Origin of the sequence: Larkinella terrae (assembly GCF_009668025.1) — a bacterium.
Lineage (GTDB): Bacteria > Bacteroidota > Bacteroidia > Cytophagales > Spirosomataceae > Larkinella > Larkinella terrae.
In genome coordinates, this window is the sequence record NZ_WJXZ01000013.1 from 230686 (window position 1) to 346028 (window position 115343).

General features: G+C 51.2%; 87 protein-coding genes and 1 tRNA gene (2 of these 88 only partly in view). 44 read left to right on the top strand and 44 right to left on the bottom strand.

From position 1 onward, the window contains the following. The 7 genes from GJJ30_RS21480 to GJJ30_RS21510 all read left to right on the top strand — a co-directional run. Positions 1-450, top strand: the final stretch of a protein-coding gene (locus tag GJJ30_RS21480; RefSeq protein WP_154177247.1) for a hypothetical protein. The gene continues 2421 nt to the left of window position 1, outside the view; 450 of the gene's 2871 nt are visible here — the last part of the coding sequence; its start codon lies beyond the left edge, outside the window; its stop codon occupies positions 448-450. Positions 451-453: 3 nt separating this feature from the next. Next, on the top strand, positions 454-3393 hold the full coding sequence (locus GJJ30_RS21485; protein WP_154177248.1) for a hypothetical protein: 2940 nt from the start codon (positions 454-456) through the stop codon (positions 3391-3393). A gap of 79 nt (positions 3394-3472) precedes the next feature. Next, on the top strand, positions 3473-6319 hold the full coding sequence (locus tag GJJ30_RS21490; protein ID WP_154177249.1) for a hypothetical protein: 2847 nt from the start codon (positions 3473-3475) through the stop codon (positions 6317-6319). Between the two features lie 162 nt (positions 6320-6481). Continuing rightward, positions 6482-9895, top strand: a complete 3414-nt coding sequence (locus GJJ30_RS21495) for a DUF6603 domain-containing protein (RefSeq protein WP_154177250.1) — start codon at positions 6482-6484, stop codon at positions 9893-9895. Between the two features lie 72 nt (positions 9896-9967). Continuing rightward, positions 9968-12874 (top strand): hypothetical protein, encoded by a 2907-nt coding sequence (locus GJJ30_RS21500; RefSeq protein WP_154177251.1) that lies wholly within the window; start codon positions 9968-9970, stop codon positions 12872-12874. A 6-nt stretch (positions 12875-12880) separates the two neighbouring features. Next, entirely contained in the window at positions 12881-17674 is a 4794-nt protein-coding gene (locus GJJ30_RS21505; RefSeq protein WP_154177252.1) for an OmpH family outer membrane protein, read from the top strand. A gap of 14 nt (positions 17675-17688) precedes the next feature. Continuing rightward, complete coding sequence (locus GJJ30_RS21510; RefSeq protein WP_154177253.1) at positions 17689-19431, top strand: hypothetical protein; 1743 nt, start codon at positions 17689-17691, stop codon at positions 19429-19431. Positions 19432-19589: 158 nt separating this feature from the next. Here the strand turns inward: GJJ30_RS21510 and GJJ30_RS21515 are convergent, their stop codons facing one another. The 3 genes from GJJ30_RS21515 to GJJ30_RS21525 form a co-directional block, all read right to left on the bottom strand. Beyond that, complete coding sequence (locus tag GJJ30_RS21515; RefSeq protein ID WP_154177254.1) at positions 19590-21044, bottom strand: RagB/SusD family nutrient uptake outer membrane protein; 1455 nt, start codon at positions 21042-21044, stop codon at positions 19590-19592. Between the two features lie 18 nt (positions 21045-21062). After that, positions 21063-24428, bottom strand: a complete 3366-nt coding sequence (locus GJJ30_RS21520) for a TonB-dependent receptor (protein ID WP_229313309.1) — start codon at positions 24426-24428, stop codon at positions 21063-21065. Positions 24429-24651: 223 nt separating this feature from the next. Further along, a complete protein-coding gene (locus GJJ30_RS21525; RefSeq protein WP_170299244.1) occupies positions 24652-25764 on the bottom strand; it encodes a FecR family protein in 1113 nt (370 codons plus the stop codon). A 204-nt stretch (positions 25765-25968) separates the two neighbouring features. Between GJJ30_RS21525 and GJJ30_RS21530 the strand changes: the two genes are divergently transcribed. Further along, the gene (locus GJJ30_RS21530) at positions 25969-26511 is read left to right on the top strand and encodes a gluconate 2-dehydrogenase subunit 3 family protein (RefSeq protein WP_154177256.1); all 543 of its coding nucleotides are present in this window, start codon (positions 25969-25971) and stop codon (positions 26509-26511) included. Positions 26512-26852: 341 nt separating this feature from the next. Beyond that, positions 26853-28556, top strand: coding sequence for a GMC oxidoreductase (locus GJJ30_RS21535; RefSeq protein WP_154177257.1), 1704 nt, complete (start codon positions 26853-26855; stop codon positions 28554-28556). A 123-nt stretch (positions 28557-28679) separates the two neighbouring features. On the opposite strand, the gene GJJ30_RS21540 is transcribed toward GJJ30_RS21535, so the two are convergent. After that, the gene (locus GJJ30_RS21540) at positions 28680-28883 is read right to left on the bottom strand and encodes a helix-turn-helix transcriptional regulator (RefSeq protein ID WP_154177258.1); all 204 of its coding nucleotides are present in this window, start codon (positions 28881-28883) and stop codon (positions 28680-28682) included. Continuing rightward, complete coding sequence (locus tag GJJ30_RS21545) at positions 28880-29152, bottom strand: hypothetical protein (protein WP_170299245.1); 273 nt, start codon at positions 29150-29152, stop codon at positions 28880-28882. The genes GJJ30_RS21540 and GJJ30_RS21545 overlap by 4 nt, the downstream gene beginning before the upstream one ends. A gap of 400 nt (positions 29153-29552) precedes the next feature. Between GJJ30_RS21545 and GJJ30_RS21550 the strand changes: the two genes are divergently transcribed. Together GJJ30_RS21550 and GJJ30_RS21555 are read left to right on the top strand one after the other, a co-directional pair. Continuing rightward, positions 29553-30938, top strand: a complete 1386-nt coding sequence (locus tag GJJ30_RS21550) for a GH39 family glycosyl hydrolase (RefSeq protein ID WP_205880591.1) — start codon at positions 29553-29555, stop codon at positions 30936-30938. A 481-nt stretch (positions 30939-31419) separates the two neighbouring features. Next, the gene (locus GJJ30_RS21555; protein ID WP_154177260.1) at positions 31420-32556 is read left to right on the top strand and encodes a hypothetical protein; all 1137 of its coding nucleotides are present in this window, start codon (positions 31420-31422) and stop codon (positions 32554-32556) included. Positions 32557-32714: 158 nt separating this feature from the next. Here GJJ30_RS21555 and GJJ30_RS21560 read toward each other — a convergent pair whose 3' ends face one another. Next, positions 32715-32969 (bottom strand): hypothetical protein, encoded by a 255-nt coding sequence (locus GJJ30_RS21560; RefSeq protein WP_154177261.1) that lies wholly within the window; start codon positions 32967-32969, stop codon positions 32715-32717. A gap of 424 nt (positions 32970-33393) precedes the next feature. On the opposite strand from GJJ30_RS21560, the gene GJJ30_RS21565 reads away from it, so the two are divergent. Next, a complete protein-coding gene (locus GJJ30_RS21565; protein WP_154177262.1) occupies positions 33394-36945 on the top strand; it encodes a carboxypeptidase-like regulatory domain-containing protein in 3552 nt (1183 codons plus the stop codon). Positions 36946-37044: 99 nt separating this feature from the next. Here GJJ30_RS21565 and GJJ30_RS21570 read toward each other — a convergent pair whose 3' ends face one another. Further along, positions 37045-39156 (bottom strand): outer membrane protein assembly factor BamB family protein, encoded by a 2112-nt coding sequence (locus GJJ30_RS21570; RefSeq protein WP_154177263.1) that lies wholly within the window; start codon positions 39154-39156, stop codon positions 37045-37047. 280 nt (positions 39157-39436) lie between these two features. On the opposite strand from GJJ30_RS21570, the gene GJJ30_RS21575 reads away from it, so the two are divergent. After that, a complete protein-coding gene (locus tag GJJ30_RS21575; RefSeq protein ID WP_154177264.1) occupies positions 39437-41119 on the top strand; it encodes a CBM35 domain-containing protein in 1683 nt (560 codons plus the stop codon). A 170-nt stretch (positions 41120-41289) separates the two neighbouring features. Here GJJ30_RS21575 and GJJ30_RS21580 read toward each other — a convergent pair whose 3' ends face one another. From GJJ30_RS21580 to GJJ30_RS21615, 8 genes are all read right to left on the bottom strand, one after another. Further along, entirely contained in the window at positions 41290-42147 is an 858-nt protein-coding gene (locus tag GJJ30_RS21580; protein WP_154177265.1) for a dienelactone hydrolase family protein, read from the bottom strand. 128 nt (positions 42148-42275) lie between these two features. Continuing rightward, positions 42276-43016, bottom strand: coding sequence for an NUDIX hydrolase (locus GJJ30_RS21585; protein ID WP_229313311.1), 741 nt, complete (start codon positions 43014-43016; stop codon positions 42276-42278). Positions 43017-43074: 58 nt separating this feature from the next. Beyond that, the gene (locus GJJ30_RS21590; RefSeq protein WP_154177266.1) at positions 43075-44730 is read right to left on the bottom strand and encodes a sodium/sugar symporter; all 1656 of its coding nucleotides are present in this window, start codon (positions 44728-44730) and stop codon (positions 43075-43077) included. A gap of 110 nt (positions 44731-44840) precedes the next feature. Then, positions 44841-45545, bottom strand: coding sequence for an L-ribulose-5-phosphate 4-epimerase (locus GJJ30_RS21595; protein ID WP_154177267.1), 705 nt, complete (start codon positions 45543-45545; stop codon positions 44841-44843). A 13-nt stretch (positions 45546-45558) separates the two neighbouring features. Continuing rightward, the gene (locus tag GJJ30_RS21600; protein ID WP_154177268.1) at positions 45559-47202 is read right to left on the bottom strand and encodes a ribulokinase; all 1644 of its coding nucleotides are present in this window, start codon (positions 47200-47202) and stop codon (positions 45559-45561) included. A gap of 108 nt (positions 47203-47310) precedes the next feature. Further along, positions 47311-48810, bottom strand: coding sequence for an L-arabinose isomerase (gene araA, locus GJJ30_RS21605; RefSeq protein ID WP_154177269.1), 1500 nt, complete (start codon positions 48808-48810; stop codon positions 47311-47313). A gap of 274 nt (positions 48811-49084) precedes the next feature. Next, entirely contained in the window at positions 49085-50326 is a 1242-nt protein-coding gene (locus GJJ30_RS21610) for a DEAD/DEAH box helicase (protein WP_154177270.1), read from the bottom strand. A 203-nt stretch (positions 50327-50529) separates the two neighbouring features. Further along, on the bottom strand, positions 50530-53235 hold the full coding sequence (locus tag GJJ30_RS21615) for an ABC transporter permease (RefSeq protein WP_229313313.1): 2706 nt from the start codon (positions 53233-53235) through the stop codon (positions 50530-50532). A 256-nt stretch (positions 53236-53491) separates the two neighbouring features. Here GJJ30_RS21615 and GJJ30_RS21620 point away from each other — a divergent pair, with 256 nt between their 5' ends. From GJJ30_RS21620 to GJJ30_RS21635, 4 genes are all read left to right on the top strand, one after another. After that, complete coding sequence (locus GJJ30_RS21620) at positions 53492-54121, top strand: RNA polymerase sigma factor (protein ID WP_170299246.1); 630 nt, start codon at positions 53492-53494, stop codon at positions 54119-54121. 67 nt (positions 54122-54188) lie between these two features. After that, entirely contained in the window at positions 54189-55346 is a 1158-nt protein-coding gene (locus tag GJJ30_RS21625; protein WP_154177272.1) for a serine hydrolase domain-containing protein, read from the top strand. A 43-nt stretch (positions 55347-55389) separates the two neighbouring features. Continuing rightward, positions 55390-55911, top strand: coding sequence for a DinB family protein (locus GJJ30_RS21630; RefSeq protein WP_154177273.1), 522 nt, complete (start codon positions 55390-55392; stop codon positions 55909-55911). Between the two features lie 143 nt (positions 55912-56054). Continuing rightward, positions 56055-56540, top strand: a complete 486-nt coding sequence (locus GJJ30_RS21635) for a VOC family protein (protein ID WP_154177274.1) — start codon at positions 56055-56057, stop codon at positions 56538-56540. 136 nt (positions 56541-56676) lie between these two features. On the opposite strand, the gene namA is transcribed toward GJJ30_RS21635, so the two are convergent. Further along, positions 56677-57741 (bottom strand): NADPH dehydrogenase NamA, encoded by a 1065-nt coding sequence (namA, locus tag GJJ30_RS21640; RefSeq protein ID WP_154177275.1) that lies wholly within the window; start codon positions 57739-57741, stop codon positions 56677-56679. Between the two features lie 60 nt (positions 57742-57801). After that, positions 57802-58137 (bottom strand): hypothetical protein, encoded by a 336-nt coding sequence (locus GJJ30_RS21645; protein WP_205880592.1) that lies wholly within the window; start codon positions 58135-58137, stop codon positions 57802-57804. A 580-nt stretch (positions 58138-58717) separates the two neighbouring features. Here GJJ30_RS21645 and GJJ30_RS21650 point away from each other — a divergent pair. Next, positions 58718-59863, top strand: a complete 1146-nt coding sequence (locus tag GJJ30_RS21650) for a TlpA disulfide reductase family protein (protein WP_170299247.1) — start codon at positions 58718-58720, stop codon at positions 59861-59863. 36 nt (positions 59864-59899) lie between these two features. Here the strand turns inward: GJJ30_RS21650 and GJJ30_RS21655 are convergent, their stop codons facing one another. Continuing rightward, positions 59900-61999 carry a PAS domain-containing sensor histidine kinase gene (locus GJJ30_RS21655; RefSeq protein WP_229313315.1) on the bottom strand — a complete coding sequence of 700 codons (2100 nt, stop codon included), beginning with the start codon at positions 61997-61999 and terminating at the stop codon, positions 59900-59902. Then, entirely contained in the window at positions 61996-62397 is a 402-nt protein-coding gene (locus tag GJJ30_RS21660) for a response regulator (RefSeq protein ID WP_154177277.1), read from the bottom strand. Before GJJ30_RS21660 ends, GJJ30_RS21655 begins: the two co-directional genes overlap by 4 nt. 175 nt (positions 62398-62572) lie before the next feature. On the opposite strand from GJJ30_RS21660, the gene GJJ30_RS21665 reads away from it, so the two are divergent. Then, the gene (locus tag GJJ30_RS21665) at positions 62573-64279 is read left to right on the top strand and encodes an IlvD/Edd family dehydratase (RefSeq protein WP_154177278.1); all 1707 of its coding nucleotides are present in this window, start codon (positions 62573-62575) and stop codon (positions 64277-64279) included. A gap of 115 nt (positions 64280-64394) precedes the next feature. On the opposite strand, the gene GJJ30_RS21670 is transcribed toward GJJ30_RS21665, so the two are convergent. Next, the gene (locus GJJ30_RS21670; RefSeq protein ID WP_154177279.1) at positions 64395-65330 is read right to left on the bottom strand and encodes a sugar phosphate isomerase/epimerase family protein; all 936 of its coding nucleotides are present in this window, start codon (positions 65328-65330) and stop codon (positions 64395-64397) included. A 176-nt stretch (positions 65331-65506) separates the two neighbouring features. Then, positions 65507-66403 (bottom strand): DMT family transporter, encoded by an 897-nt coding sequence (locus GJJ30_RS21675; RefSeq protein WP_154177280.1) that lies wholly within the window; start codon positions 66401-66403, stop codon positions 65507-65509. Positions 66404-66781: 378 nt separating this feature from the next. Between GJJ30_RS21675 and GJJ30_RS21680 the strand changes: the two genes are divergently transcribed. Together GJJ30_RS21680 and GJJ30_RS21685 are read left to right on the top strand one after the other, a co-directional pair. After that, positions 66782-67882: a helix-turn-helix domain-containing protein gene (locus GJJ30_RS21680; RefSeq protein WP_154177281.1), complete on the top strand. Its 1101-nt coding sequence runs from the start codon at positions 66782-66784 to the stop codon at positions 67880-67882. Between the two features lie 114 nt (positions 67883-67996). Further along, complete coding sequence (locus GJJ30_RS21685; RefSeq protein ID WP_154177282.1) at positions 67997-69160, top strand: DUF4932 domain-containing protein; 1164 nt, start codon at positions 67997-67999, stop codon at positions 69158-69160. Positions 69161-69329: 169 nt separating this feature from the next. Here the strand turns inward: GJJ30_RS21685 and GJJ30_RS21690 are convergent, their stop codons facing one another. Then, on the bottom strand, positions 69330-70010 hold the full coding sequence (locus GJJ30_RS21690) for a fasciclin domain-containing protein (RefSeq protein WP_154177283.1): 681 nt from the start codon (positions 70008-70010) through the stop codon (positions 69330-69332). A 223-nt stretch (positions 70011-70233) separates the two neighbouring features. Here GJJ30_RS21690 and GJJ30_RS21695 point away from each other — a divergent pair, with 223 nt between their 5' ends. Next, positions 70234-70704: an FKBP-type peptidyl-prolyl cis-trans isomerase gene (locus GJJ30_RS21695; RefSeq protein ID WP_154177284.1), complete on the top strand. Its 471-nt coding sequence runs from the start codon at positions 70234-70236 to the stop codon at positions 70702-70704. A gap of 102 nt (positions 70705-70806) precedes the next feature. Beyond that, on the top strand, positions 70807-71394 hold the full coding sequence (locus GJJ30_RS21700) for a hypothetical protein (RefSeq protein WP_154177285.1): 588 nt from the start codon (positions 70807-70809) through the stop codon (positions 71392-71394). A gap of 124 nt (positions 71395-71518) precedes the next feature. Here the strand turns inward: GJJ30_RS21700 and GJJ30_RS21705 are convergent, their stop codons facing one another. Both GJJ30_RS21705 and GJJ30_RS21710 read right to left on the bottom strand, forming a co-directional pair. Further along, positions 71519-72256 (bottom strand): EcsC family protein, encoded by a 738-nt coding sequence (locus tag GJJ30_RS21705; protein ID WP_154177286.1) that lies wholly within the window; start codon positions 72254-72256, stop codon positions 71519-71521. A 21-nt stretch (positions 72257-72277) separates the two neighbouring features. Beyond that, positions 72278-73666 carry a pectate lyase family protein gene (locus tag GJJ30_RS21710; protein WP_154177287.1) on the bottom strand — a complete coding sequence of 463 codons (1389 nt, stop codon included), beginning with the start codon at positions 73664-73666 and terminating at the stop codon, positions 72278-72280. Positions 73667-73816: 150 nt separating this feature from the next. Here GJJ30_RS21710 and GJJ30_RS21715 point away from each other — a divergent pair, with 150 nt between their 5' ends. After that, positions 73817-74497, top strand: coding sequence for a murein L,D-transpeptidase catalytic domain family protein (locus GJJ30_RS21715; protein WP_154177288.1), 681 nt, complete (start codon positions 73817-73819; stop codon positions 74495-74497). Here the strand turns inward: GJJ30_RS21715 and GJJ30_RS21720 are convergent, their stop codons facing one another. Together GJJ30_RS21720 and GJJ30_RS21725 are read right to left on the bottom strand one after the other, a co-directional pair. Next, positions 74498-75703 carry a L,D-transpeptidase family protein gene (locus GJJ30_RS21720; RefSeq protein WP_154177289.1) on the bottom strand — a complete coding sequence of 402 codons (1206 nt, stop codon included), beginning with the start codon at positions 75701-75703 and terminating at the stop codon, positions 74498-74500. Positions 75704-76001: 298 nt separating this feature from the next. After that, positions 76002-76964: an MBL fold metallo-hydrolase gene (locus GJJ30_RS21725; protein WP_154177290.1), complete on the bottom strand. Its 963-nt coding sequence runs from the start codon at positions 76962-76964 to the stop codon at positions 76002-76004. 220 nt (positions 76965-77184) lie between these two features. Between GJJ30_RS21725 and GJJ30_RS21730 the strand changes: the two genes are divergently transcribed. Further along, positions 77185-77484, top strand: a complete 300-nt coding sequence (locus tag GJJ30_RS21730) for a hypothetical protein (RefSeq protein ID WP_154177291.1) — start codon at positions 77185-77187, stop codon at positions 77482-77484. On the opposite strand, the gene GJJ30_RS21735 is transcribed toward GJJ30_RS21730, so the two are convergent. Beyond that, a complete protein-coding gene (locus GJJ30_RS21735) occupies positions 77481-78233 on the bottom strand; it encodes a DeoR/GlpR family DNA-binding transcription regulator (protein WP_154177292.1) in 753 nt (250 codons plus the stop codon). The genes GJJ30_RS21730 and GJJ30_RS21735 overlap by 4 nt on opposite strands. A 67-nt stretch (positions 78234-78300) precedes the next feature. On the opposite strand from GJJ30_RS21735, the gene nudK reads away from it, so the two are divergent. After that, positions 78301-78882, top strand: a complete 582-nt coding sequence (nudK, locus tag GJJ30_RS21740; protein WP_154177293.1) for a GDP-mannose pyrophosphatase NudK — start codon at positions 78301-78303, stop codon at positions 78880-78882. 227 nt (positions 78883-79109) lie between these two features. On the opposite strand, the gene GJJ30_RS21745 is transcribed toward nudK, so the two are convergent. Next, positions 79110-79310 (bottom strand): hypothetical protein, encoded by a 201-nt coding sequence (locus GJJ30_RS21745; protein ID WP_154177294.1) that lies wholly within the window; start codon positions 79308-79310, stop codon positions 79110-79112. A 250-nt stretch (positions 79311-79560) separates the two neighbouring features. Here GJJ30_RS21745 and GJJ30_RS21750 point away from each other — a divergent pair, with 250 nt between their 5' ends. The 4 genes from GJJ30_RS21750 to GJJ30_RS21765 all read left to right on the top strand — a co-directional run bounded on the left by GJJ30_RS21750 (position 79561) and on the right by GJJ30_RS21765 (position 83214). Then, entirely contained in the window at positions 79561-79824 is a 264-nt protein-coding gene (locus tag GJJ30_RS21750) for a hypothetical protein (protein WP_154177295.1), read from the top strand. A gap of 183 nt (positions 79825-80007) precedes the next feature. Then, entirely contained in the window at positions 80008-80199 is a 192-nt protein-coding gene (locus tag GJJ30_RS21755) for a cold-shock protein (RefSeq protein ID WP_154177296.1), read from the top strand. A gap of 170 nt (positions 80200-80369) precedes the next feature. Continuing rightward, on the top strand, positions 80370-82517 hold the full coding sequence (locus tag GJJ30_RS21760; RefSeq protein WP_154177297.1) for a Tex family protein: 2148 nt from the start codon (positions 80370-80372) through the stop codon (positions 82515-82517). Between the two features lie 106 nt (positions 82518-82623). After that, positions 82624-83214 (top strand): C40 family peptidase, encoded by a 591-nt coding sequence (locus GJJ30_RS21765; protein ID WP_154177298.1) that lies wholly within the window; start codon positions 82624-82626, stop codon positions 83212-83214. On the opposite strand, the gene GJJ30_RS21770 is transcribed toward GJJ30_RS21765, so the two are convergent. From GJJ30_RS21770 to GJJ30_RS21785, 4 genes are all read right to left on the bottom strand, one after another. Continuing rightward, entirely contained in the window at positions 83211-83768 is a 558-nt protein-coding gene (locus GJJ30_RS21770; RefSeq protein ID WP_154177299.1) for an NUDIX hydrolase, read from the bottom strand. The two genes, GJJ30_RS21765 and GJJ30_RS21770, sit on opposite strands and share 4 nt — an antisense overlap. Positions 83769-83943: 175 nt before the next feature. Further along, entirely contained in the window at positions 83944-84621 is a 678-nt protein-coding gene (locus tag GJJ30_RS21775; RefSeq protein ID WP_154177300.1) for a ClpP family protease, read from the bottom strand. A gap of 107 nt (positions 84622-84728) precedes the next feature. Then, the gene (locus GJJ30_RS21780) at positions 84729-84947 is read right to left on the bottom strand and encodes a hypothetical protein (protein ID WP_154177301.1); all 219 of its coding nucleotides are present in this window, start codon (positions 84945-84947) and stop codon (positions 84729-84731) included. 5 nt (positions 84948-84952) lie between these two features. Then, the gene (locus GJJ30_RS21785; RefSeq protein ID WP_154177302.1) at positions 84953-85507 is read right to left on the bottom strand and encodes an RNA polymerase sigma factor; all 555 of its coding nucleotides are present in this window, start codon (positions 85505-85507) and stop codon (positions 84953-84955) included. A 426-nt stretch (positions 85508-85933) separates the two neighbouring features. Here GJJ30_RS21785 and GJJ30_RS21790 point away from each other — a divergent pair, with 426 nt between their 5' ends. Genes GJJ30_RS21790 through GJJ30_RS21795 form a run of 3 tightly spaced genes read left to right on the top strand, consistent with a single transcriptional unit; the run spans position 85934 to position 88094 of the window. Beyond that, positions 85934-86794 (top strand): abortive infection family protein, encoded by an 861-nt coding sequence (locus tag GJJ30_RS21790; RefSeq protein ID WP_205880593.1) that lies wholly within the window; start codon positions 85934-85936, stop codon positions 86792-86794. Then, positions 86791-86862, top strand: coding sequence for a hypothetical protein (locus GJJ30_RS32705; RefSeq protein WP_498071985.1), 72 nt, complete (start codon positions 86791-86793; stop codon positions 86860-86862). Before GJJ30_RS21790 ends, GJJ30_RS32705 begins: the two co-directional genes overlap by 4 nt. Positions 86863-86879: 17 nt before the next feature. After that, a complete protein-coding gene (locus GJJ30_RS21795) occupies positions 86880-88094 on the top strand; it encodes a hypothetical protein (RefSeq protein WP_154177303.1) in 1215 nt (404 codons plus the stop codon). Positions 88095-88355: 261 nt separating this feature from the next. Here the strand turns inward: GJJ30_RS21795 and GJJ30_RS21800 are convergent, their stop codons facing one another. The 3 genes from GJJ30_RS21800 to GJJ30_RS21810 all read right to left on the bottom strand — a co-directional run bounded on the left by GJJ30_RS21800 (position 88356) and on the right by GJJ30_RS21810 (position 89975). After that, on the bottom strand, positions 88356-89267 hold the full coding sequence (locus GJJ30_RS21800; RefSeq protein ID WP_154177304.1) for a site-specific integrase: 912 nt from the start codon (positions 89265-89267) through the stop codon (positions 88356-88358). Between the two features lie 79 nt (positions 89268-89346). Further along, positions 89347-89420: transfer RNA gene (locus tag GJJ30_RS21805), tRNA-Ala, on the bottom strand. A gap of 69 nt (positions 89421-89489) precedes the next feature. Then, positions 89490-89975: a DUF3299 domain-containing protein gene (locus GJJ30_RS21810; RefSeq protein WP_154177305.1), complete on the bottom strand. Its 486-nt coding sequence runs from the start codon at positions 89973-89975 to the stop codon at positions 89490-89492. A 177-nt stretch (positions 89976-90152) separates the two neighbouring features. On the opposite strand from GJJ30_RS21810, the gene GJJ30_RS21815 reads away from it, so the two are divergent. The 9 genes from GJJ30_RS21815 (at position 90153) to GJJ30_RS21855 (ending at position 102546) form a co-directional block, all read left to right on the top strand. Next, positions 90153-91670, top strand: a complete 1518-nt coding sequence (locus GJJ30_RS21815) for a sensor histidine kinase (protein WP_310588357.1) — start codon at positions 90153-90155, stop codon at positions 91668-91670. Further along, positions 91642-92295, top strand: a complete 654-nt coding sequence (locus tag GJJ30_RS21820; RefSeq protein WP_498071984.1) for a response regulator transcription factor — start codon at positions 91642-91644, stop codon at positions 92293-92295. The genes GJJ30_RS21815 and GJJ30_RS21820 overlap by 29 nt, the downstream gene beginning before the upstream one ends. Positions 92296-92427: 132 nt before the next feature. After that, on the top strand, positions 92428-93063 hold the full coding sequence (locus GJJ30_RS21825; RefSeq protein ID WP_154177306.1) for a peroxiredoxin: 636 nt from the start codon (positions 92428-92430) through the stop codon (positions 93061-93063). Between the two features lie 153 nt (positions 93064-93216). Continuing rightward, entirely contained in the window at positions 93217-93489 is a 273-nt protein-coding gene (locus GJJ30_RS21830) for a hypothetical protein (protein ID WP_154177307.1), read from the top strand. A gap of 104 nt (positions 93490-93593) precedes the next feature. Next, positions 93594-94379: a glycoside hydrolase family 25 protein gene (locus tag GJJ30_RS21835; RefSeq protein ID WP_205880594.1), complete on the top strand. Its 786-nt coding sequence runs from the start codon at positions 93594-93596 to the stop codon at positions 94377-94379. A 12-nt stretch (positions 94380-94391) separates the two neighbouring features. Then, positions 94392-96062, top strand: coding sequence for a glucose-6-phosphate isomerase (pgi, locus tag GJJ30_RS21840; protein ID WP_154177308.1), 1671 nt, complete (start codon positions 94392-94394; stop codon positions 96060-96062). Between the two features lie 98 nt (positions 96063-96160). Next, positions 96161-97003, top strand: coding sequence for a PorT family protein (locus GJJ30_RS21845; RefSeq protein ID WP_154177309.1), 843 nt, complete (start codon positions 96161-96163; stop codon positions 97001-97003). A 380-nt stretch (positions 97004-97383) separates the two neighbouring features. Further along, on the top strand, positions 97384-100740 hold the full coding sequence (locus GJJ30_RS21850; protein ID WP_154177310.1) for a SusC/RagA family TonB-linked outer membrane protein: 3357 nt from the start codon (positions 97384-97386) through the stop codon (positions 100738-100740). A gap of 18 nt (positions 100741-100758) precedes the next feature. After that, a complete protein-coding gene (locus tag GJJ30_RS21855) occupies positions 100759-102546 on the top strand; it encodes a RagB/SusD family nutrient uptake outer membrane protein (protein ID WP_205880595.1) in 1788 nt (595 codons plus the stop codon). A gap of 176 nt (positions 102547-102722) precedes the next feature. Here the strand turns inward: GJJ30_RS21855 and hisS are convergent, their stop codons facing one another. Next, positions 102723-104090, bottom strand: coding sequence for a histidine--tRNA ligase (gene hisS / locus GJJ30_RS21860; protein WP_154177311.1), 1368 nt, complete (start codon positions 104088-104090; stop codon positions 102723-102725). A 165-nt stretch (positions 104091-104255) separates the two neighbouring features. Here hisS and GJJ30_RS32075 point away from each other — a divergent pair, with 165 nt between their 5' ends. After that, on the top strand, positions 104256-104420 hold the full coding sequence (locus GJJ30_RS32075; RefSeq protein ID WP_170299248.1) for a hypothetical protein: 165 nt from the start codon (positions 104256-104258) through the stop codon (positions 104418-104420). A gap of 67 nt (positions 104421-104487) precedes the next feature. Here the strand turns inward: GJJ30_RS32075 and GJJ30_RS21865 are convergent, their stop codons facing one another. Next, entirely contained in the window at positions 104488-104778 is a 291-nt protein-coding gene (locus tag GJJ30_RS21865; protein WP_229313316.1) for a hypothetical protein, read from the bottom strand. Positions 104779-104970: 192 nt separating this feature from the next. Here GJJ30_RS21865 and GJJ30_RS21870 point away from each other — a divergent pair, with 192 nt between their 5' ends. Further along, the gene (locus GJJ30_RS21870; RefSeq protein ID WP_154177313.1) at positions 104971-105735 is read left to right on the top strand and encodes a methyltransferase domain-containing protein; all 765 of its coding nucleotides are present in this window, start codon (positions 104971-104973) and stop codon (positions 105733-105735) included. 7 nt (positions 105736-105742) lie between these two features. Here GJJ30_RS21870 and GJJ30_RS21875 read toward each other — a convergent pair whose 3' ends face one another. From GJJ30_RS21875 to GJJ30_RS21905, 7 genes are all read right to left on the bottom strand, one after another. Further along, the gene (locus GJJ30_RS21875) at positions 105743-106729 is read right to left on the bottom strand and encodes an NAD-dependent epimerase/dehydratase family protein (RefSeq protein WP_154177314.1); all 987 of its coding nucleotides are present in this window, start codon (positions 106727-106729) and stop codon (positions 105743-105745) included. A gap of 115 nt (positions 106730-106844) precedes the next feature. Next, a complete protein-coding gene (locus GJJ30_RS21880; RefSeq protein WP_154177315.1) occupies positions 106845-107852 on the bottom strand; it encodes a glycosyltransferase family 2 protein in 1008 nt (335 codons plus the stop codon). Positions 107853-107861: 9 nt separating this feature from the next. Further along, positions 107862-109145 (bottom strand): glutamate-1-semialdehyde 2,1-aminomutase, encoded by a 1284-nt coding sequence (gene hemL, locus GJJ30_RS21885; protein ID WP_154177316.1) that lies wholly within the window; start codon positions 109143-109145, stop codon positions 107862-107864. 101 nt (positions 109146-109246) lie between these two features. Next, complete coding sequence (locus GJJ30_RS21890) at positions 109247-110971, bottom strand: ABC transporter substrate-binding protein (protein ID WP_154177317.1); 1725 nt, start codon at positions 110969-110971, stop codon at positions 109247-109249. Positions 110972-111113: 142 nt separating this feature from the next. Continuing rightward, entirely contained in the window at positions 111114-112952 is a 1839-nt protein-coding gene (gene yidC / locus GJJ30_RS21895) for a membrane protein insertase YidC (protein ID WP_154177318.1), read from the bottom strand. 117 nt (positions 112953-113069) lie between these two features. Beyond that, positions 113070-114734 carry a CTP synthase gene (gene pyrG / locus GJJ30_RS21900; RefSeq protein ID WP_154177319.1) on the bottom strand — a complete coding sequence of 555 codons (1665 nt, stop codon included), beginning with the start codon at positions 114732-114734 and terminating at the stop codon, positions 113070-113072. A gap of 126 nt (positions 114735-114860) precedes the next feature. Then, on the bottom strand, positions 114861-115343 hold the final stretch of the coding sequence (locus GJJ30_RS21905; RefSeq protein WP_154177320.1) for a GlxA family transcriptional regulator. 498 nt of this gene lie beyond the right edge of the window; the window shows 483 of its 981 coding nt (coding positions 499-981); the start codon falls outside the window, past its right edge; the stop codon is at positions 114861-114863.

The window sequence follows — 115343 nt, forward strand, 5'->3', positions numbered from 1 at the left end:
TATTTACAGACGCTCGACGAGCGGGAAGTGATGATCGTTTACAAACCGGTCGAACTGCCTGCCAGCGAGCGGACGCCGGATTACCCCCACGCCGAACTGATCGCGAAACCGGTTCTCTTTCATTTGAAGGATAACCCCTTCCCATTCAATTCCGACGACCAAAACCGGGAAATTGTCGTGGAAGGATCAACTACCCGCATTCCGGGCGAACTCGTGCCGTGTTGTTCACGGAACAAAAAACAAATCGTTGGGCTGTACAGTGGCGGCAAAAAATACCACGGCAGCATTTACCACCCGACGGCTTTTTGCCTGATGCGGCATAAATCCGAGAACAAAAAATACACTGAAATCTGCGCGGTCTGCCGCTACACGCTGGTCAACCTGATCGACCCCAACCGGTTTGGCGCTTTTGACGACGATTACATGAGTCGGAAAATTTATCCATCGTAAGCTATGGCCGTTCCTTTCATCCGGTTTACGCCACCCTACGACGTTCATCTGCTACGGGGTCAGTCGTTTCAGCTCATCAGCGACGGGCTGCGAGCCCCCGACAACAGCCCATTTGTCGATCTGCTGAAGATCGGCAATAGCTATCCCGGCCCTTACATCGACGCCCACCCGACCCACGAATACCGGTTTCGGTTTAGTTTTGACGAAACCAAAGCCGCTGATTTTGGTATCCACGTTTCGAATCCCGTCGCCGATCCGCGCAAACCCGATTGCCTGATCCGGCTGGATGCGACCGAACCGGCGCTGGCCGAAAACCGCATCCGCAATTTTTACGTCTACGCGCAGGTCATCGACACGCACGGCACACCCAGCCCGGACGACGATCTGATGAACGAAACCGCTATACGGATTCACATTCACACGGCGATTGCCGAAGTCTGGTTAACGCCAAACCCGCTCACGATTTACCAGGGGCTGTATTACCGCGCCGAACTCTACGCCCGGTTCGACGACGGCTGCATCGCCAAAATTGGAAATTCGCTGTTTCAGGGAAATCACGGTTCCGGTTTTCGGTACAACATCAGTCCGGCGATCACCGTGGCCTGGGATTCCGATACCCCCGGTTTTATTGGTTCGGGATTCGATACCCTCAGACCGCAGAATTTGTCGGGCACCCACCGCATTTCCGCCGAGGTATCCTACAACGGAACCACCTTGCCACCAGTCCGGGCCGATGTGGTTATCTCCGAAATGCTAACCAATAAGACAAGCCTGCGCGCCGAACTGGTGGCAACGGGTTTCGGACCCGGTTTTTCGAAACTGGACAGCGTTCCCAACCTGCTTTTTCTGTCCGAAGGCTTCACCGAAGATCAGGAGTTCGAGTTCAAATCCCTGGTCGCCGATTACGTTTACGATCTGGTCAGCAAAAAAATCACCTCACCGTTTAACCTGCTGAAAGGTTCTATTAATTACTGGATGGTTTTCATTCCCTCGCGCGAACCCGGTCTTGCGACCTACGGCGAACAGCGGGTCACGGAAGAAACCAACTCCATTAATCTCGTTCAGCTGGAAGGAACGACGATTCCGTTCATCGAAAAACCGGTCAACCTGCCCGTCTCGGACTGGACGATCAATCACCTGCTTTATTTTGTCGGATTGCCCGCGCGCTTCGAAGGCAACAGCCCCGACGAACTGCTCGCCGAGAAATGGAAAGCAACCACCAACCTGACCGACGGCCAGGTCGATGACTTAATCGAGAACAACCCGCAGTTGGTCGAAGAGTGGAAATACTACGCGGAACGTCGCCTGCCCGACGTTCCCGATACGGCTTTGGGAGTCCGAGTCAACGATTATACGGCGGCCCGGTACGACGATGATTACAACATGATAAATCTGGATGCCAAACGAACCCACCGGGATTATCTGGACGATTTTTTCTACGGTTTGCGGGATGCCGCCAACAACCCGGTGGGTCGAACGTTCATCAAATCGCCCCAGTCGACGCCGGAACCGACGCTGCCGCAGGGCAAGGATTGGGATAACATCGTGATCATCACGGCTTTTAAGCGTGGGCGGGCGCAGAACGAGGATGGATACATGTTTTCAAACATCGGCAGTCAGGATTTTGACGAATTGACTGGCGACCTGACACACAACCGCGTTTCCATCGAACCCGTCACGATGCCCTTCAAAATTCCACCCGGTCTGAAGGGAACCATCACCCACGAGATTTGCCATTCCTTCGGGTTGGGTGACGAATATGGTGAATCGCCCCCTTCGAATTCCTTCATAAAGAAACCGGTCAACCATCCGGATGTTATCGGCTGGGCATTCGCCAACTTCGAAGGCGACGGTGCGAGTCTGGACAATTACAGTAATCTGCAAGCCAAAGCTGACCTTAAAATTCTGGGGACGGACGGTACTCCGCTGCTCAATCCGTACCACATCAAATGGCGGTATCACCTCATGCAGAAATGCGGGATTGTGACCGCCGTTTCGGTGAACGTGTCGACGCTCACCCTCACGCTGCAACCCAGGCAGGCAGCTCAGTTTGCTGCGGGAAGCCCGGTTTTTCTGCGAAAACGAAAGAAAGACGGTTTTGCCTATCGCATTTCGGAAACGACCGGCAGTCCACCGGTTTCCATTAGTCTGGTTTTACATCCGGACCCGGTTCCGCCGGAGTTTGTAGGCGACTCTACGGTCCGGTCGATTGATCCGGCGCAGGAACGAGTGACGATTGAAAAAGTAGTCGGTTTTGGGGCTACCCGGCAAACCGTCACCCTGGATCTGACGCTGGAAAGCGGAAAGGCGGTTTTGTGTCAGCCCGGCCAATCCATCCGTATCAATCAGGAAAGCCGCCCGGGACCCATTTTCACGACCTTTCGCTCGGCCACCGGCGAGATCGAGAAAAAGGCCATTTCGCCCCTGCTGACCATTTCCAGCGTCAATGCATCCGCCAACCAGTTCACGCTGAACATTCCGGCCGACTTCCCGGACTTCCTGAAAACAAAGACGTCCAACGACGATCTGATCGTTTACCAGCCCGTCGACATGCCGGACGGACAGCGGTCGCTCGATTATCCCCATAAGGAGATCATTGCCAAACCGGTGCTGGATTACCTGCTGGTTCATTCGTTGCCGTTCAATGCACATTCGGGTACTGAGGTGATCGATACCGGGTCTAGTACCGAGATTCCGAGCCGGTTGGTTCCCTGCTGTTCCAAACGGGAGCGGGAAATCATCGGCTTGTATTCGGGCGGGGCGCGGAGCCACGGCGGTATTTATCACCCGGCGGCCCAGTGCATGATGCGGCACCATGCTACCAAAAACGGGCACGTTGAGCTTTGCGCCGTCTGCCGCTACACGTTGATCAACCTCATCGATCCAACCCAGTTCGGAGCTTTCACAACTGATTATCTGAATCGCAAAATTTATCCGGACTGAGTAAAGCCGTTTGCTCAATTTCCGTAAAAGCCTATGGCAGAATTGGTTACTTTGACCGGCATTCCTAAACGATCCGTCCATGCCAGCGCCCCGCCCCACCTTCAATCCGCCTTACGACATTCATCTGCTGCGGGGACAAACCATCGAATTGTCCGGTTTGCTGGAGATCGACCGGACCACGGCTGCGGACTACATCGATGCGAATGCGACCATTAAATACGGTTTTCAGACCAGCTTCAGTGCGTCGGCCAACCTGAAAATAACGGCAACCATCGGCAATACAGCCAGCCGAAAACCGACCTGCAAGATTGCCCTGAATGCTGCGGCCCCGACCGATCCGAAATTCCAGATCAGCAGTTTCCTGGTTTACGTCATCGTCACGGACACGTCCGACAACTCCACGAGCGAGACGGCGCTCCGCATTCACGTTCACCAATTGATCCAGGATGTGTGGATGACGCCCGACCCGTTCACGGTTTATCAGGGGATGAAAGACGCCCGGGCCGGATTATACGCCCATTTCGATGATGGCGTGGTGGCCGAAATCGGGGATATTTATTTCGGCGACAACGGGGGTGTCGTGCCGTATACGATTACCAACAAACCCCGGATTACCTGGAAATGTACCGCGGCTCCCAGTCTCATCAACGCGAGCGGAAAAATAACCACCGGTCAGCTCTCCGGCGATTTCCCGGTGAGCGTCAGCGTGAAATACGGCACCAAAACTGTTTCGGCCATCGGAAAAATCCAGGTTTCGACCAATCTGTCGGCGAACCAGACCACCATTCAGGTCGAGCTGGTCACCACCGGCGGAAGCCCCGGTTTTTCGCGGCTGAACGAGATTCCGAATATTCTTTTCCTGCCCGAAGGTTTTACCGACTCCGGCGTTTTCGAGGACTTGGTGAACAATTACGTCGCCGATCTGGTCAGGAACAAAATCACCTCCCCTTTCGATCAACTCAAAGGTTCCATCAATTTCTGGAAAGCGTTTGTCCCTTCGCGCGAAGTGGGCCTGACGCACCGGAGTGTGCTGGAAGTTTACGCTTCCGGCACGACACTAAATGCGTACAGCCCCAGCGTTCCCGCCAAACCGGACAGCGATGACGCCAGTACCTGGACGGCCGAAAATCTCCTGTATTTTGTCGGCGTTCCGCTGAAAAGCGATGAAGCCGTCGACGATGCGGTTTTGAGGCTCCGCTGGGAAAACACCACCCGGCTGACGGCGGCTCAACTCGATGTCCTTTTTAGTGTGGACAATGCCCTGGTTTTCGGCTGGAAATCGAGTGCCGACCGACGGCTGCCCGATGCCACCGATTCGGCCTTCGGGATCAGTGTCAACGATTACTCGGCGGCCGCCCAGGATGAAAAACATGAGTTGATCAATTTTGACAATCGCCGGGTGCAGCGGGATTTTCTGGATGGTTTTCTGGGCACTTTGCGGGATGGGCAAAACAACCTGATCGGACCGGTTTTTGTCATGGACAAGGCCAGCGGAAACCGGGGCAAGGATTTTGATAACGTTATTTTTCTCCTGGCTACCAACGCCGGTCGGGCGCAGAACGAAACCGGTTATCTGTTCGCCGGCCTGAAACTGCCCGATGACATTACCCTGACGGGCACCCTGGCGGACTTCCGGACGTCACGGATTCCGCCGGTGCTGCCCAGTGTATTGCCCCCCATGGCGAAAGCCACTCTGACCCACGAACTGGTCCATTCCTTCGGATTGGGCGATGAATATGGCGAGCCGAATTCCGATTATTCCAACAAACCCATCACGGACCCGGCGGTAGCAAACTGGCCTTTCGCGAATTACACGGATGGGGTCTATCTCACCGATGAATACAGCAACCTTCAGGCAAAACTGGATCTGGAAAGCCCGATTTCGGGGGGCGGAACCGCGCTGGATGCCTTCAAAATCAAATGGCGGTATCCGCGCATCCGGAAATGTTCCCTGGTGACGGCGATCAGTCTGTCGGGCAGCGATATGGTGATGACCTTAAAATCACCCAAAGCCGATTTCAAGGTCAATGAAACGGTTTTCTTCAGAAAAAGGCGCGTAAACCGGTTTCAGATGCGGGTGTACGACGAAAAATACAAGGTTGAAGCCGACATTGTGAGTCCGGCAACGCTGGCCGAAGAGTTTATCAAATACTACGTTAAAGTCAAATCGATCGATTCGGTCAACAATAAGATCACCATCAAAAGTGATTTCGGTACTACAACGGTTGCGGTGGAGCTGAAGGCCGGGCAAACCCGGTTTTTCAAGGTTGGTCAGCGCCTGGGCATTTTCGAAAAACGGGTATTTGATCCCGTATATACGGTTTTACGAACGCCCGCAACCACCGCCGGACAACCCGACCTTCAGACGCTTTCGCTTTCGCCCGAAATGAAAGTTAAGTCGGTTACGGCCACATCGGTTACGCTCCAAACCGTGGGGACAACGCCCGTACCGGCAGACTTAACGACAATTCATCCAAACGAAGAATTGTTGCTCTACGCCGTTGTGGAGGCTCCGCAGAAACACCGTAGCGCGCAATATCCGTTTGCGGAGCTGACTGCCAAACCGGTACTGGATTACCTGAAAGCCAATCCGTTTCCGTTGAATGCCAATCCGACGCATCAGGAAATCATTGATACCAGCATCGTCGCCAATTCCTCGCTGCCGCAAAGCCTGGTCCCCTGTTGCTCGCGCCGGAAAAAGGAAATCGTTGGTCTGTTCAGTGGAGGAATGGCCCGGCACGGCGGCATTTATCACCCCGCGGCCAAATGCCTGATGTTCACGACAACCGAGGAGGACGACAAGAAGAACGTTCACTACATCGAATTGTGCGCCGTCTGCCGCTATACCCTGATCAACATGATCGACCCAACAAGGTTTGCCAAATTCGACGAGGACTATATGAGCCGTAAAATATATCCGGATTGAGGCTGTAGCCGTTCACTCAATTTCTATAAAAGCCTATGGGAGAATTGGTTACTTTCAAGGACTTGTCCTAAACTTCGGTCCGCATCCACCCGGATCAATCCGACCCAATTTGCCCGATTCGATTCGGATTAGTCGGCTTTAACCCTTTACCCTTTCCTGCGCATGGGAACACTTGAAGAACTCGGAAAACACCTGGCTCTGGCGGTTCAACCGCTGAAAGAAGCCGTTAGTGATCCCGATCAGTTTCGGATTTTTCTGTACCGGATGGGCTGGGGCGTCAACGGCATTCCGCCGTCCTACGCCAATCTGATCGCGAAAGTCGACGAGGCCATTGCCAGTCTGGAAGCCCTGCTCGCCAACCCCGACCCGGCCAAAGCGATGGCGGTTTTCGGAAAAATAAAGGCGGTTTTTCAGGCTATTGAAGCCATCAGCGAAGCCCCGCCGGGCGTGGTGGACGTACCGGTTTTTCTGGATGAAATCCGCGAACGGCTTTTCGAAATCCTTATCGTCGATTACCTGACCGAAGCCTGGCCGTTTCTACTCAACTTCTTCAAAATGACCGGCGTTATCGAGCAGATTCCGGTTCGCGCCCCGGCCGACCGCAGCCGGCCATCGTTCATCCGGTTTAAATTGAATTGGGACCGCATTCCCGAAATCCTGACCCAACCCGACCGCCTGCCTGAATTTATTTACGGCTGGGGAACGCCCCAATTTAACTTTGAACTCTTTGCCGAGCATTTCCTTGAACTGGTGTACGCACTGCGCATTCCGGTTTCGCTGGCCCGGCTCGACGACGAAACCAGTTACCTCTACCTCGATTTTCCGACCAGTAATCCCCGCAATCCGCGCATCCGGCAGTTCATCGAAATTGCGTTTGCGTACCTCAACATCGAAGGGGAAGACCGGCCACTGGGCCTTTCGATTCTGGATTTACCGGCCGTTAACAACAAGTTACCAGGGATCATCATTCAACCCGCGCTGCCCGCCCAGATCGGCGCTGTGCTGCGGATTCGGGAAGACGTCAACCTGCTGATCAAGGCCCAATCCAACATAGCCGCGCTGTTTGGCATTCTGATTCGCCCCAACGAGATCACCGTCAAATACCCGTTTCAGGACGGTCAACTGCCTTCCGCCGGATTTGGTGCGGGTGTCGAATACGCACCCGCACTGGCAAAAACCGTGGTGGGCAGCGACGGCGGCACCCGGCTGGAACTGAAGGGCGGTTCGCTCGAATTCAATTTTCTGTTCAACGGCAATGACCCCGAACTCAAGATCGGCGGCTCGCTCCGCGACTTCACTCTCGTCCTGAAAGCCAGCGACGCCGACGGCTTCATCCGCAAAATCATCGGCGATGGCGAAACCCGGATCCCGTTTACTCTCGGCTTCGAATGGTCGAACAAACACGGCATCAAATTCACGGGCGGGGGCGGTTTTGAAGTGGCGGTTTATCCGCATTTACGACTCGGACCCATTTCGATTGAGGAACTCCTGATCCGATTATACGGCGAAACAAGTCCGAAACCGGCGGCTAAACTTGAGGTTGGAACCAGCATCAAGGGCGAGCTCGGCCCCATCACGTTTGTCGTTCAGAACATCGGCATTGGCCTGACAACGACTTTCGACGGTGGCAATGCCGGGCCTTTCGACATCGGGCTGGGTTTCAAACCTCCCACGGGCGTTGGGCTGGCCGTCGATGGCGGAGGCTTTTCCGGGGGCGGTTTTCTGTTTTTCGACGACGCCAAAAAAGAATATGCCGGAGGGCTCGAACTCACCTTTTCTGAGACGATTTCCCTGAACGCCATCGGTATTCTGACCACGCGGATGCCCGATGGCAGCGAAGGTTTTTCGCTGCTCATCATCATTACGGCGGAATTTACGCCCATTCAGCTCAGTTTCGGGTTTACGCTTAATGGCGTCGGCGGTTTGGTCGGCATCAACCGGACGTACCTCGTCGACGAAATCCGAAAAGGGGTTTACGACGGTTCGCTCAATTCCGTGTTGTTTCCGCAGAATATCGTCGCCAACGCCACCCGGATCATCAACGACCTGAAGCGGATTTTTCCGCCCAAAACCGGTCATTATTTGGTGGCACCGATGGCCAAAATCGGCTGGGGAACGCCCACGCTCATCAGCATCGAACTCGGTTTATTGCTGGAAATTCCGAGACCCGGTTTTGCGATTCTGGGGGTTCTGCGCATGAATTTGCCCGAAGAACGAATTGCCATCGTCAAAATTCAGGTCAATTTCTTCGGCGAACTGGATTTCGACAAAGGCCAGATTTCATTCGATGCCTCGCTGATCGACTCCCGGATTCTTACTTTCACGCTGACCGGCGACATGGCGCTGCGGCTGTATTATAAAGAGAACCCCAATTTTCTGGTGTCGATGGGCGGTTTTCACCCCGCTTACACGCCCCCGCCGATGAATTTACCGGCCCTGAAACGGCTGAGTCTGGTCATTTTTTCGGGCAATCCTAGCCTGAAAGCGGAGTCGTATTTTGCCGTTACGTCCAATACCGTTCAGTTTGGGTCGAAAATTGAATTGTCGGCCAACGCCAGCGTTTTCAACGTCTACGGTTTTCTGTCGCTCGACGTGCTGATCCAGTTTTCGCCGTTTTATTTTATCGCCGAAGTGGCAGCCATGCTGGCGGTTCGGACGGGATCTTCCACGCTGTTCAGCGTCAAACTCCAGCTCACGCTCGAGGGTCCCACGCCCTGGCATGCGAAAGGAAAAGCGTCGTTTGAGATCGGTTTTATTTTTACCGTCACCATTTCCGTTCATTTCGACAAAACCTTCGGCGAACGGCGGAACGACACCCTACCGCCCGTTCGGGTGATCGATAAACTGCGGGAAGCCCTGGGAAATCCGGGCAACTGGAAAGCCGATCTACCCGTTGGCAATCAATTTGTTACACTGCGTGAGCTGCCAACCGACAATAATGCGCTGATTCTGCACCCGTTTGGCACGCTGACCGTGACGCAGAAAATTGTGCCGCTGCGGCTGGACATTGCCCGCTTTGGCTACCAGCTTCCTGAAGGTCCGCGCCGGTTTGAGATCACGAAAGCGCGGATGGGAACCGCCGAAGAAACGCCTTCGGCTTTCGAGAAGGAGCAGTTTGCTCCGGCGCAGTTCATTGAAATGACCGACGCCCAAAAGCTCGCCCGCCCTTCGTTCGAGCCGTTTGATGCCGGGGTCCGGATCGGCGGTTCGAGCCAGTTGAAAAGCTCCTACGCCGTCGGACTCGACGTCACGTATGAACTGATTTATGTGCCCGAAAAACAAAAGAAAAAACGAGTCGTGTTCGATCGGAGCCTGTTCGGCTTGTACCTGGGCCACAACGCCATTGCCCGGTCTTCGCTGGGGGAAGGCAAACGAAAAACGTCGGTTCTGGGCGCGGAAAAGGTCACGATCAAACCGGAAACGTTCGCCATCGCGACCTCGTCTTCGCTCCAGGTCCACCAGCAGATGATCTTCGAAACCGAAACCGAAGCGCAGGCCGCCCTCAGCAAGCTGATCCGCCAGGACGCCGGTTTCGCGGACGAGTTGCAGGTTGTTCCCTCCTATCAACTCAATTAAACCTCTGCTTCCCCGCCGGGCGGCCCCGTCTGATTTACTCCGCTTAACTCCGCGAAATAACTTCTTTTCATCATGCCCTTAGCCCGTTATACCTTCCTCCCCTGGCTCCGAAGAGGAATCGCCAACCAGCTTACCCAGGCCACCACGACGGCTCGGGCGCAACTGAATGTCAGCCTGGAAATCAACAGCGACGCGGCCAACCCGATTGCAAAAACCGTCAACCTGATCGGGCCGGGCGATGTCATCGGCATTAATCAGAAGATGATCGTTCGCACCGATCCGCGGAATCTGATCACCGATTTTGAACCCAATTACCTGGCGTCCATTGAGTTTTACGACGAAGATTTCCCCTGGCGATACACGCCCGATATCGAGCGGCCCAACCACCGGCTCACGCCCTGGATTTTCCTGATGGTGCTGAAAGAAACCGAGTTCGAAACCATCAATACCGGCAACCGACCGTTGTCGGCCATCAAACTCAAAGCGAATCGGAATGACGTTCTGCCCCCGCCCGACGATGCCTGGGCCTGGGCGCACACCCACCTGAACGAGCCCATCGATCATCCGGGCAATCAACCCAATCTGGGCCAGTTGAACACCCTGCTGGCCAACCAGCCGGACCGGGGTGTTGCGCGGTTGTTGTGCCCCCGCCACCTGGAAGCCAATACAGCCTATCACGCTTTCCTGATTCCGACCTTTGAAATTGGGCGAAAAGCCGGGCTGGGCGAACCGGTAGCTGATTCTGATCCGGCTCTGGCATTTTCGTGGACGAAGGATGAAACCGGTGAAAAGGATTTTCCGATTTATTACCGCTGGTTTTTCAAAACCGGTGCAGGTGGCGATTTTGAAACGCTGGTGCGGCTTTTGCAACCGCGCGACATGGACAAGCGCGTCGGAATCCGGGACATGGACGTTCAGGCACCCGGTTTTGGAATGGGCACCGTGCAGGTTTCGGCCGACAATACCGTGGGACTCGAAGGAGCTTTGCTGGCCCCCAGCACGAAGCGAAAACCCGAAGGCAAATTCAACGATGCCAGCGATTTTCCGGAGAAGGTCCAGCCCATTCTGAATCGTTCGGAGACGCTGATTGAGGCCAATCCCACGGCTGATCCGGTGGTTTCTCCCCCCCTGTACGGAAAATGGCACGCGCTGACTTCCAAACTTCAACTGGAAGACAACCAGCAAAACTGGGTTCACGAGCTGAATCAGGACCCGCGCTACCGCGCTCCGGCCGGCATGGGGACGCTCGTCGTGCAGAAAAATCAGGAGGAATACATGCGCAAAGCCTGGCAGCAGATTGGTGACGTGTTGTCGGCGAACCAGAAAATCCGGTTTTCGCAGGTGGCCATGCTGGCGAGTGCGACGCTACAGAAAAAACACCTGTCGACGCTGGACGACAGCCAGACGCTGGCCATCACCAGTAACCTCCACAAAAAAGTAATCGGCGGAACGACCACGGTCCATTACCTGATTCAGCAAAGCACGGTTCCGTCGGCCACCCTCAGCGGAGCGTTTCGGAAAGTGGTCAGTCCGCAGCGGATGACGGCCAGGCGGTTTTCAATTGCGACACCCCAAAATTTTACCAGGCTCTTTCAGTCGTTGAACGTTGGAAAAATAACGGCCGCGCCCGCCAAAACCGTACCGGCCGAGACCCGAACCCTGCCCGCTGAAGTGACGCGACGGCTTGATTTCAAGTCCGATGCCTTACGAAGAATTCCGGCCCGGGCGCAATTCGAAATTCTGGTGCCCGGCAAATTACCGGCAAGAGCGACCGGTGACGGAACGGTGGAAATTAAAGTGGGCGCCGATTTTCGGAAGGCCGTGGCCGATTTGCACAAACTGATGGATGTGCAGGTAGCGCCCCCGCCAAGCCGGAATCCGGTGGCTCAATCGCTGGCTTTGCAGGTGAAGCAAGCCCTCGATCCGTTCGAAAATTTTCGTAAACGCGTTCTGCCGGGGATCACGAAAGGCGAAACGACGCCCGAAAAACTGGATCCGGTCATGGCGTATCCCGACATCGCCGACGCCATGTATGAACCGCTGGTGGCGGCCAACAAGGAGTTTTTTGTCCCGAATCTGAATCTGATTCCGCCCAACACCATATCGCTGATGATTCCGAATCAGCCCTTTATCGAATCGTATATGGTTGGGATCAACCACGAATTCATGCGGGAATTGCTCTGGCGCGAGTACCCAACCGACCAGCGTGGAACGCCCTTCCGGCAGTTCTGGAAACCATTCGGAACCACTTCGAGGGCTTCCCTGTCACCCGAAGCACAAGCCGAAAAGCTGAAGGATATTCCGCCGATTCACCAGTGGCTGACCGCACCCAAAATGCACCTGGGGGACCACAATCAACGTCAAACCGCCAATCCGGCCGAAAATCCGTCACTGGTGCTGGTCATCAAAGGTGATTTGCTGAAGCGGTATCCGAACACGGTCATTTACGCGCAGGAAGCCCAGTGGGGAACCGACGCCGACAATGCCAACCGGCTGGTGCTGGTGGATACGAGCGGGCAGGCCATCCCCGACGGCGTTCACATCAAAAATCCGATCTACAAGGCTCAAATCGACCCGGACCTGCATTTTATCGGTTTTGATCTGTCGATTACTACCGCCAAAGGGCAGGTCAATGAAGAAACCGCAGCCGAAAAAAACCGCCTGGGCAACGCAAATCTGGGCTGGTTTTTCGTCATTCAGGAGGTGCCGGGCGAACCCCGATTTGGGCTGGACGAAAATCAGGCGACCAACGCAAGCGAAGCAAAATGGGATAATCTTTCGTGGGAAACCCTTGGCAATCAGCGGGACATGATTGACATGACGAAGCCGTTCGTGCAAAGTTTGCCGGGCAGCAATCCCGATTCCGTGAACTGGAACACCAACTCGGCGGATCTCGCATACATTCTTTTCCAAAAACCGGTCATGGTGGCGGTTCACGCCCGCGAAATGCTCCGAAATCTGTCCAACCCTCAAGTTTGATCCGGTATGAATCTGAAAGAAATTCAACAGGCCGCCAGTAAAATGGAAACCGAACGAGCTCAGAATCAAGCGCAATTGCTGCTTCTGGCCGGGATGGCGAATGATCTGAACAACCAGATTCAGGCCCTGCAACTTAAGGGAAGTTTAACGGATTCGGAAAAATTGTCGCTCGATTCGCTGAAGAGCCAGGCCGCCCGCTTGCAACTCCGAATGACTGCCACGCGCAAGACGTTTGCAACGAGCAAACTCAAGCGTTTTCAGGAGTTTCAGGACTTATTTCAGGACGCTCCGCAACAGCTGATCGAGCAGCTGACCGACGACCTGCCAATTGTACTTTTTCCGGTTCGGATCGAAACGCATTTTCACTCGGAAAACAATAAGCACGAATTATGGGTCCGGATTTACCCCGATGACATTACCACCTTTACCCACGAAAACGAACTCACCGCCGACGAAATAACCGCCGGAGAAACGTACTGGAAAAGCGTCTGGGAAACCCGTATGCAGCCCGAAGACGACGGCAAAAAAACGCGCGAAACGCTCTGGGCGAGTCTGGCAAACCGCTTTGGGGTAAACCGGGCGGCCTGGGTTGCCCGCCAGACCAAACCCACTAACTGGTACGGAAAATGGCGTCTGTTGCCGGAGCTGATTCTAAAAACCCAGGACCCGCCCAAACCGCAAGCCTGGAGTCAGGCACCTCATACGCGTCTGATGCCCAGCCGGTTTGTTTTTATGGCGTACAGCCCGAGCGGGAAAGCATTCGAGGTTGTCGGCAAGCCAGTACCCGATTACCTCGTGATGGGTCCCGACCCGTTGCTGGAAGAATCGGCTTTCTCACGGGATGCCAACAACAAGCTGGTCATCGGCAAGGAAATGGCCTGGCTGTTCGATTTTGAGGAAGCCGTTGCCGTTGGCATGGCCGTCAAAATACCGCTTACGGTCGACTGGGTGCACCGCGGTTTTGAGAAACTGGTGGTGCTTGGCATCCACTTCACCTCCGACGCCACGCAGAGCAAAGATTTGCTGGAAAACCTCTTCCAGAACCACACTTATTCCGCTGGCGGTTTTGGTATTTTACCGCAGGGAACCCCGACGAACAATACTGATAAAGCCGCATCCGGTTTTTCGGATGCCGACCGAACCGGGCCGCAACTCGAAACACCGGACGGCGTACCGCTCTTCAAACCAACGCCCGATTTCTACCAGCAAACCGACGGACAGCGGTTTGCCGAAGCGTTGGGGATCAGTACCGAATCGATGTCATTCACTGAAAATGCCCAGCGCGCCGACATCGCCGAAGCGCTGTCGATGAACAATGCGCTCTGGCCAGCCACCTGGGGCATGATGCTCGACGATTTGCTCAAACCGCTCGTTACCCGGAAGCAGCAGGATCTGGCCCGGCAGTTTTTCACGGAATTTGTAACAGGCCGGGGCTTTCTGCCCGCCATTCGGGTCGGCAATCAGCCCTACGGGGTGCTCGTCACCAGCAGTTTGAATGACTGGCAATTTACCGTTCGGGAAATGGGGGCAGATCGGGAATTCTGGGGGAAACTACTCCAGATTCTCCGACAGCTTAGCGTACAATATTCCGCGTTACTTCCGAAGGTTGCCTTTGCCGGAAAAGCCGGAGATGCCAACGAAACGTTGCTAAATATCATCGGTTTACAAGCTTCATCGGTGGTTTTTCACTCCCGCAAAGCCGTGACGGATCTCTATGCCTGGAATTACCTCAATTTCCAGAAATCCAATTTCCTATCCAACATTCTCTGGAACGCCATTAACGCGGCCAAAAGCCAGCAACTGAACCGGTTGACGTTCGATGTAAGCAAGGATTTTTTACTCGAAAAGCTGATTTTTCTGTCCAAAACCGATGAGCTGAACGGACCGGTGATCGACGCCGATCCCCGAACACCTTTCTCCGAAACCGCTCCCATTCAGCCGTATGACGGCACGAACAATTACATCGACTGGTTGCTGAAAAGCGACTTGCAAACTGTTAAGAATCAGTCTTTTCGGGATAAAGACAATAATCCAACGGCGGCTCCCAGGGCGCTGTTGTATCAGTTATTGCGCCGGGCCTATCTGGAAGAATTCGGGCAAAGCATCACCAAATGGCTGGTCAATCAGCAGTTTATCGACGATTCCCCGCTGGAAAAACAGATTCAGAACATCGGCTCGCTGAACGATCTGAGCAAGGAAGATTTTTTGCAACTAAATGCGTCGAAAGTCCGGCTGGGCAACCAGAATGTGGCCGTCGGCGATTATATCCGGACGCTGATTCCCAAGCCCGGAACCGCTTACAATGGCCCTACCGAAATGATACCGTTGATGGGCGTGGTCAAGGCGTTACAAACGTTGAAAAACCTACCTACGGCGCGGCTGGAGCGGCTTTTTGCCGAACACCTTGATTTGTGCAGCTACCGACTGGATGGCTGGCAAACCGGTCTTTTTGCCCGTCGACTTTATAACCTGCAGCACGCGTCCGACCATAGTTACCAGAGCAAAGGAACGTATCTGGGGGCCTACGGCTGGGTCGAAAACCTGCGGGCCAATACCGCCAAACAGGCTTTTCCGCAAACCAATTATCCGAAACCGCTTCAGGAACCCGACAACAAACCCATTTACGAAGACGCGTCGAACGGCGGTTACATCCAGACGCCGTCGTTGCGGCATGCGGTGACGGCAGCCGTGTTGCGGAATGCCTATCTTTCGCAGGGCAGCGACAATCCTAGGCTGGCGGTTAACCTGTCGTCGGAACGGGTTCGGATGGCGATGACTTACCTGGAAGGCATTCAAAACGGGCAGGATCTGGCGGCTCTGCTAGGCTACCAGTTTGAACGCGGCCTGCACGATCGAAGCCTGTTCCTGAATCAATACATTTACGTCCTTCGGGCCCGGTTCCCGCTGATTTCCAAAAAATTAACGGACGTACCCGACAGTGCCGCGCAGGAAGTGATCGAAGCCCGCAACGTGATTAACGGTTACGATTTGCTCGAATACGCCCGCACGCACCCGCAGCTTCAGGGCATTGCCGGACTGCCCGCACCCAATTCCACGGAAATGAACCAGATTCTGGCCGAACTCGACCGGTTGAACAATGCGCTGGATGCCCTGGCGGATTTATCGCTTTCGGAGAGTGTTTTTCAAGTGGTTCAGGGGAATTTCGACCGGGCGGGCGGGATGTTGCAGGCTATTTCTGAAGGCAAAATGCCGCCGGAACCCGAGATTGTGGAAACGCCCCGCTCCGGCACTTCGATCACCCACCGTGTAGCGGTTTGTCTGCAAACAACGGGGGTTGTCGACCGGCATCCGGCCTGGGGTGCCACGGCTTCTCCGCGCGGCAAAGCCAATCGGTTCGTGAATCACTGGCTGGGCGAGCGGCTCCCAAAACCTGCCGACATTCGCTTTGGCTATCAGACCGGAACAGTCGACGATACCCTGAGCCTGGCCCAATTTGACCTGCAGCCGCTCGACCTGGTCCTGATGGCGGGCGCCGAACTGGGCAATCTTTCCTCGAAGTTGGAGCGATGGCTGATTTACCAGATTCGTCAGAATTTCAATGTTTCCGATCAGCAGGCGATTCAGTTTACTTTCAGTCCGACGGGGCAAGCGGTTTCGCTGGGTGGTTTGCTCCCCTTGCTCAATGCCATGAAAAAGATCGTGACGGAGGCCCGACCGCTGCATGCGCTGGACTTTTTCCCACAAACTTCTGCTTATCTGGAAGGCGAACCCAATCCGCAGGGCTATCAGGACTTAGCGGTTTTCCGCGCTCAACTGGAAGCTGATAGAACAAATTTGGAATCCCTTACGGCGATTTTGAAAAGTAAAACCGCTGTGCTTAAAACCGCTCTCGAACAGGCTCGTACGAGCCAGCAGCCCACCGTTGAACTGGCCAAACTAACCTCCGTCCGAGCCAGTTTGTCCGATCTGGCCAGTTATGGCTGGACGGAAGCCTTACCGAATTCGACAACCGGCAATACGGTTTTTGCCACCGATGAACTGCTCGCTCAGGCGGAAGGAATGGTCTCATTTTTTGAAAAAGTAACGTCCCAAAATGGGTTCGACGGTTTTGAGGCTTTAACTCCCGAACGGCAGGTTGAGCGGTGCCGGGAGGTCGCCCGGCAGCTTTACGGCAAATCGTTCAACTGGGTTCCGGCGTTCCGTTTCCTCAACCCGAGTCAACTGACCAACGGCATTCTGCACAGTCCGGATATGCTGAGTCAGCAAACTGAACTGGTCATGGAGAACTGGCTGCAGACCCGGGCCCGGGTTCGGCCTGTGATGGAAAATACCGAAACCCTCGCATTCCATCACGATCTCTATCAGGAGCAACCTTTCGCCTTAACCCCTGTTCAATTGCCGTATGTTACCGGGGAAAAATGGGTGGGCGAAACATTCTCGGAATCGCAGCGAAATCAGGATCGCTTGTCATTGGTATTGCACCAGGCTCCGACGGATACCGTTCAGAATCAGGCCGGTTTTTTACTGGATGAATGGAATGAGCTGATTCCGACCGACAAGGAAACGACGGGCGTTACCTTCCACTTCAATCGGCCGAATGCCACTCCCCCGCAAGCCATCCTGATTGCCGTAGCACCGGTTTTAAACGGAAAATGGACCTGGCTTGAACTGGAGAACATTCTGACTGACACACTCAACCGCTCCAAACTCCGCGCCATCGAACCCGATATGCTGACCGATACCGACTATTTTCAGGTCCTTCCGGCGGTTCTCAATGATTTTTCAACCGGCGGTATTTCGACGGTTTTTACGAATGGCAGTACGCTGGCAACCAGTTAAACCCCTGACTTCCAATGCCTGAATTTGATAAACTGAAATCGTTGTTCCTCCAGTTACCACTATTCCAACCCACTATCAAAGGCTGGAACCGGCTGGAAGGTCGCCCGCGCAACCGGGATTTTGAACGGAGTTTACGCGCCGAAGTTCGAGACCCGCTCTGGATGCTGACCCGGCAGTGGCAGTTTGGCGAGTTTCAAGGCGAAGACGCCGGTTCGCCGGTCGACGCCCGCATGCTGACGTACCAGACGTATCTGAATCGCTACGCCGTTGGCAGTCAACCTGCCCAGAAATTCGAGACGAACATTCCGCTCGAAGCCCGGGTGGAACGCGAATTCTGGCCGGAAGATTTGGGTAGCCAGGTACGCATCGGGCGGTATTTTGAAAAGCTGCTGCGAATTCATGCCCTGCCGTATAAAGACAACTACCTCACTCAGTACGTCATCGACGCCAGCGCGCCCAATCCGGTTTACGATAAGGACACGGATCAAACGCGGGCAGCGGTTGCCGGAAAAGTCATCAACGGTGTACTGTTGCAAAAAGCCATCGCCGACGGTTCGCACGCAATTTGGGTGGATGCGCTTCCCCAGCTTGCCGATTCGGACCGGACGAAACTGAAAACGACCGCGTCGGAACTCGTTCTCTGGGCCGGAGCATTCGCAACCCAGCCGACTTCCACAGCCGATAATGCGTGGTCGGGAACACACCTGGAATTTCAGTTTGCCTGCGCGACGGACGATGCCGACGGCACCCAAATCGTTCTGCGCGCCGATCAGTATGACTCGGGCCATCTGGATTGGTATTCATTCGACGTAGACGCAAATGGCAAACTCGAAGGGGCGGTTTCGGAGCCTGAACAACCGCTGGAAGAATGCCTTTCGTTTATCCCGGCACCGGTTTCGTTCAACGGCATGCCGCAGCCCCGGTTCTGGCAAATGGAAAACGGACGCATCGAATTTTCGAATATCGACGCCAATACGACCGACCTCATTAAACTGATTATGACCGAGTTCATGCTGCTGTACGGCAACGATTGGTGCGTTTTTCCCTACGAGCGAAAAACCGGTTCACTCTGCGAAATCCGCGGACTGGTCATTACCGACGTGTTCGGCCAGCGAACGTTCGTAAAACCGGCGGGTTCCGGCATCGACGACGACTGGACGCGCTGGAGTTTCTTTTCCCTCAGCACCAACGCCCCAACCGCCAACACGGCTTCCTTTTTACCGCCCGCACTGGGCAAAACCCTTGAAAGTCAGCCGCTTGAGAAAGTAAATTTCATCCGCGACGAAATGTCCAATATGGTCTGGGGAATCGAATCCATCGTACCAACAGAACTGGGTCGGGGCGTGAATGGGTACGAATCGGCGCTGGCGGCCGAAAACGCAACCCGTCCTCCGGAACCGGAGCTGCAACCAACCGAAGCCAAAATCCGGTATGTGCTGGGTACCACCGTTCCTTACAACTGGATCCCGTTCCTTCCTGCGCAGTTGCCGGGCAGTAACCGCGACATCCGGTTGCAGCGCGCCCGTATGCCCGACCTGGCCGCGTCGTTCAAAGGCAGGATTCTCGACGAGCCCGCGCCCTATTTCGTGAATGAAGAGGAAGTTCCGCGTTCGGGGAAAAGCGTCATCCGAACGTATCAACTCACCCGAACGAAGGACGGAAAACCGGTGCTCTGGATTGGCCGGCAAGCCCTGATCAGCAAAGGCGAAGGCCGTAGCTGGCTAGCGTTTGATCAGATTGTGGACAATGCCATCTAATGATAAATGTAAAATGTTGAATGTCTAATGGAAAAGTGTTTTCCAATCCGGCACTTTTCCATTTGACATTCAACATTTTACATTTATCGTTATCATCCTTTAATTTAACCGCTGATTGGGATTTCCACCGCTGACAGGGCCGTTGGCCGCTGTCAGGGTTATAAATTCGAATTGATATTGGCGTCGCTGATGGGGATGGGATACCAGTAGTCGGTTTTGGAAATGGCGCCGGTCGGTTTCAGGTCGTCCGGGGCTTTGCTGGCATTGGCTTCTTCGACTTTTTCCAGCCGGATGAGATCAAACCAGCGGGTCCACTCCCCGGCAAATTCCCACGCCCGCTCGTCCACAACCGCATTGGCAAAATTCGGTCCCGTCATTCCGGCTGCCAAAACCTGTAAGCCTGCACGAGTGCGAATGGCATTAATTGCTTCGTAAGCCTGGGCATTCGGGGTTCCATCAGCGCGGGCCTGGGCTTCGGCATAGACCAGCAAAACGTGGGCGTAGCGAATCATGTGAACCGGTTGCGACGACGAGAACTGGGTGTTATCAGCCAGCCGGAATTTGGCGTAATACGGATGTTTCGACAAACTATTCTGCCAGGTAATTTTGGTGCCGTCCGGTTTTGTGAAAACCGTATGGAAGGTAACATCCTTGCGTTTTCCGGCGGGAAACCGGTTGAAAAAGTTGATCTCGGCCAAATAATCATCCCAGCCATTTTCATCGCCGGGTGTTGCTGGCAAACCGTAAAATGAATTGGTTGAGCCGCCGAAATTAGCCGAGGTCTGGAACGCAAACACTTCTTCTTTGGTCCCGACCGCCGAAGCCGTTCCCGACCACAACGTGGCCAGATCCGGCACCAGATCAAAACCGTACGTAGTCTTTCCGTCAATGACTTCCTTCGCTTTTGCTGCCGCTTTCGCATAGTTCGCCGTTACTTTCAACGGCCAGCCCGCTTCGGTCAGGTACACGTCCGCCATCAGGGCTTTCACCGAACCTTTGTTCGGCCGGCCCGGAGCGCGTTTGACATTCGGAACCCGTTTTTCGGCTTCCAGCAAATCCGCTTCAATCAGTTTGTACACCTCCGTCGGCGGACTTTTCTGAATACTAAGCTGATCGTTAGAGAATTGCGCGGTGGTAATCAGCGGAATATTTCCGTATCCGCGAACGAGCCAGTAATAACTCAGGGCGCGCAGGAAATAGGCTTCGCCCACAATCGCGTCGATGGTAGCCTGATCACCGGTGACGGATTTGTAATTCTCGATGATGTTGTTGGCGCCCTGAATGGTTTTGTACGTACCGCTCCAGATCTGCACCATCCGCGGATTGGCCGGGGTTACATCGAACTGATCGAACTCGCGAAAATCCCATTTATTGCCGCCCGCAATGGTCGAAACGTCGTCGCCCCCCATGACGTAAGCCTGAATGGCCGAAGTCAGAAAACCGCGCGCCCAAGTGCGCAGCAAGCCTTTATAAGTGCCGGTCAGCGCAGACTCCAGCCCGGCCACATCGGCAATGGCGTTGGTTCCAACCACCTGCCCTTTCGGTTCTTCTTCCAGAAAATTGGAGCAGCCCGTCAGCACTGCCACGAGAAAAAGTATAGTTAATTTTTTCATGATCGTATCGTCAAGGGGTTAAAAGGTCACATTTAAACCGGCGGTAATCGTCTTGGCGTTAGGGTAGGAACCGTGGTCGATGTTCTGCGCGACGTCACCTACCGAATTAGAGGTCGATTCCGGATCGATACCTTTGTATTTTGTGAAAGTCAGCAGGTTCGTACCGCTGACGAAAACCCGGACCGTCCCGATGTTCTTGAGCACCGACTTCGGGATCGAATAGGCCAGACTGATGTTTTTCAGCCGAACGAAATCGCCTTTTTCCAAAAACCGGCTCGTCTGGGTCAGGAAATTCTCTTTGGCGTTGCTGAACGCCGGAATGTCCGACGTTTCGTTCACGCCCGGAATGTAGCGGTCTTTGATGGCGGCATAGGTTGGCTGCCGAACGTCGGTACTTCCCACAATTCCGGCGGCATACGTGTAGTTCAATTTGTCGAACCCAAACACGCCCTGGAAGAAGATATTCAGCGATAAGCCCTTGTAATTGAACGTATTGTTCCAGCCCAGTGTGGTTTTCGGCATTCCATTTCCGATGATCTGGTAATCCTTCGGACCAATCACGCCGTCGTTGTTCAGATCCTGGTAGTGGGCATCGCCCGGTTTGTTGCCGTAGCGCGCGGCCTGGTCGGCCTCACCCGGTTTCCAGGTTCCGAGGTAATTCAGTCCCCAAAAAGCCGCCATCGTTTGTCCGGGAATCAGCACAAATTCGGTAGCCGCAAAAATGGTGTCCTTCGCCGAACCGAGCCGAACCACTTTGTTGTTGACCAGAGCCGCGTTAATCGACGTATTCCAGCTGAAGTTTTTTCTGGTCACCGGCGTCGCTTCCACCGCAATTTCCCAGCCTTTGTTCTGCACTTCGCCCACGTTCCGCAGAATGCTGTTGCCGCCGATGTAGGCCGGTAGCGGTTGGCTCAACAGCAGATCGCGGGTGTTTTTCACAAAATAATCGGCCGACAACGAGATCTTGCCGTTCAGAAATTCCATGTCCGTACCGAGATTGAGTTGCTCGGTGGTTTCCCATTTCAGGTTCGGATTGCCCGGATTGCCCAGAATGATGCCGTTCGTGATTCCGTTGGTAAAATAACCGGACGTAAAAGCAACAGCCGCGTCGTCGACGTTCGTGATGTAAGTCGACAGCGTTCCGTACGGATTAATGGCCTGATTGCCCGTCAAACCCCAGCTTCCCCGCAGTTTCAGGTTGCTGAAAATCCGCTGACTTTTCATGAATGTTTCCTCCGTCAGCCGCCAGCCCAGCGCCACTGACGGAAAAACACTGAACTTGTTGTCGCCCTGGAATTTGGACGAGCCGTCGCGCCGAACCGTAGCCGACAGCAGGTAACGATCTTTCAAGGCGTAGTTGACCCTCCCCAGATACGACATCAGACTCCAGCGCGAATAGCCCGAACCGATCAGGTTGGAAGCCGCCAGCGCGAGGTTGTTGTACGATTGGGCCGGATACGTCAGGTTGGTCGCGTTGGCATAAAACGACTCCCCGGTTTGTTTCTGGGTTTCAAAAACGCCGGTGATTTCCAGGCTATGGATCTTGTTGAATAACCGCTTGTAATTCAGCGCATTCGTACTCTGCAATGTTATTTGCTCGCCCGAACTCCGGCCCGCCCGCGGCAACATGCTGGAAATGATCGGCCCGGAAAACGTTTTGTCCTGCTGATTGATGTAATTGACGCCGTACTGCACGTCGAGCGAAAGGCCCGGAATGAACTCGTACCGCAGGCCACCGATCAGGTTCACGCTGGTGCGGTTGGTGCGGTTATCGGCGTCGGTCGTGAGCGCAACCGGGTTTTCGAAAATCGAGCCGACCGGATCGCGGTAGGTATACTGGCCTTTGGCGTCACGAATGGGCGTCGTCGGTGCCCAGGCAAACGCCTGCCCCAGCGCACTTCCGCGCGCGCCCGTGCCGCTGGTGTTGTGGTTTTCGCGACGGGTTCCCAGAAAATTCAGTCGAACCGAAAACTTATCGGAAACCTGCGAAGCAATGTTCGACCGGATCGTGTAGCGCTTGAAATCCGAATTATTCACAATCCCGTTCTGATTCAGGTAATTGGACGAAATCAGATACGTCGTTTTGTCGTTTCCGCCCGAAATACCCAGCTGATATTCCTGCCCTCCGGCTTTGCGAAGCACTTCATTTTGCCAGTCGGTGCCGCCATTCTGCCGAAAACCGTCGATCTGAGCCTGCGTAAAAACCGGGTTTGAATTTCCCACCACAGCCCGCGCATTGACTACCTCGGCATAATCGACCGCACTCAGCATGTCCATTTTCTTGAGCACCTGTGACGAAGAAAACCGGGTGCCGAAGTTCACCTGCATGCTCCCTTTCTTACCGGTTTTAGTGGTAATGATGATGACCCCATTGGCGCCCCGGCTTCCGTAAATCGCCGTGGCCGAAGCGTCTTTCAGGACTTCCAGCGAAGCAATGTCGTCCGGGTTGATGTTGTTGAAATCCGCCCCCACAAAACCGTCCACGACGTAGAGCGGGCTGTTATCCCCGTTGATCGAGTTGGCGCCCCGGATGCGAATGCGGACGTCGCCCCCCGGCGAACCGGAAGCGTTCGTCACCTGCACCCCGGCAGCCCGGCCCTGCAGAATCTGATCCAGACGAGTAACGGGTTGTTCTTTGAAATCATCGACGGCAATCGACGACAGCGAACCGGTCACGTCGCTCTTTTTCTGGGTTCCGTAACCGACCACCACCACTTCATTCAATGATTTAATATCGGCTTGCAGACTGATTTCCAGCGAAGTAGTGTTGTTCGAGATGGAAACTTCTCTGGAAATAAAGCCAATGGAGGAAATCACCAGCGTGTGGTTTCCGTCGGGCACGTTGAGCGTAAAGCGGCCGTTGCCGTCCGTCGCCGTGCCGGTATTAGTGCTTCCTTTCAGCAAAACCGTTGCACCGGCAATGACGCCCCCAACGTTGTCAGTCACCCTGCCGGTCACGTTATACGCCAGCACGGCGGTTTCGACAGTGATGCCGGTTTCGTCCAGTCGTTGTCCGGTAGTGATCATCCGTTTCAGCAGAATCTGGTTTCCGGCGATTTCGTAGCTGATTTTCAACGGTGTCAGCAAATCACTGAGAATCAGTTCCAGCTTGCGGTTTCTGGCCATAATCGAAACCGTCCGTTCCGACTGGATCAGTTCCGGACTGTACATAAACCGCACGTCCGATAACTTACCGATTTTTTCGAGCACCGTCCCGATTTTCTGATCCTGAACCTGGACCGAAATCCGACGACTGAGTACGTCCTGCGCGTGACCGTGGTAGGCCACCGCCAGGTCCGTAAACGCCACCAGGACGACGAGTTGTATGAGGCTTATTCTCATAATTATTCGCAGGGCTTCATGCGAGGGTACGTATTTTTTCATACTTTTGACCGTTTTGCTGGTTGTGAAAAATTGGCAAAATCTCTCCCGTATCCTCCTCAGGATAAGTTGTTTGAACGCCAACTGCATCGGGATTGTAATTCGGGTGAATGATGCTGGAACATCGTTCACCTTTTTTTGTACTCGGAGTTATCGCATAGAAATTGGATAGGGTTAAAGTGTTAAGGGTTAGGAATATGTTGTTGGTTTTCGGTATACTTTTTTATTAGCATGACTTACCGGTAATAATGATCTGCTGGCCATTGACCTGATAAGTAGCTTCCAGAATCGTACAGATCCATTGCAGTTTTTTCAGGAGCGGTTCGTCGCCCAGCGTGGCCGTAATGGTGCACCGCGCCATCACGTCTTCATCGAACACAATATCAACGCCGTACGACTTTTCCAGACTGGCGAACACCTTCGAAACCGGGGTCGCGTTGTAATCAAATGACTGGCTTTCAATCGGCATATCCAGGGAAACCGGGTTACCAACCTGAGATTTCACCAATCGGGTTTCGCTGCGCTCAAACGTTGCCTGCTGATTGGGCGACAGCACCATGCCCGACAGTTCGCGGTTGTTCAGCAAGGATTCAGCCTGTTGATCTTCCTGCGTAAAAACGGAGACTTTCCCGGTCTTGACCACTACTATAACTTTTGCCTCATTGCCATAGGCCTTCACACTAAAACTGGTCCCCAACACTTTGGTAATCAGACCATTTGCAACGACAAAAAACGGTTTTTGCGGATTTTTAGAAACCTCAAAGAATGCTTCGCCCGACAGATACACCTCCCGTTTGTCGCCCTCAAAAACCGTTGAATAATGTAACTGACTGTGCTTCCGCAAAACCACGGAACTGCCGTCCGGCAACAGCACGTGTTTGGAAGTTTGATTGGTGTTAACGGCCACCAGCAAAGGCGTTTTCGTGGTTGGCAGGGCCGCCATCGGTGCCGGTTTTTGCGGTGTCGGATCTTCGTTAAGTAAACTATAAAATGCCCAGCCCAGCCCTACCAGCAGGGCAATGGAAGCCGCCAGATTCCACCAGCTTCGGCCAAGCGGTCGAACGGTTTCAAATGGCTCCGAAACCTGGTTTTCCTGCCGCCGGGCTTCGGCCAGCGCCTGCCGGATTCTAGCCGTTACGTGATCGTCTGATAACGCAACCGGCTTTCCTTCAATGGCTTTGATGGTTAACCGGGCATGTTCCAGAATCTCCACTCGCGCGGTATCTTCCTCCTGCCATTCCTGCCAAAAAACATTGTCTTCCGGTGCATCACCCACCGCCCAGGCCACAAACCGGGGGTTTTCCAATAGCCACTGATAAATTGTATTTCTTTCTTCCATAAATAATCCGAATCCATCTTGCATGGGTCCATTGCTATTATCTCCCGGCGGAATACCAGATACTCACTTCTACCTGATTTTTTTTAAACCGCTGATTCCGTGCCGGAATAGGTTTGAATGAGTAAACCGCACCGGATCGTGGCTTTACGAATTAATTTGCTTCGTCTTGCTTTTTGGCAACTAATTCTAAAACCGATCCTATCGATGCCAACTTCATTTATTCCCCGCCGGGAAGCTTTGCAACGACTGGCCCTCCTGGTTGGTGCTACGCTGTCGCTGCCGGTGCAGGCAGCTCTGCGGGGCGAAACCAGTGGCGCTGAACCGCTGGTTTTTTCGGCCGATCAGCAAAAACTGATCGCGGATCTGGCGGAAATCATCTTTCCGTCCACCGACACGCCCGGGGCCAAAGCCGCCGGTGTCGATCGGTTCATCGGGTATGTCGTTGGGCATTGTACAGTTCCGGCGCAACAGGAAACGTTTCAGAAAGGATTGCAGCAAACCGATGCATTTAGTCAGGCTGCTTTTGGAAAACCGTTTTCGGAATTAGACCCTACGCAGCAAACGGAGATTGTCCGGCAATTGACCCAGCGGGAAAAGCCATTTTTCCTGAATATGCGCGAACTGACAATTGTTGGCTTCTTCACCTCGGAACTCGGAGCTACCAAAGTGGCGGAATACCTTCCCGTTCCCGGTCGTTTTCAGGGCGATATTCCGCTTAAACCGGGGCAGAAAGTCTGGGCAATTTAAACGTTTGTAATTTCTGATTTAGCGTTTAGAAATTGTCCCAAATAATAAATCATGTTTGCTATGTTGCCCCCAACCCCCTGAAGGGCAGGGCCGTTAAGTGCTCGAGTGGTTATCATACAAAGTGTATAATTTCCGGGCCCTTGTTGCCCCCAACCCCCTGAAGGGGGCTATTAAATCCGGATATTTAAGCCCCCTTTAGGGGTTGGGGGCAACGCAAAAGAAGGGAAAATATAAAATTTAGACAAGCCCTTATAGTTCTAATTAACTGATTACATCCCAATGAGTTAACTATAAATGCTAAACCAAAAACCGGTTTTTCTAACAATCCGAACGGAACAACTATGAATCTGAATATCGATGCCGTGAAAGACATGACCTACGACGCCATTGTGATTGGGTCGGGGGTTAGTGGCGGATGGGCGGCTAAAGAACTGACAGAAAAGGGCTTGCGGGTATTGATGCTCGAACGGGGCCGGCCGCTGGAGCATGTGACGGGATACACCGAAGCAATGAAAGCGCCCTGGGAAATGCCGGAAAATGTAAGGTTGGGCGATCTGGCCGCCAAATATTCCCAAACCCCGCTGGGTTCCGCCTTAACCGTTCCGACCTATTGGATGCCCGGACAGGAGACTTCCTACCGGCAGGACAAACCGTTTCGGTGGCTGCGGCCGTCGATTGTGGGCGGTAAATCCATCATGTGGGGAAGGCAGTCGTACCGGTTTAGCGACATTGATTTTGAAGCCAACGCCAAAGAGGGCATCGGTGTCGACTGGCCCATTCGTTACAAAGACATCGCTCCCTGGTATTCATACGTCGAAAAAATTGCGGGCGTTTCGGGCGAAAAGCTGGGTTTACCGCAGCTTCCCGACAGCGAATTTCTTCCACCGATGGATATGTACCTGGTAGAAAAAGAAGTTCGGAAGCGAATTGAGAAAAATTTTCCGGGTCGCATCATGACCATCGGCCGGACCGCCAATTTGTCGGTTGCGCAAAAAGTGCATGTCGAATCGGGTCGCACAGCTTGCCAGTACCGGAATCAGTGCATTCGGGGATGTCCGTACGGAGGGTATTTCAGTACGCAATCCTGCACGTTGCCGCCCGCCGTCAAAACCGGTCGGCTGACGCTCCGGCCCCATTCCGTGGTGACGGAAATCATTTACGACGCTCAAAAACAGCGGGCATCCGGCGTCCGGATCATCGATGCGGAGACGCTGGAAAACCGGGAATACTTTGCCAAAATTGTTTTTGTCTGCGCCAGCGCGATGGCCTCTACGGCCCTGCTCATGAATTCGGTATCCGACCGGTTTCCGAATGGCATGGGCAACGATTCGGGTCAGTTGGGGCATAACCTGATGGATCACCACTTCCGGATCGGTGCCACGGGCCAGTGGGAAGGCGGGCAGGATCGGTATTACTACGGGCGTCGGGCCAACGGTATTTACATTCCGAGGTACCGCAACATTGGAGTCGACAAGCGGGAATATTTACGCGGTTTTGGGTACCAGGGCGGAGGTGGCCGGCAGGGCTGGCAGCATCAGGTAGCCGAACTGTCTTTTGGCCCTTCGCTGAAAGAAGAACTGACCAAACCGGGACTCTGGCACATGGGCCTGACCGGTTTTGGCGAGCAACTGCCCGAATTTAAAAACCGCATGTATCTGGACAAAAGTAAACCGGATAAATGGGGCATGCCAATGCTGGCCTTTGATGCCGAAATCGGCGAGAACGAGAAGAAAATGCGGGTCGATATGATGAACGACGCGCAGGAAATGCTCGAGAAAGCCGGTTTGATCAATGTCAAACCCTACGATCAGGGCTCGGTTCTGGGTCAGGCGGTCCACGAAATGGGAACCGCCCGCATGGGCCGCGACCCGAAAACGTCCGTTCTCAACGGCAACAACCAGATTCACGCGGTCAAAAACGTGTTCGTGACCGACGGTGCCTGCATGACCTCCTCGGCCTGCGTCAACCCGTCGCTGACCTACATGGCCCTCTCCGCCCGAGCCGCCGATTTCGCCGTCCGGGAATTGAAAGCCCGGCGGGTGTGATGGTTTTTATCTGATTGTTGAACTGTGGGTGCTCAGCTTGTTTCACAGCTATATCCACGTAGGTATGCCGTGAAATGCGGTTTCGGCGGTTTGGAATGTAGGACAATCGATGCTGATTCTCAATCACGAATCTGTATCATCCAATTGAAATAAAACTTCGACGGTAGTATTGAAAACTTTGGCCATCCGCAAGGCTAGTACGGTGGATGGAATAAACTTCCCGGTTTCAATCGAATTTAATCCCTGTCGGGATATCCCAATATGTTTTGCAAGGTCGGCCTGAGTCCAGTTTTTCTTTGCCCGTTCCACCTTAATTGTGTTTTTCATACGCCATACTTTTTTCTCGAAATGAACCAGCCAATAAAATAAAAGATCCAGCAATACCCCAACAGATACCCATAGCCAAACCAGGTGGAATTCGAAATACCACACAGGCTAAGCAAAAACAATAGCGTGATCAGCATGGCGGTCAACGAAAAACCGATCACGACGGCTTCCAGTTGCACCCGTTGCTTCACTTCGTCCATTACCGAGAAGGCTTTGATTAACTTGTAAATAAAAATGGCGAACGTAATAATTGGGATGACCGTAATCATTACCGAAACCGGCTGGCTGAGTACCCGGTGTTTTAATAGCCATACGGTCGGCAAATAAGTGGCTCCATATAGGAGGGCGAAGGTTATGGAGTGTTGGTTTACCGTTTTAGCAGATTGTTCCATCTTTTTAGTTATCTAGCACGCTACAAAGATAAGCAAGCCTTTCTTTTTGTCAAGTTTTGTTGACAAAAAGAAAGGAATATTAGTCAACCTTTCTGAATAATCAATCAATTCGGATTTACGTATTGGTCAGTAAAGGTGTGTTCTCAACCGACTTCGGGCATCCCACCGGTTGTGTATGAAAATCGAAGGGAAGGTGTTTTCGCCCCGGGCTGACGGTTTACTTTTCGGCCTGGTAGTTTATCCATTTTGAGCGCTTTTGGTATAAAAATATCATGTGATGATAAGCTACAAAGCAGTCCTGATTAGTGTGGGAATGGGCCTTTCGTTGCCGGTTCTGGGCCAAACGGCCGAGGTCATGGTCGACTTTGCGGCCCGGCAAGGCCCCATGCGCATGGAGAAAATGGCTCTGGGACAGGGCGGGCTTTCGGAGGAACCCATGCTGGCTAACCGGGTGACGGAAATTCGCGCCCTTCACCCCGGCATGATCCGGTTGTTCGTCAGCGAATACTACGATCTTCTCCCCAAGGCAGGAACCTATCATTTCAAAACGCTGGACAGCATGGTTTCGTCCATTCTCCAAACCGGGGCCAAACCGCTGATGGCTCTGTGCATGAAACCCAAGGTTCTTTTTCCCAAAATTGATCAGGATATCGTTGAGCCGACCGATTACAAACAATGGGAACAACTCGTTTACACTGTGGTCAAACATTACCGGGACCGGAAAGCGGGCATTCGTTATTGGGAGGTCGGCAACGAGGTCGATATCGGCGAAGATGGTGGAACACCGTACCGGTTTAAACCGGAAAGCTACGCCCGGTACTACAAACACACGGTAGCGGCCATCCTGCGGGCCGATCCAACGGCGCGGGTGGGTGGCCCAGCGCTGGCAGCTTACAACTCCCCCATTCTACCCGGTTTGCTCGAGGCTTGCTCTGCTCAAAAAATACCCCTGCATTTTGTTTCGTGGCACCATTATAATAATAGTCCGCTGGTTATCCGGAAGCAGATTGAGTATGTTCAAAATCTGGTCAAAAAACACCCGGATCTGAAACCTGAAACAATCATGGATGAATGGAATGTCGATCTGTTCAATCCAATCCTGGACCCTCGCTATCAACCCTGTTACGTCGCAGAAACCATCTGGCAGATGAAAGACGCTGGCCTGGACTGGTCCTGTTATTACCACATCCGCGACTGGTACGTTTCTTACGAAACATTTGCCAAAGTCTTTTCTCCGTCCGGGACGGCTTTCATGACGCGCTGGTGGAATCGGCAGGCACAGTTCAGCGGGTTGATTGACTACCAAAACCAGCTTCGTCCGGCTTATTTTACGTTTAAACTGCTTTCCCGGCTGGCGGGCGAGCGGCTGCAGGTCAGCTCAACCCATGCAAGTGTGCACGGTTTTGCCAGCCAGGATGACAAGCTGCAGATGCACAATATGATGCTCTGGAATTTTTCCGATCAACCGGTGGAAGTCAACATTACGTTAACGAATCTTCCCAAGTCCATGCGTACCCGCCACATCGTTCTGGATGCCACCGGACCGGGTAACGACGAAAATCACCGCCTTCGTCCGGAGCCTTTCAGCCAGCTAAAACCGGGCAATCAAAAACTGACGGTGAGACTTGAACCATGGGCCGTTCATTACTGGTCGCTGGAATAAGATGCTGCGTTTCACAAACCCTGAAAAAGATCAGATTCCTGTCGTTAAACCCGTTACAAAAACAATTTACCATATACAGGCTAACGAGGTCAGTATCAATAAACTAATATAAACTTTCGGTACATTTTTCCCGGCCTGGGCTTATATTCTTCGAATGGTTGGTTCCCTTCAGAGCCATAGGGAACCTCTCAATTTAGTAAAACAATCGACTTTCGCTCGATCAATCAGGTCGGGTCCAAGTTGACTATTAAAGCTGTTTCAGGGCAGATGCCAATGCTTTATGAATAAATTACACGGCTTCAGGTGACGGTTTTAAGCAATCCGGTTTCCGATCAGCGTCAGGTCGAGATTCGTGTGGCAAAGGCGTAGATCGATGATCTGCGGCTTTCGGGTATAAAGTCGAAACTAATCCGTTTCAGCCGGTTGTAATTAAGTAACATTCCGCCAAAAAAGACTTTATACTACGAATCAGAACGAAGCGATGAAGTCATTTTTCCTTTTAATTACCTGTCTGTTTGGCAGTGCTGTTCCCACGATGGGGCAATGTACCGTTTCCAAAGATGCTTACGGTCAGGTAATCACGACCTGTCAGGTAGCCAATTTCCCCGCGGAAAACGCACCGCTCAACAAACAGCTCATCTTTTTGGGAAGCGAATTTGCCAGTTTTCCGGTATGGCAGAGAGGCCGGATTCGCCTGGATCAATCGGGACAGGACCAGGCTTGCCTGATTGCCTATAACCTGGTAAGTAACGAAGTACGGTGCCGGTTTGAAGGTGACCCCACCGAAAAGACTGTCTCGCCGTATTCATTCGTAATCAACGGTGTCGAATACGTTCGTCAATTAAAAAAGGTGCTGGGAGTTAATTACACCTTGTATACCACAGTCCTTAACAGTGGGGAAACAAAGCTCTTAAAGAGTTTGAAAGGCCGGTTCGTTAAAATGCCGGTTCGGAACGGTTATGATAAAGACAACCCCTTCGCTGGCTATTTTCAGGTTGATCAGCAGTATTTTATTCAAAAAGGCGATTCCGCTCCACAACCGATTAGCCTGACCAAAAACGCCCTGTTGACTGCACTGGAAGAGGAAAGGGAAATTCTTGATGCCAAACTGTCAAAGCGGCAGCTCACTCCCGAAGAAGTGATCGAGGTGGCTGGCCTTTACGATTCGCTGCGGGTATTGACGCTGCGTAACTCGACTTCCCTGGCGACTGATGCCGGGTTGAAAGACCTGCTTCGGGCTCACATCAAGTATCCCGTTCAGGCCTGGAATGCCCAGGTATTTGCTCGCGTATATGTCGGTTTTGACATCACGAAAGCGGGTCAAATAAGCAATATCAAGCTATTAAGCCCGGAAAACGTGGGGTTTGGTTTCGGACAGGAGGTTACCACGGCCCTGAGCAAATTGCAAGGCACCAAACCGGCGTATGAAGGTCGATATGCTTTACCCGTGAGTTTCATGTATACTGCGGCACGGGATAAAGGCCGGGTTTTCATTCCGGTGAATACGCTGCCTGATGACCTTTTACAAGGACGTGTGGTTCTCAACGAGGTTGTGGTTAATCAGGTTATGGGAAAAGACCTGGCCAAAAATCGGGAAGTTTGGGGATACTACAAATGATACTTCGGGCTGCCAGATCCGACAAACTATCTCGATCGTCTCGACCGGTAAGTCCCGCTCCAGTCTGATACAATCAATCCGAGTGGGAGCTTTGACGTTGACAAGGTAGACCTTAAAAGCGCTACCGGTCCGGCGAAAAGAGCAACGGCGCGGATAATTTACCGAACCGAATCCCTGCGGTTTATTTCCGCTTGAATGTCCTTCAGATTTTTAGAATAGCTGGAGCCGATATAAAAAGAAACAATTAGCAAGATTACGGGAAGGACGAACCCGGTATGCGTGGCCGCATAAACCGCTATGCCAACTAAAAAACCGATGAACAAAACCGTTATAAGTTTTTGTGATTTCATTTTTTTCTCTTTTGACACTAATTCGTCAAGTGTCATTTGAGAGTAATCTTTATTTGAAAACATACAGATGCCTGTGTTATGAAAATTGGAAGCTCATTTTAGGATTTTGATATTCAAAGATATGAAGCCTCAAGCCTAATCGGTAATCAATTATGATTCCGTGATTTTATGTCTCGTTAAACAAGTCTGACACGTACAAAGAAATTTCATTTGCAATAAAATGGCAAGTCATAAAGACTGTCTATTAATTTATAATTTTCCTTTTCTACTTTGACCTCAACCCCCTAAAGGCCGGGCGGCCGGTGCCGGGCTTTAATCGGCATGTAAAAGCTCCCTGCGGGGGTTGGGGGCGGACCGAAGAAAGGGAAAATCTGAATTTTAGACAGTCGCTTACTACTATTTCCTTTCCCCAACCTTGTAAAGCCGTTTCTAGCTATAAGTATAATTGTGAGACATAGTACTTTTTAAAGAATACTTTTCCCTACCAATGCGTTGTTCATTCTTTATCGGCTGGCTCACTGCCGTTCTCCTTCTTAGCTCAACCCTCCTGACTCATGGACAAACGACAGCCGTACTGACCGGCTATGTAACGGATGCCGTTACGGGAAAACCCATGCCGTTTGCCAACGTCTACGTAAATGGATCAACGCGGGGGGCAACCACCGACGAAAAAGGCTTTTATACCTTGGCCGGAGTGCCACTGGGCACGGTCGAAATAGCCGTTTCCTTCGTTGGCTATCAGCCTATTGCGCAAAAAATTCGATTTGAGAACGCGTCTCCGCAGAAAGTCAATTTTCAGTTGAAAGAAAGTGAACAGATGCTGGATGCGGTAACCGTGCGGGGCAACCCGAAGGGCTGGGAACGGCACCTGCGCCAGTTTAAAAAAGAAATCCTCGGCGAGCCGTTTGGCGGACAGTGTGTGTTGGTCAACAGCGAAGTTCTCCATTTCAAAGAGGATAAAGATCATCTGTATGCGACGGCAAACGAACCATTGATAATTGATAACCAGGCACTTGGCTATCGGCTCATTTACGCGTTACAACATTTTGATGCTTCACCGTCCGGCAATGTTTTTTCGGCAGGAACGGCCCGTTTTGAAGAATTAAAACCAGAGAACGAAAGGCAGGCCAACCGGTTTCGGCGTAACCGGCTGCTTGCCTACCAGGGTTCCATCCGACACTTGATGGCCAGTCTGATTGACAATACGTTCGGGCAGGCCGGTTTTCTGGTTTATCAGGAAGATGCCACGAAGCCGATCTCTCCCGATCGTCGGTCCATTACACTGGCCGCTGCCATTGGTGACTACAAACGTCTCATACCTATTCAGGCTGCTAAATTGATTCAACCTGGTCGGTTAGCAACCGAACGCCGATTGGTTTCTCCCTTGAAACTAATTGTATTTTACACGCATGGGGTTTCGAATTTCTCACCCTATCCCGATGCCCGTTACGCCTATACGGAAATGAAACTGCCCAGCGGCCAGATGCAACTGTCCGTCAATGGGGTTATTACGATGCCGGAAGGGATGGAAGCAAAAGGCTCGATGGGAAATGACCGGCTCTCGACCATGCTGCCCGCCGACTGGAAACCGGAAGGAAACGAGAAAGAATCATTGACAACCGGCCTACTGGCTACTCAGGGAAAACTCCTGCCGCCCGACTCCAGCCTGGGCCGGATCACGGCGACTTTCAACGAACGATTCAAGTTGCAGGCTCCCACCATATTTGTGCACATCGATAAGTCCTTTTACGCTACCGGCGATCGGCTCTGGATGAGTACGTACTTGCTCGACGCGGCTAGTCACCAGCGCGCCGGTGGCGAAACAGCGCTGCATGTCGACCTGCTCACGACCGCCGGGAAGCTCGTGCAGCACCAGTGGGTACGGATCGTGGACGGACGGGGCCAGGGCAATTTCCGCCTGTCGGATACGCTCACGACGGGAACGTACCGACTGCGCGCTTATACCGATGAAGATGAGGCCCAGCGACGCCCGGCTTTCGAGCGGTCGGTGGCTATTTATAATCTGGTTCGGAACGACGTATCAAGCCGTATTGATTCGGTACCTCAGCAGCCGGACATTCAGATTTTGCCGGAAGGCGGTCGCTGGATTGCCGGATTGCCAGCGCGTCTGGGCGTCAAAATTGTGCAACCCAATGGGCACAGTTTATCCACCACGGGACGGATTGTGGATGATTCAGGAACGGAAGTAGTGCGTTTCAAAACCAATCAGCGGGGAATGACCAGCGTGCCGATGGAACCAAAGACACAACGGATGTACTTCGCCGAAGTTATGTATAACAACCAACCCCAACGCATTCCACTGCCCAAAATCGAAACGGAAGGACTGTTGCTTTCGGCCGACGCGATCAGTGATACAACCCAGTTGGCGTTGACCATCCGAAATGCGAACCGGGCCGCTTCCGACTCCGCATATATTCTGATTCTACAACGCGGCCGGGTGGTCGATCAGCGAAAAATTCTTTTACAGAATGGGGTGGCGAAGGTAAGCCTGCCCATGACGAACTGGTTGCCGGGCCTGGCGCAAATCACTCTTTTTGATGCCACCGCCAGGCCCCAGGCCGAGCGATTAATTTTTGTACCCCAGCTCGTTGCCCCGGTGCGGGTACGGATTGGACTCAATAAAAACCGGTATCAGCCCCGCGAGCAGGTCCTACTTGGCGTCAATCTGAGCGATAACGGGGCACCGGCGGTAGGTGCTTTATCGGCCTCGATTACCGACGCAGGACAGGTGCCTGAGGATTCCGCCGACGCTACTTTGCAGGCCCACTTGCTGTTAACGGGTGAGCTACGGGGACATGTCGAAAACCCTAACCAATACGTAGTGAATCCGTCCGCCGAAACCCGCCAGGCTTTGGATGACCTGCTCCTGACCCAGGGCTGGCGAAGGGTCAGTGGCACGCCCGCTACGGATTCGCTCGGTGGTGTATCGATCAGAGGCCGAATTATGGATGTAAAAAATCAACCCATACCCGGCGCGCAGATTACCGTGATGTCGACAGGCGTTGGACGGTCGTTTGTAAAATCGGCCGGTACGGATGAACAGGGGCGGTTTCGATTGGCGGGACTGGCCATTTCGGACACCATTCAGTTAGTAACACAACTCACTGATCGTCAAAGGAAAAACATTTCCTCGAGAGAAGCTTATCTGGTTCAGGAAGGTCCGGGCAGCCAGTGGGAACCGATCAAAACGGTCAGTGCGCCAAACTGGTCTACGTTCCGCGCTCAACTGGAAGCGGTCCGAACCCGGCAGGAAGCCAACGCCGATTTCTACCGGGATAAAAAGACGGAAGTGTTGAACGAAGTAACGGTGCGGGCGCGAAAAACCGAGGGAAGGCCCGAAGATATTCAACAACGTAGTTTGCACAATGAGGCTGATGCCGTTCTGGTGTTCAATGAAAAATCACCGGTTTATCCGAATCTTTACGAAATGATTCAGGGACGCTTGGCGGGCGTCACGGTCACGCGGGAAGGGGCCATGCAAGCGCGTAGCTATAAGGTATTTTTGCGGGGTGTGAACAGTTTCAAAAGTGGTATGCAGCCTCTGTATTTAATGGATGGCCTACCTATTCAGGACCCGGATGGAAACGCTCTGATGCAATTCAATTCGAGCGATATCGAACGGGTTGAACTGTTGAAAAATGGGGGTAAGACGGGTATGTACGGAGCCCGGGGTGGGAATGGTGTCGTTGCTTTTTACACCAAAAGATCACGCTCCATGCAGGGCAGCGCAAAACCGGTATTGGGATTGACTCCCATCCAATTCATCGGTTATCCTTCGGTGCATCGCGAATTTTACGTGCCTCGCTATGATTCCGAAGCACCGACCGGCAGTCCTTCCGGCCCCGTCGATAACCGGGACGTATTGTACTGGAAACCGCTGATGCAAACCGACGGTCAGGGGCAAAGCCAGGTTCGTTTTCCGCTATCGGATGTCGTCCGAACAATACGCGTGGTGATACAAGGCATTACGGCCAATGGTCGTCCGGTGATGGGCGTTCAGTTGGTTCGGGTTCAATAACGTTAGCCTGAAGCTAATTACGACGAATCGGGATGGGGTTGTATCATTCATCCGCTTAGCCATGCTCAACAAATGCTCTGAAGATGGCAGAGTTGCTGGTTATGGCAGCGCAAACGCCACGTACCGATCCCCCGACTTCGTTTTGAGTTTGCCGCCCCCGCAGGCAATCACGACGTACTGTTTACCATTGACAGCGTAAGTACTCGGCGAAGCGTACCCGGCAGCAGGTAATTTGGCGCGCCAGAGTTCCCGACCGGTTTTACGATCAAAAGCCCGAATCAGTTCGTCGCGGGAAGAAGCGATGAATAGCAAACCGCCCGCCGTGACAGCCGGGGCACCGTAGTTGTCGGTACCCGTCGGGGGAATGCCCTTCGCCACCAGTTCGGGGTACTCGCCCAGCGGGACTTGCCAGCGGTGTTCACCCGTATTCATGTCAATCGCCGTTAGGGTGCCCCAGGGTGGGCGACTCACGGGATACCCGGCCCGGTCGTACCAGCGGGTAAAACCGGTATGGTGGTAGGGTGACGTATTAAGGCCCGGTTTCCCGGCGCTGGCGACGGTCGTCGTTTTACCAAAGAGAAAATCCACGATCGCCTTGCGCTCCGCGTCCTTCAGGTGGGTGAATGCCGGCATCATGCCCTGGCCTTTGGCCAGAACCTGGGCCACGGATTTCTCGTTGCGTTTTTGGGCAATGCCGGTCAGGGCCGGATAAGTACCATCGTGACTGCCTTCGCGATTTTGGCCGTGGCAGGTGGCGCAGTGGGTCTGGTAGAGTTGGTTTCCGTTGCGATTAACGGCACCGGCTGTCAACGAACCGGTTTTGGTAGGAACCAGCCCCATCGTGACCGGTATTTGTTTGGACGGTACGTACATAATACCGGCTTCGTCCACCGCAGCCCCACCCCACTGCGCGCCCCCGTCGGTGCCGGGGAAAAACACGGTACGATTTGGGCTCAGGGGAAGAGGAATGAACTCCTTGCCCTTTTGCCAGCGCCGGAGCTGGGCCACAATCGTGTCGCGGTCGGTTACAAAGTCGTTGATATCGTTTTCTGAAAACGATTGCCGGGTAAAAGGGGCGGGTTTCAGGGGAATGGGCTGCGTTGGCCAGGCTTTCTCTCCCGGAACGGTGGAAGCGGGCATGGGTCGTTCCTCAATCGGAAACAGCGGTTTTCCAGTGACCCGGTCGAAGACAAACAGAAAACCCTGTTTGGACAATACCGAAACCGCATCGACCTTTTTTCCGTCATGAACGACGGTGAATAAATTGGGAGGAGCCGGAATATCGCGGTCCCAGATGTCGTGGTGGATGGTCTGAAAATGCCAGAGTCGCTTGCCGGTGGCTGCATCGAGAGCAATGAGGCTGTTGCCGAACAGATTCTGGCCGGGCCGGGTGCTGCCGTATAGATCAAAGGCGGCCGTTCCTGTAGGAACGTACACGATGCCGCGCTGCCGGTCGATGGCCATACCCATCCAGTTGTTGGCTCCTCCGAAGTTGCGGTAGCCGTCTTCCGGCCAGGTGTCCGCCCCATACTCGCCAGGGTGTGGAATGGTGTGAAACGTCCAGACGATCCGCCCCGTACGCAGGTCGTAGGCGCGGACATCGCCGGGCAAAGCCGGTGCAATCTCCGACACCCGGTGGCCCATGATGAGCAGATTTTTATAGACTATGCCCGGCGTGTTGCTCACGACGTACTCGTCGGCTCCGGGGCGGTTTAGGCCCTCTTTTAAGTTGATTTTTCCGCCTTTTCCAAAATTCAGCACCGGTTTTCCCGTTCGGGCGTCAAGGGCGTAGAGCAGCGAGCCATAGGCAAAGAAAATCCGGGCTTCTTTCCCATCGGTCCAGTAGGTAACGCCCCGGCTGTTCATGGAAAATGTATCATCGGTGAATGCCGTTTTCCAAATCTCCCTGCCCGTGGCGGCATCGACCGCAAAGGCCTGCGACCCCGCCGAAACACCGTACAACACCCCGTTGATAATGAGCGGATTGCACTGAATCTGGGTGTTATTTTTAACTGTATCAACCCCGCCCGAAGCATATTCCCAGGCGACCTTTAAGCCTGCAACGTTGCCGGGATTTAGCTGGGTGAGCGTCGAAAAATGGTTCCGATCCGGCCCTCCGTTGTATTCGGGCCAGTCAGTGTTGACGGGTTTTTCGGTCAGGCTGAGCAGACCAACGGTCAGGAGTATGGCCGGGTAAGTGAAACGTTTCATGAAAGGGTTTAGAGGGAAGTACAAATAAACACAAAGTTGCCGAAAGTTACAGTGGCAATTCGGCAGTAAAACGTTCCTTTCACTGAGGAACCGGTGCGCTCCGTGGGGTATTTTACCGCTGCACGCCCCGAAATTGGTATTTAGGCCAGGCGCAAGCGGAGAGAAAGAAAATTTTCAATTATTTCTGTCTATTTTCATTCACCTTTTGATAGGTAACTCCATATACCACTGGCAGTTACTTTCCTATCTTCACATCTATCCTTCTACCCAACTTTTGGCCATGAAAACACGATTACTATTCTGCACAATTTTATTTTGCCTCCCGTTGCTAAGCCGGGCACAGAACACTCCAGATAAGGTCTGTTCGGGCAATCCATACGAAGTAAGTGAACAAACCGTTACGGTATCCGCTGCGGGGACCTACCAACTGACGATCAGCTATCGTTCCCCCGAAAAAAACGTTCATGGAATCGTACGCATCAATGGTGTGTCACAAGAGATGACATTTCCCCAAACGGCAGATTTCCAGCAGGTAACGACAAAACCGGTCGTACTGCACGCCGGTGTCAATGCGATTAACCTGAGCAGCGGCAGCGATGGCGGTTATGTCTGTTTCAACAACCTGTCGACCACGCTTGTTGGCCCTCCCCCAAATCCGGATAATACCGGCGCCTTCGACGAGTTATGTTCTGGCAATCGGTATGAGTTTCGTCAGCGAACCATCACAGTCCCAAACGCAGGTACGTATCAACTGACGATCAACTACCGGGCTCCCGAAAAGGAAGTTGAAGGTGTTTTGAGTATCAATGGCGCAACTCAGGCGGTCGTTTTCCCCCAGACCGCTGATTTTAAACCGACAACCATTGGATCGGTTACGCTACAGGCCGGTGTCAACGTGATTGGTCTGAGCACTGGAAGCGAAGGGGGATATTTGTGTTTCAACAATCTGACCACGACTGCCGGTAGCGCACCCCCGATTCCGGAACAAGTGGTGAATAGAGTCTCTTTCCCGGAGGTCTGTTCGGGTAATCAGTCGGAAATACGCGGTCGCACTATCAAAGCGCCCGGCCGGGGCCTGTATCAGGTCGTAATCAGCTATCGTTCGCCTGAGAAAACCGTACAGGGCACCGTTTACGTCCTGGCGACGCCGGTAACACTTACCTTCCCCCAGACCAGTGAGTACCAGGATATAAACGTCGGCGTTCTGGAGTTATACGAGGATAGCTACATCGGACTGGCCAGCGGCCCAGACGGAGGCAACCTCTGTTTCAATCGCGTTTCGTTTACGAAATACGTCTTCCAATGTCATGAAGCAGAAGATGCCAGTGGCACGGGAACCGTTCTTTCCGAAGCCAATGCCTCCGGTGGCAAAGGCCGGGGAGATTACCGCACACCATCCGATTACCTGGAATACACGGTCACCGATATACCGGTCGCCGGTCAATATGTGCTGGCACTCACCTACAAGACTGCGGAATACCCAAAAGCCAGGATTATTGTCAACGGGAGCGAGTCACAAGAACTTTTGCTGTTCCCAAGCGGTGGTAACTACGTCGCCCAAACCCCCTATGTGACGTTGAAGGCCGGGACCAATGTCATCCGGATTGAGGGGATCTCAGACGGGTCATTCCGGATGGATCGGATCTGTATTTTCAGTGTTTCACCCGCAGCCCGACTGACGGCCGATGCCCCACAGGCGGAAGAATCCGGCCTGCGCCTGAGCGTTTCACCCAATCCATCAGATGGCCCGGTTATGGTTCATTTTTACGCCCTTAAAGACGAAATCGTTCAATTGCAGGTAACTAATACCCAGGGAATACGCCAGTTCAGCCGGCAGATCAAGGCGGAAGGTGGCTACCAGAGCGTACCCGTTACAATCCCCGCCGGAACCGGCTCACTGTTTTTTGTGCAGTTGCAAAGTGGCCCCAGATCGGCGGTCCAAAAGGTATTAATAAACCGGTAGTTGCAATCGCTTCGGTGAATTAAATACAGAATGGGTCGTCTGGATACTGAATTATTTCGCGTTTGGCTCAAAATGGAAAATTGGATATTAATGCCAGCAAATGCATTCATATCCAATTCATCCGAATCGTAAAACGGAAACTGAAACGTTAAAGCCTGATTCTACTTTTCCTACGCCAGCTTCTCCTTGAACAATGCAATCGTGCGATCCCAGGCTAGTTTGGCTGCGGCTTCGTTGTAGCGCGGACCGGCGGTGTCGTTGTGGAAAGCGTGTTGCGCCCCCTCGTAGACGTACAGTTTGTAAGGCACATTCGCTTTTTTGAGGGCTTCTTCGTAAGCCGGAATTCCCGCGTTAATCCGCTCGTCCATTCCGCCGTAATGCAGTAACATCGTGGCTTTGATTTTCGGAACATCGGCGGCTTCGGGCTGCCGACCGTAAAATGGAACAGCTGCTTTCAGATCCGGGTAATTGACCGCCAGTTGATTTGCCATCGCTCCTCCCCAGCAAAAACCGACGCACCCCAGCTTACCGTTGCTATCGGGGCGGTTTTTGAGGTAATCCAGCCCTTTCAGAAAATTCTGTTTGGTTTTTTCCGCATCCAGTTTCCCAAACAATTCCCGAATTTGGGTTTCGTCGGTTGGCGTCCCACCGGCGGCCGACAGGGCGTCGGGAGCCATTGCCAGAAAACCGGCGAGGGCCAGTCGGCGGGTAACGTCCTCGATGTGCGGATTCAGGCCCCGGTTTTCGTGAATCACCACGACCGAGCCGTATTTCCCGTTGGCTTTCGGACGGGCCAGGTAGCCTTTCATCGTCGTGTCGGCGCCAGGGTAAGTAATCCGTTCGGTCAGAATCCGGTCATCCTGGCCGGATACGGTTTGGGCCTGGGCGTAATTCAGTTCCAGCGTCGATAAAACCGCCAGGGCTGCGGTCATGCTACCGGTCAGCTTAGCCAGCCGTTGCAGAAAAACATCCCGCTTCAGCGGAACGTGCGTGTACTCATCGAATAGGTTGATAATGCGCTGATCCATGGGTCGAAGGTTTAGGTTGAAAGGTACAAAAATGTTGTCGGTTTTCGGTGGCTGATGCATTCTTACCAACGTTTTTATTACCATGCGTCAGCATCCGAAAACTGAAAACCGTATCCCGAAAACCGCTATCATTTCAAATCAAAACTGCTCCCCTCCTGCACCAATTTCTGGTAGATATTCGGGTCAAACTGGTAGTAGAACGCTCCTTTTCGGGAGGTAGTTTTGTCTTTTTCATTCAGTTTCACCAGCCATTCCATTGAGTTGAGTCGTTTGCTGAAATTCCGGTGGTCGAGCGGCTGGTTGTTGATCGCTTCGTACAAACTACGGAGTTGGGGAATCGTGAATTTTTCAGGTAACAGCTCAAAACCAATCGGTTGCGTCCGCGCCCGTCGCCGGAGCCGTACCAGCGCTTTCTCCACCATGTCGTTGTGATCGAAAATCAGATCCGGTTTTTGGGAAACCGGAAACCACTTCGCGTTGTGGGAATCAGCGAGGTCCTTATTGTACTGGTCGGTGCGAATGAGGGCGTAATAGGCAATCGACAGGGTGCGGGCTACCGGATCACGACGAACTTTGCCGTAGGCATACAATTGTTCCATGTAAACGCCCGTCAAACCGGTCAGCGTTTCCAGAATGCGTTCGGCCCCTTCATCGACGCTTTCGTCGTTTTTCAGAAAACCGCCCATAAGCGACCATTTTCCTCTTTCGGGCTCAAATCCCCGTTTAATCAGCAGCAGTTGAAGTTCCTGCTGGTCAAATCCAAAAATAATGCAGTCCAGCGCCACGAAGTGCTTTTCGTGCTGATCGTATACAATTTCCATTTTATGCATCCACGGATCGCAGGGGCGGCCCCGTCTGGTCCGTGACATTCTCGATTGATTGGTACCTTCAAATTAAAAGAATCATGGAATCAACTCCGCAGATCCGCTAATAAAATACCGAAAATACCAATATAACGAGGCTGGTAATGACGATTGCGCCAATCAGGAACGGTTTTGAAACCTGAAACCAACTGGCCTCCACCGCGAACGCTTTCGGGGAGTCCTTTCCTTTCGATTCGGCCAGACTAATCACGACCTGCAAAACGACGCACGCCCAGAATACCAGTCCCATGCGGTTCAGGAACGGAATATCCGGCGCATTGAATTTCAGGAAAGTCGACAGCGGAATACTCAGCAACGCAGCCGCCAGCGCCCCGTTGGCCGTGGCTTTTTTCCAGAAAAAACCGAGCAGAAAAATAGCGAGAATACCCGGCGAAATAAAACCGGTATACTCCTGAATGTATTCGAACCCTTGTCCCAGATTCTTCAGAAATGGACTGATCGCCAATGCAATAATGAATGACACCACAATGGCAATTCGCCCGCGCCAGACGGTTTGCTTTTCGGTCAGATTTTTATTGAAAAATTTCTGGTGAATGTCGAGCATGTAAATCGTCGAAATGCTGTTGGCTTTCCCGGCCAGCGAGGCCACAATGGCCGCCGTCAGCGCGGCAAACGCCATTCCTTTCAAACCGGTCGGCAGCAGATTGAGCAAAACCGGGTACGAATTATCGGGCTTGATCACGCCCCCTTCCGTAATGCCGCGAACAATCGCCGGATCGGCGTTTTCCTGAAACAGCACATAAGCCGCCAGCCCGGGCAGCACGACGATGAACGGCATCATGATTTTCAGGAACGAGGCAAACAACAAACCGTTGCGGGCCGTACTTAAATTAGCTCCGAGGGCCCGCTGGGTGATGTACTGGTTGCACCCAAAATAATTGAAATTCACGATCCACTGCCCGCCAATCACGAACATCATGAATCCGGGCAATTGGTTGTAGGCATCCGTAAAACCGCCTTTTCCGTCGTACACCTGGTATTGCCCCTTGCTGAAAATCATGTGCAGGTGGCTGTCGGCTTTTTGCCGAATCAGTCCCAATCCTTCAAAAATACCCGCGCCCGTCCCGACTTTATCAGACAGTAAATCAAGCGCCAAATACGTGGTCGCCAAACCGCCGACGACTAGACACACGACCTGAATGACGTCCGTATACCCGATCACTTTCATGCCGCCCAGCGTAATAAAAACCGCAAAAACCGTCAGAAAAATGGCACAGGACATGAAGCCAAAACCGGTCATTTTTTCCAGACTCAGCGCGCCCAGGTAAATAATGGACGTCAGATTGACGAGGATGTAGAGGAAAAGCCAAAAAACCGCCATGATGGTTGCCAGACGTCCATCGTAGCGATTTTGCAGGAACTGCGGCATGGTATAGATCCGGTTTTTGATGTACATCGGCAGAAAATAAACCGCAATGATGATGAGCGAAAAACTGCCCACCAGTTCGTACACCGAAATCGCCAGACCGAGCTGAAATGCCTGCCCGCTCATGCCGATGAACTGTTCCGCCGAAATGTTGGAAGCAATGATCGACGCGCCGATGGCCCACCACGTCAGCGAACCTTCGGCCAGAAAAAAGTCCTTCGAGTCGGCGGTTTGCTTCCCTTTGTGCGTGTAAACCCAATAGCCGTAGACGGCAACGATCACGAAGTAGATCAGGAAAATAATGTAATCGATCGATTCAAGTCCGAGCGTCATACGAGATGGAAGGTTTAGGAGGAACCCAGTCAGCGGTCGAAGACCCTGACTGCGGTTATTGGGACTGAATTTCAACCGCAGTCAGGGCCTTCGGCCGCTGACTGGGTTGGTTAATAATCCTGTCCGTAGTAGGCATCCTTTCCGTGTTTCCGGAAATAATGCTTATCGATCAGGCTTTGCTTGATGGCAGGTGTGTTGGGATTGATCGTCAGCGTGAGGTACGCCATTTTGGCGAGTTCCTCCAGCACCGTGGCGTTGTAAACCGCCTTGGCCGGATTTTTCCCCCAGGCAAACGGACCGTGACAGGCCACCAGAACCATCTCCACTTCCTCGGCGGAAAGGTTTTGTTCCCGGAACACATTTACGATCTGATTGCCGGTTTCGTGTTCGTAGTCGCCCTGAATCATCTCATCCGACATCACGTCCGTCACCGGAATCGTGGCCACCAGGTGATCGGCGTGGGTGGTTCCCAAATTCGGAATGCCGCGTCCGGCCTGCGCCCAGGCAACGGCATAGGTAGAATGGGTATGGCAAATACCGCCGATGTGTTCAAAATTCCGGTAGAGCAAGGTATGGGTTTTGGTGTCCGACGAAGGCCGCATCGTCCCTTCGACCACCCGGTTTTCCAGATCGACGATGACGATATCCGCCGGTTTTAGTTCGTCGTAAGGAATACCGCTCGGTTTGATGCCGACCACCCCCGCGTTCCGGTCGATTCCGCTCACGTTTCCGAATGTATAAATCGCCAGCTTCTGCCGGGGAATCTCCATATTGGCTTCGTACACCTGCTCTTTCAGCACCTGGTAATTACTCATATCAACTTGATTATCAATTATTTTTCTCAATAAAATCGCCCAAACTCAAATACCGCTGGTAGAGGACATCGTATACACTGGCTCGGTCGGAACGAGGGGTAAAAACCGCATCGAAGGCGGAGGCCATCGACCGTTGGGCTTCGGCAAAAGTCGGGTAAATACCGGCCGCCACGGCCGCACAAACGGCGGCTCCCCGGGCGCAGCACTGATCGGACTCGGCCACTTTGATCGGGACATTCATGACGTCAGCCAGCGTTTGCATCACAAAGGCCGACTTCCTCGCCACTCCGCCAATCGCAATCACCTGACGAATGGGAACGCCTTCCTCCACAAACCGTTCGGCAATCCGGCGCGCACCATATGCGGTTGCCTCCACCAGAGCCTTGAAAACGTGGGCGGAACTGCTGCCCAGATTCAGCCCGGAAAGTGCCCCTTTCAACGTGTGGTTAGCGTCCGGCGTCCGCCGACCGTTCAGCCAGTCGATGGCAATCACATCCGTTTCGCTCACCGGGAGTTGACTCGCCTGTTCGGATAAATAAGGAATCAGAGCGGTTTGCAATGCCGCAATTTCATCGGCCTTCCCCTGTTTTTTTAACAAACCGGTGATCGGTTCCAGAATGAGTCGACCAAACCAGGCGTAGAGATCGCCAAAGGCGGATTGGCCCGCTTCCATGCCGAGCATCCCCGGCACAATGGAGCCGTCGACCTGACCGCAAATCCCGCGAATCAGCAAATGGCCCACATCCACGGAAGGCGCCATGAGCATGTCGCAGGTAGAGGTGCCAATCACTTTCACCAGCGCGTACGGCTCAATGTTGGCCCCCACGGCTCCCATGTGCGCGTCGAAACTCCCTACGCCGATAACCACATCGGTCGGGACGCCGAGCTTTGCGGCCCATTCCGCCGAAATCGCGCCCATTGGCTCATCGGAGGTGTACGTCCGGGAAAATAACCGGTCGCGCAAACCCGACAGCAGCGGGTCGAGGGTCGTTAGAAATTCTTCCGAAGGCAGGCCCTGAAATTCTTCGTGCCAGAGGGCTTTGTGACCAGCCGCAGTCCGGCTGCGTTTCAAGGTCAGCGGATTGGTGTTTCCGGTTAAAACCGCCGACACCCAGTCGCAGTGCTCGATCCACGAAAAAGCCGCCTTCCGAACGGCCTCATCCGTCCGTAGCGTCCGCAGAATCTTGGCCCAAAACCATTCCGATGAGTAAATACCGCCGACGTATTTGGTAAAATCCGTATCCCAGCGGTGCGCCAGTTGATTGATTTCTTCGGCTTCCTGATTGCCCGTGTGGTCTTTCCAGAGAATAAACATGCCGTTCGGATTGTCGGCAAACTCAGGCAGCAGCGCCAATGGTGTGCCATTTTCGTCGACCGGACCGGGCGTTGAACCTGTTGTATCGACCGAAATCCCCTTAATGCTGGCAACAACTTCGGGCGAAACCTGGCTCAAAGTTTCCTGAATTGATTTTTCGAGTCCTTCCAGATAATCCAGCGGGTGCTGCCGGAACTGGGAGCGAGCCGGATTGCAATAGGCACCGGTTTTCCATCGCGGGTATTCATGAACCCCCGAAGCCACTTCTTCACCCGTCCGGGCATCGACCAAAACCGCCCGAACCGAATCTGTCCCAAAATCTACACCAATCACAAACGGCATTTTCTTGAAGGAGTTATGAGTTATGAATTAAAAGTGAAAAGTGATGAGTTAAATGAAGATGGAGCCGCCCCAGCGGTTAGCTGACACAAGCCGAAAAACTCATAGCTCTTAACTCTTTAAGTGGTAAAAGGCTTCGTTCCAGCGTAGTTCCTGTTTGAACGCGTGGATGCGGGTTTCTTCGTTGATCAGGACATATTCGACGCCCGCCATTTCGGCAAAATCTTCCATGTATTCGGACGTAATGGCCTTGCTGAAAACCGTATGGTGCGCGCCACCGGCCAGAATCCAGGCGGCAGCGGCCGTTTTCAGGTTGGGTTTGGCGTCCCACAACACGCGGGCTACGGGCAGTTTGGGCAGCGGTTTTTCAGTCGGCACCACATCTACCTCATTGACTAACAGCCGAAACCGGTTTCCCATATCTACCACCGAGGCATTGATGGCGGCTCCGGGCGCGACGTTGAACACCAGCCGTACCGGGTCCGATTTGCCGCCGATCGACAACGGATGAATTTCGCAGGACGGTTTTCCGTCGGCAATCGACTCGTCGATTTCGAGCATGTGGGCGCCCAAAACCCGCTGGCCGCCCGGCGATAGGTGATACGTATAATCTTCCATGAACGAACTGCCGCCCGGCAGTCCTACGCCCATTACTTTAATGGCCCGGCCCAGCGCTGCGGTTTTCCAGTCGCCTTCGCCCCCGAAACTATAGCCGTCGGCCATTAGTCGTTGTACGGCAATTCCGGGAAGTTGGTTCAGGCCGTGCAGGTCTTCGAACGTATCGGTAAATCCTTTGATTTTGTGATCTTCCAGAAAACCGCGTAACCCGATTTCAATTTTTGCGGCATCCCGGAGCGATTCATGACGGAGTCCGGCGCTTCGCAGTTCGGCAACGATTTGATAACGTTGTTCATATTCTGACACTAATGTATTGATTTCCTGATCACTTACCTGGTTAACATAGGCCACCAGATCGCCGACACCGTAGCCGTAAACGGAATAACCAAACTTAATCTGGGCTTCCACCTTATCCCCTTCCGTAACGGCGACTTCCCGCATGTTGTCACCAAAGCGCGCAAACCGGGCACCCTGTAAATCATGCCAGCCCGCAGCTACGCGCACCCAAACGTTCAGCCGGTCATGGACTTCCGGGTCCTCCCAATGTCCGACAACTACCTTCCGTTCCAGCCGCAAACGGGAGTTGATAAACCCGAATTCCCGGTCGCCGTGCGCCGACTGATTGAGGTTCATGAAATCCATATCGATGTTTTCCCACGGAATGTCGCGGTTAAATTGGGTGTGCAGGTGCAGCAGCGGTTTGTGCAGAATTTTCAGGCCGTTGATCCACATTTTGGCCGGCGAAAACGTGTGCATCCAGGTCACCAGACCGATGCAGTTGGGTGCGCTGTTCGCTTCCAGACACAAGCGGTAAATTTCGTCGGGGCCGGTCAGCACGGTTTTGAACACAATCTTTACCGGTATATGGGACGACTCGTTGAGCGCATCCACGATTGTGCGGGAATGTTCCGCGACCTGCTGGAGGGTTTCTTCGCCGTATAAATGCTGGCTGCCGGTTACAAACCAGGCTTCAAGATGATCAATAAAAATCATTGTGGGATTGTTAGGTTGCGTTCGCTCTTCAACGAACGATCAGGCATCGAGGGCAAATATATAAATAAATGTATTTTATACGCTTATGAAAACGCAAAATAATTACTGGAAATAATCCAGTACCAAAAGCGGTTTTGGAGGGAGCCCATAGGTCAAAAAAAAACAGGAACGATCGTCCCTGTCTGTACCCAAGGACGGCTCGTCCGTGAGATCTGGGTAATTCATACTGGCAATCAAAAGCTGGAACCTCACGGACTACCAGTCCGTGGGTACATCAGGACGGTTTTCCGCTGCTTTTCGGGCGTCGGGAAGAACCTTTCTTCCCACCGGCCCGTCGTTTTCGCTGCGGGAACGAACCACTTTTCCCCGGATTATATTCCAGTGTTTCGCCCAGGTGGGCTGGCAGCGGTACTTTGGTGACGGGGGCACCGATCAGCCGTTCGATGGCCGAGAATTTCCGTTGTTCGGTTTCACTGATGAAGGTGTAGGCAATGCCGGTGGTTTCGGCGCGGGCCGTGCGGCCAATCCGGTGGACGTAATCCTCGCCATCGTGCGGCACGTCGTAGTTGATGACCAGGTCGATGTTGTCGATATCGATACCCCGGGAGAGAATATCGGTGGCGACCAGAATCTTTAGTTTCCGGCTTCGGAACGCCAGCAACACCTGCTCCCGCTCGGTCTGTTCAAGGTCGGAATGAATGGCTTCGGCGGCAAAACCGGCCTGTTTCAGTTCACGGGCGAGTTGCTTGACATTCTCTTTTCGGGAACAGAAAATCAGTACGGATGGGAAATTATGCTCTTTCAGCAGGAATTTGACCAGCGCAATTTTTTGATTCTGGTAAACCACAAAAGCTTCCTGAACAATCTTGGCGGGCGGTTTTGACAACGAAAGTGTAATCTCTTCCGGCGTGTGCAGAATTTTCCGGGCCAGTTCCCGGATTTTGGGCGGCATCGTGGCCGACAAGAGCAAACTCTGGCGTTTGGTCGGGAGAAACGAAATGATTTTCACGATGTCGCCGTAAAAGCCCATGTCCAGCATTCGGTCGGCTTCGTCGAGAATCAAATACTGAAGTTTGTCGATTTTGGCGTACCCCATGTTCAGGTGACTGATCATGCGGCCCGGCGTACAAATCACGATGTCGGCACCACCTGACAGGGCCTGACGCTCCGTACTGTACGAAGCGCCATCGCCCCCGCCGTAGACGGCAATCGAGCTGACGGAGGTAAAATAGGAAAATCCCTCCAGGTTTTGGGAAATCTGGATGGCCAGCTCGCGGGTTGGCACAATGACCAGCGCCTTGATGTTGTCGTCGGGACCGGCCGCAGTGATTTTATGAAGGATGGGCAGCAGATAGGAAGCGGTTTTTCCCGTTCCGGTCTGGGCCGAAACGATGAGATCTTTACCCGCTAATATCAGTGGAATAACTTGTTCCTGTACAAGAGTCGGTGTGTCGTAATTCATGGCGTCGATGCCTTCCATCAACCGATCATCGAAGCCAAAGTCTGAGAATTTCAAGCTAAAAAACTAAAGGTTAAGTGTAGAATTTGGTGAATATAACACTATTTCGGGCATTAAAACAAATGCCGTTCAGTAAGTTATCCAAACGCGATCCCTCCACGCTCGGGGAAATTAGTCCGGGATTTTAACGTGAAACCTTTTGAAAACAAAAGCGCATCGCGTGCCCAACGCGATGCGCTTGTTACTAAAAACTCTTCGGCTTATTCGCTTCGCAAACTTTTCACCGGATTGAGCAAAGCTGCTTTAATGCTCTGAAAACTAACCGTTAGCAGAGCAATGGCAACGATGAGCAGTGCAGCCAGCGCGAACATCCACCACTCGATCGCGATCTTGTAGGCAAATCCCTGCAACCAGCGGTTCATGGCATACCCCGCCAGCGGGGAAGCAATCACCAGGGCAATCACGATCAGTTTGATAAAGTCTTTGGAAAGCAGACCGACAATGCTGCCGACCGACGCGCCCAGCACCTTCCGAACGCCGATTTCCTTTGTTCGCTGCTGAGCCGCAAAAGCCGCCAGACCAAACAAGCCGAGGCAGGAAATCAGGATGGCGATCCCGGTAAAATAGCCCACAATGGCGGACGTCCGGGCGTCGGTCTGGTAATTCCGCTGAAAATCCTCGTCGATGAACGAATATTCGAACGGTTCGTCGGGAACCAGCGCTTTCCATTTTTGCTCCGCAAACGCCAGCACGTTGTCGACCTGCGCCGTGTTAACGTGAACAACCAGATAATTATAGCTGTTCGCATCGTTCAACAGCAGAAATGCATACGGCTGGATCGGCTGGTGGAGATCTTCAAAGTGAAAATCTTTTACGACGCCCACGATTTCCAGCGAAGCATCGCCTTTGTCGCCAAATTTCAGTTTATACCCAACGGCTTTTTCCAGCGGAACGCCCATCTTGCGCAGGACGGTTTCGTTGACCACCATTCGCAAATTGGTATCGCCAGGAAATTCCGTTGAAAAAATCCGTCCTTTGAGCAGTTGAAAACCCATCAATTTCATAAAATCCGGTCCCACAAAATTGGTTTTGACGTACTGCGCCTGGCCCACATTCTGGTCGGGACGATACAAGCCAACATCACTTGGACTTCGGATGCCGGGGTAATATTTGGTACCTGATGCGCCGGTTACCTGATTGTTTTGCCGGATTTCATTCTGCAAACCCGCATACGCTTTATGGGCCGCTTCGCTGCGGAGCGGAATCACCAGTTGCTGCTCTTTGGTAAAACCCAGCGGCTGATTCTGCAAAAACCGCATCTGCTGCTGAATCACCAGCGTGGCAAATACCAATCCGATGGAAATCACAAACTGAAAAACCACCAGCCCCCGGCGCAGCGCAATGGCGGAAATGCTGTTGGCAAACCGCCCTTTAAGCACCTGAACCGGATTGAATACGGAAAGATAAAAAGCCGGATAACTCCCTGCCAGCAAACCGGTTAAGAGCGTAAGAGCCACAAATGACCCAATAATTTCCGGTTCAATCAGTTCCCGGAAATTCAGTTGTTTATCGGTCAGTTGGTTAAAAACCGGTAAGAGAACTGCTACCAGCCCGAAAGCAATCACCAGCCCGATTGCCGACAAAAACATCGATTCACCCAGAAACTGCCGGACCAGCAGCCCACGCCCCGCGCCCATCACTTTCCGGATGCCGACCTCGGCCGCCCGTTTCGCTGACCGCGCCGTAGCCAGATTCATGAAGTTGATGCAGGCAATCAGGAGTGTAAAAATCGCAATGGAAGCCAGAATATAGAGGTAGGTCATGCTGCTGGTTGGCGTGATAATCTCCCGCATCTGGCCGTATAAATGCAGATCAGATACCGGCAAGAGGGAAATTTTCTTATCAAAACCCGATCCTTTAAGTCCTTCGCGGGCGTATTTTTCGATGAAAGCAGGCAGTTTCCGGTTTAATTGCTGCGCGTCACTCCCCGGCCGAAGGCGCAGGTAAGTATGGAACATATTGTTGTAGTAGAAATTCTGCGGTTGTTCCCGTAAAAAACTACCAACCCAGCCCGCCGTCATCGGAACCAGAAACCGGGCGTCGATGTGCGAACGGGTGCTTTCATCGCGGTACACGCCCGTCACCTGGAAGTTTTCGCCGTTGCCGGTTTGTCCGTTAATCTTGATGATTCGGTTCAAGGCCGGTTTTTCGCCAAACAGTTTATGTGCGACCTCCTCCGACAACACCACCGAATGGACATCATTCAGGGCGGTTTTGGGGTCACCTTCCGTAAATTGGTAGGTAAAAAGGTCAAAAAACGTTGAATCGGCCTGATAACCGTTCGTTTCGTAAAACGATTGCAACCGCTGGTTGTCCTCGTGCACCTGAAGCAGTACTTTGCTTTCGCTGAAATTGGTTTTTAAACGCGTGACCTGCTCGATTTCCGGGAATTCGGCTTTCAACGCAGCCGCATACGGCGACGACTGCCGGGGGTTTTCTTCCTGCGCACCCGTTGGATAAATCACATCACTCTTCACTAGAAACAGGTCACTGGCATTGCGATGGTGTTTATCGAACGACAGTTCGCTGCGGATATACAGCAACAATAACATGCAGCAGGTCATGCCAATGGACAGCCCCAGAATGTTGATGGCCGAAAAGGATTTGCTGCGAATCAGGTTGCGCCAGGCAACCAACAGATAATTACGAATCATGTCGGGGTGAAGGGTTGAAAGTTGAGGATATTCCGTCGGTTTTCGCTTGTAAAAAAAGGGCGACAGGTAGTGCAAAACCGCTCGCCCGTATTCCCGCCCGGCCTGCGCGGAACCCACCTGCTCCAGCCGCTTGCGGTAAACTTCGTAGAGGTCGCCCTGCAAATCTTCCAGCAGGTGCGGAGCCACAAACCATTCCAGCAGCCGGTCGGCCCAACGCGGTGGTTGGGGCGTCGGGTTTTCAGGATTGTCCATGTGCGACAGATTCAGTTGGTTCAGGCATCAACCGGTCAGAATTGATTAGTTATAATTATGCAAATCAAATCTCCTGCCAATCTGGACGAATGACGGTTTTAACTAAATATGACGTATTTCAGCCGGCCAGGTCCGGCGGGATTGTCCAGAAACGGACAGCAGATGTACTATTCTGGACAGCCGAATGGTGGAACCAATTAAAATTTTGTCGATAAATGTTAATTTTACGGTTATCGCGTTTTTATTATCTCCTTCAATGATTTTTTTGCATCTTTGGTGGTATAAACAGCAGGTTCTTTTGGCGCAATTCTCCTCACATACAGACGATTCGATTCTGTGGCAACACTTTCGGGTGGGTAATGAAGCAGCGTATACCGAGCTGACCCGGCGCTACTACCGGAAGCTTATCCACTACGGACGGAAGTTCACGCCCAATGTTCAATTGGTGGAAGACTCTCTGCAGGATGTACTGGTGCATTTGTGGCTGCATCGCCGGACGCTGAACGACACCCCCTCCGTGAAGTTTTATCTGCTCAAATCGTTCCGGAATCAGTTGTTTAAAACCCTGAAAACCAACCTGGATCGCATCGAACTAGACAGCCGGTTTGATGAATTACAACCCGAATTTTCCAGCGAAGAAGTTTATATTCAGCAGGAAACCGATCAGAGTTTCCGGACGAAGGTTGGCGAATTGCTGGCCCAGTTGCCGGAACGCCAGCGGGAAGTGATCTACCTGCGATTTTTTCAGGGATTGCGACCGGAAGAAATTGCCGAACTGCTGACGATCAAACCGCAGTCGGTCAGCAATATTTTGCAGCGGGCATTGGCCAATTTGCGCGAAAACTGGCCCATTTCTTTATTTATCGCCCTTCTTCTTTTGTTCTGATTGGTTTACTTTGCAATCAATCCAGCTTCATTATTTTAACTCGCCCGGACTTTCTGGTCCAACCCGCATGATTCGTTTCAAATTCGTTTCGTTTGCCGTCTTTCTGGTCTTTTCAGCGTGCCAGCGTCCCGCTCAGCAATCGCCCAATCAAACATCGGTCTATTATCCGGCTCCCGGCAATGCCTGGGAACGCCGAAAACCGGAGCAGGTCGGTATGGACGGTGCCATATTGCAGCAGGCGGTTGCGTTTGCCAAACAGCAGGAAACGAAGCAGATGCCACGCGACTTCTCGACGCAGGAAGAAATTTTCGGAACCCTGCTGGGCCCCATTCCCTCCGACCGCGCTCAAACCAACGGCTTGATTCTCAAACACGGTTACATTGTGGCGGAGTGGGGCGAAACCGATCGCCCGGACCCAACGTACAGTGCCGCCAAAAGCGTTCTTTCTGCAATTGTCGGCCTAACCATCGACCGTGGATTGATCCGCAATGTCCATGATCCGGTGGCGAATTACATTAAGGACGGCGGTTACGATTCGGAGCAAAACCGCAAAGTAACCTGGGAGCACCACCTTCGGCAAACAAGTGAATGGGAAGGCGAGTTATGGGGTAAAAAACACGATTTCGTGGGCAAAACGGCGTACGGTCGCGGGGAACGAAAACCGCGCGCATTGCAACTTCCCGGCACTTTTTACGAGTACAACGACGTTCGGGTGAATCGCCTGGCTTTATCGTTGCTGCAGCTCTGGAAAAAACCGCTCCCCAATGTGCTGAAAGACGAAATCATGGACCCCATCGGCGCGTCGAACACCTGGCAGTATGTCGGCTATCCGAACGCCCGGGTGCCGATCGACGGAAAAATGATGTCGTCCGTCAGTGGCGGAACCCGCTGGGGGGGTGGTCTCTGGATCAGCACCCGCGACGAAGCCCGGTTTGGTTATCTGGCGTTGCGCAACGGTCGCTGGCGGGACAGGAAACTCATTTCGGCCAACTGGTTCAGGGAGTCGGTTCAGCGCGGCCCGACGGGCCAGGATTACGGTTATCTGTGGTGGCTTAATACCGAAAAGAAAGCCTGGCCCAATTCACCCGCCACCAGTTTCGCGGCCATCGGCGCGGGCTCCAACATCATCTGGATCGATCCCGAACACGATCTGGTCATTGTCTGGCGCTGGCACGACGGCAATCCCGATGAATTTTTCAAACGCGTTCTGGCCGCGATCAAATAACCCTTTTGCCCCAATTTTAACCCAATCCATCCACAACTATACCATGTCAACCACTCCCAAAACTGAAGTCTGGCAGCGCGGCCCCATTCCGGAAATCCCTCCTCTTTTACAACCCGTAGCCCACGCGATTCTGCAGGCCCGGGAAGAAGTTGAGTCCCTCATGAGCGGTTTCCCGGCCAATTACCTCTGGCAAAAACCGGCGGGCGTTGCGTCGGTCGGCTTTCATTTACAGCACCTTACCGGCGTTTTAGACCGGCTTTTCACTTACGCTAAAAACGAATCGTTGACAGATGTCCAACGCGACTGGCTGACTTCGGAAGGGAAATCGTTTCCGTCGGAAAAGCCGGTTCAGGAATTGTTAGGCCGGTTTCACCAGCAAGTGGATCTGGCGCTCGACCAACTGAAAAATACCGATGAGCAAACGCTGACCGATTTCCGGGGCATTGGCCGGGCGCAACTCCCCTCGACCGTTCTTGGCCTGCTTTTCCATGCCGCCGAACACACCCAGCGCCACGTCGGCCAGCTTTTTGTAACGGTTCAGGTCCTACAAACCTATCCGAAATAAATGATCGGTTTTCAGTGTTCGGGTTTTAGTTTACAGTATATAGTTTTCAGTAGATTACACATTAATTTGAAGGCATCACACCAAGTACGAATACTGCCGGAAACCTCAACCTGGAAAACCGAATACCATAAAACTGTTTCCCCATGTCCTACACGATTCCAGACCAAACCCGCATCGGTCATGTGCATCTGAAAGTGGCCAACCTGGAGCGATCGCTGGCTTTTTACTGCGACCTGCTGGGCTTTTCGCTCGTCATGACCTACGGGAAAGATGCGGCTTTTCTTTCGGCGGGCGGTTATCACCACCACATTGGTTTGAATACCTGGTACAGCAAAGATGCACCCCCGGCCCCCGTCCGCAGTCCGGGACTGTTTCACACCGCCATCCTTTACCCCACCCGCAAAGATTTGTCGGTTGCCTTTCGGCGTCTGGTGGATGCCAAATACGCCATCACCGGCGCTTCGGATCATGGCGTTTCTGAAGCTATTTACCTGAACGACCCTGACCAGAACGGGGTGGAATTGTATTGGGATCGACCGCGCGAAGACTGGCCCCTTAAACCCGATGGTTCGCTGGAAATGTACACCCGGCCGTTGAATCTGGAAGGGCTTTTACGGGAATCGTTGTAGGCTTTTCGGACGGATCAGTCAACCGCTTGAGGGAGTTTTACTGGCGTCAGGGACTTGGCCACCGCTGCTAGGGAATTGGTCACCGCTGTCAGGGACTTGGCCACCGCTGTCAGGGTCTGCGACCGCTGACAGGGTGTTATTTCGCCCGCAAATATTGGGAGGGCCAGTCGGTTTCTTCGCCCAGGGTCTTGGCCGCGTGTAAAGGGAAATACGGATCGCGCAGGAGTTCGCGGGCCAACAACACCAGATCGGCCTGGCCGCTCGCAACAATATCGTTGGCGTGCTCAGGCGTCGTGATCAATCCGACGGCTCCGGTCAGAATACCAGCTTCTTTTTTGACTTTTTCGGCAAACTGAACCTGATAGCCGGGACCGAGCGGAATCCGGGCGCCGGCCACATTCCCACCAGTGGAGCAATCAATCAAATCAATTCCTTTAGAAAGCAACTGTTTCGCCAGAGCTACGGCGTCGTCAGCCGTCCAGCCGCCCTCCGTCCAGTCGGTGGCCGAAATCCGGACGAATAAGGGATTTTCTTTTGGCCAAACCGCCTGAACCCGCTCAACAACTTCGAGCAAAAGCCGGATACGGTTTTCGAAGGACCCTCCGTATTGGTCCGTCCGTTTGTTGCTGATGGGCGACAGGAATTCGTGAATCAAATACCCGTGGGCCGCGTGGATTTCGATGACTTTAAAACCGGCTTCCAGCGCCCGTTCCGTGGCTTTACCGAAATCAGCGATTACTTTTTCAATTCCGGCAGCGTTCAGTTCGAGCGGTTCGGGCTCAGATTCCGTAAACGGAACCGGGCTGGGGGCCAAGGTCTGCCATCCGCGCTCGGCATCCGGTGCAATAAATTTCCCGCCATCCCAGGGCCGGGTGTGGCTGGCTTTGCGTCCGGCATGTGCCAGTTGAATGCCGGGAACCGCACCGTGGGCTTCCAGGAACGTGGTAATGCGTTTCAGAAACGGCACGTGTTCATCTTTCCAGATGCCCAGATCGTCGGGCGAAATCCGGCCTTCCGGCGAAACCGCGGTTGCCTCGGTCAGCACCAAACCCGCCCCGCCGACGGCCCGGCTGCCCAGATGAACCAGGTGCCAGTCGTTGGCAAAACCGTCTTCGCTGGAATATTGACACATCGGTGAAACGACAATCCGGTTTTTGAATTGGACGCTTCGAACCACCAGGGGGCTAAATAGATTGGGCATAGGGAAATGCGATAAAGTCCTTTTTTAACCAAAGGGTCCACAAAGGAGTTCGCTCAGGAATCAATCGTGCATCAAAAAAAACGGGCGCTGCATCACATCGGGCTGCCATTGCGCATCATTCGGTCGCCATTGATCGTCGCGGTGACGCAGTTTCTGTGCAATGGTAATCATCTCATTACCAAGCCTTCCCTGCTCCTGAACCGGCAAACGATCAAATTTTTGCCTGCGAATTGGCTCCCAATAAAAAAGCTCGGTTTTGTTATCGTAAATACCAATGGGTGTTTTCTTTTTCTTCGTATAAAGTTTCCGCAAAACGATATCGGCTTCGGTGTGGGTTTCGCAGAGAATATGGAAGTACTGTTTTTTAAAGAGGTATATAACTGAAAATCGGTTCATGTCGATGAAAATTTATGCAAACCTGGAACTCGCCGGGAATCGGATTCGGGTCCGAATCAGAAACCGCTCTATTGGAGACCAACTGCGAAAAAACAAGTTTGTTTGGTGAAGTGAGTCAGCCAATGACTGTTCAGGCTGCTGAGGGGAGGCAAAATTTGGATAAATAAGACAAGGCAGCCTCGTTGCCGATGTAGTTTACGCTGTAAACTTATCAGTCAAGTAACAGAAAAACAATGAGTTCCTGAAAAGTTTACACAGAAAATTAAAATAGTTAATGCAAAAAAAATAGGACTATTCTACGTTGCAAAACTTAATTTAACCCACCTTAATGCCGTTCATTCGCGCTATGATTCGAAAACGAGTGGTATTATTTAAAGGTCATCGGCCTCCATTTTCAAAATTCCGGCCCGAATCCGATGTTCGGTGTGAACTATCAATTTTCGCAAATTTGTTAACAAGGCACCGAACGAACCGGGAAAGATGATTTACCTTTATTCATTCAATCTCTTCATCTTTTCGGCATAACGGGTAAGAATTCCTGATGAAAGCCGGTTTACGTAAGACACAAAATCGATACCTCATGAAATTGCTGTGTACCGTTTCACTACTCCTGCTGTTTTTTTACGATGGATTTTCGCAGTCGAAACCCGTTGCCAAACCGGTGAAGCAACCTATTCAGGGTGGGTATAAAATCACCGGTTTTCTAAAAAATGCGGCCAACCGGAAGATTTATCTGACGGAAAGTGCCTTCTACAAATCGCGTCAGCAGTCCGACACGACGATTGCAAACGCAAAAGGCCAGTTTAGCTTCAATGGAAAACTGGACGAGGCTTCTTTTTTCAGCATCCGGGTCGAAGGCAAAAACAGTCCGCAATATTTCTTTCTCGAAAATTCGCCCATTACCATCACGGGAAACGCCGATTCGCTTTGGGCCATGAAAGTGACTGGGTCAAAAGAAGAAAACATCCGGCAAAAAGTGCAGCAAATGATGCTCGATACGGCCATTGGCAACCAGTATAAGCGGGCCGAACTGAAATACACCAACGCGCGGGCTACGAATGATGTCAATGCCATGCAGGCCGCGGTGAAAGATCGTCAGGAAGTTCTGAATCAGGAGGTTAAGCGGGTTAAAAAAATCATTGGGACGTATTCTACCTCCGCCGTGGGCGTCAATGTGCTGAGTGTTTTGATTAACATGGGAGACGTTGCCGGAGCCGACAGCCTGTTGACGATCATGGAAGCGAACGAGATCGGAAAAACCCTGCAGGCGAAATTTTTCCGGCAGCAGATCGACGTAATGAGTCGCCTGAATGTGGGCAAACTCGCCCCGGAATTTGCGCAAACCGATACGCTGGGAAACGTCATCAAACTGTCTTCTTTCAAAGGGAAATACGTTCTGGTCGATTTCTGGGCCAGCTGGTGCGGGCCGTGCCGGGAGGAGAACCCGAATCTGGTCCAGACTTACAAAACATTCAAGGATAAAAATTTTACCATCTTTTCCGTTTCCCTCGACAATAACCGCCAAAACTGGTTAAATGCCATCCGAAAAGACCATTTAACCTGGTCGCACGTGAGTGATTTGAAAGGCTGGAAAAACGACGTGGCCCAGCAATACGGCATCAACAGTGTCCCCGCGAATTTGTTGCTGGACCCGACCGGCAAAATCATTGCGCGGAACTTACGGGGTGAAGACCTGAGTAAAAAAATTCAGGAGTTGGTTCAGTAAACCGGGGTACGGTTTTCGGTGTACGGTTTTCGCAGGCTACCTCGAAACCGGCAGGTAAATGTGAAAGGTAGCGCCCTGATCCAATTGGCTTTCGGCCGTAATCTGCCCCTGGTGATTTTCCACAATTTTCCGGCAGAGCGCCAATCCAATACCGGTTCCGCTGAACGATTTGCGGTGGTTCAATCGTTGAAAAATAGTAAAAACCCGCTCGGCATACGCTTGTTCAAAACCGATTCCGTTGTCTTTAATCCGGATGTGAACGTACGGAAATCTGGGGTTCAAACCGGGCAAAAGAGCCTTTTCGGCCGGGGACACCGGTTCCGACACAATTTCAATAACCGGTTTTTCAACCGAAAATTTGAGCGAATTACTGATTAGATTGGAAAAGAGCTGGCCCAATTGCAGGGGAATTCCTTCAACGATCGGTAAATCCGCCCTTTGAATGCGGGCCTCTTTTTGCCCGATCAGCAGTTCAAAATCCAGTTCGACACTTTCCAGAATCTGATTCAGGTCCGTTTTCACAAACCGCTCCTCGGTGTTCGACAACCGTGAATAATTGAGCACCGACTTGATCAGCTCTGCCATCCGCTGCGCCGACGTACTGATTTTATTCAAATATTGCGCCTTCGTTGCGTCGTCGTCCTGATGGAGCTGGAGCAATTCCGAAAACGCCTGAATCTTGCGGAGTGGCTCCTGCAGATCGTGGCTGGCGATGTAGGCAAACTGTTCAAGTTCGTGGTTGGTTTTGATTAGTTCCTGATTGCTGCTGTGCAATTCCTGCGTTCGTTGCTCCACCTTCTGCTCCAGTTCATCGGCCAGCAATCGAAACCGCTCCCGGCTTTCTTCCAGGGCTTTTTGTGCCGCAATTTCGGGGCGCAAATCCCGCATGACGGCGCCAACGGCCAGCGGCAAGCCCGTGGCCGGGTCGTCGATGCGAAGGCAATTGTTGTAGAGCGGAATCGTTTCACCGGTTTTTACATTCTGAGCATGGAATCGGCCCGACCACCGGCCGATTTGCATGACCGACGGAATAATTTCGGCACTGACAAAGGCAAACTGTTCGGGTGTGTGCAGGTCCGAAATCGGAATCTGCGAAACGTCCTGACTGTCGTCGATGCCCAGCAACTCCTTACCGGCTTTATTGATGTACGAATTGCGGCCATCCAGTTCGAGCACCGACATCAGATCGACGCTGTTTTCGACCAGTGTCAACAGCTTCTGCTGGGCCACGCGGGCGCGTACTTCCTCGGTAATATCCTGAAGCGTCCCATTAAACCGGTAAGCCGTGCCGTTTTCGTTAAAAAACGCTTTCCCTTTCGCTTTAACAACCCGCTCCCGGTTTTCTTTTGGGTTGATAATCGTATACTCGACGTCATAAAAACCGCCGGAAGCGATTTGCAGGGCGGTTTGAATGGCTTCCGTCACGCGCTGGCGGTCTTTGGCGGCAATGGCTGAAATGGCCAGTGGCAGATCGATTTCCTCGTCCGGAGCCAATCCAAACCACGATTTAAGCCGGTCGTTTCCGGTAAACCGATTGGTTACCGGATTCAGGTCCCAGGTTCCCAGTTCGGCAGCATCGATGGCGAACTGGAATTGGTCCTTGCTTTCGGCAATGGTTTTCAGGGTAACCACTTTCTCCGTAGTTTCCGAACAGGTCACAAACACCCCTCCGACGTCGCCAGATTCATCGTGCGCCGGACTATAACTGAACGTCCAATACACATCCTCGAGCTTACCATTGCGGTAAATCGGCAGCAATTGGTCTTCGCTCCACGAAGCTTCTCCCCCGCTCATTACCTGATCGATCAGCGGTTTTATATCCGGCCAGATTTCCGGCCAGAGCTCCTCTCCCCGCTGGCCCAAAGCCGTGGGGTGTTTGCCGTTGTTGCCCAGGCTTGGGCGATAGGCGTCGTTGTAAAAACAAATCAGTTCGGGTCCCCAGAACAGAAACATGGGGAATTTGGAATGCAGAATGATGCTGAGTGTCGTCCGCAGGCTTTGCGGCCAGTTTTCGATGGGTCCCAACGGGTTTTTCGACCAGTCGACCGAACCGATCAACTGACCCATTTCGCCCCCACCCGCGAGAAACCGATATTCAGAATTTACCACTTGCTGTTTCATGAAGATCGTTCTCATGCCGCTGGCCGATCATAAAACAGTTTTGCCAGACGGTTCGTTAGTGTGGAGATGAGCGGAGGCTTGGTCAGGAAATCAGAAGCGCCCAGGGCTTTGGTTTCCTGAATATCTTTGGGTTCGGCCGAAGTAGAATAGATAATGATGGGAATGTGTTCAATGCGGGCTATTTTCTTCAGCTCCATCAGACACTGTTTGCCGTGCATTCGGGGCATATTCAGGTCCAGAAAAATATAGCGGGGCATAAACGTTTCTTCCTTCCGAAGTTTTTCCAGCGCTTCTCCGCAATCGTCAGCCACTACACAAGTCAGTGTCGGGTCCACTTTTTTCAAGGCCAGCGTAAACAGCTCCTGATCGTCTTCGTCGTCGTCGATCAGAAAACAAGTGAAGGGTGAGTTCATGCAATCATACAGGTGAGTAATCGTTGCGAAGATATTAAACATAGTTGATGAAATAACGACCGGTACTCATTTACCAAAAACTTTCTAACTTACCGTCTAAAATGGGTCGGCTGATTTTTATGCTGACCGTCTCAAATCAGCTTTTCTCATAACTCACTAATCCTCAATCTTTAAAATGTACCTACGTTCCCAAGAGTGGTTTGGCCGCACCGGCAAGGACGGTTTTATATACCGTGCCTGGATGAAAAATCAGGGCTTTCCACACCATTTATTTGAAGGTAAACCGGTCATCGGTATCTGCAATACATTTTCTGAATTAACGCCCTGCAACGCCCACTTCCGCGACCTGGCCGAAGCCGTCAAGCGGGGCGTGTGGGAAGCGGGCGGGTTTCCGCTCGAATTTCCGGTGATGTCGCTGGGCGAATGCCAGATGAAACCGACTACGATGCTGTTCCGCAATCTCGCCAGTATGGACGTGGAAGAGTCGATTCGGGGCAATTCGATGGATGCCGTCGTGCTGCTCTGCGGCTGCGACAAAACCACGCCCTCGCTCGTGATGGGTGCCTGTAGCGTCGACTTGCCGACCACCGTGGTTTCGGGCGGCCCGATGCTCGCGGGCAAATACAAAGGCCGGAACATCGGCACCTCCGACCTCTGGCGGTTTGCCGAAGCCAACAAGAAAGGCGAAATGTCACAGGAGGAATTCGTAGCCGCCGAAGCCTGCATGGCGCGGAGCCAGGGCCACTGCGCCGTGATGGGAACCGCGTCGACGATGGCCGCGATGGTCGAATCCCTGGGGCTTGCCCTGCCCGACAACGCCACCATTCCGGCCGCTGATTCGCGCCGGAAAGTGCTGGCCCACATGGCGGGTATGCAGGCCGTTGAGCTGGCGAAGAACAACATCCGCCCCTCCCAGATTCTGACCCGCCAGGCGTTTGAAAATGCGATTATGGTGAACGCGGCTTTGGGCGGTTCTACCAACTTTATCATCCACCTGACGGCCATTGCGGGCCGGATGGGCGTACAGTTGTCGATTGATGATTTCGATAAACTTTCCGCTCAAATCCCGCTGCTGGCCAATTTACAACCGTCGGGCGAGCATTTTGTGGAGGATTTGTTCTACGCCGGTGGCCTGCCCGCCATCATCAAGGAATTGAGCCAGTTTCTGCACAACGACGCCATGACGATCAACGGCCGGACGCTGGGCGAAAACTGCCAGACGGCCGAATGCTACAACCGCGAGGTGATAGCGTCGGTGGCCGAACCGTTCAAATCGGAGTCGGGCGTGGCAATTCTGAAAGGGAATCTGTGTCCGAACGGAGCGGTATTAAAACCGTCGGCGGCCACGCCCGAGCTGATGCAGCACACGGGCCGGGCAGTGGTGTTCGAGAACATCGACGATTACAAGAAGCGCATCGACGATCCCGAACTGGACGTTGATCCGACCTGCGTGCTGGTGCTGAAAAACGTGGGACCGAAAGGATATCCCGGCATGCCTGAAGTGGGCAACATGCAGCTCCCGGCCAAAGTGTTGGCGCAGGGCGTTCACGACATGGTTCGGATTTCGGACGGCCGCATGAGCGGCACCGGTTTTGGGACGGTAGTTTTACATGTTTCGCCGGAAGCGGCCGTTGGCGGGAATCTGGCGCTGGTGCAGAACGGCGACCTGATTACGTTGGACGTGGAAAAACGCCTGCTGCACCTGCACGTCGAACCGGAAGAACTCGCCCAACGGCTGACGCATTTTCAGCCAATCGACCTGGGGTATGAACGGGGCTATACCCGGATGTACATCCACCACGTCCTGCAAGCCCACGAAGGCGCCGACTTTGACTTCCTGCAGGGCAGTTCCGGGCCGGTCGTGAAGCGGGATTCACATTGATCAAGATAAGTTATTTCGCAGAGTTGAGCGGAGAAAAAAGGAATTAAGCGGAGTTAATAAATAAAATCTCTGCTTAACTCCTTTTTTCTCCGCTCAACTCTGCGAAACTTTTATCTTAAACTCCCTCCGCCACTTTCTTCATTTTCTCCAGACCGGTTTTGGCCACGGTCAGCGCGTCCTGCGCGTAGTAGGTTTTATTGAAGAGCTCCAGGGAAAGAACAATCGTTTTGCCGGGTGTTTTGAGTTGCTTGAGCGTCTCGCGAACCGGGCCAATACCATCGCCGGGATACACGCGGTCGGCGTCGACGATGGTTTCGCGGGGCGGATTGGTCGGGTAATCGTTCAGGTGAAAAACTTCGATGCCCGGTTTCCCCACCAGCGGCAGGCTGGCCGGGCTGGTGCCGCCTTTGTATAAGTGATAAATATCGAGGAGCAGGCGTGCCGACGGATGCCCGGCCTGAATGGCGACGTACATCACTTCACTCAGTTTATTCAGATTTTTAGAACCGCCCCAAAGTTCGAGTTGCGGAACTACACCGGTTTTATCGCCCAGTTCCAGAATGGTCCGGTAGCGCTCGGCGGCTTTGTTCAGGTCCAGACCGGGTTGATTGGTGGCTCCCATCGGCGGAGCTGCGGTGCGTTTGCAGCCAATCTGCGCCAGCAATTCCATTTCCTGCTTGAGCTGTTCAACGCCTTTGGAGCGAGTCGTTTCATCGTCGACAATCCATTGGGCAAAACCGATGGCATTCTCCACTTTCAGCCCCAGATCACCCAGCAGCTTGCGAACGTCGGCGACGGTATGGGTTTTCAGGTAATCCTGGAACGAGTTCATCCAGATTTCGACGTGCTGAAAACCGGCTTTTGAGGCCACTTCCAGTTCCTTCACAAACCCGAGATTCTGGCCCCGGATGGTGCTGACATTCAGCGAAAAAGCAAATGGCGGGGGATCTTTTACCACTTCCGGAGCGGCATTGGCTAACAACGTTGAAGGCGACATAACGGCTCCGCCAGTCGTGGCGGCTAAAGCGGCAAGGGTCTGACGACGGTTCATGAAAGGTTTTGGAATAAGAACGTTTAAGGTCGAAAAGTACGGAATAATGGGGTAAAATAGACAAGAGAGGATTTTTTATTGACGATTGACCATTGACGATCGACCATCGTCTATTGCCGATTCATGGTTGTCTCTTGTCAATCGTCAATGGTCAATGGTCAATCGTCAAATCTCCCTCACCCCACCAACTCCTGCCACGAAATCAGGCCAATGGCCAGAATGGCCAGACCCAATCCGATGCGATTGATGACCAGCAATTTCTCTTTTAAAAACAGAATGGCCGACACGGCTGCGACCAGAATGACGCCGATGTTGTAAAGGGGGTAAACAAACGCGCCGTTGCCGCCAAATTGCGAAAGCGCCAGAATCAGCGTATAAAAACTCAGGAAATTGGGGACGCCAAGCGTGATGGCCCCGATCAGATTCTGACGTTCGATTTTCTCTTTTCCCTGAATCAACCGGATTGCCAGCATCAGCAAACCGGCGAAAATGGCGCCCAGTACCATCGTCAGCGTTACCTGCAAGGTCTTGTCCGCTGAAGGAATGTACTTGATGTTCATGTAGTTAATCATTGTGTTAGTCGCGCCGTACATTAGAAAAACCGCTACCGGCAGCAGCGTATTCCAGCCCAGCGCCTTAGCAGTTTGCCCTTCCTCTTTTTTGAAGGTGCTCAGTGCGACGGCTACCACGGCCAGAACTAAACCGATGTAATTCAGGGCATCGAAGGTTTTTCCGCCGGAGCCAAAAACGAACAGGCTGAAACAAACCGGAATCACCAGCGACATGTTGTTCGCCAGCGACGTCGCCGTAATCCCCATCCGCTGCGTCGAAATTCCGGACAGCATAAAGGTAATAATGAACCCGACGCCCAGACCAAATGCCAGCCAGGTCCAGGTTTGGGAAAAATCGACCGAAAAAGGCTGGTCGCGCGGCAGGAGCAAAAAACCGGTCAGAAAACAAACCGGGTAGTTGAACACGATGGCCTGAAAGGTATTGACGTTAAACCGGGGAAAAATGCGAAAGTTGAGCAGCAGAACAACCGAAAGCAGAATGCTCAGGCAAAGAAACAGCATAGAAAAAGGTGTAGGAGTAGTTCAAACCAAAGGTAAAAGTCTTTTTCCGCTTGTCGGCCTACTTCTGTCGCAACTATTTCATTTTCTGAAACAAATCGCCTTAATGCCTGTCTAAACTTTATAATTTCCCTTCTTTCGCATTGCCCCCACCCCCCTAAAGGGTGCTTTAATCGGTGTGCAAAAGCCCCCTTTAGGGGGGTGGGGGCAAAATAGAAAACATGATTTACTATTTTTGGACAATCTCTTAAATCGCTCGTAAAAGGCCGAAACCGGGTCAACCATTTGAAAACCTCAGGTTTCCGCACGCCGATCATCCGGTTTTGGCTTGTTCGGATGTCGTCCCGAGCTTACATTTAGGTTTCGAAGTCTGGACGAACGATGGATAACTGGAAGGCGGTTTTGTATTTGTTGGCATCCGGTCAGGGGTTGCTGCTGAGTTTTGCCCTGATAATCAAAGGACTCCGGAGCCAGCGTGCCAATCTTTTCCTCGGCCTGATTCTCTACACGATTTCGCTGGAACTGCTGAATGCCTGGGGGATGCAGGTTCAGTACCACCGATCGCCCGATGTATTTCCGTTCTGGGTCTTTCAGTCATATCTAATCCTGCCTCCGGCCATCTGGTTTTTTGCTCACTACAGCACCGTTTCCGACTATACGTTTCGACGCCGGTACATCTGGGCATTCGCGCCCGCCCTGATCGATATCTTCATTCAACTGAGTTGGACGCTCTCCCGTCGAATGACGGGCCACCAGCTACCACCCTTGCTTGACAATTCAATCTGGTTCTTCTGCACCGAAATTCTTCCTATTCTGGGTACCGCTGCGGCCGTCGGCTGGTTTGGCCACCAATTGACCAAGCTATTTCCGATCCGTTCCGGGCGGTTTTTGCCTTTGGGAGAGTTTGTGAAGCGATACAGTCTTTTCGTTTTTCTGGCGGCTTTAACGGTATTGTGGGCGGCTGGCGTGTTGTTCAAACGACCGATTTTTTCAGAAATCGAGCTGCTGTTGACTCTCTTTCTATTCGTTTACGCGTATCTGGGTTACGCCAATTCGTCTTACTTTGACCTGCGCGTTGCTGCCAAACCGAAGCCGGTCGAGAAAGCAGCGTTTCCGCAATTCGACGATGCGAAGCAGTGGAACCGACTGGAGACGGTTTTTCAGCAGGAAGCCCTTCATACCCAATCCCGGCTGACGCTGGAAGATGTAGCCGAGCGCTTGCGATTGCCCGCCCGGTACGTCTCCTACCTGATCAATAAACAGCACGGCGCCAATTTCAATCAGTTTGTAAATACGCTTCGCGTGGAAGCCGTGATTCGGAAACTCAACGACCCCGCCGAGCAGCACAAAACCTTGCTTGCCCTGGCCCTCGAAGCCGGTTTCAATTCCAAATCAACCTTCAATCAGGTGTTCCGAACGCATACCGGACAATCTCCCTCCCACTACCTGACTCGGGTCACGAGAACCACCAATCCCGCCTGATTTTGGGATTACTGGTCCGAAATCGTGATTCCGGACGTCCGAAATGGTGTTTTTGAGCGCACGACAACCGCTCCGACACTTGGTTTGCAGCACTAACCAAGCGAGTCAACTCTCATGCAAATTCGACGCTCTTTTCTGTCAATCATTCTTTTTTTACTTTTTATTTTCCCGGCGATCAGCCAGCCTGCCAGCCCAGGCGACACCTCCGCCAATCGAAGCGTTCAGGTGCGGTTTTATAAAAATGTGGAGTTGCTGGGTTTCGTTTATTTTGTGGGATTTGAAGGCAGGCAACTGGAAAACGATGAGAGCTTTTTAAAAAGCAAACCGATCCGAATGAAGGACTGGTACGGCTACGGTTTTAGTTTGTACCAGCAGTATAAACCGTTCCACACGAATCAACACGTCGTGAAAGCCCTGCAACTCGTCGACCACCTCTGGCTGGATTACCTGATTGGCTTGTTGCTTCAACTGGATGATTTTCCGCGAGCGGTCCTCACCGATCAGGTTCCGCAAAGCTCCTACCTGCGGTTTTCCAAACAGCAAAACCCAGCAGAAGCCCGTCAGAAAGCCGAACAATTCATCGAAGCCCTGAACCGGTTTTACGAGGAAGTCGACTTTGAGGACTACCTGCGCAAAAACCATAGTAAGTACGACAACGCGCTGGCTCAGGTCCGAAGCGGGTTACCTGATAAGCGGTTTATTCCCGCGATGGAATCGTTCTATGCACAACATTTTCAGGCGTTTACGCTCGTTCCGAGCCTAACCATTCCCACCAGCATGGGATTTGGGCCCCGGTTTACGCGCGACGGCCAAACGTTCATTTTTAATGTATTCGGTCCGTTCGATGTGCAATCGTTTGCGGACGAAACGAAGCTCGATATGGGGTTCAGTAACCGGCAGCAGTTGGTGGAGCTGAGCACTCACGAATTTGGCCACTCGTTTGTTAATCACGTGGTGGAACAGACTCCAGCTGAACTGATTCGCGAAACGGAGAAACTATTTCTGCCCATTCAGGAACGAATGACGGCGCAGGGCTATCCAGCCTGGAAGGTTTGTCTGTATGAACACTTTGTTCGGGCGGGCGAGATTGTCATTGCCCGGAATCTGGGTAAACAGGCCGATGCCCAGCACCTGCTGGATCACTATGTTACCAATCGGAAGTTTATTTACATCCCCGTCATTCTCGAAGAACTGGAAGCCTATAACCGAAACCGGACCATTTCGTATCCCGAAGCCGTCGGGAGAGCGATGCAGCGATTGAAAACGCTTAAACCGTGATGAGGAATGATAAAAGACTGTCTAAAAATAATAAATCTTGTATCCTAGGTAGCCCCCAACCCCCTAAAGGGGGCTTTAATCGGTGTACTAAAGCCCCCTTTAGGGGGTTGGGGGCAACGCGAAAGAAGGAAAATTGTAATTTTAGACAGTCTCTTAAACAATTCCCTTTTTATTTCTTCTCCGCTGGCATCAGAACCGCGTCGATTGAATGAATCGTGCCGTTGGTGGCTTCCAGGTCCGCCCGGTTGATGTTGGCGGTATTCCCTTGTCCGTCGGTAATGGTAATGGCATCGCCCTGTTTACCAACGGTCAACGTCCCGCCCGTGACGGTTTTCAATTTCTGGCCATCCTGCAATTGATCCGACGTCAGATTGCCTTTTACTACGTGGTACGACAACAGCTTGACGAGCTTCGATTTAGAGGCCGGTTGCAGCAGAGCGTCGAGCGTTCCGGCAGGCAGTTTGTCGAAAGCTTCGTTCGTGGGAGCAAAAACCGTGTAAGGCCCTTTTCCTCCAGCCTGTTCATCCAGTCCCGACACCCGCAGTGCCCGGAACAAAACCGTATGTTCCGACGATTTGGCGGCACTAATCGCCATATCCCGGCCTGTCGAGCCGCCCGGTTTCATACCCCCGCGTGACTCCCGGCCCGACCCCATTGGCCCGTAGGCGTTGGTGCTGCTCTGGGTCGAAACCGAGGTGCTGCTGCCCAGCGGATTGGGTTGAGCAGACGTTGAAGATGAAGAATTGCTGCGCGAAGTTGAATCTTTAACTTCTTGAGCGAGAGCGGCTTTGTTCGCACCAACCAGTAATCCTAGCGCCAGTGCAAGGGAGAAAACTGCTTTTTTCTGCATGATAAAAAGTGGTTTGGTTTACAAAACGTTGAGAATATACTAACAACTTTTAACACAATAGATCGGCAAATTGTTGTCAGAGTACAGTTGGGTTAACGGGCCAGGTCCGGCGAATATTTCATTTTCGTCCGCCCAAAACCGGTAATCTTATCGTAGAAAAGGGCGACAAGTTGCGTCCTTTATTAAAAAAGTATAACCTTTGTCGGAATTCAATTTTTTAAACATGCAAATTTCCAAACACAAAGTTGCCGGCATTCACTACACCTTGCGCGACAACGACGGCAATATTCTCGACTCCAGCGAAGGACGGGACCCACTTTATTACCTGCACGGTGAGGGAAACCTCATTCCGGGAATGGAAAACGGGCTGGCGGGTAAATCACCCGGTGATAAATTTCAGATCAAGGTTCCGGCCGAGGAAGGCTACGGACTGACCGATCCTCAGATGGTGCAATCGGTGCCCAAAAGCGCTTTTGGCGGTCAGCCAGTTGAAGTTGGTATGCAGTTTCAGACCAACCAGGGCCAGGTTGTAACCGTTACATCGGTGGGTGATAATGAAGTGACGATCGACGCCAATCACCCGCTGGCGGGTCAGGAACTCAATTTCGATGTCGAAGTGATCGAAGTTCGGGATGCCACCAACGAAGAAGTGACGCATAAGCACGTACACGGTCCGGGTGGACACCACCATTGATCAATTCGCGTAACTAAGCTGACGGTCACCGGTTTTGTTCATACGTTTGGATAACGATCGGTGACCGCCAATTTATCCATCATCCTCTATTCCTAAAAACCCATGAAAAAATTTACTTTCTTCATTCTCAGCGGTTTTTGTGCCATCAACGTCTTCGCCCAGACGGCTCCAACGCCCGATATTCAAATCAAAACCGCCGTTATGGCTGCTCCGGCGGATAAGCGCGACGGTGCTATGGTATACGGTTATTCGGGTAAAAATGAGATGGTTGTTTTACGAAAAGGCACCAACGACTACATTTGTCTGGCCGATGATCCAACCCAGAAAGGCCTGAGTGTTTCATGCTATTACAAAGGGTTGGAACCGTTCATGGCGCGCGGCCGGGAATTGAAAAAAGAAGGCAAATCGCCCGCGGAAATCATGAAAATCCGCGAAGACGAGGAAAAAGCCGGAAAGTGGAAAATGCCGAAACAACCGTCGTCGCTTTTCGTCTACTCCGCCCCTGACTCGAACTACAATGCCGCAACGGGCGACGTTAAAAACGGCTATTTGCGCTCCGTGGTGTACATTCCCTACGCTACCTCCGAAAGCACCGGCCTGCCCCTGAAGGCCGAAGCCCCCGGCATGCCCTGGATCATGGACCCCGGCACCCACCGCGCGCACATCATGATCAATCCGGCGCGGAAGTAACCTAATGTTTTTATGGCTGAATGGCTCTGATGGTTAAATGGTTGGCTGGCGCATGCTTTTTTATTTATTCGAAAGAGTGCGTCAGCCAACCATTTAGCAATCAATACCATTTTTAACCATAAACCTATTCAGACAACTCCCGTCCTTCCGCCCACCGCATCCGGTATGCGTTCATGGCGGTTTTTCCGAGTGAATCCAGCAGGCGATAATTGGCGACTAACCCGACTGCGGCTCCGATTCCGGGAACCAGTTGGGCCATTTTGACAAGATCGATGTAATCCCGGTATTCCTGCTGGAAAGTTCGCCAATCGAACTGGTTGATGTCGTCGGGCAACTGCTGGCTTTTGGCCTGCCAGTTGATCATTTGCTGGTAAACCGCCTGCCGACGCTCCTGACTCGAAAACGCCAGCTGGAAAATGTGCATGATGTACAAGCGCTCCTTGTATTCGTTGATCGGGTACCCGTATATGGCCGCGATTTCAAATAACAGCTTCATTTTCAGGGCGAGTAACAACGGAAAATCCGCCAGCCCCAGCAAAATACCTCCCGCTCCGGTAACGCCCCCCTCGGCCGCTCCGGCGGTTTTATAAAAAGCGATCCGGTCCCGAACCCGCTCTTCGCGCTCTTCCAGTGACAATGGCTCCAGAATGGGTTGTCGGGTCAGAAACTCGGCACCGAACAATACCGCCCGCGTCATCTGCTTGATCGTGGCGGTAATGGCCTGATGGACCTTCTCCGGAATGATTTTGTTGATTCGGTTTTGAAGATTTTTCGAAAGCCGGTTAACAGTGGATGGTTTTCGCATCATTTTCTGTCGCCAGGCATTCAATTCACGCACCACGGCGTCTTCGTAGGGGGACATAATCGGTTGGTTGGTTCGGAATTAGCGCGGGCCCTGTCGGCGGCTGGTTTGCCGGACGCCAGTTCCCAATTTTGCATTATTGGTTACCTTATTATATCCTTCAAACGTTGAATTTTCGACGGTCGTGTTGTATGAATCCAGACTTAGTTGAATGGCGGTTCTGGAACTGTCAGTGGTTACAAATCGGGTTCCGTCGGTGATCCGGCTTTGCTTGATGCGGGCGCCAATGATACCGCTGTTGACGAAATGGCTGTTTTTAACCAGCAATTCGGTTAACTGTCCGTTGTAATACCGAATGTTACCACCCCGAAAAGTGGTTCCGTTGACGGTAATCCGGCGCGAACCGGAATTCTCGTAACTAATGTACGCATCTTTGTCGAACTCGCAACCGGGCCCGATGATGGTTTCTTCGTTGGTGGAACTTCCCCCGCCGTAGTTGGAAAATGAATTGCGGGCTCTGGTTTTTTCGGTTCGGACGTTGGTCAGCGTAACCGGGCCGCTGAACGTCAGAACGCCGTCAGTATCGGTAGCTTCCAGCCCTGCACCGCAATTCCGCGCCGTAAAGGTATTGATCAGGATCCGGTACGCGTGGTGCGATCCTTTCACGGCATTCACGCAGTTTTCCGCTTCGCCGGATTGAATTGTCGCTTTTGCCCGTTCCGAAATCCCAAACCCAACCCGAAAACCGCTGGCTTTGCAATTACTCCAGGTAACCCGGTGGTCCGAATCGGTTTGCTCACCCTCCGACCAGAAACCGGCGTATGGGCTGGTTCCCTTCGAGTTCCGGGCGACACAATGGGAAAAAACCGTACCGGGGGCGTTGTCACTATCGAAAAAGTCACCAACGCAATCGGTGGCGGTACAATACTCAAAGCGCGTATTCTTCGCGTAACCTCCGGCAATGAATGGGGATTTTCCACCTGCTTCGTGGTAGCGTTTCTGACCACTTGCCTGACAGTTTCGAAACACATTGCCATCTGAAACCGCCTTTTCTTCTCCTCGATTAAACAATTGATTCTCAACCACAAAAGAAGAAGCATCCGCATTTCGGATAGAAATCCGATCGGCACCGCTGGCCGTACAACCGCCCAGATAGATGCCGCCTTCAATCGGGCTCCGGTCGCAGTCAATCGTTAGATCACGGACAAAAACCCGTTGTTTTCGGTTGGCAAAAAAGGCGTAACCCCGTTGGTTATTCCGAACAATAACCGTCCGGCCACTGCCCGCGCCCCGAATACTGATCGATGAACCGGTTATTTCAACGGGGCCCTGAATAAATGTTCCGGCGGGGTATTTAATCGTCCCTCCGCCCCGTTTCGTCAAATCCGCAATGGCCCGGTTAATCGCCGGTGTCAATTCCGTTTCACCCGGTTTTTTATAAGCCAGGACCGAAATTACCGGTTGTGCCAAACACACTGAAAACCAGCAGTTAATCAACGAAAAGGCCAACCAAATAGAACGAATCATACAGAAAATAGTTAGTCCGGCGAATTATTATTATCCAACGGACGTTATTAACTTACATCCCTTTTTACATACGAACCAGTTAATCAACGTTTTATGAAAAAAGCGCTGCTGATTCTTCTTGCTATTCTTCCGCTGAGCCTTGCCAGCATTGGCACTACGGTTAAACACGCTGCTCCGACAAAAATCGATCAAGGCAGTCTCTGGTCGGCGGTTTACAACGAATTGAATCTGGAAAGCATCGGTCTTCGGAAAGAGGTTTTTGACTACGCCCTGCGGGGTTTGCAGAAAACCGATTTTGCCAAATCCATTCTCAGTATCGTCGATCTAAGTCAGCCGTCGAATCAGAAACGGCTGTATGTGATCGACCTTAATATGCACAAACTGCTGTTCCAGACCTACGTGGCTCACGGCCGAAATTCGGGCGAATTGATGGCGGCTTCGTTTTCAAATACTTCGTCGTCGTTTCAGTCCAGCCTGGGTTTTTACCAGACCCTTAATACGTATCAGGGCAAGCACGGTTTGTCGCTGCAATTAAAGGGATTGGAACGCGGTTTCAATGATAACGCGTTGAGTCGGGCGATCGTGATGCACGGCGCGGATTATGTTTGCGAAGATTTTATCCGCAAAACCGGTCGGCTGGGCCGGAGCCAAGGCTGTCCGGCCATTGCCAACGCCGTCAGCAAGGATATTATTCAGGCTATCAAAGGTGGTTCCTGCCTGTTTGTGTATTCCCCCAATTCGGATTACCTGCAAAAATCGACGTTCCTGCTGTAATTACATCGGGCGACCGTCCAGGTCATAGACGTCCTTGTAATACCGCAACTGCCCTTTTTCGTCGATATCAACCCGGTTGTAGACTACAAAAACCGGAAACGGTTTTGGTAATTTAAGCGTCTGCGGTTTTTGATCGATCATGCAGCGGTTCATAAATCCTTCATCAAGAACCGGCGCATTCATCAGGTAATTGGCCAGCTCGACCGGTTTTTGAACCCGCATGCAGCCGTGGCTCCGCCAGCGGTCGGAGGTTAAGTCGAACAGATCTCGGGCGTTGGTGTCGTGTAAGTATATAGCTCCCGGCCCAGTCAGATTGAACTTAATCAACCCCAGGGAATTGCTGCAACCGGAAGCCTGCCGAAACCGGTACGGAAAATTTTCGGCGGTCATTTCTTCCCAGTCAATTTCGGACGGATCAATGACGTTTTCTTTGTCATCCAGCACGTCCATATTCTGGCTTTCCAGGTATTGCGGATTTTCCTGCACCTTCGGAAGAATTTCTTTCAGGCCGATTCCGCGAGGAACGTTCCAGTAAGGATAGGTCACAATATCAGTCAAATAGGTCGTAAAGAAGGGCGTTTTACTGTCTTTTTTCCCGGCAATTACGTCCATCGGCAACAGGCATTTCCCACTTCGGTCGTAAATATTCAACTGTGCGGCTGGAATGTTGACCACCAGAAACCGGTCAAAATCAAAGCGGTTTAGGTACCGGTAAAAATTGAGCGTTTGCCGAACGTATTTGGCAGTATCATACACGCCCGCTTTCCGAAGCCGCAAAAAGTGCTTGACCAGCGTCGGGTAATGCCCGAAAACTGCCGTCTTTTTCAGAGAATCCAGCGCCGATCGGCCCTCGTCTTTCTTGAGCATGGAGATGGCCCAGACGGTGTCCACTTTCTCCGGAATCTTGTTGTACGTAATTCGCGACGGTTTCAGCCCGTAGCGGAGTTCGAGCAGTAAACCGGTAAATTTCTCGCCAAATTCTTTTTTGCTGTCACTCTCGACGAACGAATACCGGTTGGTATCAATGCCCACGGAATCGGCCGCCCGGCACAATTGCCGCATCACCAGCTCGGCCGGTTTTCGGTCCCACCCTTCGGCAGTGACTTCATTTTTGTTGAATACACCATAATGCCTCAGCGCGAACCAGGCTACTAATGCGACAACAACGACACTTGATATGACAATAATAAGGTTACGCCGTTCCATAGTTTGTTGAATTAATCAATAGCTATAAAACTGCGTTTTGGATGGTGGTGTTTAACTTTTGGCGGAATTCCTTCATAAAAAACCCCGGCCAGTTGATTAATTCAACACCTGCCGGGGCCTCGGGATTTTGCTAGTTAGTGAAGATCAGCCTTGCTAAGAGACAGCTTAAAATTTATAATTTCCATTTTCAACTTTGCCCCCAACCCCCTAAAGGGGCTTTAACTGGCATTTCGAAGCCCCCTTTAGGGGGTTGGGGGCAAAGTGGAAAGGGAAAATCCGTATTTTTGACAGTCTTTAACTACTTTCTAGTTTTACTGCCAAATAGAAGCATCACCGTTCCCACAATCAGGCCAATGCTGAGCACCCGGGCCACATGATACGATACCGGCGGGGGCATATCTACGATGCCCTCTTCATTGGTATGGGCCGGTTGTTTGGCATAGCGGCCGTTTTTCGGCACCTCTTCAGCGTCAAAATTATGAATCAGATCTTCCAGCAGTTGGGGCAGGTTGATTCCCCGAATGGCTTTCCCGTGACCGGTTCCGGCAGCGGTTGGGTTCAGAGCCGCCAGTTGCTGAATGGAACGTTTGGCGGCTTCCCAATCAATCGTAAAATAAGCCGGAGGGCCGTGCAGCACTTCTTTCTGAGTCATTACTGAAATGGCCGAATTTTGATTCGTATTGGTAAACGCATCCCCCGCAATCAATGCGCGGTCGCTTTCTCGGAACAACGAAACGTGGCCGGGCGAATGTCCGGGCGTGTGAATCACCTTCCAGTCGGGCAATCCCGGAACCACACCGTCGGCCGGAAAAGGATGAACCCGGTCCCCAAAGTTATACGGAGCGGTCGGAAACATCCACGACATGTAGGCCATTGCGCCCCCACCAACGGCGGGGTCCGGCGGTGGATAATGCGATTTCCCCTGCAAAAACGGCATTTCCAGCGGATGCGCATAAATGGGCACCTTGCCCCAGTCTTTCAATAATGTTTCGAGCGATCCGGCATGGTCGAAGTGTCCGTGGGTCAGAATAATGGCCTGGGGCGGGTTGTTTTCCCCGAACAATTCGGCGGCTTTTTTCCGGATCGGGTCCGCTCCGCTCGGCGTTCCGGTATCCACCAGCACCCACTTTCCACCGGGCTGCGGTTCACCGACAAAATACACGTTTACAAACACATTTTTCAGTCCTCGGACATCCGTAGCAACGTCATACGTTCCCAATTCTGCACTGGTTGTCTGGTTTTCAACAGTCTGACTTTCCATACCCCTCGTTTTTATGGTTTAAATTTTTAACCGGAAGAGAGCGGTTTTGTTGGTATTTATTAGTTACTGCTTCAATCCGCATGGATAAAATCAGCCGGTTCAAACGTCCGCGTCATAGCTGTTGTTCATCAAAACCCCATAATCGTAAACCTAATTCCTGAACAATACTGGCAGCCGTTCCAAATTTGTATATCTTTGCGAGCGAAAACCGCCGTCGACGATGCGAGTCCTGAAAGTAACTAAATATAGCCCTATTTTACACGAATTACGGGCATCGTGGGGTGTGCTTCAGGCCGGGAAGTACTTGCTGTCTGAATCCATGCAAAACCGGACACCAGCCGATGATTTGTTCGCTTACCAGAGTGCGGTGGCCGAAATTGGTCGGATTGAGCGGAAACTGGAAATTCTCTACGACGAAATTCAGGCCGTCGAATTGCTACACCAGGCCGCTATTCTGACGGGTAATTACGAAGACATGTCGAGCCGCAAACGCTCGAACGATAACTCGTCTCTCAATTAATTTACGATCCGAACACCCCGTTCGCGGTATAATTCCAGTACATCCGGATTGGCCGCCTGGTCGGTCACGATGACCTGAATCAGACTCAAAGGCGCGAAATGGAAATATTTGTCTTTTTCCAGTTTCGTCGAATCACAAAGCATATACACTGCGTCGGCCTGACTAGCCATCGCCAGCGTCATTCCGGCCTCGCTTTCACTATGAGCCGATAAACCGTGCTGCGCCGAAATCCCATCCACACCCAGAAAAGCCTTATGCGCCCGGTAACGGGCAACGTGCTCGTTGGCAATCAGTCCATGAACCGCCTGCCGCTTTGAATCAACCTCCCCACCAACCAGATTCACTTTCACTTCCGAATCCAGCAATTCATTCACAACAGGCAATGAATTGGTAATCAACTGAATACGTTTATTCCGAATAAACTGGCAGAGCCGAAAAACCGTACTGCCGCAGTCCATGAAAATAATATCTCCCTCGTTGATTTCCTGAGCCGCCAGTCTGCAGATATAGTCTTTGTTCTCGGAATTAACGGCGGTTTTGTTCGCAAACTGAACCGGGTTGATGGCTAAGCCCACTTTCATAGCCCCGCCGTGGGTTCGGTAAATCAGACCGTCGGCAGCCATCGCCGTTAAATCCCGGCGAATGGTAATTTCCGACGTTTGAATCAACTCCGCCAGTTCCTTCACCTCGACTGACCCTTTTTCTTCGACCGTTTGTAAAATGATCCGCTTGCGGTTTGGAAAGTTCATATAGATGCCATTAATTTGCAATTCGCTCAAGAATAATCAAAATCAATCAAAAACAACCAATATTAGCATGAATAATTCACGGGTGCAGTTGCTCAAAGATGAAGTTTTATCCGACAACTGGTACGTTCTTCGCAAGGTAACATTCAAATATTTACGGAAAGATGGCATTTGGGAAACCCAGACCCGGGAAGCCTACGATCGCGGAAATGGCGCAACGATTTTACTCCATAATACTGAGAAAAATACCGTCATTCTGACGCGGCAATTCCGGATGCCGACATACGTCAACGGAAACGCCAGCGGTTTGCTGATCGAAGCCTGCGCCGGTTTGCTGGATAACGACAATCCGGAAGATGCCATCCGACGGGAAACGGAAGAGGAAACCGGTTTTGTGGTGACAAATATTCAGAAAGTGTTCGAAGCCTACATGAGCCCCGGTTCTGTAACGGAGAAACTTTATTTTTTCACAGCCGAATATTCCGATACAACGGAGAAACGGGTTGGTGGCGGCATTGACGAGGAAGATATTGATGTGCTGGAATTACCGCTTTCACAGGCCATGCAGATGGTCGGCCAGGGAGAAATTGTCGATGGCAAAACGATCATGCTGCTTCAGCATCTGTTCATTCAACAACTCCTTTCGGTTTAAAGGAAAATCGGGAAGTAATCAGTCAACCAGAGCGGTTTTTGCAACCAGTTTGTTGATGGAAATAGATCAATGAACCGGCCACTCGGAAGTCGGCCAGCGGAACCGGCAATCCTCCATTGGCGAATAAAAGATAAAAATAACTCCAACCTCCCACTTCACATCCACTACACACCGGAGGTTGGAGTCGTCATTCACAAGTTTACGGGGAAAACGGAATCAGGCATCAACTAAACAAACTCACGTCTCGCATTCCGGCGAATAACCGGCGGCAAACCACTCAGATAAAAATCATCGATGGGTTGGTTCCAAACTTGCTTAAAACGTTCTTCAAGCGCCCGGTAATCGAGCGGATTCATATTGGGGGAATTCAATTTATACAATTCGTCTCCCATAATGCAGGAAATCCAGAAAAATGCGTCGTATTTCATAGATAGGATGATTTATGGATACAAAGTAATTGGAAGGGCATTAAAACGAGGTGTAAAGCGAATTAAGTCAGCCTTAAAAATGAACGTAATTAGATATATGAAGATTAAAAGCGAATTAAAACGGATTATTTGGCCGGACACTGATCCCGGTAAAGTATAAAAACCGATTTAATCCCGTTTTATTTATTCATCTTTATGGAGCCGGTTTTATTAAAAATTTGTTCACTATATAGAGCCAAAAGTAATTGCCATGTTAACCCTGGAAGAAGCCTATACTGACATGCTCCGCTCGCTAATCGGGCTGCGGAAATACGTCAAAATCTTTTATTCGACTGAACTGCACGAGTTGCTGTCACTCACATCGATTATTACGGATTTGGTACCCGGACCTGATGGGGATTCAATCGTGCTGGTATCAGGCGAGGTGATCCCGATAGCCCGGCTGGTGAACGTGGACGGCGTTTATGCACCTGGTCAGGAAGATTATACTGATTGTCTGGTCTGCCGTATTTAATTTGAAATACCACTCCTTCAGACGCGTCAAGGTTCTTTTCTTACCCTTATTCTATTTAATTTCACACTGTATTTTTCGTTCCAGGCTAAATAAACCCCGGTTATACGCAAAAAACTAGGATAAAATTTGGATTGGAATTTAAAAATATAGTCTTTTATACAAATTTTTTTCAATCACAATTCAATGCAAACAGGAGTAGTAAAATTTTTTAATGAAACCAAAGGATACGGTTTCATTAAACCGGATGCACCAGGTGAGGACATCTTTGTTCATTCAACTGGTCTCGTCGATCAAATCCGCGAAAACGACAAAGTTAGATTTGAAGTTGAACGTGGCAAAAAAGGTCTGAACGCTGTAAACGTAGAACTGGTATAATCGAAAGATAGAGCCGTCTTAGTTTCAAGAAGAAAACATGCCTCACGGCATGTTTTTTTTTGCCCGCTGAATCAGAATCATTTACCGTCGCATTACCGCTTTTCTGGACAGCGTTTATTGAAAAACCGGCCTTTCCTGCTTTTTTTGCGGTTTCATTTCGCAAACCAGTCATGAGTTCTTCTTCAGAAACCGGCAGTATTTCTTCGCGTATTGCGGCCCTGCTTAACCTTTCCGCCCGCCAGGTAGCCAATACCATCAAGCTTCTTGACGAAGGGGCTACTGTTCCTTTTATTGCCCGGTACCGGAAAGAAGCAACCGCATCGGCCGACCGCGGTCCACTGGACGAAGTGCAGATTGGTGCAGTCAAAGACACGTACCAAAGACTCCTTGAGCTGGACAAACGCCGGGAAACCATCCTGAAATCCATTGAGGATCAGGGCAAACTGACTTCCGAGCTTCGGCAAAAAATCGAATCGTCCGACTCCTTAACCGAACTGGAAGACTTATATCTGCCCTACAAACCCAAGCGAAAAACCCGCGCAACGATCGCCATCGAAAAAGGGCTGGAACCGCTGGCTAAACTGATCTTTAGTCAACGGGAAAATACCGTCGAGCGAAAAGCCGCGATTTACCTGAACGACCAGGTTCCGACGGTTTCGGATGCTTTGCAGGGCGCGCGCGACATCATGGCCGAATGGATTAGCGAAGACGCCGACGCCCGTCAGCGAATCCGGAATCTCTTTGAACGTGAGGCCATTATCAAGTCGACGGTCAGGAAAGACAAGGAAACGGCGGGCGTTAAGTACAAGGACTATTTCAGTTTTGCCGAACCGCTCCGCCGGGTTCCCTCCCACCGCCTGCTGGCGATTCGTCGCGGGGAAGCCGAAGGAATTCTTTCGGTCAGTATTTCGCCGGATGAAGAAGCGGCCCTGCAACGGCTGGACCGCCAGTTTTTGCGGTACGGTTCGTCGGAAAGTATCGACCAGGTGGCCATTGCGATCAAAGACAGTTACAAACGGCTGATCAAACCGTCGATCGAAACCGAGTTTGACAACGCGTCGAAGCAAAAAGCCGATCAGGAAGCCATCAAAATTTTTGCCGACAATCTCCGTCAGTTGCTGCTGTCGCCCCCACTCGGTCAGCAACGCGTTTTGGCCATCGACCCCGGTTTTCGGACGGGCTGCAAGGTCGTTTGTCTGGATGCGCAGGGAAATTTGCTGACCAACGACGTCGTTTATCCCGATAGTCGGCGTGAGCAGGCGCAGCAGACTTTGCAAAAACTGGTGGCGCAGTACCAGATTGAAGCCATCACCATCGGCAACGGAACCGCCGGCCGCGAGACCGAAGATTTTGTCAGAAGCCTGAATTTTGGCAAAACCGTACCGCTTTTTATGGTGAGCGAACAGGGCGCGTCGATCTATTCGGCGTCGGAAGTCGCTCGTCAGGAATTTCCGAATCAGGATGTTACCGTTCGGGGAGCCATTTCAATTGGCCGCCGGTTGATGGACCCGCTGGCGGAGCTGGTCAAAATTGATCCAAAATCCATCGGAGTAGGTCAGTATCAACACGACGTCGATCAAACCGAACTGAAAAATAGCCTGGATCGGGTGGTGGAAAGCTGCGTGAACCAGGTCGGTGTGTCGCTCAATACGGCCAGCAGTCATCTGCTTCGTTACGTGTCGGGACTCGGTCCGCAACTGGCGCAAAACATCGTTGAATACCGGACCCAGAATGGCCCTTTCCAATCGCGCGATCAACTGAAGAAAGTAGCCCGACTGGGAGCCAAAGCTTATGAGCAATGTGCTGGTTTTCTGCGCATTGACAAAGCAAAAAATCCGCTCGATAACAGCGCCGTTCACCCGGAAAGTTATCCCGTCGTTGAACGGATGGCCCGCGATCTGAACGTTACAGTTACCGATCTGATTAAAAAAACCGAGCTTCAAAAACAGATTAGACCCGAATTATACGTTACCGAAACAGTGGGTTTGCCCACTCTGCGCGACATTCTGGCCGAACTGGAAAAACCGGGCCGCGATCCTCGCGAAACACTGGCGGTTTTTGAATACGACGAGCGCGTCAGAAAACCGGAAGATCTGCGGGAAGGAATGCTCCTGCCCGGCGTCGTTACGAATGTTACCGCTTTTGGCGCTTTTGTCGATATCGGCGTAAAACAGGACGGATTGGTCCATATTTCGCAATTATCCAACCAGTTCGTTTCCGATCCGCGCCAGGTTGTCAGTGTCCATCAGAAAGTACAGGTGAAGGTGCTGGAAGTCGATTTGCAGCGCAAACGTATTGCCTTAACCATGAAATTTTAATAGCTTACTTCCTGATTCGTTTATCAGCAAGATTGTGAAAGAAAAAGGATTCCTGGTTTTCAATACGTTAAATCAAAAACCCTATTCATTAAACGATCAAAAAAGTATGGTGGTGACTCCTTTTCGGTTCTTTTGGCCCACAGTCATTCTGGCGTTTACGTTGTCGTCCTGCTCATTTTTCAAAACATCGCATTACGTTCCACCCGCTCAGCGAAAGTCCACCGTTGCCAGCCGCAGACCGTCGACCGCCAATCGCGCACCGGTTGCCAAGCCGCTGAAAACCGTCGACACCCGAACGTACCAGCAGGGCTACGTTCCCGAAGTAGTCAAAATTGCCCGGACCTACACCGGAACACCCTATCGAACGGGTGGGCAAACGTCGGATGGGATGGACTGTTCAGGATTGATTTTTGCCGCGTTCAATACGGTGGGATTACAAATGCCGCGCATTTCGTGGCAGCAGTCCGAAGTGGGCTATGAAGTCGAAGTACCTCAGATTCAGGCGGGTGATCTGGTCTTTTTTGTTCCCGAAAACGGCAAAGCCGGGTACGTTTCCCATACCGGTATTGTTACCGAAGTTCATGGGGAAAACAACATTATGTTTATTCACGCGTCGTCGTCGCGGGGCGTTCGGGAAGACAATCTTTATTCGAACTATTTCAAAGGCCGATTCGTAAAAGCCGTTCGCCCGTTTTAGGTTCGATTTTTCAGATACGATTCCGCCATTTCGAGCGTCTGCAAATAGGTCGCGTTGGGCGGAGTATACGACAGGGAATGAACACCGGAGCGCAGTTCTTCGAGTAGGGTAGCCAGCGGCATAAACCGCAAATCCGCCACTTCATCGGCTTGCATGACGAACTGACCAAGCGTTCGGTTGGTCGGAAACATGTAAACCGCAGCGTGTTCCCGATCAATCAGCGAAACCGCTTCGTCTATCACTTCGACGGCCACCATTCCCAGAAATTTCAGTTCGCCGGTTTGGGGCCGGGTGCCGATTTCTTCTTCCACTTCCCGAATCGCACAGGCTTCGTAACTCTCGCCCGGATCAACGTGGCCGCCCACGCATACATCCCAGTAATTCGGTAAAACGTGTTTATCCGGGTGCCGGAGACTCAGCAGGACCTCCTCTTTTTCGTTCAAAACCACAATCTCCGAGGTGCGGTGCCAGTCGCCGTCGCGGTGGGCTTCCTTCTTTGGTTTGGTAAAACCGAGTGGCTGGTTGTGCTGGTCGTATATTTCGAGTAGATCCATAAAAAAAGCCGCATCGCTGCGGCTGGTTTTCGGTGGCGATACTTGACCTTTATCCTACCACCGCCTGGTCACAGAAGCTCCAATTTATTGGTGTTTTGGGCTCCTAAATAGACATTTTCACGAAATAAAAATAAGCGAAAATCAGTCACGAATCAATAACTTTTCCGAAACTTATTTACCGCACCAAGACCTCATCGATAAAACCGTATTCTTTGGCGTCTTCGGCTTTCATCCAGTAATCCCGGTCGGCATTCCGTTCGAGTTCTTCTACGGTTCGGCCGCTGTGATGCGCCATGATCTCGTATAATTCCTGCCGTAAAATGACGATTTGGCGGGCCGTAATTTCAATATCGACGGATTGCCCCTGCGCCCCGCCGTGCGGCTGGTGGATCATCACCCGGGCGTGGGGCAAGGCCGACCGTTTTCCGGCTGCCCCGGCGCACAACAAAACCGCCCCAAACGAAAGCGCGACACTCGTACAGATCGTTGCCACGTCGGGCCGGACGTACTGCATCGTATCGTAAATGCCTAAACCGGCGTAAACCGAGCCGCCGGGGCTATTGATATACAGCAGAATATCCTTTTTCGGATCGGCCGATTCCAGGAATAACAGCTGGGCGATAATGACGTTGGCAATGTTGTCGTCAACTGCCGAACCGAGAAAAACAATCCGGTCGGCCATCAAACGGGAAAACACATCGACTTCCCGGAAATTCATGGGACGTTCCTCAATCACCGCCCGGGTCATATTCTCCACCTGATGGAAATACTGGTCGACCGTCAAACCGTTCAGGTTCCGTCCGTGGACGGCAAAGTTGCGGAACTCGCTTTTGCTAAGCTCTGGATAATGCATAAAACAATAGGTTAGATTTGAAAATACAAGGCAATAGGAAGCCAACCGACTCGTAACTAGTCAGTTATGAAAATATAAATAAATTCTTGGGAATTTATCCGGCGGTTTTATCCAAAGAGCCGGAGGTAAATAGCGTCCAGTTCCCGACGCAGTTGCTGGCGACCGGCCAGCCGCAGGGCCTGGTAAGCGAGTTTTTGAGCGGCCAGTTTCTGCTGCCAATCCGGATTCCAGAGCAGCCGAACGTTCACTTCGATGCGCTGCTCCTCGCTCAATGTTCCCCGAAGATAGGATTCCAGCAATTGAACTTCTTCTAATTCAGGACGCATGTCCGTCAGGGTTTGAAGTGATCAATGGAAAGGTGACTCACCGCTTTTCGCAGTCGTTCCAGGCATTTGAACTTCTGAACGGTTGCCGAACGAACGGTCTGATAACCATGCTGTTGGGCAATCTGCTCCAGTCTTTGACCGAAATAATAAAAGCTAATTAGAATGGATTTACAGGTTTCCCCCAATTGATCGACAAACGTCATTAGGTTCAACGCGGGTTGTTCTTCCATTCCGGACTCCTCCCAAATCGGATCAACGGGATTATCAACCAGTTCGGCGTTCCGGCTCCGCTTTTCCAGTTCCTGATGCCAGCGGTTTTTACAAATGCCCATCAGGTAGGTGCTGACAGACGACGTTAAAACCAGTTGCTGCTGAACGGTTTTCTCGTAATAGATGATCATGGCCTCATGGAAAACATCTTTCGCATCCTCCTCCGAGCCGCCGTGTTCGCGGACGTAATGGCGCACCATCGGATAGGTTTTGGCATAGATCCGCTCCATCGTATAGTCCCGGTCGGTCAGCAGATCGACAGCCATCGAAAGGCTTTGCGTTGCATTCATACGCTTTTTTCTGGTTTATCGGAAAACCGTCCCACTATCACCCAGGGACACCAAAATAATTTTAAACAAAAAAAGCCACGAATCCTGAAATCCGTGGCTTTTTATTCGTTTTTGCCCTGTTTATGTATACGGTTTTTAGCGTTATGTATAAAGATTTTGAGATTGAATTACAAAATGCCTATTTTGAGAGCGATTTTGATAAGTATATTTCTATCCGTAGAAAGTTGCGCAGGGTGCAATATAATTTGACGACACTTGAGCGGCTTGGATGAGTTTGAAATTGGGGCTTCGGCCCTTTTTTGAAGCCAAGACCGGGAAGTATATTATTTCTCAATGTAGGACTGTCCAAGTTTTTTAGCAAAAATTTCAGGTCCATACTCTATACTTTATTTCATCTTTTAACTGATAAATTATTAGAAAAGAGTTATGCCAATATTTGATCTTTATTCCAAGCGACAAAAAAGACTTAGAGGTGAAGTTTCTGATGTACTCACCTACGATAAAATCCCTCAATCGTTAAAAGTTCAAATTGTACATATAATTAGCGATGCTATTGGGGAAGATAAATATTTGGGAGTACATGAAACAAGTAAAGTTTACGAATTTTTGCATAATACTATCGCTAGGGAATATGGAGTTTTTCAACTTAGAGAGGTTTATGGAGAAGAATATAAAGAAAAACTGCTTAACTTTCTTCTTGGCACTAATAAGACAGATGAAATTCTAGACATTACTGAATTATCATTTAAATACATTAACAACATAATAAGAAATTCCAATTATAATTATAGAGAGAATGTTATAATAAAAATAAACGCAGATGATGCAATTCATGAACTTAATGTCAGATTTAAAGAAAATGGAATTGGGTACTCTTTTACTAATAACAATATAATAAGAATAGACTCGACATATGCACATTCTGAAATCACAAAACCTTCACTTTCACTTTTATCAAATAAAAAATTTCAAGGTGCAAATGATGAATATTTAAGTGCCCATGAATATTATAAAAACGGAAAAAACAAGGAATGCTTAAATGATTGCCTTAAATCCTTTGAAAGTACTCTTAAAGTTATTTGCAAAGAAAAAGGATGGGAATTTAATCAAACTGATACTTCTAAAAAGTTAATTCAAATTTGTTTTCAAAACGGATTAGTACCTACATTTACCCAAAACCAGTTTACTTCTTTGCAAAATTTATTAGAAAGTGGAATACCGACTATTAGAAATAAACTGGTGGGCATGGGCAAGGGCAAATACCGCAAAAAGTTGATGATGAAATGACTAGGTATGGTCATAATTTAACAGGGACTAATATTATTTTTTTAATTGAACAAAGTGGGATAAAATAAAAAGCAAGATAATCAAAATGAAATCATTTAATGAAATAGATCATATTCCTTTTATGGACCATAGAGCTAAGGCTCTTGCAAATGAAATCAACAACACCCAAAAAGATTATATCATTAGAGTTGATGAAAATGAATATAAAAAATACCTATTTGAAAAATTTAAATTTGAGTTATTAAAAATTAATTATGAAAGCGAACATATAGATCCACCAAACGTAAAACAAGAAACTGTACATGATAATATGTGGAATAGAACTTACGTTCAAGATGTTTATTATTTCACAGTTACGTATTCATTTACTGGGTCAGCAGAATTGTTCAATATGAGATCAACTTCATGGCATATTACATTCGCTGAAATAAACATTGATCATATTAATAACAAAGTATCTTTAGTTATTAAGTTAACTGAGCTTGATTCTGACAAATTTAACCGAAATAAAGCTGATATTCTTGCTAGGGCCTTTAGAAACCTTGAAAATGTGAATAAGGATGCTTTAAACTGGAACAATAGTTTGCCTGCCAACATTAATTACCTGTTTTCAAGAGTCAAATCAAAATACGAAAAAGAAAACAGTTTTTATGCAGCAATCAATGTAAAAATTAATCCAGGAACTCAATCTATTTTTACAGCTCCAACTATAAAGAAGAAAATTATTCCACAACCAACCGCTTCAAAAAACAAGGAGTTTTCATCTGAACCAACTATGAGTAATGAGATGTATAATGATGTGCTTAAGGTTGTGTACGATTCAGGAAAAAATATGGAGAAAAAACCATCACTTTATCAAAATAAAGATGAAGAAGGTTTAAGAGATCAATTTCTTTTCGTTTTAGAAACACGATATGAAGGTACAACCGCATCAGGGGAAACATTTAATCGAGGTGGCAAAACGGATATAATTTTGAAATATGCAAAAGATGGAAGTAATCTATTCGTAGCAGAATGTAAATTTTGGCATGGTGCGTCAGAATTTTTAAAAGCCATATCTCAACTATTTGATAGATATTTAACTTGGCGGGACTCAAAAGTAGCATTAATTCTATTTGTCAAAAATAAGGAATTTTCAAATATTCTTGACACAATAAAATCTGAAATAAGTAATCATCCATATTTTGTTAGTAAAATCGGTGATAGAGGCGAAACCTCATTTAGTTATAAATTTAGACTTCCTCAGGATGAAAATAAACAGGTATTATTTGAAGTTATAGCATTTCATTATGACAAATAAAGTATTAAAAAATATCATTTTGGTACATTTACCAATTATAATTATCCAAATTTGGATCAGTTCGTAATCCTAAACTCTTCAAATAAATGTCAGTAAATTGAACTATGACGTAACAGCATTTGAAGCTGTTTCAGCCCAATTCCTGAGCGATATGCATTTACAGCCCCCGTATGCTTCCAGCTATAAAGCATGTAGCCTTTATTATTCAACCCGGTATTTTCTAATGCTTTTGCATGACGGTTGTAAGGTAAGTTTTCAGCACTAACTAACGCTCCCGGTTTCAGACCAGTCCCAAATAAGTAAGAATTCAGGATGATAGGATTCAAGATCGATTACAGCCAACAAAGGAGGAATGATTGCCGTATTTTCAGTTTTACGGTTTTTAGCAATTTCGCCAGGGATTATAATGGACTTTGTAGTTAAATCTATATTCTTAATCCGTAATTGCCGAAGCTCACGCGGACGAATAAACGCAAAATATAGATACCGAGTAAAAAGGAATAGTTCATAATCATGTTCCTTTAAATATTGCTCTAATACAATCCTGTCATCGTCCGTAAAAGCAATATTAGACGCACTTACTTGTGTTTTAGGTAGGCTTGGAATTCGGAAAGGGTTAGTTTCAATATCATTCCTAATAGCAATCGAATTATACATCATTGCCAGATGAGCAATAGTTTTATTTGTCGTGTAAGCGCTATTTCCTTTCTTTAGAAAAAAATCTCGCAGTTTTAAAACATCTGCTTTAGTTACCTGAATAAGTTCTATGTCTTTTGAAAAATACTCAGCAGCCTTATTAATTGCAGTTCGGTATGTTCCTTTGCTCTTTTTCCTCAGATAACCGTACGAATCTTCAATTACTGCATAGAACGATTCGACCAATAAAAGAGGTTTTAGTCTTTCGATATCAGAATCCTCAGTTCCTGTATATTCTTTCTTAAAATGGTAGCCTTCCCGAAGTAACTTATTGATTTCCTTAATCTGCTTCGCTGCATACTTACGTCGGCTTTCGTCTGTTTGGTAAGACAATGGGATTTTGACACGCTTCCGAATTAAGTCAGCATTATTTTCGGAGTAAGCATAAAACTCAATATACCACTCTTTTGAAAGGTCGCCCTTACGGTCTCTAAGGATGGCGAGCTTATACGGTTTATCTAACTTACTTTCTTCCATTCCAAGAACCTTCTTTTTTGTCCCGGAAATTGTCCCGTAAATAAAAAACGTCGTTCCTGATATCAAGAACGACGTTGAGTGGAGATAGTCGGATTCGAACCGACGGCCTCTACAATGCCATTGTAGCGCTCTAGCCAACTGAGCTATACCCCCTTTTTTTCGTGGTGCAAATATCAGAAACTTTGGAGAAAAAGCAAGGCGGCTTTTAAAAATCTCGCCAGATTATTGCTGAACCATTTCGGCGTCGACCAAAATATAGTTCAGTTCGTAGATATTGTCCGCGTTCAGTTTCAGCGTTCCCTGGAACGTCCGGCGTTCATCGGTTTTAAACTTCTGGCCGTTTTTCTTGAATTTCAGCGACACCACCGACTCCGGTCCGGCACCTCCGCAGAAGAAACAGGCACTGAACGGGAAAGCCGACAGCACGTAGGTATTGGATTCGTAATCAACCGGTAAGACGTAGCCCGTCAACTCGACCGGTTTGCCACTCAGTTTCTGAATTCCGGCTCCGAAGGTTGGATACAACATATAAACCGATTCTTCCGGGTACCATTTTTTCTTAAAAGTCACATCGCGCAGGGTTTCCCACGACAGCTTGACGGGTTCCGCAACGGAAACGGCCATAGCCGGAACAACCACCTTAGCGGGTGTAAAAGCGGCCAGAGCAAGTAGTCCTAAAAGTGCGATGAAAGAGACGTTTTTTTTCATGACGAAGTCGCGTTCAGATATTTACAAATCTACGCTGTTTTAAGCTTTAAAAACAACATAAAATTGGGTTTGGTTCTGGTTTTTGCACCCAAAACTCACAAGTTCCCAGCTCATTCCTTCAATTATCATAATATTTGCTACCTTTACCTTAATCAACGTTGTCGTCCCTTATTAATCGTGTCGGAAGTAATTAACGTACCTCAGACCTCACAGCCTTCAGCGCGCCATTTCAACCGCCTGTTTCTGACAACACTGGTCGTTATTGCCGTGTTGTTGACCGTTGCCGAAATTGTTACCCAGTTTCAGACCAGACGCGAGGCTGAACGGGTTATGGTGATTCGAATGGCTTCTGCCCAACGCCACCACAGTCAGCGCCTGGTCAGCAAAGTCCTCCAATTCAACCGAGCCACTACCCTGCCCGCTTTTCAGGACAATCTGGCGGATATAAAAAAACTGTTTGCACAGTTTGAGACCAATCATTTACACATCGAACAGGGAACCGTTCCGGGATATCCGGTGATGCTGCAGAACAGCGACAGTGTAAAAATTCGTTTTCAGCTTCTGAAGCCTTATTACCAGGGTTTTCGGGAAAGTATGCAGCGCATTATCCAGCAGGCTGAGCAGGCCAAAAATCCGGCAACGTTTGCGTCAGGACTCGATTTGACGTCACTGATGGACAATGAAAAACCGTTTTTAGACAAAATGGATGACGTTGTTCAGCAATACACCCGCGAAACGCTGGCGAATGTGGAAGACACCCGGCTGCTGGAGTTTATCATTTACCTGTTTACCTTGCTGGCGCTGGTCTTTGCCGGGTGGTTTATTTTGCGCCCTGCGGTCAATAAGTTCGAAGGGATTATTGTCCAGCTGGTCGAAGCCGAAACCCGAACCGCTACCACCAACCGCAAACTGCTGTCGCTGAACCGGGCGTTGAAGGAAACCCGCCAGCAGTTATTCGACGCAACCCGCCAGCAATACCAGCAGCAGATGGACGAGCAGAAACTTCGGACTTCGTACCTCGTAGCGGGTCAGGAAGAAGAACGAAAGCGGCTTTCCCGCGAGCTCCACGACGGCATTGGCCAGATGCTGACCGCCATCAAGCTCCAGGTTGAAAGCTTTGAACGAAGCCTGAATCTGAGTCCGGAAGCGAAGGGAATTAAAAATCTGATGGTCCTGAAAAACCTGATTTCTCAGACCATTCAGGAAACGCGGAACGTTTCAAACAACTTGATGCCGACGGTTTTAAGTGACTTCGGACTGGTTCCGGCCGTAAAAATGCTGGCCGATACGCACGATAAAGACAGTAAAATAGATATTATCTTTCATACTAATCTTTCAAATACGCGGTTAGATAAAAGTGTGGAGATTGGTGTGTATCGCATCGCGCAGGAAGCCGTCAGTAATGCCTTCCGTCATGCCGAGCCAAATCAAATTACCATTGATTTGTTCGAAAAAGATAATTACTTGCATCTTATTGTGAATGACGACGGTAAAGGGTTCCGAATTCACCGCAGCCGGAAAGAAGACACCAAACGTCCCTCACAAGGAATTCATAACATGAACGAACGTGCCGTCCTGATCAACGGCAAATTTAAAATTTCATCCGCGCCCGATAAAGGCACGAAAGTCCAGGTAAGTATACCCTTTAAACTTGCACACCAGGAATATGAGTACACTCAAGTTGATGCTGGTTGATGACCACTCGATTGTCCGAAATGGAATCCGTTCTCTGTTGGAACAAAACGACGAGTTTGTTATCGTCGACGAAGCCGGTGACGGCGAAGAAGCCCTCGAAAAACTGAAAAGTCTGCAGCCCGATGTCGTTCTGATGGACATCTCCCTGCCCGGCATGTCCGGAATTCAGACTACGCAGATCATTTCGCGTTTGTATAAGAACATCAAGACTCTCATGCTGTCGATGCACAACAACGAAGATTACATTCTTCGCTCGGTGGAAGCCGGTGCATTTGGGTATATTCTGAAGGATTCGTCGAGCGACGAAATGATGAAAGCGCTGCGGACCATCGCCAGTGGCGAGAAATACTTCAGTTCGCCGGTAGCCACCATTATTCTCAATGGCTACATGCATCAGTTGAAAAAAACGGAACGAAGCAGCAAAATCCGGCGTTCCAAGCTTTCAAAGAAAGAGAAGGAAATCCTGCAATTTCTGGTCGATGGCATGAGCAGCCGCGAAATCGCCGAAAAACTGCAGCTTTCCGTGCGGACCGTTGATAACCACCGGGCCAACATGATGCGTCGGCTTCAGGTAAAAAATGCCGCCGAATTGGTTAAAATGGCTGTCGAAGAAAAATTAATCTGATCCTTTTTGTGTTCAGCTTTCATACCGGTTACAATCTGCGTTTCATTTCCGGATTGAAAACCGCTTTTTTCTATACCATTTTAGTAACAAAAACTATAGTTTTACTATAGAATAAACAAAACCTCTTTTATTATGGCACTCCGATTAGGTGACATTGCACCGGATTTTACCGCAGAAACGACTGAAGGCACCATTCATTTTCACGAATGGCTGGGCAATTCCTGGGGCCTGATTTTCTCGCACCCCGCCGATTTTACGCCGGTTTGTACGACCGAACTGGGCCGAACCGCTCAGTTGAAGGATGAATTTGAAAAACGGGGCGTAAAAGTCATTGCGGTCAGTGTAGACCCACTCGAATCCCACTCAGAATGGGTGAAAGACATCAACGAAACCCAGAATACGACGGTTAACTTCCCGCTTATTGCCGACAAAGACCGCCAGGTTGCCGAATTATACGACATGATTCACCCGAACGCCAGCGAAAAAGCCACGGTTCGGTCGGTGTTCGTGATCGGTCCGGATAAAAAAATCAAACTGACGCTGACCTATCCGGCCTCCACGGGTCGGAACTTCCTGGAAATTCTCCGCGTGATCGACTCGTTGCAGCTGACCGCCAACTATCAGGTCGCTACCCCAGCCGACTGGCAGGAAGGTCAGGACGTAATTGTGGTTCCGGCCGTGAGCACGGAAGATGCCATCAAGAAATTCCCGAAAGGCGTCAATATCGTAAAACCGTACCTGCGGACGACTCCCCAGCCGAATAAGTAAAAACCAGTAATCCTTTAAAAAGGTGAATTTGACCGGATGCGTGCGCCGTTCAAATTCACCTTTTTTGCTAACTTTTAAAACCGTTTCCCCCCGTTCCGGAACATTCTGCACGGCGAACCGTTGTACCACTGTTTAACTAAAATTCAACACGTTATGAATGTCGCAGCCAGCAAACAAGAAAAAGGGTCCGTGAAGAATCCCAATCCCGAGCAGAAAGAAGGCCCTGTAGCAAAAGCCATTGAGGAGCAAACTGCAAAATTACCGTCCGACGTCTTTTTGTGGGCCTCGATCGCGTCGATGGGCGTTTCCCTGTTTTACAAGTTCAAGGAAGAGAACGACAAAGCCTTGTTTGTCGGCCAGTGGGCCGCCCCCTTCCTGCTGTTGGGTATTTACAACAAACTGGTAAAACTGGAAGGTCACGACTGATCGGGCAGGATACGGAGAGGCAGAGAGAAAGAAAGGCAAAAAGTAACACGAAGTTTTCTTTACCTTTCCTTCTCTCTTCCTATTTCTGACTATTTTTGCCCGAGATGAGTCGGATTATTCTGTTTATATATCGGAAGAGGAGATTTCTGGTCTGGCCCTTTCTGGCGCTTTGCTTGTTACTGGTCGGACTCTGGTGGAACCGCTCAGTTGAAAAAGTCAATGAGCTGCAGTGGCAATACGTGAACGGTTTCGGTATTCGGATGCCCCTGAAATACACCATTCACGGTATCGACGTTTCCCACCACAATAGCCGCATCAACTGGAAGCGCGTTTGCCAGATGCAGGCCAACGGTGTCGCCCTGCAATTTGTTTTTGTTAAAGCTACCGAGGGTGCCACCCTCGTTGACCGCCGGTTTAAAAATAACTGGCAGGAAGCCCGCAAAGCAGGCCTGAAACGCGGAGCTTACCACTTCTTTCACCCCAAGCGCGACCCGGAAAAACAAGCCCGCAATTTCATCAACAACGTTTCGCTGCAACCCGGCGATTTTGTACCGGTTCTGGACGTGGAACGGAACGACCGCGGCCGGGTTCCGGCCGCTAAATTGATTTCGGATATTCGGGTCTGGTTGCGGCTGGTTGAAGATCATTACGGCACAAAACCGATCATTTATGTCAACCGGCATTTTTATTTACTCTACATTGCCGGTAATTTTGACGACTATCCGCTCTGGATTGCGGATTATTCAACCGACCATCCAGGCGATTTTAAGGCCGACCGGTTGTATTTTTGGCAGCACAACGAAAAAGGCTCCGTGGACGGCATTCGCGGAAAAGTCGATTTCAACGTGTTTGTCTGCGAACCGGATCGTTTGAAAGAAATTTGTCTTTGACCTTTACTGACCATGTTACCTACCCATTCGTTTCTGCAACTTCCTGCCTATCAGCAGCTCCAGAGTCATTTCGAACAAATGAAAGAACGCCATCTGCGGGATTTGTTTGCCGAAAATCCAAATCGGTTTGCGGATTTCTCGTTACGGTTTGAAGACCTGCTGGTTGATTTTTCAAAAAACCGCATCACCGCCGAAACCGCCCGGCTCCTGCGCCAGCTGGCGGGGGAAGCCGGTTTGTACGAAGCCATCGAAAAGATGTTTTCCGGCGATGCTATTAATGTTACCGAAAACCGCTCAGTTCTGCACATTGCACTCCGAAACCGCTCCAACTCGCCCATTCTGGTCGACGGCAAGGATGTCATGCCGGAAGTCAATGCGGTTCTGGATAAAATGAAAGGGTTCTCCGAACGCATCAGTTCGGGCGACTGGAAAGGTTATACCGGAAAACCGATCACGCAACTGGTCAACATCGGCATTGGCGGCTCGGATCTGGGGCCGGTGATGGTCACGGAAGCCTTAAAACCGTATGCGGTTCAGAAAGACGGAAAACCGCAGCTCGAGGTACATTTTGTATCAAACGTCGACGGCGTCCACATCTACGAAACGCTGCAAAAGCTCGATCCGGAAACCACCCTGTTCATGATCGCGTCGAAAACGTTCACGACGCAGGAAACCATGAGCAACGCGCACTCGGCCCGCGACTGGTTCCTCGACCATGCCGGTGACGAATCGGCCGTGGCAAAACACTTCGTTGCCATTTCGACCAATAAACCGGAAGTTGAAAAGTTCGGAATCGATCCCGAAAATATGTTTGTTTTCTGGGATTGGGTCGGTGGTCGGTATTCCCTCTGGTCGGCCATCGGATTATCGATTGCCTGCTACATCGGTTTCGACAACTTTGCCGAATTGCTGGAAGGCGGTCACGCGATGGATTTACATTTCCGCAATACGCCGATTGAAGAAAATATTCCGGTCACGCTGGCGCTGGTGGGAATCTGGTACAACAACTTTTTCGGAGCCGAATCCCACGCCATTCTGCCGTACGACCAGTACATGCACCGGTTTGCGGCCTATTTCCAGCAGGGCGATATGGAAAGCAACGGCAAATCCGTCGACCGCAATGGACAACCGACAGCGTATCAAACCGGACCGGTGATCTGGGGAGAGCCGGGCACCAACGGCCAGCACGCTTTTTACCAGTTGATTCACCAGGGCACCAAACTGATTCCCTGCGATTTTATCGCTCCGGCCATCAGTCAGCGCCCGCTTGGCGAGCACCATAACATGCTGCTTTCCAATTTCTTCGCTCAGACTGAAGCCCTGATGAACGGAAAATCGGGCGAAGAAGTCGTCAGCGAACTGATTAAATCCGGCAAAAATGAGGATGAAGTGGCGTTGCTGATGCCTTTCAAGGTGTTTTCGGGAAACCGCCCAACGAACTCCATTTTGGTCCGGAAAATTACGCCCCGCACGCTCGGCAGTCTGATTGCCATGTATGAGCATAAGATTTTTACGCAGGGAATCATCTGGAACATATTCAGTTTCGACCAGTGGGGCGTTGAATTAGGCAAACAACTCGCCAATCGGATTCTGCCGGAGCTGGCCGACGACCAGCCGGTTTCGTCGCATGATAGCTCCACCAACGGGCTGATCAATTATTATAAAAAATTGCGTCGGGCTTAAACAATCCAAAATATTCGTAGTTAGAGAGGTGTATGGTTGACCATACACCCGCTTCGGCGGTCCGATTTTTTTATACAACTTTAATTAACGTTATGATCATGAAACGCAGCAATACATTGCTTGCACTGTGCCTATTGGGAACGTGGAGCGCTTTTGCTCAGACTATTTCGTCGGACACCACTAAAACGACTACGACGACCATTACAACAACCGGAACGGATACCACCTATCGCTCGAATTCGGCCAACTCGACCAATTCAACGATGGACAATTCGTCGAATACCGCAACTACGCCTACGACAACTACGAACGATTCGCCAACGCAAACGCCCAGCAGTACGTATAGCTCAACGACAACGACCGAGTATAGTGCGAGCCGGGAAACACGACCAAAAGCCGAAAGGCCCTACAAAGCATTTACGGGCGGTTTTTATGTCGGTGCCAACACCACCCGCTACCGCGGTGAGGATGTTGACGGCGACAACCCTGCCGGACGACTGGGCTACCAGATCGGCGCCTTTGTTCGCGGTGGAGGCCGGTTATACGGACAATTAGGTGTTGAATATTTCGCTTCCAGCTCGAATTACTTTAGCCCCGGCGACGGCTCTACGATTCAGGATATTTCCGGACGAATCAACACGAAATGGTTACAAATTCCGGCGTATATCGGGGTGAAACTGGCTCAGTCTGAGCGGGGTATTTCGGCTGTTCGGCTGGCTGTTGGTGCTGAATACGCCAACCGTCTGAGCAGCAGCAACACCATCAACATTGATAACAATGAAATTAAAAGCGGCACCTTTCTGGGGCTGGCCAACCTGGGCTTCGATATAGGTCCGGTGCTGATCGATCTGGTTTATCACTACGGTTTTTCCGACGCCATCAGCGGATTTAACAATTCGCAACGTCGCGCCCTGGGCTTAAACGTCGGTTTCAAATTCTAAATTAACAGGTTGTAGTAAGTGTAAAAGTGACCCGGCATCAAGCCGGGTCACTTTTTTTATGCCTTCTCCGTCCGGATCTCCGATTTATCGCCACCTGGCAGTTTTACTCATCTATTTGCTGAATGATGTGGGCCAAAATATAAAATTTGCAAATTCAACAATATATTCTGCAAATTTTATGGCAAGAAAGTGCTCAGTAATGATCGTATTTTGCTGCTATAAATTAGTTTCCGGATCGATTTCCGGATTCACTACCTATTCCGTAACCTAAAATTTTGCTCAATGAACTTCCTTCGGTTGCTCCCCGCTGGCCAGTAATCCCGGCCTGTTTCCCAAAAAGTGATACGTACCCAATTTAAACACAATTTTCCTATTCATGTATGAAGCGAATTCTACGTTCGATTTTACAGCCCGGTAGTCCAGCCACCTGGCTGTGCCCCCTGATTAGCCTGTGTCTGGTAACCGGCGCGGCTCATGCCGCACCCACGGGCAAAGGTGATGCGCCAACCTATAAAGTGGTGGAACAAACCATTACGGGCTCGATTACCGACGAAACCGGTAAAGGACTGCCCGGCGTCAGTATCCAGGTAAAAGGCACCACACGCGGCACCACCACCGATTCCGACGGAAAATACCGGATTGCCGTCGATCCGGGTGCGACCCTCGTCTTTTCGTTCATCGGTTACATTCCGCAGGAGATCGTAATCGCCAGCCAAACCACCCTTAACCTGACCTTGTCCCCCGATACGCAGGCACTGAGCGAAGTGGTTGTCGTTGGGTATGGTACCCAGAAAAAAGTCAACCTTACCGGTTCTGTCGCAACCATCACGTCCAAAAACATCGAAAGTCGGCCGGTGACGAACGTTTCTTCTTCGCTGGCGGGTCTGGCGCCGGGCGTTTTTGTCCGGCAATCGTCCGGAAAACCGGGTGCCGACGGCGCTACGATCCGGATTCGGGGAACCGGTACGCTCAACAACAGCGACGCTTTGGTCATCATCGACGGTGTGCAGGGCTCGATGGATGCCGTCAACCCGAATGACATCGAATCGATGTCAATCCTGAAAGATGCGGCATCGGCTTCGATTTACGGGTCATTGGCCGCCAACGGGGTTATTCTGATCACGACAAAAAAGGGATCGGCCAAGAAAACGACCGTCACGTATACGGGCATTCTCTCATCGGCTCGCCCGAGCAACCTGCCTGAATTCATTTCGGATTACGTCCGTTACATGCGGTTATTCAACGAAAGCAACCGGAATGTGGGTGTTGCGGAAGTGTACTCGCCCAATACAATCCAGACCTGGGAAAACGCCAATAAAAATCCCGACGGCACCAGCCCGGGAGGTGTTCCCAATTACGTGGCCTATCCGAATACCGATTGGGCCAGTTGGGTATTCCGGAACGAAATTGTTCAGAACCATAACATTGCCGTCAGTGGCGGGGGTGAAAAATCGTTGTATAACATGTCGCTGGGCTATTTGGATAACCGGGGCGTCATGCAGAATACCGGGATCAAGCGGTTTCAGCTCCGGGCCAATATCGAATCGAAAGTAGCGAAGTTCCTGACGCTTGGCGCGCAGACGTTTGCCTCGACCCAAAACGCCGGAAAAGCCAATACCGACCTGGCCTTTCAGTATTTGTGGCAAACCAACCCCGGTATTTATCCGTATTACAATGGGAAATACGGTTTTCCGGTGGCCGTGGAAGAACCAACGACTGTCAACAACATCTATTCTTACCTCGACGGTACCGGCGGACTCGACCGAACCACGCGCTTCAACACCACCCTGTACGGCGTCGTGACCCTCGCGAAAGGGCTGACGCTGGAGCCGAAAGTAAACTACCAGACGCGTTTCAACGAGAATAATTCCTACGCGTTGCCCGGACCAGCCGAACGCTGGGATTTTTCGACCAACACGCTGAAAGTTCAATTGACGCCTGCCGACCAGTTGACGACGGCTTATTCCTTCAACCGGGATTACCTGCTGACGCTGGACAACGTATTGCGCTACAACACGACGTTCGGGTCCGATCATGAATTTGGCGCGCTGGTGGGTTACAACCAGTTCAACTTCCGGTACTATGATTTTAATGCCGCAAAACGTGGCCTGATCGACTATACGACCACCACCTTAGGCTCAGCCGGTGAAACCTCGAATACCGCCGGTGGTCAGGAGTATAACCGGGCCATGCGGTCCTATTTCGGCCGGGTCAACTACGCCTATCAGTCGAAATACCTGTTTGAAGCCAATATGCGCTACGACGGTTCGTCGCGGTTTGCACCGGAAAGTCGCTGGGGTGTATTCCCTTCCTTTTCAGCGGGCTGGCGTATTTCCGAAGAATCCTTCCTGGCGGGTTTGAACGAAAAAATTCAGGGCCTGAAACTGCGGGCGTCCTGGGGTAAATTGGGTAACAACGGCGCGAACAACAACCGGATTTATACTCCAGGTACATCGGGTGATTACGATTACCAGGCGGTTTACGGCAAAGTGCCTTATTCGTTCAACAACGTTGCCACGACGGGATTGGTACAGGCCAAATACGCCAACCCATTACTGCTCTGGGAATCGACAACCTTGACCGATATTGGTCTGGAAGGTTCTTTGTTCAAAGGTCGGATGAATTTCGAGATCGACTGGTATCACAAGTTAACCGACGGTATTCTGACCACTCCGCCCATTTTCCTGACGGCCGGAACAAAGGCCGCACCCACCCAGAATACGGCGGGTGTGATGAACAAAGGGTTGGAATTAACGCTCGGCTGGCGGGAAAAAATCGGGGAAGTTGATTTCTCGATAAGCGGTAACATCGCGTACAACATCAACCGGGTGACGAATTACCGGGGAACCCTCGCCGAAGGCTACACCACCGACGCGGCTGGTAACAAAGTGTATAACTCCAACATCGGGCAGGTATCCAGCGGTGGCGATACCCGCGTGCTGGAAGGGCATCCGATTGATGAATATTACCTCCTGGATGTTTATAAAGGCGACGGGAGCCATTCCAATTCCGACGGAACGGTTAATATCAACGGCGGGCCAAAAGACGGTATGATCCGGACTCCGGAAGATCTGGCGTGGGTGCAGGCCATGATCGCCAAAGGCTACAAATTTCAGCCGGTCGGTACGATTGGGAAAGGACAATTGTACTACGGCGACCTGATTTACGCCGACACCAATGGCGACGGCACCTACGGGAACAACTTCGACAAGCGGTTTTCGGGTGTCAGCAGCACGCCGAAATACATCATGGGTCTGTCACTCAGCGCTTCCTGGCGCGGTTTTGACTTCTCGATGCTTTGGGCGGGCAGCGCCGGGATGAAATACCTGTATAACCAAACCGGTATTAACGGAACGCGCACGACGCTGACCAACTCGATCGGTACGCGGATCGCCGATGATCACTATTACTACAACGACGCCAATCCGAGTGATCCGGCCAACAACATCAACGGGACTTTTCCGCGCCTGAAATACAATTCGGATAGTCAGACGAATATTCCCAGCTCCTACTGGTTGTATGATGCGTCGTACGTCAAGCTGAAAAATGTGCAGCTTGGCTATTCAATTCCGGCCGCCTGGGCCTCAAAAGTCGGAATGAGCCGGGCACGGGTGTTTTTATCGGGCGAGAACATTTTCATGATCACCAAGTATCCGGGCCTTGATCCGGAAGTGGGGGCCAACGTCTCCTACCCGACCATGAAACAGTATGCCGTGGGTCTGAACGTAACTTTTTAACCGACATTTTCCAAGACGATGAACTTCTTTCGATCGATAAAAAATACTGGAATAACAGGCATCAACAAAGCCGGTCTGGGCCTGATGGTGATGCTCGCCCTGGGCAGTTGCGAACAGGATTTGCTCGACACTACTCCTTACGGCTCAATCAGTTCAGCCAACATGTGGGTTAGCGATAACCTGACAGACCTGGGGGTTGCCGGGGTCTACAATGCTCTCCGGCTGGGCATCCAAACCGGCGGTGCTTCCGACCGGGAGTTGTACCAGATGGATGGCATGGGTTTTACATCTTCCAGTCGGGGTGGTAACGACATGATCAACGCTACTTCGACCACCTCCAGCGCCCGGTTTTTGAACACCTGGAAGGAACTCTACGAAGGTATCCACCGGTCCAACGATGCCATTACCAACATTGCGGCCAAATCACCTTCGGCGGCTGACAAGAAAGCGCGGCTGATTGCGGAATGTAAATTTTTGCGGGCCTATTTCTACCTCCGGCTGAATCAGCTTTTCAAAGGCGTTCCGATTTACCTCGAACCGGTCACCGTCCCCGAAATGAACCGCCCCCGCGAAACGGAAGAGAAGGTCTGGGCCCAGGTGATTCAGGATTTGACCGACGCCATTAACGAAAAGAATCTGCCGGATAAATACGCTGCCAAAGCCGCTAATTATGGACACGTGACAAAGGGGGCAGCCTATGCCCTGCGGGGTAAAGCGTATCTCTACCAGAAAAAATACGCCGAAGCCGCTGCGGATTTTGCCAAAGTGAAAGAAGCGGGTTACAAGCTCTTTGCCGATTACAACAAGCTTTTCAAGGAGGTAAATGAGCAGAGCGACGAGATGATTTTTTCCCTGCAGAATACGGGCGTTGATACCTACGGTTCTACGACGCAGTGGTATTGCGGAACCCGCTCGTCGTTCGGTTCCTGCTGGAACAACTACTACGTTTCGACCACCGTAGTAGATTTGTACGAAAACAAGGACGGCAGCAAATTCGACTGGAACTCGATCATTCCGGGCTATAACAGCATGCCCGTTGATAAACGCGAGGTGTTCTTTTACCGTAATGGATTGACTGCCGCCGAAATTGCAACCGGCACGAGCAAAGGGCTTGATATGTCACTGTACCTGCCAAACGGTAACGAGGAGCGGATTGCGAAAGCCTACCAAAACCGCGATCCCCGGCTCCTGAGCAACGTCATTGTGCCGTATGCGACGTACCTAGGCCGTCCGCAGAACGGAGCGGATCAGATTTACACCAACCGCTGGCCGTCGCGCAGCGAAACGCCCCCGGTTCTGGATTTATTTACCGATTCGCGGAGCCAGTTCTTTTACCTGCACCGCAAATTCGTTTACGAAGGGTCGACCGAATTGCTCAACCGCCAGTTCGGACCGATCGATTTCCCGATCATCCGTTACGCCGACGTCCTGCTGATGTGGGCCGAAGCGCTGAACGAACAGGGAAAAACCGCCGATGCCGTGGCGCTGGTGAACGAAGTCCGGGCCAGGGCCGGAGTGGGTTTGCTGAATTCCTCAACCGCCACGACGGTTTCGGGTCAGACCGATTTGCGCGAACGAATCCGCAACGAGCGTCGGCTTGAATTTGTGAACGAAGGCATCAATTACTTCGACGAACTTCGCTGGGGAACATTGAAAGACAAGGTGTTCACGGCGGGAAGTGGTGTCAATCAAATCTGGGGCAGCATCACGATTCCGTATACCTGGAAAGAAAATATTACCATTTGGCCAATTCCGCAAACGGAAATCGAAATGAATCCGAAACTGACCCAGAATCCGGGCTGGTAATCAAAACGTCACCAATCAATTGGTGACGTTTTAAGGGTGGTTGTGTGCAAGTTGCAGCACACAACCACCCTTTATCTTTTCAATAAACCGCAGACATTGCCAGGTCTCACATGCTATATTACTCATAGACAAGGACTTATTCTGACTTTTTATGTATTAAAATAATGACGGCGCTGTCAGAGGAGCACCATTTTTTTCACAATGTCGTCTGCGGTCAGTTTTTCCTGTTCGCCCGTCAGCATATTTCTCAGTGTCAACTGGCCGGTTTGCAATTCTTCGGAGCCAATCAGTACGACGTACGGAATCCGTTTGGCATTCGCATAATCAAGCTGCTTTTTCACTTTAGCCGCATCCGGATACGCTTCGGCCGAAATATTCTGCGCCCGGAGCTGGCTCAACAACGGCAACCCGATCGAACGGGCTTCCGCGTCGAGGTGGACCACCAGCACCTGCGTGGCTTGCAGCCCGGTTTCCGGAAACAGATTCAGCTCTTCCATTACATCGTAAATCCGGTCGACACCCAGCGAGATACCGACGCCCGACAGGCCCGGCATTCCAAACGCGCCGGTGAGGTTGTCGTACCGGCCTCCGCCACTGATGCTGCCAATCTGCACGCCGTTGGCTTTCACTTCAAAAATGGCCCCGGTGTAATACGATAAGCCCCGGGCCAGCGTCACGTCCAGTTCAATACGGGCATCAGCCAAACCGTATTGCGCCACCAGTTGCCAGACTTCTTCAAGTTCAGAGACGCCTTTCAAACCGACTTCCGATCCCGAAAGCCAGCTTTTCAGTTGCTCAAAAGCCGCCTGCGTTTGCTTCGGAAACTGGAACATCGGTTCTAGCTTTTCAATCGATTCGTCGGAAAAACCGCGTTGTTTCAGTTCTTCCACTACTTTTTCTTTCCCGATTTTATCGAGTTTATCGATTGCCACCGCCAGCGGTCCCTCCTGCCCTTCCGCACCCACCACCTCGGCAATACCGGTCAGGATCTTGCGGTTATTGATTTTTACGGTGAAATCCTGAATGCCCAGATTCCGCAGGCTTTCGTGCAGCATCAATACAATTTCGGCTTCGCACAACAGCGAATCCGTTCCGACTACATCTGCATCACACTGCACAAATTCCCGGTATCGACCCTTTTGGGGCCGGTCAGCGCGCCAGACCGGCTGGATCTGGTACCGTTTGAAAGGCATCGCCAGCGCGTGGCGGTTCATCACTACGTAACGGGCAAAGGGAACAGTTAAATCGTAACGGAGTCCTTTCTCAGAAATTTTCAGGGTTAGTTTTTTGGCCGAATCCTGCCAGTCGCTCTCGGACAGGCCATTGGAAAAATCGCCGGAATTGAGGATTTTAAACAGGAGTTGGTCGCCTTCTTCACCATATTTACCCATCAATACCGACAGGTTTTCCAAAGCCGGGGTTTCGATGGGTTGAAATCCATAGCGCCGAAACGTCTGCCGGATGGTTTCCAGCAGAAAAAGCCGTTTGCTCATTTGTTCCGGCCCAAAATCGCGGGTTCCGCGGGGTACACTCGGTTTTTGCATGCCGCAAAAATAGTAAGCCGGAGGGAGTTTTTTAGCAGCGGTTTTTTACAAGTTATCAAACACCGATAGGCTAACGAGATAAGTACAAATTAAAAATTGATATTCTGCGGTTTTTCAGCTAATTTTGCGGACAATTTGGAATAAACTTACTAATTACATACAATCATGGGAGTAACTGCACTGAAACGCAAAGACCAGAAAAATAAAGCCCGCGCGAATAATAAAATTGCCCGCATCAAACAATTACTGCGTCGTCCTGACATTAAAAATGTTGATGTTGAAGCAATTAAGGCTTCTTTTGCCGAGAAGAAAGCCCAGGCTGCAGCTTAATTTTTAGCATTTTCAGCGGGTAAACGGATTACGCTTTCTGAAAACCGACAGCAACTCGATTGCCTCGTCACGCTCGACGGACGGGGTTTTCTTTTTTCTGCCAGCCCCGAACTTTCTTTTTCATCTCCCGGCGAATGGCCCGACGGGTTTCGATTCTGACGCGGAAAATGATGGCCTGCCCAAACAGGGAAATTCCGGCGTTGATGACAATCAGGCTGTAGGTGCCGAGGAGGACCCAGCGAACCACCGGCTCGCCCGTGTGTTTCAGATTGGCCGCTTCGCTGAAAACGCACAATCCATAGCCAATCAGCATCAGACTGAAAGGTGCTAAAAGCAGCCATTTGGTACGCGTACTCATCTGCTTAATGAGCCGCCGGCCGGGGGGTTTTGAGGGGGCAACAGCCATTTTTAATAACTACAAATAATCAAAACTCTAATTTAACAGACTTAATCGCATTTCATCGTTAAATCTGTTAATTTTTGCGTAATATGACCGAGGTGAGTTACAAAAACCGGTCCATTTCCGTGTCTTGATTGCGTTTGCTCTGGCATGAAACATCTGATTAGCTTTATTTTGAAAACCGTTCCGCGCCCGGTTTTGCAGCGCGTCAGCCATTATGCCATGAAAGTCATGATGGTCTTTTACCGGGGAAACAACGTCGAATGTACGGTTTGCAGCAAACACTTTCGGGAATTTATGCCCTACGGCCGGAACATACCCCGACCGAATGCACTGTGTCCCAATTGCTTAGCCCTGGAGCGGCACCGGCTAATGAATCTTTATCTGCAACGGAAAACCAATTTTTACCGCGATCAGCTCAAGGTGCTCCATGTCGCACCCGAACATTGCTTCATCTACCGGTTTGAAAAACTAACTAACCTGGATTACATCACCGCCGACATCGAGTCGCCATTGGCGAAAATAAAAATGGACATTCACCATATTCCATTTCCCGAAAATACGTTCGATGTCGCATTTTGTAACCACGTCATGGAACACGTTGAGGACGACGCCAAAGCCAGCAGTGAGCTTTACCGGGTGCTGAAACCGGGCGGTTGGGCCATCATTCAGTCGCCGATCGATTATTCCCGCGCAACGACTTTTGAAGACGCCAGCATCACCGATCCGAAAGAACGGGAGCGGCTTTTCTGGCAAAGCGACCACGTCCGGCTTTTTGGCCGCGATTACGCCCAGCGGCTTGCCAAAGGCGGTTTTACGGTCGTGGAAGACCGGTTCGTTTTTGAATTACCGAAAGAAGAAGTGAAACGGTTTTCGCTGCCCGCCGGAGAAATCATTTACCTCTGCAAAAAGTAACCCGGTTTTACGGCTCGACCGGATACGGCCCTTCCGAAAAACGCTCGGCGTGGTAGCCTTTCGACCCGATCCGTTCGGCCAATGGGCCAAGTACATTTCTGCCGGTTTTCAGTTGCTCAATGATCGCCCTGAAGTCGTATTTTGGTTGCCAGCCCAATTCCTTCCGGGCCTTTTCATTGACGTACACGCGATCAATACCAGGGAACATTTGCCAGCCCCTTCGCTCGTATTCCGACTGATAATCAGGTATATATTTTTGCAAAACGGCGGGCGCAGCAATTCGCAAATCCGCCGTATCTTCCGGTAAAAAAGGCGTCGTTGCGCTGATGATGAAGGTTCCAAAGCCGATGGCCTGCGCGCGTTCAACCGCCACAAGATGTGCGCTGACCACATCGTCGAGCGCCACGCGCCGGAACAGGTATTCGTTCGCTTTCAGATTATCATCCGCAAATTGATTCCGGGCCTCTTTGCTGTCATCCGCTTCCGGGAAAAATCGGGAGGTTCGCAAAACAATACAAGGCAAACCCTGGTTCCGGAAAAACAACTGGCAAAGGTTCTCGGCTGCGGCTTTGGTTACCCCGTAAATATTTTTGGGAACCGGCACCACGCCTTCGGTAATCCAGGCAGCGGGATCGCCAACCGGCGGGACAAGCGCATCACCAAAAACACTCGTCGTACTGGTAAAAATAAACTGCTCAACACCGGCAGCAACGGATTCCTGCAACAGGTTAAGCGTCCCGGTGATGTTGGTATCGATAAATTCCTGCTGACTGTGCGTCGCGACATGCGGTTTGTGCAGCGTTGCCGTGTGAAAAACCGTCTTGACACCCACGAGGCATTGCTTCACGAAGGCACGATCCGTGATGGAGCCAACCTGCGTCGTGAAAGGTGAAGCCTGGAGGTCAAGGGCCACGACATCGTATTGCAACTCCTTCAACGTACGAACGAGCGCTTCACCCAAATGCCCGGCACTTCCGGTAACTAAAACGCGCATGAATAAGATGGATTTGATTGATAATTGACCGCTGACGATTGACCATAGACCATTGATGATCGACGATTGGCGATGGTCAGCGGTCAATCGTCAATGGTCTATGGTCAATCGTCAATTACGACGGATACTCAATATTGGCTCCGGTTTCCTGGTGACTTTTCGGTTCCAGTAGCCGTTTCCAGCCTTCCGACAAAAACCCGATTCCGTAGCCAATGAGCTGAACAAAAGCAGCTTCAACGCTCAGAAAAGCTACTTTCAGACTTCCCTCTTTTCGGTAGGCATCGATCAGAATCAAAATCGAAAGCAGAATAGGAACCGAAACTGCCAGCCCGAATACGACTGGATGAACAAAAAACCAGATCGGAATCGAAAAAATAAATACCGTAAACAGGGCCGGAAACGTATGCACCAGCCGCAGTTCGGACGGGAAAAACCGGGCGATGTTGATGCGAGAACGTCCGAAAAACCGGAGTTGCCTATAAAACTGCCGGAAATTTGTCCGGCGTTTGTGGTAAATAAACGCTTCCGGAATCAGACCGGTTTTGAAATCGGTTTCAATGATGCGAACGGCAAATTCGATGTCCTCGCCCATGCGGCTGATTTTGTAGCCCCCGATCTTTTCGTAGACCTGCCGCGAAAAACCCATGTTAAAACTGCGCGGATGGTATTTGCCGCCGAGATTTTTCTTGCTGCCCCGAATTCCGCCGGTGGTAAAAGGCGAGGTCATCGAATAACTAATGGCCTTTTGAATGGGTGTAAAGTTGGGGTGCGCGCGGTCGGGACCGCCGTAAGCATCGAGCCAGTCGGTCTGCAGATGCTGTTCAACGGCTTCGAAATAATGCGGAGGCACCAGCGCGTCGGAATCGAAAATAACGAAATAATCGCCCGTCGCACGCTCAAAACCGTGGTTACGCGCAAAGCCCTGACCGCCGTTGGGTTTAAAAAAATAGCGGATATTCAGGCGGTTTTTAAACGACTCGGCCACCCCATCAGCCCGGTTAACGGAACCGTCTTCCACCACCACGATCTCGTCGGGAATCCGGGTTTGCTGACCCAGACTTTCGAGCAGTTCACGCAGTTCGTCCGGGCGGTTGTAAACGGGTATAATGACGGAAAAACGCATCCGGATCGGTTAAATAACTTCTTTCAATGCTTCTTCACTGGCCCAGATGATCTGGTCGATGTGTTCGTCCGTTAAGGCTGTCGACAGAAACAGGCTTTCAAATTGCGAGGGTGCCAGGTAAATTCCACGTTTGAGCATCGCCTGAAAATACCGGCCAAACAACGGCAGATCGCAGGTTTTGGCATCGACGAAATTAGAAACCGGTCGTTCGGTCATGAAAAGCGTATACATCGAGCCAAGGTGGTTGATCGTAAAATCGAGTCCCAGTTTGGTCAGGCTCGTGCGAAAACCGTCGATCAGTCTGGTGCCGGTGGCTTCGAGTTGGGTATACACTTCCGGGTGTTCGTTCAGATAGCGCAGCATCGCCAGGCCCGCCGACATGGCAATCGGATTGCCCGACAAGGTTCCGGCCTGGTAAACCGGACCGGAGGGCGAAACCAAATCCATAATTTCGCGTCTGCCACCGTACGCGCCTACCGGCATTCCTCCACCGATAATTTTTCCCATCGTGGTGAGGTCGGGCCGGATGCCAAACCGCTCCTGCGCTCCGCCTTTCGCCAGCCGGAAACCGGTCATGACTTCGTCGAAAATCAGTAGAATGGCATTTTTGTCGCACAAATCCCGCAATCCTTCCAGAAAACCGGGGTCGGGCAGGACGCAGCCCATATTACCCACAACCGGTTCCAGAATGACCGCAGCAATCTGATTGGCATTGGCTTCGATCAGCCGTTCAACGGCCCGCAAATCGTTAAAAGGAGCGGTTAAGGTATCCAACGCCGTTGCTCTGGTAACACCGGGACTATCGGGCGTTCCCATTGTAATAGCTCCGCTCCCGGCGGCAATCAGGAACGAGTCGCCGTGACCGTGGTAACAGCCCTCAAACTTGATCATTTTGTCGCGACCCGTAAAACCGCGCGCCAGCCGAATGGCGGCCATCGTCGCTTCGGTCCCGGAATTGACCATCCGCACTTTTTCAACCGAAGGCACCATTTCGACAATCAATTCGGCCATTTCAACCTCTTTGCGCGTGGGTGCTCCGAACGAAAACGAATGCTGAATGGCTTCCCGAACGGCTTCCTCCACCGGTTCGAACGCATGGCCCAGGATCATCGGCCCCCAGGAATTGATTAGCTCGATGTACCGGTTTCCGTCCTCATCAAACAGATACGGGCCCTTGGCCGATTTAATAAACAGCGGGTTTCCGCCCACGGCGCGAAACGCCCGAACCGGCGAGTTGACCCCGCCGGGAATTAAAGTTTTCGCTTTCTCAAAAAGCTGCTCGCTTGTTGTCATGGTTCAATGAGTGAATGAGCGATTTGCGATTGAGTGAATAGCTCCGCAGGAATCGAGAAATGGCGGAGCTATTCACTCAATCGCAAATCGCTCATTCACAATTAAAAAGTGTTGGCTATCAAAAACCGGGTGCCATCGAATTTTACGATGGGGACGACCTGGTTTTCGTTACTGCCGGAATAATCGTAACCAGAGAGCAAATAACCTTCTTCCGGCGTGGTTTTCAGTTGAGCCCGGTTGGTAATCTGCCCACGGTTTCGGGCGAGGGCTCGGCCAAAAAACAACAGCAGGTCATAACCCTGGTATGCGTAGGTCGACGGAATTATGTTGCGCTGCTCCAGGTATTGTTCTTCAAATTCTTCCGAACCGGGGCGTTGTTGGTCAACAAATTCGGGATAAACCAGGTACAGGTCACTTTTGGTAAAAACCGATAGCGGATTTTTGTCAAAATCAAAAGCCGACGAGGTTGCAATCACCGGCACCTCCACTTTGCGTTGGGCGAGCAAACGTAGCAGTTTCGGACCGGTATTTTCGTCACTACTGGCCAGGAAAATGTGGCCGGGCTTGCTCACTTCCGACACTTTAACGGTTTCCAGGTCAGCGCCAATCTTCCGGAATTCCACGACGGAAAAGCCAATTCGCTTTAATTCAGCCTGGTACAAAGCCGCCAGCGTCGAGTCTTTGCGGGAATTTCCAAAGTAGATCGTAGCCTTTTTGAGCGTCGACAACGTACGGGCAAAGGCCACGGTTTTGACGGCCTGCTGGTTCAATGAGGGTGAAGCCAGAAACGCCAGTGGCTGATTCGCGATCAGTTCGCTGCTGGTCGAAATGGGATTAACGAGTAAAATGTTATTTTGATTGGCAAATTCCGTCGCCAGCCGATTGGGCTCAGCATACAGCGGGCCAATCAGGAGATCGTTCTGGATAAAACCGGGATTATTTACCAGCGTAGTCATTTTGGAAACATCATTATCGACGTCGTAGGCAAACAGATTGACGGTAATTCCTTCCGACTGCAACTTCGTTTTGGCGAGTTTCATCCCGTTATACAAATCCAGCGCGTACTGATTCGAACGGGCGCGATCGTCGGGATTAATTTCATTGAGTCGAAACGGAAACATCACGGCTACGTTGAAGTAGCCTTTGTTGCGGTTTTTCTCCGGTTTGGTAACGGTGGCCGAATTGGCTGCGGTCTCCGCCGAAGCCGGGCGGGGAATGGCCGGTATGCCAAAGCGGTTGGTCAGCCGATCCGACAGTTCGAGATCCGCCGGAGCCGTCGACGTCCGCTGAATCTGATCGATCAATGCCAGCGCCAGTTCGCGGTTGTTCGAAAATTCTTTTTGCATCACTTTCAACCGGTTCAAATCATTGATCTGGCTGAAATAATACGTTTCGAGTTTGCTCACATCCTGCTTTAAATTCGGGTCGCCAATCCGGGTCATGTTCTCAAGCCCTTCCTCAAACTGTCCGTTTTCGAAATAAGCCGCCCCCAGCAGGTAATAGACATCGTCCATTTTTTTCCAGTTCGGAAACCGGTCGATCAACTGCTTCAGCATCATCCGCGATTCCGAAAACCGCTTCAGATTAAAATCAGCCAGCGCGTGGTAATAGTGTGCATACGGCGCAATTCCGGTACGCCCTTCGGTCAGCGGTTTTAACTCCGCTTTGGCTTTGACGTACTCTTTCTGCTGAATAAAACGCACCGCATACTGATACCGGCGTTCGGCATTGTCGCTTTGGGCCATTGCCACCTGAACGGTCGCCCACAACAGAAAAACGAAACGGCACGACTTTAAACCAGCATGAGAAGCAAAATTCCTGTTCATTGGGTTCAATTAAGAAGCTTGGCACAAAACTAACAAAACCAACGTGTCTGCGTTGGTTTTGTTACAAACAAGACGAATTTGTAATTCGTCTATATTATGTGAATGGGCCGGTTTGCTTCAGAAAAGCAGTTCACCGACCAATTTATTTCTTCGTCCGTTTCTTGGCTTCTTCAGCCTGCTTTTTAGCTTCTTCGGCCTGTTGCAGCGAACGTTGCAGAATGTCCTGGAACTTCGATTTTTTCACGTCGCCCTTGGCAAATTTCTTCCGGTTTTCTTCCAGAACCGCCTTGATTTTGTCTTCGTCCACAAACTTGCGGATCAGCAATTGCTGGGCAATCGTAACGACGTTGGAAACAAAATAATAGAACGTCAGACCGGCCGGAAACGAGTTCAGCACGAACATGAACATCAGCGGGAACACATACCCCATCGCCTTCATATTGATCGGGCTGTTGGGTTGGGCGGGCGTCATCTGGTTGTTGTAGTAGGCATACGCCAAACTAGATCCGGTCATGAAAACCGTGAACAAACTCAGGTGCGACCCCAGGAACGGAATCGAAAACGGAAACTTGATGAACGAATCGTAGGTCGACAAGTCGCTCGACCACAGGAACGGTTGCTGGCGCAGTTCGATCAGGTTCGGGAAGAGGAAGAACAGCGACATCAAAACCGGCATCGTCGCCAGAACCGGAATACAGCCACTCAGCGGACTAACGCCCACCTGCTGATACAGTTTCATGGTTTCCTGTTGTTGCTTCGCCATGTCGTCGCCCACTTTCTCGCGAATCGCATTCACTTCGGGTCCCAGCACGCGCATTTTCGCCATGCTCACGTACGAGCGGTAGGTCAGGGGCGTGAGCAGCAGTTTCACAAAAACCACCAGCACAATGATCAGCAGACCGTAATTGGAAATGAACTTCTCCAGAATATTAAATACCGGTACGAAAAAGTACTTGTTGACCGGTTTCAACAGTGCGTACCCCAGGTATACGTTCCGGTCGAACTCCGGCGCCACTTCGTCGAGCAACTGGTAGTCGTTCGGTCCGAAATAAAACCGGTAATTTCCTTTCCCGCTTTTCACGTCCGCCAGCGGAATCTGTACATCGGCGATGGCGGTTTTGACCGTGCTGGAATCCCCCGGATTCACCAGCGTCTTAAAAGCCGCTTTTTTAAACGGGCTGTTTTCGGAGATAAAACCGGCCAGAAAATACTTGTGCTTGATGGTAAACCACTTAACGGGTTCTTCCACAGTGGCTTCCTGATCATTCGCGCCTTCCGATAGACCGTCAAAATTCTCGTCGGCTGAAAGGTAATTGATTGTCGCTGACTTGCGGTTTTCGGCCATATCGTTCTCGAACTGGCGCATCCGGTCCAGCCAGAAAAACCGGATATCGCTGTTGGCCAGCAACTTGTCCATGCCATTCAGTTTCAGGTCGTAATCGACCACGTATCCCGTTGCCGGAATGGTGTAGGTCTGTTCCACCGACTCGGTGGGCGACAGCGCCAGTTTGAACGTAATGGTCTGGGCACTTCCCTGAACGGTGGATTGTGCCGGGGCCGAAGTTTCAAAATACAGCTTTTCAATGTTAACCTTGCCCCGATTGGTGGGCAGTTCCATCACCATTTCGCTGCTCTGTTCGTTGATCAGCACCAGCGGCTTCTGGTCGAACGTCTTGTAGTTTTTCAGCACCACTTCCTTGACGCGACCGCCCTGCGTGCTGAACGTTACCCGAATTTCGGGGTTTTCGACGACGATATCGCGGCTTTGACCGACGGCGGCTGCGGCAAAATCACCATACATCATCCGGGAGGCCGCCGAATCCAGGGGTTGTTCCGCTTTTTTGGCGGTTTCCGGAGAGGGGGCCGAAGTTGCTTTTTCCTGTTCTGGTTTCTTTTCCGGAGCGGGCTTCGGTACTAACAACTGATACCCCAGCAACATCCCCAGTATCAATACAATACCAATAATTTGATTACGATCCATTTCTTTTGTTTAAGGTTCGAGGTTTAAAGTTTAACGTGGCCGGTAAGCGCTTCAAACGTTAGACTTTAAACCTCGAACAAATCTATTGAGTCCGCAAAAATACGGAGAAGCAAATGCTTAACCAATATTCGCCGTTGAGTCTACGAGCCGTTTATCCTGAGAATTCACCTGCGACGCCCGAACGAAATTTACAAACAGCGGATGAGGGTCCATTACAGTGCTTCGTAACTCGGGATGGAACTGCACCCCGACAAACCACGGATGGTTTTTCAACTCCACAATTTCAACCAGCCCGGTTTCCGGATTAATGCCGGTTGGCACCAGACCGGCCTTTTCAAACTGGTTTAAATATTCATTATTAAACTCGTACCGATGCCGGTGCCGCTCGCTGACCTGCGTTTTTCCGTAAATCTGGAACGCGAGCGAATCCTTCCTGATTTTGCAGGGATAAGCGCCCAGCCGCATCGTGCCACCCTTGTTGGTCACCTTTTTCTGGCTCTCCATCATGTCGATAACCCGGTGCGATGCATTTGGGTTCATTTCGGCGGAATGCGCTTCTGGCCAGCCGATTACGTTCCGGGCAAATTCGATACAGGCGCACTGCATCCCGAGGCAGATTCCCAAAAACGGAACCCCATTTTCACGGGCGTACCGGATGGCGTTGATCTTGCCTTCGATGCCGCGTTCGCCAAAACCGGGTGCCACCAGAATCCCATCAAGATCGCGCAGCCGTTCGGTTACCTGCTCATAATCGCCGAGGGTCTCCGACTGAATCCATTCGATATTGACCTTGCATTCGTTCTTGGCTCCGGCGTGGATGAACGCTTCGGCAATGGATTTATACGCATCGCGCAATTCGACGTACTTCCCAATCAAGCCAATCGTGATTGCATCCGTCGGATTTTTGAGGTGGCTCAGAAACTCCTTCCAGCTATCCAGATCGGCATCCTGATCATTGTACAGGTCCAGCATGTACAAGGCCCGCTGATCGAGCTTTTCCTTCCGCATCAGCAGCGGAACGTCGTAGATGGTATCGGCGTCGATGGCTTCGATCACCGAATTGACCTGAACGTTACAGAACAGCGCGATTTTCCGGCGAATGTCGTTGGGCAGCGGGTGTTCGGTCCGACAAACGATAATATCGGGCTGAACGCCGTTTTCGAGCAGCATCCGAACGGAGTGCTGGGTCGGCTTGGTTTTCAGCTCGCCCGCCGACGCCAGGTACGGAATCAGGGTCAGGTGAATTACCAGCGTATCTTTTTCGCCCAGTTCAAATTTCAACTGCCGAACGGCCTCCACAAACGGCAGCGATTCGATGTCGCCCACGCAACCGCCGATTTCGGTGATGATGATGTCGTATTCACCGGTTTCGCCCAGCAGCCGGATGTTCCGTTTGATTTCGTCGGTGATGTGCGGCACCACCTGCACCGTCCGGCCGAGGAAATCACCTTTGCGTTCGCGGGTAATAACGTTGTTGTAAATCCGGCCCGTCGTGACGTTGTTGGCCTGCGACGTCCGAATATTCAGAAACCGTTCGTAATGGCCCAGATCGAGATCGGTTTCCGCGCCGTCGTCGGTGACGTAGCATTCGCCGTGCTCGTATGGATTGAGCGTACCGGGATCAATATTGATATAAGGATCAAATTTTTGAATCGTGACCGACAGGCCGCGAGACTGAAGCAATTTTGCAAGCGAAGAGGCAATAATGCCCTTGCCCAATGAAGAAGTTACACCGCCCGTAACGAATATGTACTTAGCGGTTTTCTGACCGGATGGAGCCATGTCTGAAAACGAAATGTGGTTGTTACGGGATATAAAGGTAAGGAAACTTATTGAGAAAAGGGGAATCGCACCCGGGAAAAAGTTACGGTTTTGTGGTAAGCAGTTGACGATCAGGGCGCGGCTGGATTACGCAACCGCGCCAATTTTGTTGTATTTGTTCCGGTATTCGATGGGCGACAAACCGGTAATCTTTTTAAAGATGGTTCGGAAGGCTTTCGTATCGGAATAGCCCACGTCGTACATGATCTCGTTGATGTTTTTCTGGCTGATTTCCAGGTTCTTCTTGGCTGCTTCGATCTTCACACGCTGGATGTATTCGGCCACGGTGTTGGAAGTGGCTTTCTTAAACCGACGCTCCAGATTTCGCCGACCGAGTGCGTGCATCTCGGCCAGCTGGTCGATCGTGATTTTATCCTGAAAGTTTTTCTCGATAAACTCCTGCGCTTTCTTGACCGGCTCGTCTTCGTGCTCCTTTTGTCCCTGAAAAATCGTAAACGGCGATTGTGTGGCGCGGTCAATTTCAATCGCAAACACCTTGGCCGACAAAACCGCAATGTCGCGACCGGCGTATTTTTCAATCAAATACAAAATCAGGTTCAGGTACGAGAA

Bases quoted from the DNA above. Each gene is read 5' to 3' on its own strand.
- GJJ30_RS21600 (WP_154177268.1), bottom strand. From the start codon at position 47,202: ATGCCGTTTGTGATTGGTGTAGATTTTGGGACAGATTCGGTTCGGGCG.
- GJJ30_RS21485 (WP_154177248.1), top strand. From the start codon at position 454: ATGGCCGTTCCTTTCATCCGGTTTACGCCACCCTACGACGTTCATCTG.
- pgi (WP_154177308.1), top strand. From the start codon at position 94,392: ATGTTACCTACCCATTCGTTTCTGCAACTTCCTGCCTATCAGCAGCTC.
- GJJ30_RS21650 (WP_170299247.1), top strand. From the start codon at position 58,718: ATGAAATTGCTGTGTACCGTTTCACTACTCCTGCTGTTTTTTTACGAT.
- GJJ30_RS21495 (WP_154177250.1), top strand. From the start codon at position 6,482: ATGGGAACACTTGAAGAACTCGGAAAACACCTGGCTCTGGCGGTTCAA.
- GJJ30_RS21790 (WP_205880593.1), top strand. From the start codon at position 85,934: ATGCCAATATTTGATCTTTATTCCAAGCGACAAAAAAGACTTAGAGGT.
- araA (WP_154177269.1), bottom strand. From the start codon at position 48,810: ATGATTTTTATTGATCATCTTGAAGCCTGGTTTGTAACCGGCAGCCAG.
- GJJ30_RS21725 (WP_154177290.1), bottom strand. From the start codon at position 76,964: ATGGAAAGTCAGACTGTTGAAAACCAGACAACCAGTGCAGAATTGGGA.
- GJJ30_RS21755 (WP_154177296.1), top strand. From the start codon at position 80,008: ATGCAAACAGGAGTAGTAAAATTTTTTAATGAAACCAAAGGATACGGT.
- GJJ30_RS21760 (WP_154177297.1), top strand. From the start codon at position 80,370: ATGAGTTCTTCTTCAGAAACCGGCAGTATTTCTTCGCGTATTGCGGCC.
- GJJ30_RS21705 (WP_154177286.1), bottom strand. From the start codon at position 72,256: ATGTCCCCCTACGAAGACGCCGTGGTGCGTGAATTGAATGCCTGGCGA.
- GJJ30_RS21855 (WP_205880595.1), top strand. From the start codon at position 100,759: ATGAACTTCTTTCGATCGATAAAAAATACTGGAATAACAGGCATCAAC.
- GJJ30_RS21520 (WP_229313309.1), bottom strand. From the start codon at position 24,428: ATGAAAAAATACGTACCCTCGCATGAAGCCCTGCGAATAATTATGAGA.
- GJJ30_RS21670 (WP_154177279.1), bottom strand. From the start codon at position 65,330: ATGAACCGTCGTCAGACCCTTGCCGCTTTAGCCGCCACGACTGGCGGA.
- GJJ30_RS21770 (WP_154177299.1), bottom strand. From the start codon at position 83,768: ATGGATCTACTCGAAATATACGACCAGCACAACCAGCCACTCGGTTTT.
- hemL (WP_154177316.1), bottom strand. From the start codon at position 109,145: ATGACAACAAGCGAGCAGCTTTTTGAGAAAGCGAAAACTTTAATTCCC.
- GJJ30_RS21560 (WP_154177261.1), bottom strand. From the start codon at position 32,969: ATGTTTTCAAATAAAGATTACTCTCAAATGACACTTGACGAATTAGTG.
- GJJ30_RS21490 (WP_154177249.1), top strand. From the start codon at position 3,473: ATGCCAGCGCCCCGCCCCACCTTCAATCCGCCTTACGACATTCATCTG.
- GJJ30_RS21555 (WP_154177260.1), top strand. From the start codon at position 31,420: ATGAAGTCATTTTTCCTTTTAATTACCTGTCTGTTTGGCAGTGCTGTT.
- GJJ30_RS21795 (WP_154177303.1), top strand. From the start codon at position 86,880: ATGAAATCATTTAATGAAATAGATCATATTCCTTTTATGGACCATAGA.
- GJJ30_RS21835 (WP_205880594.1), top strand. From the start codon at position 93,594: ATGAGTCGGATTATTCTGTTTATATATCGGAAGAGGAGATTTCTGGTC.
- GJJ30_RS21515 (WP_154177254.1), bottom strand. From the start codon at position 21,044: ATGAAAAAATTAACTATACTTTTTCTCGTGGCAGTGCTGACGGGCTGC.
- GJJ30_RS21700 (WP_154177285.1), top strand. From the start codon at position 70,807: ATGAAAAAATTTACTTTCTTCATTCTCAGCGGTTTTTGTGCCATCAAC.
- GJJ30_RS21540 (WP_154177258.1), bottom strand. From the start codon at position 28,883: ATGAAAAACACAATTAAGGTGGAACGGGCAAAGAAAAACTGGACTCAG.
- GJJ30_RS21550 (WP_205880591.1), top strand. From the start codon at position 29,553: ATGATAAGCTACAAAGCAGTCCTGATTAGTGTGGGAATGGGCCTTTCG.
- GJJ30_RS21720 (WP_154177289.1), bottom strand. From the start codon at position 75,703: ATGGAACGGCGTAACCTTATTATTGTCATATCAAGTGTCGTTGTTGTC.
- GJJ30_RS21765 (WP_154177298.1), top strand. From the start codon at position 82,624: ATGGTGGTGACTCCTTTTCGGTTCTTTTGGCCCACAGTCATTCTGGCG.
- GJJ30_RS21735 (WP_154177292.1), bottom strand. From the start codon at position 78,233: ATGAACTTTCCAAACCGCAAGCGGATCATTTTACAAACGGTCGAAGAA.
- GJJ30_RS21875 (WP_154177314.1), bottom strand. From the start codon at position 106,729: ATGCGCGTTTTAGTTACCGGAAGTGCCGGGCATTTGGGTGAAGCGCTC.
- GJJ30_RS21525 (WP_170299244.1), bottom strand. From the start codon at position 25,764: ATGGAAGAAAGAAATACAATTTATCAGTGGCTATTGGAAAACCCCCGG.
- nudK (WP_154177293.1), top strand. From the start codon at position 78,301: ATGAATAATTCACGGGTGCAGTTGCTCAAAGATGAAGTTTTATCCGAC.
- GJJ30_RS21510 (WP_154177253.1), top strand. From the start codon at position 17,689: ATGCCTGAATTTGATAAACTGAAATCGTTGTTCCTCCAGTTACCACTA.
- GJJ30_RS21825 (WP_154177306.1), top strand. From the start codon at position 92,428: ATGGCACTCCGATTAGGTGACATTGCACCGGATTTTACCGCAGAAACG.
- GJJ30_RS21615 (WP_229313313.1), bottom strand. From the start codon at position 53,235: ATGGACAATCCTGAAAACCCGACGCCCCAACCACCGCGTTGGGCCGAC.
- GJJ30_RS21565 (WP_154177262.1), top strand. From the start codon at position 33,394: ATGCGTTGTTCATTCTTTATCGGCTGGCTCACTGCCGTTCTCCTTCTT.
- GJJ30_RS21625 (WP_154177272.1), top strand. From the start codon at position 54,189: ATGATTCGTTTCAAATTCGTTTCGTTTGCCGTCTTTCTGGTCTTTTCA.
- GJJ30_RS21745 (WP_154177294.1), bottom strand. From the start codon at position 79,310: ATGAAATACGACGCATTTTTCTGGATTTCCTGCATTATGGGAGACGAA.
- GJJ30_RS21690 (WP_154177283.1), bottom strand. From the start codon at position 70,010: ATGCAGAAAAAAGCAGTTTTCTCCCTTGCACTGGCGCTAGGATTACTG.
- GJJ30_RS21730 (WP_154177291.1), top strand. From the start codon at position 77,185: ATGCGAGTCCTGAAAGTAACTAAATATAGCCCTATTTTACACGAATTA.
- GJJ30_RS21570 (WP_154177263.1), bottom strand. From the start codon at position 39,156: ATGAAACGTTTCACTTACCCGGCCATACTCCTGACCGTTGGTCTGCTC.
- GJJ30_RS21820 (WP_498071984.1), top strand. From the start codon at position 91,642: ATGAGTACACTCAAGTTGATGCTGGTTGATGACCACTCGATTGTCCGA.
- GJJ30_RS21635 (WP_154177274.1), top strand. From the start codon at position 56,055: ATGTCCTACACGATTCCAGACCAAACCCGCATCGGTCATGTGCATCTG.
- GJJ30_RS21870 (WP_154177313.1), top strand. From the start codon at position 104,971: ATGAAACATCTGATTAGCTTTATTTTGAAAACCGTTCCGCGCCCGGTT.
- GJJ30_RS21890 (WP_154177317.1), bottom strand. From the start codon at position 110,971: ATGAACAGGAATTTTGCTTCTCATGCTGGTTTAAAGTCGTGCCGTTTC.
- GJJ30_RS21850 (WP_154177310.1), top strand. From the start codon at position 97,384: ATGAAGCGAATTCTACGTTCGATTTTACAGCCCGGTAGTCCAGCCACC.
- GJJ30_RS21675 (WP_154177280.1), bottom strand. From the start codon at position 66,403: ATGCTGTTTCTTTGCCTGAGCATTCTGCTTTCGGTTGTTCTGCTGCTC.
- GJJ30_RS21655 (WP_229313315.1), bottom strand. From the start codon at position 61,999: ATGAGAACGATCTTCATGAAACAGCAAGTGGTAAATTCTGAATATCGG.
- GJJ30_RS21590 (WP_154177266.1), bottom strand. From the start codon at position 44,730: ATGACGCTCGGACTTGAATCGATCGATTACATTATTTTCCTGATCTAC.
- GJJ30_RS21865 (WP_229313316.1), bottom strand. From the start codon at position 104,778: ATGAGTACGCGTACCAAATGGCTGCTTTTAGCACCTTTCAGTCTGATG.
- GJJ30_RS21535 (WP_154177257.1), top strand. From the start codon at position 26,853: ATGAATCTGAATATCGATGCCGTGAAAGACATGACCTACGACGCCATT.
- pyrG (WP_154177319.1), bottom strand. From the start codon at position 114,734: ATGGCTCCATCCGGTCAGAAAACCGCTAAGTACATATTCGTTACGGGC.
- GJJ30_RS21680 (WP_154177281.1), top strand. From the start codon at position 66,782: ATGGATAACTGGAAGGCGGTTTTGTATTTGTTGGCATCCGGTCAGGGG.
- GJJ30_RS21775 (WP_154177300.1), bottom strand. From the start codon at position 84,621: ATGCATTATCCAGAGCTTAGCAAAAGCGAGTTCCGCAACTTTGCCGTC.
- GJJ30_RS21500 (WP_154177251.1), top strand. From the start codon at position 9,968: ATGCCCTTAGCCCGTTATACCTTCCTCCCCTGGCTCCGAAGAGGAATC.
- GJJ30_RS21585 (WP_229313311.1), bottom strand. From the start codon at position 43,016: ATGTCACGGACCAGACGGGGCCGCCCCTGCGATCCGTGGATGCATAAA.
- yidC (WP_154177318.1), bottom strand. From the start codon at position 112,952: ATGGATCGTAATCAAATTATTGGTATTGTATTGATACTGGGGATGTTG.
- GJJ30_RS21830 (WP_154177307.1), top strand. From the start codon at position 93,217: ATGAATGTCGCAGCCAGCAAACAAGAAAAAGGGTCCGTGAAGAATCCC.
- GJJ30_RS21780 (WP_154177301.1), bottom strand. From the start codon at position 84,947: ATGCGTCCTGAATTAGAAGAAGTTCAATTGCTGGAATCCTATCTTCGG.
- GJJ30_RS21750 (WP_154177295.1), top strand. From the start codon at position 79,561: ATGTTAACCCTGGAAGAAGCCTATACTGACATGCTCCGCTCGCTAATC.
- hisS (WP_154177311.1), bottom strand. From the start codon at position 104,090: ATGCAAAAACCGAGTGTACCCCGCGGAACCCGCGATTTTGGGCCGGAA.
- GJJ30_RS21695 (WP_154177284.1), top strand. From the start codon at position 70,234: ATGCAAATTTCCAAACACAAAGTTGCCGGCATTCACTACACCTTGCGC.
- GJJ30_RS21665 (WP_154177278.1), top strand. From the start codon at position 62,573: ATGTACCTACGTTCCCAAGAGTGGTTTGGCCGCACCGGCAAGGACGGT.
- GJJ30_RS21505 (WP_154177252.1), top strand. From the start codon at position 12,881: ATGAATCTGAAAGAAATTCAACAGGCCGCCAGTAAAATGGAAACCGAA.
- GJJ30_RS21810 (WP_154177305.1), bottom strand. From the start codon at position 89,975: ATGAAAAAAAACGTCTCTTTCATCGCACTTTTAGGACTACTTGCTCTG.
- GJJ30_RS21845 (WP_154177309.1), top strand. From the start codon at position 96,161: ATGAAACGCAGCAATACATTGCTTGCACTGTGCCTATTGGGAACGTGG.
- GJJ30_RS21595 (WP_154177267.1), bottom strand. From the start codon at position 45,545: ATGAGTAATTACCAGGTGCTGAAAGAGCAGGTGTACGAAGCCAATATG.
- GJJ30_RS21645 (WP_205880592.1), bottom strand. From the start codon at position 58,137: ATGAACCGATTTTCAGTTATATACCTCTTTAAAAAACAGTACTTCCAT.
- GJJ30_RS21685 (WP_154177282.1), top strand. From the start codon at position 67,997: ATGCAAATTCGACGCTCTTTTCTGTCAATCATTCTTTTTTTACTTTTT.
- GJJ30_RS21545 (WP_170299245.1), bottom strand. From the start codon at position 29,152: ATGATTACGGTCATCCCAATTATTACGTTCGCCATTTTTATTTACAAG.
- namA (WP_154177275.1), bottom strand. From the start codon at position 57,741: ATGCCCAATCTATTTAGCCCCCTGGTGGTTCGAAGCGTCCAATTCAAA.
- GJJ30_RS21575 (WP_154177264.1), top strand. From the start codon at position 39,437: ATGAAAACACGATTACTATTCTGCACAATTTTATTTTGCCTCCCGTTG.
- GJJ30_RS21630 (WP_154177273.1), top strand. From the start codon at position 55,390: ATGTCAACCACTCCCAAAACTGAAGTCTGGCAGCGCGGCCCCATTCCG.
- GJJ30_RS21880 (WP_154177315.1), bottom strand. From the start codon at position 107,852: ATGCGTTTTTCCGTCATTATACCCGTTTACAACCGCCCGGACGAACTG.
- GJJ30_RS32075 (WP_170299248.1), top strand. From the start codon at position 104,256: ATGGGAGTAACTGCACTGAAACGCAAAGACCAGAAAAATAAAGCCCGC.
- GJJ30_RS21800 (WP_154177304.1), bottom strand. From the start codon at position 89,267: ATGGAAGAAAGTAAGTTAGATAAACCGTATAAGCTCGCCATCCTTAGA.
- GJJ30_RS21580 (WP_154177265.1), bottom strand. From the start codon at position 42,147: ATGGATCAGCGCATTATCAACCTATTCGATGAGTACACGCACGTTCCG.
- GJJ30_RS21620 (WP_170299246.1), top strand. From the start codon at position 53,492: ATGATTTTTTTGCATCTTTGGTGGTATAAACAGCAGGTTCTTTTGGCG.
- GJJ30_RS21660 (WP_154177277.1), bottom strand. From the start codon at position 62,397: ATGAACTCACCCTTCACTTGTTTTCTGATCGACGACGACGAAGACGAT.
- GJJ30_RS21530 (WP_154177256.1), top strand. From the start codon at position 25,969: ATGCCAACTTCATTTATTCCCCGCCGGGAAGCTTTGCAACGACTGGCC.
- GJJ30_RS21715 (WP_154177288.1), top strand. From the start codon at position 73,817: ATGAAAAAAGCGCTGCTGATTCTTCTTGCTATTCTTCCGCTGAGCCTT.
- GJJ30_RS21785 (WP_154177302.1), bottom strand. From the start codon at position 85,507: ATGAATGCAACGCAAAGCCTTTCGATGGCTGTCGATCTGCTGACCGAC.